General features: G+C 68.3%; 121 protein-coding genes, 1 tRNA gene, 1 other RNA gene, 1 pseudogene and 1 riboswitch (2 of these 125 cut by a window edge). Of the genes and pseudogenes, 36 read left to right on the top strand and 88 right to left on the bottom strand.

What is annotated here, in order from left to right:
• The 12 genes in view from D3218_RS20400 to D3218_RS13105 are tightly spaced (at most 10 nt apart) and all read right to left on the bottom strand, a layout consistent with a single transcriptional unit that may run on beyond the window.
• On the bottom strand, positions 1-306 hold the start of the coding sequence (locus D3218_RS20400; RefSeq protein WP_483458056.1) for a glycine-rich domain-containing protein. Its footprint begins 351 nt before the window's first position; only the first 306 of its 657 coding nucleotides appear in the window; the start codon lies at positions 304-306; its stop codon lies off the left edge, out of view.
• Positions 306-617 carry a hypothetical protein gene (locus D3218_RS13155; protein ID WP_119540537.1) on the bottom strand — a complete coding sequence of 104 codons (312 nt, stop codon included), beginning with the start codon at positions 615-617 and terminating at the stop codon, positions 306-308. The genes D3218_RS20400 and D3218_RS13155 overlap by 1 nt, the downstream gene beginning before the upstream one ends.
• 3 nt (positions 618-620) lie before the next feature.
• The gene (locus D3218_RS13150) at positions 621-941 is read right to left on the bottom strand and encodes a hypothetical protein (protein ID WP_119540536.1); all 321 of its coding nucleotides are present in this window, start codon (positions 939-941) and stop codon (positions 621-623) included.
• Between the two features lie 3 nt (positions 942-944).
• Complete coding sequence (locus D3218_RS13145) at positions 945-1,907, bottom strand: hypothetical protein (RefSeq protein WP_136625098.1); 963 nt, start codon at positions 1,905-1,907, stop codon at positions 945-947.
• A 10-nt stretch (positions 1,908-1,917) separates the two neighbouring features.
• Positions 1,918-2,718 (bottom strand): baseplate wedge 1 family protein, encoded by an 801-nt coding sequence (locus tag D3218_RS13140; protein ID WP_119540534.1) that lies wholly within the window; start codon positions 2,716-2,718, stop codon positions 1,918-1,920.
• Positions 2,715-3,617 (bottom strand): hypothetical protein, encoded by a 903-nt coding sequence (locus D3218_RS13135; RefSeq protein ID WP_119540533.1) that lies wholly within the window; start codon positions 3,615-3,617, stop codon positions 2,715-2,717. Before D3218_RS13135 ends, D3218_RS13140 begins: the two co-directional genes overlap by 4 nt.
• The gene (locus tag D3218_RS13130; protein ID WP_119540532.1) at positions 3,614-3,982 is read right to left on the bottom strand and encodes a contractile injection system sheath initiator; all 369 of its coding nucleotides are present in this window, start codon (positions 3,980-3,982) and stop codon (positions 3,614-3,616) included. The genes D3218_RS13135 and D3218_RS13130 overlap by 4 nt, the downstream gene beginning before the upstream one ends.
• Entirely contained in the window at positions 3,979-4,641 is a 663-nt protein-coding gene (locus tag D3218_RS13125) for a Gp138 family membrane-puncturing spike protein (protein ID WP_119540531.1), read from the bottom strand. The genes D3218_RS13130 and D3218_RS13125 overlap by 4 nt, the downstream gene beginning before the upstream one ends.
• A gap of 1 nt (position 4,642) precedes the next feature.
• Entirely contained in the window at positions 4,643-5,569 is a 927-nt protein-coding gene (locus D3218_RS13120; protein WP_119540530.1) for a phage protein, read from the bottom strand.
• 7 nt (positions 5,570-5,576) lie between these two features.
• Positions 5,577-5,900: a phage baseplate plug family protein gene (locus D3218_RS13115; protein WP_119540529.1), complete on the bottom strand. Its 324-nt coding sequence runs from the start codon at positions 5,898-5,900 to the stop codon at positions 5,577-5,579.
• A complete protein-coding gene (locus D3218_RS13110) occupies positions 5,900-6,493 on the bottom strand; it encodes a phage baseplate protein (RefSeq protein WP_119540528.1) in 594 nt (197 codons plus the stop codon). The genes D3218_RS13115 and D3218_RS13110 overlap by 1 nt, the downstream gene beginning before the upstream one ends.
• Positions 6,490-8,451 carry a tape measure protein gene (locus D3218_RS13105; RefSeq protein WP_119540527.1) on the bottom strand — a complete coding sequence of 654 codons (1,962 nt, stop codon included), beginning with the start codon at positions 8,449-8,451 and terminating at the stop codon, positions 6,490-6,492. The genes D3218_RS13110 and D3218_RS13105 overlap by 4 nt, the downstream gene beginning before the upstream one ends.
• 21 nt (positions 8,452-8,472) lie before the next feature.
• Between D3218_RS13105 and D3218_RS19530 the strand changes: the two genes are divergently transcribed.
• Positions 8,473-8,808, top strand: coding sequence for a hypothetical protein (locus D3218_RS19530; protein WP_136625097.1), 336 nt, complete (start codon positions 8,473-8,475; stop codon positions 8,806-8,808).
• A gap of 63 nt (positions 8,809-8,871) precedes the next feature.
• On the opposite strand, the gene D3218_RS19525 is transcribed toward D3218_RS19530, so the two are convergent.
• The 15 genes from D3218_RS19525 to D3218_RS13045 all read right to left on the bottom strand — a co-directional run bounded on the left by D3218_RS19525 (position 8,872) and on the right by D3218_RS13045 (position 18,102).
• The gene (locus tag D3218_RS19525) at positions 8,872-9,222 is read right to left on the bottom strand and encodes a hypothetical protein (protein WP_136625096.1); all 351 of its coding nucleotides are present in this window, start codon (positions 9,220-9,222) and stop codon (positions 8,872-8,874) included.
• Positions 9,180-9,830 (bottom strand): hypothetical protein, encoded by a 651-nt coding sequence (locus D3218_RS19520; protein WP_136625095.1) that lies wholly within the window; start codon positions 9,828-9,830, stop codon positions 9,180-9,182. Before D3218_RS19520 ends, D3218_RS19525 begins: the two co-directional genes overlap by 43 nt.
• Positions 9,831-10,012: 182 nt before the next feature.
• A complete protein-coding gene (locus D3218_RS19780) occupies positions 10,013-10,159 on the bottom strand; it encodes a hypothetical protein (protein ID WP_168990516.1) in 147 nt (48 codons plus the stop codon).
• A 44-nt stretch (positions 10,160-10,203) separates the two neighbouring features.
• Entirely contained in the window at positions 10,204-10,647 is a 444-nt protein-coding gene (locus tag D3218_RS13095; RefSeq protein ID WP_119540525.1) for a phage tail assembly chaperone, read from the bottom strand.
• 5 nt (positions 10,648-10,652) lie between these two features.
• Entirely contained in the window at positions 10,653-11,090 is a 438-nt protein-coding gene (locus D3218_RS13090; protein WP_119540524.1) for a phage structural protein, read from the bottom strand.
• Between the two features lie 624 nt (positions 11,091-11,714).
• A complete protein-coding gene (locus D3218_RS13085; protein ID WP_119540523.1) occupies positions 11,715-12,878 on the bottom strand; it encodes a DUF3383 family protein in 1,164 nt (387 codons plus the stop codon).
• A gap of 46 nt (positions 12,879-12,924) precedes the next feature.
• A complete protein-coding gene (locus D3218_RS13080) occupies positions 12,925-13,419 on the bottom strand; it encodes a phage neck terminator protein (protein ID WP_119540522.1) in 495 nt (164 codons plus the stop codon).
• Positions 13,416-13,754 carry a head-tail adaptor protein gene (locus D3218_RS19515; RefSeq protein ID WP_136625094.1) on the bottom strand — a complete coding sequence of 113 codons (339 nt, stop codon included), beginning with the start codon at positions 13,752-13,754 and terminating at the stop codon, positions 13,416-13,418. Before D3218_RS19515 ends, D3218_RS13080 begins: the two co-directional genes overlap by 4 nt.
• Positions 13,754-14,227, bottom strand: a complete 474-nt coding sequence (locus D3218_RS13075; RefSeq protein WP_210209675.1) for a hypothetical protein — start codon at positions 14,225-14,227, stop codon at positions 13,754-13,756. Before D3218_RS13075 ends, D3218_RS19515 begins: the two co-directional genes overlap by 1 nt.
• Positions 14,227-14,637 (bottom strand): DUF4054 domain-containing protein, encoded by a 411-nt coding sequence (locus tag D3218_RS13070; protein WP_119540521.1) that lies wholly within the window; start codon positions 14,635-14,637, stop codon positions 14,227-14,229. Before D3218_RS13070 ends, D3218_RS13075 begins: the two co-directional genes overlap by 1 nt.
• 3 nt (positions 14,638-14,640) lie before the next feature.
• Positions 14,641-14,979, bottom strand: coding sequence for a hypothetical protein (locus D3218_RS13065; RefSeq protein ID WP_119540520.1), 339 nt, complete (start codon positions 14,977-14,979; stop codon positions 14,641-14,643).
• Positions 14,980-14,982: 3 nt separating this feature from the next.
• Positions 14,983-15,540 (bottom strand): hypothetical protein, encoded by a 558-nt coding sequence (locus tag D3218_RS13060; RefSeq protein WP_119540519.1) that lies wholly within the window; start codon positions 15,538-15,540, stop codon positions 14,983-14,985.
• Between the two features lie 3 nt (positions 15,541-15,543).
• Entirely contained in the window at positions 15,544-16,482 is a 939-nt protein-coding gene (locus D3218_RS13055) for a DUF2184 domain-containing protein (protein WP_119540518.1), read from the bottom strand.
• 12 nt (positions 16,483-16,494) lie between these two features.
• Positions 16,495-16,953: a structural cement protein Gp24 gene (locus D3218_RS13050; protein WP_119540517.1), complete on the bottom strand. Its 459-nt coding sequence runs from the start codon at positions 16,951-16,953 to the stop codon at positions 16,495-16,497.
• A gap of 3 nt (positions 16,954-16,956) precedes the next feature.
• The gene (locus tag D3218_RS13045; protein ID WP_119540516.1) at positions 16,957-18,102 is read right to left on the bottom strand and encodes a DUF2213 domain-containing protein; all 1,146 of its coding nucleotides are present in this window, start codon (positions 18,100-18,102) and stop codon (positions 16,957-16,959) included.
• Between the two features lie 35 nt (positions 18,103-18,137).
• Here D3218_RS13045 and D3218_RS13040 point away from each other — a divergent pair, with 35 nt between their 5' ends.
• Entirely contained in the window at positions 18,138-18,407 is a 270-nt protein-coding gene (locus tag D3218_RS13040; protein ID WP_119540515.1) for a hypothetical protein, read from the top strand.
• Here the strand turns inward: D3218_RS13040 and D3218_RS13035 are convergent.
• From D3218_RS13035 to ssrA, 7 genes are all read right to left on the bottom strand, one after another.
• The gene (locus D3218_RS13035) at positions 18,404-18,658 is read right to left on the bottom strand and encodes a hypothetical protein (RefSeq protein WP_119540514.1); all 255 of its coding nucleotides are present in this window, start codon (positions 18,656-18,658) and stop codon (positions 18,404-18,406) included. The two genes, D3218_RS13040 and D3218_RS13035, sit on opposite strands and share 4 nt — an antisense overlap.
• Positions 18,658-19,473, bottom strand: coding sequence for a phage head morphogenesis protein (locus D3218_RS13030; protein WP_168990515.1), 816 nt, complete (start codon positions 19,471-19,473; stop codon positions 18,658-18,660). Before D3218_RS13030 ends, D3218_RS13035 begins: the two co-directional genes overlap by 1 nt.
• Positions 19,474-19,609: 136 nt before the next feature.
• Positions 19,610-21,418: an anti-CBASS protein Acb1 family protein gene (locus tag D3218_RS13025; protein WP_119540512.1), complete on the bottom strand. Its 1,809-nt coding sequence runs from the start codon at positions 21,416-21,418 to the stop codon at positions 19,610-19,612.
• A gap of 9 nt (positions 21,419-21,427) precedes the next feature.
• On the bottom strand, positions 21,428-21,565 hold the full coding sequence (locus D3218_RS19775; RefSeq protein ID WP_168990514.1) for a hypothetical protein: 138 nt from the start codon (positions 21,563-21,565) through the stop codon (positions 21,428-21,430).
• A gap of 4 nt (positions 21,566-21,569) precedes the next feature.
• The gene (gene terL / locus D3218_RS13020) at positions 21,570-23,078 is read right to left on the bottom strand and encodes a phage terminase large subunit (protein WP_245415041.1); all 1,509 of its coding nucleotides are present in this window, start codon (positions 23,076-23,078) and stop codon (positions 21,570-21,572) included.
• Entirely contained in the window at positions 23,014-23,382 is a 369-nt protein-coding gene (locus D3218_RS13015; RefSeq protein ID WP_119540511.1) for a hypothetical protein, read from the bottom strand. The genes terL and D3218_RS13015 overlap by 65 nt, the downstream gene beginning before the upstream one ends.
• An 89-nt stretch (positions 23,383-23,471) precedes the next feature.
• Positions 23,472-23,680: a transfer-messenger RNA gene (gene ssrA / locus D3218_RS13010) on the bottom strand.
• Between the two features lie 313 nt (positions 23,681-23,993).
• Between ssrA and D3218_RS20370 the strand changes: the two genes are divergently transcribed.
• The gene (locus tag D3218_RS20370) at positions 23,994-24,257 is read left to right on the top strand and encodes a helix-turn-helix domain-containing protein (protein ID WP_119540510.1); all 264 of its coding nucleotides are present in this window, start codon (positions 23,994-23,996) and stop codon (positions 24,255-24,257) included.
• A 734-nt stretch (positions 24,258-24,991) separates the two neighbouring features.
• Here D3218_RS20370 and D3218_RS19510 read toward each other — a convergent pair.
• The 15 genes from D3218_RS19510 to D3218_RS12940 all read right to left on the bottom strand — a co-directional run bounded on the left by D3218_RS19510 (position 24,992) and on the right by D3218_RS12940 (position 33,033).
• A complete protein-coding gene (locus tag D3218_RS19510; RefSeq protein WP_136625093.1) occupies positions 24,992-25,684 on the bottom strand; it encodes a hypothetical protein in 693 nt (230 codons plus the stop codon).
• On the bottom strand, positions 25,681-26,115 hold the full coding sequence (locus D3218_RS13000; protein WP_119540509.1) for a hypothetical protein: 435 nt from the start codon (positions 26,113-26,115) through the stop codon (positions 25,681-25,683). The genes D3218_RS19510 and D3218_RS13000 overlap by 4 nt, the downstream gene beginning before the upstream one ends.
• Positions 26,112-26,444 (bottom strand): TSCPD domain-containing protein, encoded by a 333-nt coding sequence (locus D3218_RS12995; protein ID WP_136625092.1) that lies wholly within the window; start codon positions 26,442-26,444, stop codon positions 26,112-26,114. The genes D3218_RS13000 and D3218_RS12995 overlap by 4 nt, the downstream gene beginning before the upstream one ends.
• A complete protein-coding gene (locus D3218_RS12990; RefSeq protein WP_119540507.1) occupies positions 26,441-26,794 on the bottom strand; it encodes a hypothetical protein in 354 nt (117 codons plus the stop codon). The genes D3218_RS12995 and D3218_RS12990 overlap by 4 nt, the downstream gene beginning before the upstream one ends.
• On the bottom strand, positions 26,794-28,302 hold the full coding sequence (locus tag D3218_RS12985) for a DnaB-like helicase C-terminal domain-containing protein (protein ID WP_119540506.1): 1,509 nt from the start codon (positions 28,300-28,302) through the stop codon (positions 26,794-26,796). The genes D3218_RS12990 and D3218_RS12985 overlap by 1 nt, the downstream gene beginning before the upstream one ends.
• Complete coding sequence (locus D3218_RS12980; protein WP_119540505.1) at positions 28,299-29,018, bottom strand: hypothetical protein; 720 nt, start codon at positions 29,016-29,018, stop codon at positions 28,299-28,301. The genes D3218_RS12985 and D3218_RS12980 overlap by 4 nt, the downstream gene beginning before the upstream one ends.
• Positions 29,015-29,590 carry a RuvC family protein gene (locus D3218_RS12975; RefSeq protein WP_119540504.1) on the bottom strand — a complete coding sequence of 192 codons (576 nt, stop codon included), beginning with the start codon at positions 29,588-29,590 and terminating at the stop codon, positions 29,015-29,017. The genes D3218_RS12980 and D3218_RS12975 overlap by 4 nt, the downstream gene beginning before the upstream one ends.
• Positions 29,587-30,123, bottom strand: coding sequence for a hypothetical protein (locus D3218_RS12970; RefSeq protein WP_245415037.1), 537 nt, complete (start codon positions 30,121-30,123; stop codon positions 29,587-29,589). Before D3218_RS12970 ends, D3218_RS12975 begins: the two co-directional genes overlap by 4 nt.
• Positions 30,120-30,701 carry a hypothetical protein gene (locus D3218_RS12965; RefSeq protein WP_136625091.1) on the bottom strand — a complete coding sequence of 194 codons (582 nt, stop codon included), beginning with the start codon at positions 30,699-30,701 and terminating at the stop codon, positions 30,120-30,122. Before D3218_RS12965 ends, D3218_RS12970 begins: the two co-directional genes overlap by 4 nt.
• A 3-nt stretch (positions 30,702-30,704) precedes the next feature.
• Positions 30,705-31,175: a GcrA family cell cycle regulator gene (locus D3218_RS12960; protein ID WP_119540502.1), complete on the bottom strand. Its 471-nt coding sequence runs from the start codon at positions 31,173-31,175 to the stop codon at positions 30,705-30,707.
• The gene (locus tag D3218_RS12955; protein WP_119540501.1) at positions 31,175-31,354 is read right to left on the bottom strand and encodes a hypothetical protein; all 180 of its coding nucleotides are present in this window, start codon (positions 31,352-31,354) and stop codon (positions 31,175-31,177) included. The genes D3218_RS12960 and D3218_RS12955 overlap by 1 nt, the downstream gene beginning before the upstream one ends.
• Positions 31,351-31,875 carry a hypothetical protein gene (locus D3218_RS12950; RefSeq protein WP_136625090.1) on the bottom strand — a complete coding sequence of 175 codons (525 nt, stop codon included), beginning with the start codon at positions 31,873-31,875 and terminating at the stop codon, positions 31,351-31,353. The genes D3218_RS12955 and D3218_RS12950 overlap by 4 nt, the downstream gene beginning before the upstream one ends.
• A gap of 236 nt (positions 31,876-32,111) precedes the next feature.
• A complete protein-coding gene (locus D3218_RS19770) occupies positions 32,112-32,261 on the bottom strand; it encodes a hypothetical protein (protein ID WP_168990513.1) in 150 nt (49 codons plus the stop codon).
• Positions 32,258-32,818, bottom strand: coding sequence for an HNH endonuclease (locus tag D3218_RS12945; RefSeq protein ID WP_119540499.1), 561 nt, complete (start codon positions 32,816-32,818; stop codon positions 32,258-32,260). The genes D3218_RS19770 and D3218_RS12945 overlap by 4 nt, the downstream gene beginning before the upstream one ends.
• Positions 32,815-33,033 carry a hypothetical protein gene (locus D3218_RS12940; RefSeq protein ID WP_119540498.1) on the bottom strand — a complete coding sequence of 73 codons (219 nt, stop codon included), beginning with the start codon at positions 33,031-33,033 and terminating at the stop codon, positions 32,815-32,817. Before D3218_RS12940 ends, D3218_RS12945 begins: the two co-directional genes overlap by 4 nt.
• 42 nt (positions 33,034-33,075) lie before the next feature.
• On the opposite strand from D3218_RS12940, the gene D3218_RS12935 reads away from it, so the two are divergent.
• The 18 genes and pseudogenes from D3218_RS12935 to D3218_RS12855 all read left to right on the top strand — a co-directional run bounded on the left by D3218_RS12935 (position 33,076) and on the right by D3218_RS12855 (position 42,734).
• On the top strand, positions 33,076-33,825 hold the full coding sequence (locus D3218_RS12935) for a LexA family protein (RefSeq protein WP_119540497.1): 750 nt from the start codon (positions 33,076-33,078) through the stop codon (positions 33,823-33,825).
• Positions 33,826-34,396: 571 nt separating this feature from the next.
• Positions 34,397-35,170 (top strand): hypothetical protein, encoded by a 774-nt coding sequence (locus tag D3218_RS19765; protein WP_168990512.1) that lies wholly within the window; start codon positions 34,397-34,399, stop codon positions 35,168-35,170.
• Between the two features lie 60 nt (positions 35,171-35,230).
• Positions 35,231-35,440 carry a hypothetical protein gene (locus D3218_RS19760; protein WP_119540495.1) on the top strand — a complete coding sequence of 70 codons (210 nt, stop codon included), beginning with the start codon at positions 35,231-35,233 and terminating at the stop codon, positions 35,438-35,440.
• Positions 35,437-35,721 carry a hypothetical protein gene (locus D3218_RS19755; protein ID WP_168990511.1) on the top strand — a complete coding sequence of 95 codons (285 nt, stop codon included), beginning with the start codon at positions 35,437-35,439 and terminating at the stop codon, positions 35,719-35,721. Before D3218_RS19760 ends, D3218_RS19755 begins: the two co-directional genes overlap by 4 nt.
• A gap of 103 nt (positions 35,722-35,824) precedes the next feature.
• The gene (locus tag D3218_RS12910) at positions 35,825-36,214 is read left to right on the top strand and encodes a hypothetical protein (protein ID WP_119540493.1); all 390 of its coding nucleotides are present in this window, start codon (positions 35,825-35,827) and stop codon (positions 36,212-36,214) included.
• On the top strand, positions 36,211-36,399 hold the full coding sequence (locus tag D3218_RS12905; protein WP_168990510.1) for a hypothetical protein: 189 nt from the start codon (positions 36,211-36,213) through the stop codon (positions 36,397-36,399). Before D3218_RS12910 ends, D3218_RS12905 begins: the two co-directional genes overlap by 4 nt.
• Positions 36,396-36,683 (top strand): hypothetical protein, encoded by a 288-nt coding sequence (locus D3218_RS12900; protein WP_119540491.1) that lies wholly within the window; start codon positions 36,396-36,398, stop codon positions 36,681-36,683. Before D3218_RS12905 ends, D3218_RS12900 begins: the two co-directional genes overlap by 4 nt.
• A 25-nt stretch (positions 36,684-36,708) precedes the next feature.
• Positions 36,709-36,975 carry a hypothetical protein gene (locus tag D3218_RS12895; RefSeq protein ID WP_119540490.1) on the top strand — a complete coding sequence of 89 codons (267 nt, stop codon included), beginning with the start codon at positions 36,709-36,711 and terminating at the stop codon, positions 36,973-36,975.
• A gap of 107 nt (positions 36,976-37,082) precedes the next feature.
• Positions 37,083-37,373, top strand: a complete 291-nt coding sequence (locus D3218_RS19750) for a hypothetical protein (protein ID WP_168990509.1) — start codon at positions 37,083-37,085, stop codon at positions 37,371-37,373.
• Entirely contained in the window at positions 37,370-38,308 is a 939-nt protein-coding gene (locus D3218_RS12890; protein WP_168990508.1) for a PD-(D/E)XK nuclease-like domain-containing protein, read from the top strand. The genes D3218_RS19750 and D3218_RS12890 overlap by 4 nt, the downstream gene beginning before the upstream one ends.
• Positions 38,305-39,567, top strand: coding sequence for a recombinase family protein (locus D3218_RS12885; RefSeq protein WP_119540488.1), 1,263 nt, complete (start codon positions 38,305-38,307; stop codon positions 39,565-39,567). Before D3218_RS12890 ends, D3218_RS12885 begins: the two co-directional genes overlap by 4 nt.
• Positions 39,568-39,674: 107 nt before the next feature.
• A pseudogene (locus D3218_RS12880) lies at positions 39,675-39,962 on the top strand (HNH endonuclease signature motif containing protein); the annotation flags it as partial.
• A complete protein-coding gene (locus D3218_RS19500) occupies positions 39,959-40,618 on the top strand; it encodes a hypothetical protein (protein ID WP_136625089.1) in 660 nt (219 codons plus the stop codon). The pseudogene D3218_RS12880 and the gene D3218_RS19500, both read left to right, overlap by 4 nt.
• Positions 40,611-40,796, top strand: a complete 186-nt coding sequence (locus tag D3218_RS12875) for a hypothetical protein (protein WP_119540486.1) — start codon at positions 40,611-40,613, stop codon at positions 40,794-40,796. The genes D3218_RS19500 and D3218_RS12875 overlap by 8 nt, the downstream gene beginning before the upstream one ends.
• The gene (locus tag D3218_RS12870; protein WP_119540485.1) at positions 40,793-41,125 is read left to right on the top strand and encodes a hypothetical protein; all 333 of its coding nucleotides are present in this window, start codon (positions 40,793-40,795) and stop codon (positions 41,123-41,125) included. The genes D3218_RS12875 and D3218_RS12870 overlap by 4 nt, the downstream gene beginning before the upstream one ends.
• Positions 41,122-41,451 carry a hypothetical protein gene (locus D3218_RS12865; RefSeq protein ID WP_119540484.1) on the top strand — a complete coding sequence of 110 codons (330 nt, stop codon included), beginning with the start codon at positions 41,122-41,124 and terminating at the stop codon, positions 41,449-41,451. Before D3218_RS12870 ends, D3218_RS12865 begins: the two co-directional genes overlap by 4 nt.
• Complete coding sequence (locus D3218_RS12860; protein ID WP_119540483.1) at positions 41,444-41,701, top strand: helix-turn-helix transcriptional regulator; 258 nt, start codon at positions 41,444-41,446, stop codon at positions 41,699-41,701. Before D3218_RS12865 ends, D3218_RS12860 begins: the two co-directional genes overlap by 8 nt.
• Entirely contained in the window at positions 41,673-42,734 is a 1,062-nt protein-coding gene (locus tag D3218_RS12855) for a tyrosine-type recombinase/integrase (RefSeq protein WP_119540482.1), read from the top strand. Before D3218_RS12860 ends, D3218_RS12855 begins: the two co-directional genes overlap by 29 nt.
• Positions 42,735-42,743: 9 nt before the next feature.
• On the opposite strand, the gene D3218_RS12850 is transcribed toward D3218_RS12855, so the two are convergent.
• Positions 42,744-42,820, bottom strand: a tRNA-Arg gene (locus tag D3218_RS12850).
• Positions 42,821-42,871: 51 nt separating this feature from the next.
• Entirely contained in the window at positions 42,872-43,507 is a 636-nt protein-coding gene (locus D3218_RS12845) for a thiamine diphosphokinase (RefSeq protein WP_119540624.1), read from the bottom strand.
• Positions 43,508-43,602: 95 nt separating this feature from the next.
• A riboswitch (TPP riboswitch) is annotated at positions 43,603-43,702 on the top strand.
• 46 nt (positions 43,703-43,748) lie between these two features.
• On the opposite strand from D3218_RS12845, the gene thiB reads away from it, so the two are divergent.
• The 4 genes from thiB to D3218_RS12825 all read left to right on the top strand — a co-directional run bounded on the left by thiB (position 43,749) and on the right by D3218_RS12825 (position 48,799).
• Positions 43,749-44,762, top strand: a complete 1,014-nt coding sequence (thiB, locus tag D3218_RS12840) for a thiamine ABC transporter substrate binding subunit (protein WP_119540481.1) — start codon at positions 43,749-43,751, stop codon at positions 44,760-44,762.
• Complete coding sequence (locus tag D3218_RS12835) at positions 44,738-46,381, top strand: thiamine/thiamine pyrophosphate ABC transporter permease ThiP (RefSeq protein ID WP_245415036.1); 1,644 nt, start codon at positions 44,738-44,740, stop codon at positions 46,379-46,381. The genes thiB and D3218_RS12835 overlap by 25 nt, the downstream gene beginning before the upstream one ends.
• Positions 46,378-47,094: a thiamine ABC transporter ATP-binding protein gene (thiQ, locus tag D3218_RS12830; RefSeq protein WP_119540480.1), complete on the top strand. Its 717-nt coding sequence runs from the start codon at positions 46,378-46,380 to the stop codon at positions 47,092-47,094. The genes D3218_RS12835 and thiQ overlap by 4 nt, the downstream gene beginning before the upstream one ends.
• Before the next feature lie 157 nt (positions 47,095-47,251).
• A complete protein-coding gene (locus D3218_RS12825) occupies positions 47,252-48,799 on the top strand; it encodes a M48 family metalloprotease (RefSeq protein WP_119540479.1) in 1,548 nt (515 codons plus the stop codon).
• Positions 48,800-48,876: 77 nt separating this feature from the next.
• Here the strand turns inward: D3218_RS12825 and D3218_RS12820 are convergent, their stop codons facing one another.
• The 9 genes from D3218_RS12820 to D3218_RS12780 form a co-directional block, all read right to left on the bottom strand.
• Positions 48,877-49,743 carry an RNA polymerase factor sigma-32 gene (locus D3218_RS12820; protein ID WP_119540478.1) on the bottom strand — a complete coding sequence of 289 codons (867 nt, stop codon included), beginning with the start codon at positions 49,741-49,743 and terminating at the stop codon, positions 48,877-48,879.
• Between the two features lie 298 nt (positions 49,744-50,041).
• The gene (locus D3218_RS12815) at positions 50,042-50,647 is read right to left on the bottom strand and encodes a CarD family transcriptional regulator (protein WP_168990506.1); all 606 of its coding nucleotides are present in this window, start codon (positions 50,645-50,647) and stop codon (positions 50,042-50,044) included.
• A gap of 410 nt (positions 50,648-51,057) precedes the next feature.
• Positions 51,058-51,396 carry a ferredoxin FdxA gene (fdxA, locus tag D3218_RS12810; protein ID WP_119540476.1) on the bottom strand — a complete coding sequence of 113 codons (339 nt, stop codon included), beginning with the start codon at positions 51,394-51,396 and terminating at the stop codon, positions 51,058-51,060.
• Positions 51,397-51,589: 193 nt separating this feature from the next.
• Entirely contained in the window at positions 51,590-51,898 is a 309-nt protein-coding gene (locus D3218_RS12805) for an RNA-binding S4 domain-containing protein (RefSeq protein WP_119540475.1), read from the bottom strand.
• Positions 51,899-51,913: 15 nt separating this feature from the next.
• Entirely contained in the window at positions 51,914-55,111 is a 3,198-nt protein-coding gene (locus D3218_RS12800) for a helicase-related protein (RefSeq protein WP_119540474.1), read from the bottom strand.
• A gap of 59 nt (positions 55,112-55,170) precedes the next feature.
• On the bottom strand, positions 55,171-55,524 hold the full coding sequence (locus D3218_RS12795; protein ID WP_119540473.1) for a PepSY domain-containing protein: 354 nt from the start codon (positions 55,522-55,524) through the stop codon (positions 55,171-55,173).
• Positions 55,525-55,664: 140 nt separating this feature from the next.
• Complete coding sequence (locus D3218_RS12790; protein WP_119540472.1) at positions 55,665-56,012, bottom strand: PepSY domain-containing protein; 348 nt, start codon at positions 56,010-56,012, stop codon at positions 55,665-55,667.
• Positions 56,013-56,138: 126 nt separating this feature from the next.
• Positions 56,139-56,864: an acetoacetyl-CoA reductase gene (gene phbB / locus D3218_RS12785; RefSeq protein WP_119540471.1), complete on the bottom strand. Its 726-nt coding sequence runs from the start codon at positions 56,862-56,864 to the stop codon at positions 56,139-56,141.
• A 181-nt stretch (positions 56,865-57,045) separates the two neighbouring features.
• On the bottom strand, positions 57,046-58,233 hold the full coding sequence (locus tag D3218_RS12780) for an acetyl-CoA C-acetyltransferase (protein ID WP_119540470.1): 1,188 nt from the start codon (positions 58,231-58,233) through the stop codon (positions 57,046-57,048).
• Between the two features lie 297 nt (positions 58,234-58,530).
• Here D3218_RS12780 and phaR point away from each other — a divergent pair, with 297 nt between their 5' ends.
• Positions 58,531-59,133, top strand: coding sequence for a polyhydroxyalkanoate synthesis repressor PhaR (gene phaR / locus D3218_RS12775; RefSeq protein WP_119540469.1), 603 nt, complete (start codon positions 58,531-58,533; stop codon positions 59,131-59,133).
• 114 nt (positions 59,134-59,247) lie between these two features.
• Here the strand turns inward: phaR and rpmF are convergent, their stop codons facing one another.
• On the bottom strand, positions 59,248-59,433 hold the full coding sequence (rpmF, locus tag D3218_RS12770) for a 50S ribosomal protein L32 (RefSeq protein ID WP_061930396.1): 186 nt from the start codon (positions 59,431-59,433) through the stop codon (positions 59,248-59,250).
• A gap of 233 nt (positions 59,434-59,666) precedes the next feature.
• Entirely contained in the window at positions 59,667-60,350 is a 684-nt protein-coding gene (locus tag D3218_RS12765) for a transglycosylase domain-containing protein (protein WP_119540468.1), read from the bottom strand.
• A gap of 152 nt (positions 60,351-60,502) precedes the next feature.
• Between D3218_RS12765 and D3218_RS12760 the strand changes: the two genes are divergently transcribed.
• The 3 genes from D3218_RS12760 to D3218_RS12750 are packed head-to-tail and all read left to right on the top strand — an operon-like array spanning position 60,503 to position 62,420.
• Positions 60,503-61,417 (top strand): polyprenyl synthetase family protein, encoded by a 915-nt coding sequence (locus tag D3218_RS12760; RefSeq protein ID WP_119540467.1) that lies wholly within the window; start codon positions 60,503-60,505, stop codon positions 61,415-61,417.
• A complete protein-coding gene (locus tag D3218_RS12755) occupies positions 61,414-62,127 on the top strand; it encodes an AzlC family ABC transporter permease (RefSeq protein WP_245415035.1) in 714 nt (237 codons plus the stop codon). Before D3218_RS12760 ends, D3218_RS12755 begins: the two co-directional genes overlap by 4 nt.
• Positions 62,124-62,420: an AzlD family protein gene (locus tag D3218_RS12750; RefSeq protein ID WP_119540466.1), complete on the top strand. Its 297-nt coding sequence runs from the start codon at positions 62,124-62,126 to the stop codon at positions 62,418-62,420. The genes D3218_RS12755 and D3218_RS12750 overlap by 4 nt, the downstream gene beginning before the upstream one ends.
• On the opposite strand, the gene D3218_RS12745 is transcribed toward D3218_RS12750, so the two are convergent.
• From D3218_RS12745 to ispG, 3 genes are all read right to left on the bottom strand, one after another.
• Positions 62,417-62,818, bottom strand: coding sequence for a GNAT family N-acetyltransferase (locus tag D3218_RS12745; protein WP_168990505.1), 402 nt, complete (start codon positions 62,816-62,818; stop codon positions 62,417-62,419). The genes D3218_RS12750 and D3218_RS12745 overlap by 4 nt on opposite strands.
• A gap of 68 nt (positions 62,819-62,886) precedes the next feature.
• On the bottom strand, positions 62,887-63,738 hold the full coding sequence (locus D3218_RS12740) for a lytic transglycosylase domain-containing protein (RefSeq protein ID WP_119540465.1): 852 nt from the start codon (positions 63,736-63,738) through the stop codon (positions 62,887-62,889).
• Positions 63,735-65,000, bottom strand: a complete 1,266-nt coding sequence (gene ispG / locus D3218_RS12735; protein ID WP_119540464.1) for a flavodoxin-dependent (E)-4-hydroxy-3-methylbut-2-enyl-diphosphate synthase — start codon at positions 64,998-65,000, stop codon at positions 63,735-63,737. Before ispG ends, D3218_RS12740 begins: the two co-directional genes overlap by 4 nt.
• A gap of 203 nt (positions 65,001-65,203) precedes the next feature.
• Here ispG and D3218_RS12730 point away from each other — a divergent pair, with 203 nt between their 5' ends.
• Together D3218_RS12730 and D3218_RS12725 are read left to right on the top strand one after the other, a co-directional pair.
• Positions 65,204-65,362, top strand: coding sequence for a DUF3309 family protein (locus tag D3218_RS12730; RefSeq protein WP_119540463.1), 159 nt, complete (start codon positions 65,204-65,206; stop codon positions 65,360-65,362).
• A gap of 89 nt (positions 65,363-65,451) precedes the next feature.
• Entirely contained in the window at positions 65,452-65,610 is a 159-nt protein-coding gene (locus tag D3218_RS12725; protein ID WP_119540462.1) for a DUF3309 family protein, read from the top strand.
• A gap of 33 nt (positions 65,611-65,643) precedes the next feature.
• Here D3218_RS12725 and D3218_RS12720 read toward each other — a convergent pair whose 3' ends face one another.
• From D3218_RS12720 to D3218_RS12670, 11 genes are all read right to left on the bottom strand, one after another.
• Positions 65,644-66,855, bottom strand: a complete 1,212-nt coding sequence (locus D3218_RS12720; RefSeq protein WP_119540461.1) for an MFS transporter — start codon at positions 66,853-66,855, stop codon at positions 65,644-65,646.
• Complete coding sequence (locus tag D3218_RS12715; protein WP_119540460.1) at positions 66,852-67,691, bottom strand: DeoR/GlpR family DNA-binding transcription regulator; 840 nt, start codon at positions 67,689-67,691, stop codon at positions 66,852-66,854. Before D3218_RS12715 ends, D3218_RS12720 begins: the two co-directional genes overlap by 4 nt.
• A 94-nt stretch (positions 67,692-67,785) precedes the next feature.
• On the bottom strand, positions 67,786-71,250 hold the full coding sequence (gene pyc / locus D3218_RS12710; RefSeq protein ID WP_119540459.1) for a pyruvate carboxylase: 3,465 nt from the start codon (positions 71,248-71,250) through the stop codon (positions 67,786-67,788).
• 122 nt (positions 71,251-71,372) lie between these two features.
• Complete coding sequence (locus D3218_RS12705; RefSeq protein WP_119540458.1) at positions 71,373-71,768, bottom strand: VOC family protein; 396 nt, start codon at positions 71,766-71,768, stop codon at positions 71,373-71,375.
• Positions 71,769-71,907: 139 nt separating this feature from the next.
• Positions 71,908-72,804, bottom strand: a complete 897-nt coding sequence (locus D3218_RS12700) for a DMT family transporter (RefSeq protein ID WP_119540457.1) — start codon at positions 72,802-72,804, stop codon at positions 71,908-71,910.
• Between the two features lie 304 nt (positions 72,805-73,108).
• The gene (locus tag D3218_RS12695; protein WP_119540456.1) at positions 73,109-74,167 is read right to left on the bottom strand and encodes a Gfo/Idh/MocA family protein; all 1,059 of its coding nucleotides are present in this window, start codon (positions 74,165-74,167) and stop codon (positions 73,109-73,111) included.
• A complete protein-coding gene (locus tag D3218_RS12690; protein ID WP_119540455.1) occupies positions 74,164-74,949 on the bottom strand; it encodes a ThuA domain-containing protein in 786 nt (261 codons plus the stop codon). The genes D3218_RS12695 and D3218_RS12690 overlap by 4 nt, the downstream gene beginning before the upstream one ends.
• Before the next feature lie 60 nt (positions 74,950-75,009).
• Complete coding sequence (gene treY, locus D3218_RS12685) at positions 75,010-77,718, bottom strand: malto-oligosyltrehalose synthase (RefSeq protein WP_119540454.1); 2,709 nt, start codon at positions 77,716-77,718, stop codon at positions 75,010-75,012.
• Positions 77,715-79,577, bottom strand: coding sequence for a 4-alpha-glucanotransferase (gene malQ / locus D3218_RS12680; protein ID WP_119540453.1), 1,863 nt, complete (start codon positions 79,575-79,577; stop codon positions 77,715-77,717). Before malQ ends, treY begins: the two co-directional genes overlap by 4 nt.
• Entirely contained in the window at positions 79,577-81,454 is a 1,878-nt protein-coding gene (gene treZ, locus D3218_RS12675; protein WP_119540452.1) for a malto-oligosyltrehalose trehalohydrolase, read from the bottom strand. The genes malQ and treZ overlap by 1 nt, the downstream gene beginning before the upstream one ends.
• Positions 81,455-81,638: 184 nt before the next feature.
• A complete protein-coding gene (locus D3218_RS12670; protein ID WP_119540451.1) occupies positions 81,639-82,790 on the bottom strand; it encodes a zinc-binding metallopeptidase family protein in 1,152 nt (383 codons plus the stop codon).
• A gap of 197 nt (positions 82,791-82,987) precedes the next feature.
• Here D3218_RS12670 and D3218_RS12665 point away from each other — a divergent pair, with 197 nt between their 5' ends.
• The 4 genes from D3218_RS12665 (at position 82,988) to D3218_RS12650 (ending at position 90,811) form a co-directional block, all read left to right on the top strand.
• A complete protein-coding gene (locus D3218_RS12665) occupies positions 82,988-86,305 on the top strand; it encodes a transglutaminase family protein (protein WP_119540450.1) in 3,318 nt (1,105 codons plus the stop codon).
• Positions 86,295-88,679 (top strand): circularly permuted type 2 ATP-grasp protein, encoded by a 2,385-nt coding sequence (locus D3218_RS12660; RefSeq protein WP_245415034.1) that lies wholly within the window; start codon positions 86,295-86,297, stop codon positions 88,677-88,679. Before D3218_RS12665 ends, D3218_RS12660 begins: the two co-directional genes overlap by 11 nt.
• A gap of 7 nt (positions 88,680-88,686) precedes the next feature.
• A complete protein-coding gene (locus tag D3218_RS12655) occupies positions 88,687-89,580 on the top strand; it encodes a transglutaminase family protein (RefSeq protein WP_119540448.1) in 894 nt (297 codons plus the stop codon).
• 94 nt (positions 89,581-89,674) lie between these two features.
• Entirely contained in the window at positions 89,675-90,811 is a 1,137-nt protein-coding gene (locus D3218_RS12650) for a GGDEF domain-containing protein (RefSeq protein WP_119540447.1), read from the top strand.
• Between the two features lie 4 nt (positions 90,812-90,815).
• Here the strand turns inward: D3218_RS12650 and glgB are convergent, their stop codons facing one another.
• From glgB to D3218_RS12625, 5 genes are all read right to left on the bottom strand, one after another.
• A complete protein-coding gene (gene glgB / locus D3218_RS12645; protein WP_119540446.1) occupies positions 90,816-93,041 on the bottom strand; it encodes a 1,4-alpha-glucan branching protein GlgB in 2,226 nt (741 codons plus the stop codon).
• Positions 93,038-94,528, bottom strand: coding sequence for a maltokinase N-terminal cap-like domain-containing protein (locus D3218_RS12640; RefSeq protein ID WP_119540445.1), 1,491 nt, complete (start codon positions 94,526-94,528; stop codon positions 93,038-93,040). The genes glgB and D3218_RS12640 overlap by 4 nt, the downstream gene beginning before the upstream one ends.
• Positions 94,529-94,603: 75 nt before the next feature.
• Positions 94,604-96,655 (bottom strand): alpha-1,4-glucan--maltose-1-phosphate maltosyltransferase, encoded by a 2,052-nt coding sequence (locus D3218_RS12635; protein WP_119540444.1) that lies wholly within the window; start codon positions 96,653-96,655, stop codon positions 94,604-94,606.
• A 164-nt stretch (positions 96,656-96,819) separates the two neighbouring features.
• Positions 96,820-97,659: a fumarylacetoacetate hydrolase family protein gene (locus tag D3218_RS12630; RefSeq protein ID WP_119540443.1), complete on the bottom strand. Its 840-nt coding sequence runs from the start codon at positions 97,657-97,659 to the stop codon at positions 96,820-96,822.
• Between the two features lie 291 nt (positions 97,660-97,950).
• Positions 97,951-98,340, bottom strand: coding sequence for a tautomerase family protein (locus D3218_RS12625; RefSeq protein WP_119540442.1), 390 nt, complete (start codon positions 98,338-98,340; stop codon positions 97,951-97,953).
• A gap of 96 nt (positions 98,341-98,436) precedes the next feature.
• Here D3218_RS12625 and D3218_RS12620 point away from each other — a divergent pair, with 96 nt between their 5' ends.
• A complete protein-coding gene (locus tag D3218_RS12620; protein ID WP_168990504.1) occupies positions 98,437-99,324 on the top strand; it encodes a LysR substrate-binding domain-containing protein in 888 nt (295 codons plus the stop codon).
• An 86-nt stretch (positions 99,325-99,410) separates the two neighbouring features.
• On the opposite strand, the gene D3218_RS19495 is transcribed toward D3218_RS12620, so the two are convergent.
• From D3218_RS19495 to D3218_RS12590, 7 genes are all read right to left on the bottom strand, one after another.
• On the bottom strand, positions 99,411-100,358 hold the full coding sequence (locus tag D3218_RS19495; protein WP_136625088.1) for a hypothetical protein: 948 nt from the start codon (positions 100,356-100,358) through the stop codon (positions 99,411-99,413).
• Between the two features lie 151 nt (positions 100,359-100,509).
• Complete coding sequence (gene guaD, locus D3218_RS12615) at positions 100,510-101,919, bottom strand: guanine deaminase (RefSeq protein WP_119540441.1); 1,410 nt, start codon at positions 101,917-101,919, stop codon at positions 100,510-100,512.
• 12 nt (positions 101,920-101,931) lie between these two features.
• On the bottom strand, positions 101,932-103,200 hold the full coding sequence (locus D3218_RS12610; RefSeq protein WP_119540440.1) for a urate hydroxylase PuuD: 1,269 nt from the start codon (positions 103,198-103,200) through the stop codon (positions 101,932-101,934).
• 203 nt (positions 103,201-103,403) lie between these two features.
• A complete protein-coding gene (locus D3218_RS12605; RefSeq protein WP_210209674.1) occupies positions 103,404-104,489 on the bottom strand; it encodes a BMP family ABC transporter substrate-binding protein in 1,086 nt (361 codons plus the stop codon).
• A 28-nt stretch (positions 104,490-104,517) separates the two neighbouring features.
• Entirely contained in the window at positions 104,518-105,441 is a 924-nt protein-coding gene (locus D3218_RS12600) for an ABC transporter permease (protein ID WP_119540439.1), read from the bottom strand.
• Complete coding sequence (locus D3218_RS12595) at positions 105,438-106,580, bottom strand: ABC transporter permease (RefSeq protein ID WP_425359309.1); 1,143 nt, start codon at positions 106,578-106,580, stop codon at positions 105,438-105,440. The genes D3218_RS12600 and D3218_RS12595 overlap by 4 nt, the downstream gene beginning before the upstream one ends.
• Positions 106,577-108,070: the 3' portion of an ABC transporter ATP-binding protein gene (locus tag D3218_RS12590; RefSeq protein WP_119540437.1), read on the bottom strand. The gene runs 36 nt beyond the window's last position; the window shows 1,494 of its 1,530 coding nt (coding positions 37-1,530); its start codon lies off the right edge, out of view — the gene reads right to left on this strand; the stop codon is at positions 106,577-106,579. The genes D3218_RS12595 and D3218_RS12590 overlap by 4 nt, the downstream gene beginning before the upstream one ends.

Below are 108,070 nucleotides of genomic sequence, written 5' to 3'. Positions count from 1 at the left end.
ACTAGTGCTCGCGCCGGGTGCACCAACAGCAACTTGAATTTGTTGTCCCGCCGAGATTGTAATATTCGTGCTTCGACCTGTTGCCCCCGACCCACCACCTTGACCGTTTGTTGAAGAGCCAGTTGATACACCACTAGCCCCCGGCCCAATTGCCGTGAGATCCACGAACCCGTCACGCGGGGCGGTCCACGTGTGTGAGCCTTGCTCGTAGCGATAATGCTCCGTTGGACGCAGGGAGACGCCGATGGCCGCCTGAAGCCCGCTCGGCAGCGCGCCGCCGACGCTCTGTGCTACATGGCCCTGCATCAGACGTCCCGCTCATCAAAGAACATGGTGATGTCGATCGTGTCGTTGGCGCCCGCGCGGGTGCGAATGAGCGTGCCGGCTGGCAGGATGGCGCTGTCGGGTCCGAACACGTTCACGGCCTTCCCCACCCCCACGGTCGCGTTGAAGGCGACGTAGCTGTCGGCAATCGTGACTGTAGCCGTGCTATCATTGAGCGACTTGTTGCAGGCGCGGAAGGTTCGGGCGATCCATTCCTTGCCGGTCGGAACAGTCGTGGCGTCTGAGAGCGTCGTGGTGGGCTTGTTCGTGATGATGACAGGGCGAACGGCCATGGGTCAGATCCCGTAGAAGCGCTGGGTCTCGTAGACCGAAGCAGAGACGGCGGCAGGGAGCGCGGCGAACGCGGCGGAGAGGTCGGCGATCTGCTGGGTGAAGTCCTCCGGCGCCGGCGCATCAACGAGAGCGGCCAGGGCCGATTCCACGGTGCCGGTCCGGAACGCGACGTCCTCCGCCACCAGCGCGAGGATGCTCTTGATCTGCTCGATGGTGAGCTTGACCGTCTCGCCGTCCTTCGACGCGGGGATGAGGTGCTGGAGCGACGGATAGCTCGTCGCCGGCAGTTCGCTGATGCGTGTGCCGATCGTGACGTTGGACATCGCTTATGCCCTCGCCACGATCTGATACTGCGCGGAAATTGTCGCGTTCTGCGATCCCGGATTGTAGGCCTGGAGCGCGGTCTTCGTGTTGTAGCGGCTGGTTTCGCTTCGCTTGAAGTTGTTAATGTTGCCCGTCACGCCGAAGTCGACGTTGCCAGCGAGCGAGATTGTGCCGTTCGCTCCCATCTGGCCGAAGGAGACCATCGGCGTGCGCGCCCAGTTGATGTCGATCGCCGAAGCCAGGATCGGATCCGACACGGCGCCGGGCCGAAGCTGAGGGAACGTAAACTCGTTGAAGAACTCGCCCGCGAGCACGTTCTTGTTCGCCAACGGCGTGATCGTCGCGATGTTCGATGAGTTGGTGATCACACGCGCGATCAGCATGTCGTCGTACTTGCTATCGAACGCTGGGGACGTCTCGGGCAGGCTGCCGGGGTTGTAGACCGTCGTGTCCGAAAGATCGCGCAGCTGGAAGTTTTCGCCCGGCGTCCAGCGCAGGTGGTAGACCTTGCTCGGCGCGGTCGGGAAATCCTGCTGCGTGGTCGAGATCGGATAGATGCCGCGGTGAGTGAACGTCACGCCTCCCGGCAGGCGCACCGTACCCGTCCCGGCCGCCACGATCGTGATGCGGCCGTCCGAGGTATTGATCTCGGGGAAGATCGGCAGGCGCGCGCGGGCCTGCGCCATCAGTACAAATTGCGTCGGGTCGATCTCTTCGCCATCGTCCGAAGGCAGCGCCGTTGAGATGATCGCCTGGATCGCTTTGCGCAGCTGCGTCAGGTCAGTGTCGGTCTGCTCGATGCCCGCATACTTGATGACCTCGCCGATCTCGGCCTCGATGCGGTGAAAGAGGCCGTCGAAAAGCTCGCGATCGGCGGGGCCGCAGTCGAAACCGTCCTGGCGCTCGTCGCTGGTCGGGAACCGCTTCACGGCCTCTGTCGCGAACGGCGGGTCAAAGTTTGCCATCTGGCGCCTCTCAGCAATCGTAAGGTTTGACGTCGAGGGCGCACATCCACACGGGGTTCGTGTCGACGGCGTCCGTCAGAAGGGGGCGGTCACGTTCGGTCAGGATCGGGCTGTCGTCTTCGGTGAGGATCGGATCGCCCGGCGTCACGTCGCCCTGGCAGAAGCCTCGCCAGCCGGTGCCGAACCCGAACACGGCCGTGACCGAGTAGAGGTGGAAGCGAATCCCTATGCCGAGCGGCACCGGCAACACGCGCGGGTAGAGCTGCAGTACGGCCTTCTCGGCAGCGGTCAGGTCTCGCCCCGGCGCCACCACCACCCTGCCCCGGTTGCGATCGAGGATCATGGCTTGGTCGCCCCAGAACATGCGGACCACGGTCTTCAGGCTGTCCGTGTCGAAATAGGCCTGCGTCTGGTAAATCCGCGACCGCAGGAACTTCCGGTAGAGCTCGTCGTCGGTGATCGTCACGTAGGAGACACCGAGCACGCCGCAGTCGAGCCAGGAGGCGCCCTCGCAGAAGCCGAGGATCTGCAGCCCGTCATCGTCCCCGCAGGAGAAACCGAACACCGGCTGCGTGACGCAAACGCAGTGCTCGCGAGGGAAGCCGAGGCGCTTGCCGAGCAAGGTCAGCTGGTCGCCCACGGCCGTGTCGATGTCGAAGAAGCTCGGCAGGTCGCAGATGGCCTGCGCCACCATCTCCACCTGCCGCAGTTGCGTGCGGATCAGGTGAATGAGCTTCGGGCTTTCCCGGTACTGCGTGAGGATCCGGTCCAGCCTCGGATTGACGGACTCGAAGTCGTCGACGCAGGTCATTCGCTGATCACCTGGATGCCGATTGAGGTCACGTTCGCGATCTCGAAGAAGTCGATCGGCACCACGTTGTCGAAGGCCTCGTCGAACTCAGCCTTCCGGGCCTGGAAGCTGTCGTAGATGACGCCGTCGAAGTTCGCCTCGAGGAAGGATCGGATTGTGTACGGCGTGATGTTCTCGCCGTTCCAAGGGCGGGTCTCGGAGGCCGTCAGGTGGTCGTAGAGCAGTTGGCCGATCGCCATCGGCGCGGGTGACGGGCACCCCTTGCGCGTCTGGCCGCGGATCACGCGCACCACGAGCTCGACATCGGTCTCGACCGGGCGGATCATCTTGATCGTCCGGCAGTAGCCGTCCTCTTCCACCGGCACCCGGACATTGCCGTAGCTGGAGATGCCCGGCGGAATGAAGCGGTTGATGGCGTCCGCAATGCGCTCGTCCGTCCCGCCCAACGCCGCGACCGCGATGCTGTTCGGCGGCATGCCGTTGTCGTCCTGGGCGCCCGTCTCGTTGACGAAGGCGACGCCCCAGGTCACACCATCGACCGCGCGCACGGCGGTCACGAGATCGGCCAGGGTGATCCGTGCGGTGCCCTCGTTGGTGATGGCGCTGCGGAAGCGGGCATCCGGCAGTCCACCGGGCCTCGCGACCAGCCGCAAGCGGCCGAGGATGTCCAGCCGCGTGCCTTCCGCCTGATCGGGGTCGTAGGACTGGTAGATGTCCTCGCCGAGCTCCCACAGCTCCGAAACGAGGTCAGCGAACAGGCCGTTGATCTGCCCAAGCGGCGACTGCGGGGTCTGGATGACGCCGGGCCCGAACTCGGTCACCAGCTGCTGCTCGACCTCGTCGAGGATCTGCGCAGTGTTCTTGCGGACGAAGCCCGTCGGCTGAACCCCGAAGTTCATAGCGGCTGGTCCTCATCGTATTCGGTCGAGATGTTCGCCTTGGGCACGTCCAGGCGCCGATCGCCGGCACGGAAGCGGATGGCGAACTCGTTGATCGCCGTCACGCCGTCGGTATCAAGGATCTCGGCCTTGATGACGCCCTCGGCCAAGGTCAGGGCTGGCCTCTTACCAAGGATCTCTTCGATCCAGGGCACGCCCGCCGTCGTGTCGAGGAACCATTCCCCCTGGAAGGTCATGAGCCGCTGCTTGGCGTGCTGGCTGACGGCCTGGGCGTCGGTCGCTAGTGCGAGGTCGCCGGAAGCCGTCAGGAAGAGGTCGTTCGTTGCCGGGTCCAGCGCCAGCCCGACGCGCGCGACCGGCGTCACAGCGCCATCTCGCGCAGCTTGCCGGCGATCTCGGCGTAGGCAGCCTGGTTCTCCAGCGCGTGGCCCGATCCGGCCGAGGATCCGTACTTGATGACCAGCGTGTCGGCGGCGAGAAGCTCGGCCAGCGCCGCCATGAGATCGAACCAGTTGCCGGCCGCGCCGCGCATCTTGAACTTGCCGTCCTCGCTCATCTCCATGGCGAAGCGGCCGTCGGCGGACCGGATCTCCATGTTCTGCGAGTTGAAGTTCGGGATCGGGTCGGACAGGCTTTCACCGCCGTCGAGGAAGGCTTCCATGTCCGACAGGTTGAAGGACCGGGTGTCGGACGCGGCATAGGCGCCGTCGGCCGCATGGTAGGTCTCGGACGACCGCATCTGCGGGCGCAGCGTCACCGGGTCGCCGGCCTTGATCGGGGTGGTGATGACGAAGCCGCCGGCGCGCGGGAAGCGCACTGGCACCTCGAGCAGCTCGGGTAAGTCAGTCGGTGTGCCGTTCAGGCGCTTGCGATACAGCGGCTGGATGGTCGCGGTCTGCTTCGCCGCATCGAACGACACGACCCGGCCGGGCATCTCGCCCCACTGGTCTTCGCGCTCTGCCTGCGCCAGCACGCCGATCGCCGTCTGCGGATTGTTCGTGGTCTTGCCGAGGTTGCCCGACACATCAGCCCCCTTTCTTGCGCGGCGGCACACCGATGCCCTCGTCGACCTTGCCGCTCTCGAAGCGCTCGCCGACGATGGTCACGGTGAAGTCGCCGTCTCGGTTGTCGCCGTTGTAGGTGGCGGAGGACACGCGGTAGGCGCCGCCCTCGCCGTTCATCTCCAGGGTCTCGCTCTCGACGATGACCTTGCGGTTCGGACGGATCTCGGGGTTCAGCAGCGCGGTGACGCGCACGCCGTTGTCGGTGATCGTCGGCGTGTCGACCATGCCCGTGCGGGCGCTGATGAAGGCCGAGGACTCGATCGCGGCGTCGCTTGGGATGATCTCGATCGCCTCGTTCTGCGAGGACCAGTAGAGGCGGTGCGAGCGACCGATCCGGTCCATCTCGCGCGAGCACGATCCGCACATCGAATAAGGCCGCTTGAAAGGCGGTAGATCGTCGAGCCCCTTCCACTCTCCGCGGTCCACGCCCTCCTTCTCGAACTCCTTCTGCAGCGCTTCGACCACCTCCTTGACCGGCGTGCCGGCCTTGAAAGTCTTCGAGATGACGGCCTTGCGCAGCGCTGCGTCGCCGTCGCCGCATGATATGCGCGTGACGATGTCGGCGCCTTCGCGGCGGTGCTCGACGTCCCGCAGCCGGCCCTTGAAGATGATGCCGACGTTCGACGACCCGCCACCGCCGGCCAGCATCGCAGGCGGGATGTAGCCGGCCTCAAGCGTCACCTGATCCAGCTCTTTGCCGACGGCGTTCCGGTGATCCTTGGCGAGGTTCCAGATTTCGATGCTGGCTTCGTTCGCTTCGCCCGAGATGTCCTTCGACACCGAGAACGATACCCGAAGCTGGTCCCCGGTCTCGTTGCCAGGGTTCACGACGAAGCCGCCCGACGCCCCCTGGAAGGTGACGCGGATCTTCCGAAGGTACTGCAGCATGAAACCTCTACGCCGCGCGCGCCGCGGTCATCTCTTCGGCTGTGGCGTGGAACATGCGCACCCGGCCTTCCGGCAGCGCCTTGCGATCCGGCTGAGCCCCTGATCCGAGATCGGACAGGAAGATCGTACCGAGCCCGAAGTCGAAGGGCGCGAGCAAGTCCGTGTCGAGCACCAGCTTGCGACCGGTCAGCACGGGCGCCTCGTCAATGGACAGATCCATCATCCAGCGATCCGCGGAGACGTTGTAGCGCAGCCGGATCGTGCAGCGCCGGCCATTCAGGATGACGGTGAACTGCTGGTCCGGCAGGTCGGTGATGACGAACTCGCGCATCACGTCCCCCCGAAAATCTGGAACAGCAGCGAGGATCCGCGTTGTGCGTCCACCGGCTTGGTCACGCTGTCGCCCCGCTGGACAGTCTGTGCAGCGCGATCCTGCGTCGCCTGCCCAGATGCGCGCGACGAGGCCGGAACCGCGCTCCTACGGCTTCCCTTGCTGCCTGGAGCAGCTTTCCCGCCCCGTTCGCTCTTCTGCGATCCGCCGCCGTCCGATGCCGCAGCCTGTCCGGTGTCGACGAGGATCACTTCCTGGAGCTCGATGCGGTTGCGCAGGATGTTGCCGTAGTCGGCGCTCCGCTCCGCGCTCATGTTCCGGATCAGGAGGTTCGTGTAGACGTCGAGCCCCGAGACGACCGTGAACGGCACCCGGCTTTCCTGAAGACGCCGCAGCGCCTGCCACGTCAGCGCAGCGCTCTCGTCCGCGATGTCGAGCACCAGCACGCGCGGCGCCATGTAGGCGTGATCCGCGATGTCCGCGCCGGCCTCGATCGGGTTGGTTGCGATTTCCAGGGTGGATTCGTGCCGCTCCGTGATCACGACGTCGATGGCGACCGGCCCGATGGCGCGGTTGAAGGCGATCGCGCTCATGTGCCACCGATGGCGTTGGGTTGTGTCCTTGTAGGCGCGATGCCGTGCCCACCGGTTCCAACCATGCCGACCGTCTGCAGCGACCGGATGGCGTCTTTTGCCTGCTCGACCTTCTGCAGGATCGGATTGATGTCGAGGTCCGCGCGCGCCTGCACAGTCCGCTCTAGATCCATGAGTGCGGACTTCGCGGCCGCAGCGGGCTCAAGGAAGGCCTGAACGGACGAGATGGCTTTGGCCGCCCACGAAGCGGCATCGGCGAGCGACGAGGGATCGACGCCGTAGTCTCGTTTCAGACCTTCGGCTTGGACCATGCCATCCCGTGTAAGGCTTCCGTCAGCGTCGAAGTTGGCAGGCGCCGGCATTGATTTCCCCGCGCCGCCGCCGACCGAGAGCGTGGGCGGGAGCGCCGGGCCGACTTTGATTTCGCCTATCAGACCGAACTTCGTCAGGGCGCCACCCAGGCTGTCATCAATGGCCGCCACCAGCCGGTCGATCTGCGCGATCGCGGCATCGACGAAGCGGGTCATGGCCTCTTCCGGGTTCTGGATCGCCAGCGCGATGCCCCGGAGAGCGTCCGCGACGTAGCCGATCCGATCGCCGAAGTCGTTGAACGCCTGGACCACGCGGCCCTGAGCGAAGTCCTTGGCCGCCGCGAAGAAGGCCTCAAGCTGTCCCTGCCCGGCTCCTACGTTGATGCCGAAGACGCCGTTCAGCGTGCCGGCTAGTTCGTCCGCCGCCGCACGGACCTCGGCGAACTGGTCGCGGATGTGCTGCAGAGCGTCCTCACCACCGGGCATGGCGCCGGTCATCGACTTGTCGCCGGAGAGGCCCGAAATGATGTCGTCCATCACCAGCAGGGCGGCAATGGCAGGCACGCGACGAGCGATCGCCATCAGCGTACCTCGACCGAGCGCCGAGGATGCGATCAGGCCTGCACCGATGCCGGCGGCCGCGAAGGCCTTGGGCAGACCGCTGATCTTGGCCGTCAGCGAGACGATGGCGTCGGCGGCGTAGTAGAATCCGCGGCCGATCCGGTAGGCCTGGGTGGCGACATGCGCGGCGATGTCCATCGACCGAACCATCACGCGAGAGATGCGCTGGCCGATACGCTCGAACGTCCCGTCCGCCCAGCCGGCGTTTACGAAGTCGAGCAGCCCTTGCAGGCGGCGCTTGATGTCTTCGTAATAGCCCCCGTCGGCGACCGTCCGCAGGAACCGTGTCCAGTTGTCGGAGAGGTTCGACAGGATGCCGCTGAACGTCCGGGCGTAGTCCTCGGAGGCGCCGGCATATCGCTTCCCGATCATGTCGATGAGGAGCTGGATCTCCTTTCGCCCGAGCTTGCCCTTCGACGACAGCTCTTGGACCTCGGCGACCGTCTTGCCGAGGCCTTGCGACAGCAGATCCCAGACCGGCACGCCGCGCTCGAGGAGTTGCATGGCCTCTTCGCCCTGAAGCTTCTGCTTCGTCCACGCCTGCCCGAGCGCGAGAGTGATGCCGCCAAGCTTCTCAGCGCCGCCGCCCGTGGCCGCCATGGCGTCCGTGACTGCCTGAAGCGCGCCGTTGGTCGGGTCGAGGCCGAACGCCTTCATGTCAGCGTACGCGTCGATGACCTGCTGCAACTCCAGAGGCGTCCGGACCGCGAAGTCCGCGATCCAGTCCATCGCCTTCTTGGCACCTTCGGACGAGCCCTCAAGCGCCTTCAGGCGGACTTCGAGCTCCTCGAACGTGCGGCCGGTCTGCGTGGCGCCCGAGATAAAGCTGGAGATGCCCCCGCCGAGCGCGGAGATGCCGCCGATCGCTGCGAACGCCGCCGTAGCAGCAGCTGCGAGCTTCGTCAGACCGACAACGAACGACTTCGCGTTGCCTTCGGCGTTCTCCAGACCCTTGTTGAATTGGTCGAGGTCGCCCTTGCCCCTAAGATCGAATCCTAGGACGGCGATCAGTTCGTCGACAATCACGATGCGAACCTCGGAGAGAACATGAGCATGAAATCTTGGCTGCTTGGCGCAGTGCTAATCGCATCCGCAACGCCGGCTATGGCTGGCGCATGGGAAGAGGCGGTCCTAACCAAACTGCCGTCGTCGGTTCCTCAGATCCGCGACATAAGCTGGGGCCAGCCTGGGTCTCTCTGGCTGTTCGTTCAGAACAACGGGCAGAACCGCGACGGCTTAGCGAAAGCCGCATGCGGGTCGCTTGAGTTTGTCGAAGGCACGCCGGAGATGCGCCGCATCTTCATTCGCGTGTGGGACGCTGCCAACGTCACGCCTGATCGAATGACCGAGATCGGCTATGCGGAGTGCGTCGTTCCAGGGTGACCACCCCCACTCACGGCAAGGCATCAAAAAGCCGGCGGTGGATGCCGCCGGCTCTGCGATGCCTCAGGCTTTGCCCGCCTGTTGATATTTGGACTGTGTGAATTTCACGTCCACGAGCGTTATGCGGTTGATCGCAGTTCGTTCGTACAGGAGGAAAACGGTCGGCTCATTATCGTCAACCGATCCGGGATACTCCACGAGTCGCAGATTCCCGGATTCGGTCACTGGCATGCCCACTTCCGGGTTGTCTAGGATGGCCCAGGTGATCGCCTCCCAAGCCCTAACCCCTGGCTCCTGCCATTCGAACAATGCCCCGTCCAAGGCGTCTGTGACAGCAGCATCCTCTACGAATGAGATATCGACAGTACGTCTCACCTGTTGAGCTTCAGCCGATCTGCAGAAGCTTTTGCCCATGCGATCGCTTCCTGCGAAGGCTGGCCGATGCGGCTTCGGATGCGTGACTGTCGCTCGTCCGTCAATCGCCGATCGCGGTGTGTGAAGACGTAGGATTCGCCCTCCCAACCATCCGACCGCAGACGAACCTCCAGATCGGCCTGTAGACGCTTTCCTTCCAGCAGCAGTTCAATCTGCCCCGTCCGGAACATCCCGATAGCCGCATAGTACCGACGATTCAGCTTCCTGATCGCGCGTCCTAAACCGGAATTCAGGCGTCCGATCTCGCGTGCTTGTGCGTCGAAGCGATGCAGGAATTCGCGCATCTGCATGTCGATGACGCGAATATCACCCTCCAACTGCTGGTTCAGGACAACGAAGCGCTGACGCGCACGCCAAATCCATTCGAGCGATCCTTCGGTGGACATGAGCTGTTGAGCTGCAGATCGCATATCCACCGCCTGCTGGCGCGCGCGAGCCAGCATTTCGCGGCCCTTACGCTCTTCGCTACTCACGTGGTCCTTGAGATTGCTGAGAAAGGCGCGTGAGGTGACGTTGGCTGAAGGCAAGGGGTGGCGAACGGACAGCGCATCTGCTGTCTCGAAAGCTTCCTTCATGAAATGCAGCATCGACGTTCTCCGCAGTACGCCAGCGAGACTGCCACTCTAACCAATCAAACAAGCACTAAGCTATGGCGGCTGAAACGTCGAATCCAGGCGAAGGCCACATCACGAAATGGCATAGCCTGTTGAAAACCTGACACGCATGCATCAGCGAAGCCCCTCACCGTCATCCGTTGACGGTTGCGCCCTCAGTCCCGCCTCACGCGGTCCGCCATGGCCGCCTTCAGGTCGAGCGCCTCGTTGGCGTCCATGACGTCGGCGATGGTCACCCACTGGCGAAGGTCGGCCAGGGTGTAAATCGGCGGCTCGGCCAGAACCGGCCGCCACAGCATCATTTCCGTGGCGAGATTCGGCGCGATCCGCTGGACCTCGGTCGCCGTCAGGCTTTTGCCGTCTTGGCGTCCCCCATACTCCCCACGAGCCCGGAGATAAAAGGGCCGAGCACCTCGCGCAGGACGAACCCGACGAGCTGATAGAGGCCGGAAGGATCGGACGAGAACTCGACGTCGAGGTCCGCCTGCTCGAAGCGGCCGTTGTCGCCCTTCACCTCCGCCATGGACACGAGGTCGGAGATAAACGCCGTGCCCTCGTCGGGCGACAAGCTGCCGAGGATGCCGAGCACGGCCGTGACCGCGTTGGCGTTGGCCGCCGCGCGCGCATCGCCATCGGCGGATTGCGCTGCCTGCACTGCGCCGAGCACCTTCGCGAGGTCGGTCGACGACTTCGCCAGGATGCCCATGACGCGAAACTGCAGCTTGAGCGCATCGGTCGCCAGCGGCTGCTTCACCTGGAACGTGCGACCGCCGATCTTCTTCTCAGCCATTCACATCACTCCTTCGGAAGCCGGGCTTGGTAGTTGCCGGTCCAGAGCACCCACGTGCGGACCGCGGCGTTGACGCCGTTCTGCGAGCCGGGCTGCTGAACGATGTGAGCCTTGTCGCAGGCGCCGCCCTCGTTGCTGTCGCTGTCGCGGACGGTGAAGGGCACACCCGTCATGTCGCCGTTCTGCTGCGCCAGCAGGAGGCGGTGCAATTGGTTGTGGATCGGCGAGCGATGCTGGACGCGCAGGGTGATGCGGGCCGAGTTGTTGACGGCCTGGCTGAAGATCGTGGATCCATCCGCGCCGACGAGACCGGTGCCGACATCGGCGCCCGGCTCGACCGTGATGCTGTCGTCGCCATCCCAGAGGCCGATCACCTCACGGCCGTTGAGCGTCGCCGCGACGTTGGCGAACGAATAGGAGGTCTGAAGGCTCGAGACACCCATGCGTGCTCACTCCTTGGTGTGTCTAGTTGTTGATTGTGCTATAAAAACGGGCCGCAAACGGGACTGGTACTCCCGTGCGGCCCTGACCACACGATCAAGGAGCGATCGCTATGGCTGATGCCATTCCTACGCCAGCACACTGGCATTTCAAGAACATCGCGGGCGCCCGATATGGGCGTCTCGTCGCGACCTCATATGCCGGTCGAGTGCGCTCCCGCTCTCGCTGGCTGTGTCAGTGCGATTGCGGCGGCACAACTGAAGCCGACCTCGCCGCGCTCCAGCGAGGCTTCGTGCAAAGCTGCGGTTGCTTACGCGCAGAAGCGAACAGTGAGCGACGGTCCACCCATCGCCGAACGAAGACGCCCGAGTGGTATGCGTGGTGCAGCATGCGGCAGCGTTGCTACGATGCGAAAAGCCGCGAATACGCCTACTATGGCGCTCGGGGTATCTCCGTTTGCGAGCGGTGGCGGGAAAGCTTCGATGCTTTCTTCGCCGACATGGGGCCTCGCCCCTCGCCCCGTCATTCGATCGACCGCATCGACAACGATGGCAACTATGAGCCGGGCAACTGCCGTTGGGCGACGAGGAGCCAGCAGGCGATCAACCGTCGCCCGAAAGGCTCGGTCAAAACTCGACCGTTATGTTAACCGTAGCATAGTGCACAGCCCCCGCGTAGCGGAAGGTGACCTGCGTGGCGGGCGCGATGCGCTGCTTGCGCTGGGCGGCCGAGATCGTGGTGACGTCGCCGGGCGTAACGGTGAAGGCCGGTTGGATCTCGCCGTTGTCGTCGGTGTAGCGCGCGACGATGCCGGCGCGATCGGCTCGGACCATGACCGCCTCGGCGGCCGCGGCGAGGATCGCCATGCCGCGCGGGTTGTCCATCGGCACCCGCTTGTTGGCAAGGAGCGCGTTGAACGTCTCCTCCTCCATCCGGGCCGCCAGCCAGTCGGTGGCGTGCGTCTCGTCGATGAAGACGTCCTTGTCCAGCGTGCCGCCTTCGACGACCAGCGCGACGCCCTTCGTGTCGACGTAGGTGTCCGCCAGATGCCCCGCCGCCGGGTCACGGCCGAGTGCCGGAACGAAGCCAGTGATCGCTTGGACGACCGACGACCGCTTGTCGATCGGCGCCAGCCCTTCCACCGCCTTGAACTTGGCGGTGTAACCGGCGCCCTCCTGGTCGAAGTTGAAGGTGCCGAGCTTGGCCGCGTTGGCGAAGCCCGGATACTGCTCGGGGTCGGTGTGATAGAAAATGCGCGTGCGGTCGAAACTCGAAAGCTTGTTCCGGGCCGCGATGTTCGTGGTGTCGGTGCCGTCCTCGAGCTTCACGTCGTTGGACGTGATGGATGCGAACTTGCGCCGCGCCTGCGTCCATTCGATCAGCGCCTGCGCTGCGGCGGTGTCACGCAGCGGGGCCTCGACGTCGGACCAGTACCAGCCGCCGTCGGCATCCTCGATCGCGTCGAGTTCGAGCTTGAACGCGGCCTTCTTCGCCAGATCGCCGCTCGCCGCCGTGTAGGCCGTCAGGGAGACGAAGCCGGCCTTGACCTGGGTCGGCGACGGGCGTTGCGAGAACGCTTGCTCGGCGGCCTTGTAGAAGGCGTCCGTGCCGACGAAGTCGACCGCGACCTCGTCCATGGACCCATAGACCTTCGTCCGGTGGGTGGCGTCGAGCTGGCCCGTCACGGCCTTCGACTGGAAGAGGAGCGCAACGCCGAACCCTTCGACCGTCGCAAAGCGGTCGGAGCGGCTGACGTTGACGTTCACAAAGCGGCTGATAGGCACCGTCATGGGACGTCCTTTCTTAACGCCCTCGACGGGCTACCGGTGGTGGTGATCAGAGGGCGATCGGGTCGATCGGTTCGGTGGTGTCGACCACGTCGACCACGAAGCCGTCCCGCAGGATGCCGCGAAGCTCGATGTCGACCTGGGCGCGCGGCACGTACTCTTCGTTGACGAGCTCAGGCACGTTCCGGACGTCCGAGACCTCGAACAAGGACAGCGGCGCGAGCGATGCGAGGACCGTCGGCACATGCTGCGCCGATCGAAGCTGACGGAGGATGGTCGCTCCGCCGGCGCCGTAGCAGTTCAGCGAGAAACGCCAGAACCATTCGAGCACCGGGGCCTGTCTCCAGACCTCGTCGGCACCCGTTCCCGTGCTGGTGAACTCCCAGTCCGCCTGGTTGGCCCGGACCGAACCGGCGAGCGTCAGGTTCAGGACGATGTACGGTTCGGCAGGAGCCTGTGCCCCCTGGAATGCGTGAATGACGGTGGTGTCCAGCAGCTCGGTCAGCCACTGCCAGAGGCGATCGGCGACGTCGTCCTCGGTCATGCCGTGGCTTTCAATGCGCCGAGCACCGCCTTGCAGTAGCCGCCTCGCGCGAGCCAGTCGTCGATCGACAGGATCCGGTAGCGCGTCTCGCCGTCCACGATCGTGTCATCGGACCGCAGCGCGACGGGCGAGTAGATGACGGCCTGCGCTTCGTTGCGGATGCCTTCCGGCAAATTCTGGTATTCCCGGCCCGAGACAGGCTGCACAGAGGCGCGGATGGGTTGCGGGGCGGATGGTACGGAAACCCACTTCCCTCGCGCCCACGAACCTTTCTCGCGGACAAGAGACACAGTCCCGCCGGTCACGTTGTTGATGGCACGCTGGACGTTCAGCATCAGTCGTCCTCCACCTGCCAAGTCACGCGCTGCCGCATCTCGCCCGTGTCGATCAGCGGGTTGGACGAGCCCTTGAGGGCGATCGTCACCGGGCTGTTCGGCGGCGAACGGAGTGCTGTGATCTCGGCCTGGATGTCGCCCTGCGCGAGCGCGCCGAGCCGCGGGAGAATGCTGCGCAAGCTGGTTGAGGACCGAAGCACCTCACGGGCGCCGGCTGCCATCGCCCGCTGATACTTGCCGCGGTTCGACCGCATCGCGTTGCGCATGAATGGGCGCTCGGGAACGGGCCCGCCCCAGCCGCCGCCGGATGCGCCCCCGCGGGTGCCGAACTCGTTCCAGACAGCGCGCTGCACAATGTCGGCGCCCGCCTTGCCGGACGGGAAGCCGACCTTGACCTTCGTCGGGCCCTTCAGCTTGATGGCGAGGTCCGAGACGTCGATGCGGCGATGCCGGATGACCTCGCCCTTGAACATCAGGCCACCAGCGGCCCGCCGAAGTTCGCCCGCATCAGAGCGAGGTACTGGCGGCCGTAGGAGGTCGAGGCGAGCGGGTTGGCCGAGTTCGACACCCCGTCATCGGATGAAGACGACGAACCGCCATAGGTGACCTCGACGTCGCCGACGCGCTCCTTCGTGATAGGACCGGCGTAGGTGCCATCCGCAGACCCGCTGCCACCCGACAGCACGCCCTCGACGATGAGGTTGTGCGCCGTCAGGAGACGAATGGCTGGGGCATAGTCGCGCTCCAGCCACCGTGTTTCGCCGGGTGCCCCAACCGTCTGCGCAGCTTCCGCAAGCACCGAGCGGACCAGCGCCTCTGACGCAGGCTGGAAGACGGGATAGCGCGCGATGAACTGGTCGTAGGTCGGGACGCTGTAGGCCATGGTTCAGGCTTCCGTCTTGGCCTTGAGTGCGGCGACGATCTCGTCCTTGCGGTCGGGCGCCTCCGAGCCGAGAATCCGGCGCGCTTCCGCGCGGAAAGCCGGCCAGGGCATGTCGTCCGCCGCCAGCAGGTCGGCCGCCGTCATCGGCTGGCCTTCCTGCGGAACGGGGGCGGACTTCGTGTCGATGACGAGCGCCTTGGCGGCCACCCATGCCTTGACCGCCGGATGACCGGCCATGCTGTCCCAATCGGCGACGCGCACGGTCGTCTTCGGCTTGATCGCCTGGCCGTTCGGAAGCGTGAGCGTGTCCGTGTGGCTGTTCGTGACGTTGGCGGCCGACATTGGTCAGTCCGCCTTGTTGGCGTCGACGAAGGCGGCCTTGTCCTCGTCGGACTTGGCGTCGAAGCCTTCCACGGCGTCGTCACGCAGCGACTTGGTCACCTCGTTGCCGTCGGCGTCGACGATGGCGAACCATCCGCGGCCCTTGTCCTTCACGGAGAAGGTGGGCTTGGGCGGATCCTGCTCGCCTTCGCCGCCGGCAGCCGGACCAGCCGATGCCTGCGACGCCTGCGACGCCTGCAGCTCCATGATCGTGGCGTCGCGCGCGGCAAGCTCGCCGTTCAGACGCTCGATCTCGCCGGCTGCCTGCGCGTAGGATGCGTCGAAGCGCTTGCGCATCTCGGCCATCTCGGGCGTGTCGCCGTTCTCGTCTCGGCCGTCGCCCGTCTGCTCGGGCTCTGCCGGCTTCCCGGTCGTCAGCACCTTGGCCTTGAGCCACGCCTTGACGACCACGTGCCCGGACTGGTCATCCCAATCCTGCACATCAACCGTGGCCTTCGGCTGGATCACCTGGCCGTTGGGGAGGCCGATCGGCCCGCCCGAGTTGTTGGTGATGTCGGTCATGGCTCAGATCCCATCCACGTAGCGCATCGCACCGGGGCGACGGACCTCGACACCGCCGAGGCGGAAGATGCCGGGGATCTCGACCTTCAGCAGGCGAGACTCGGCCTGGAGCCAGCGCAGCGGCATGGGAACATGCAGCTTCACCACCGACGGATCGCGGCGGTAGATGGCCATGCGGGCCGAGCCGCCGGCGCCCGCCGTCTCGAGGCCGAACACGGCGCGGATCGTCAGCGGACGCCCGGTGCGCAGCGTGTAGACGTTGACGCGCTGGATATGCTCCATGATCGTCGTCGTCATGGTCGGGTCGAGGCGCCGCGTGGCGAGCAGCTCGTACTGCGCCTGCGGAAGCAGGATCGTGTCGGCCTGCTCGATGCCGTTGGTCCCGAGGAAGATCGCCGAGAGCGCCGCGTTGACGTCGCGAAGGATCTCGTCGGCTGTCTTGGTCGCCCAGGTGGACGTGCCGGCGGCACCGTTGGCCGCAGCTACCGCCGTGACGTTGCCCGAGTTCACCAGCCCGGTCTTGCCGAGCTTGGCGCGGCCGAGGAAGGCGGTGTTGTCCACGTAGCGCTCGTAGGCGCGGCGCGCAGCGTCGGCACGGTCGTCGGTCAGGCGGATGCCGTAGACCTGAGCGTGCGCGAGCTCCTGCAGGTTGTAGCGATAGCCGATCGAGGCCATCGTCACCTTGCCGTCGCCCTTGTCGAGCTGGAAGTCGACGAACGGAACATCGTCACCCTCGGGGGCGAACTCGCGAGCCTCGCCGATGTCGTCGCCCATCGAGAAATACTCGATCTGGGTGATCCACTCGGGGGCCGAGTTGTCGAGGGGCACCAGCTCCCGGTACTGGAAGTCCGGGTACTGGCGGGCGTAGATGCCCGGCTCGATGTACGACTGCGCGGTGCGCATGAAGTTCAGCGCCAGGGTAGGCGCGTCCATGGTGAGCATGTGGCCCTCCCCTTACTTGGTGACGTTGAGGCGGATGCGCGCCGGGGCATTGGCCGCCGCGGTGTCCATCCATTCGGCGTCGGCAAGGATGGTGTTGCCGGACGAGGCGTTGGTCAGGCCGCCGGTCGGGGTCATGTAGACCGGGTCGCCCTGGACGACGTTGGCGAGCGCGGTGACGAAGATCGTGCCGTTGCGCATGCAGCCGAACTGGTCGTACTGCCGGAACACGAGTCCCTGCGCGAAGAGCACCGTGCGGTCGGCAACCGCGATGCCTGCGAACTTGCCGCCTGCGGTCGGCTTCTTCACCGTGTCGTCGGTAGCGCCGTAGACGACGGCAGAGCCGAACGGGATATCGCCAGTGCCGACTTCGCCGATCATCGACGTGATCCAGTGCGGCTCGGTCGTGGCGACCATGCCGGGATAGCCCTTGGCGGTGGGCTCGCGGGTGTAGGAAACGACGGGAGCGACCATGGATCAGGCCTCCTTCTTCGCGTTCGGGTTCCAGGCGTTGCGATCACGCTCCTTCATCTGCTCGTAGGCAGCGTCGGTCGTGAGCGTGGGCGCCGGGGCGCGTCCGTCGCCGATGATGGCGTTGCGCAGGCCGTCCTGCTGCTGACCGGCCGCTTCGGCGAGGATGTCGAAGCGCGCGTCGATGTAGGCGTCGGCCTTGCCGGCCACGGCCGCGTCGCCGAGCTTGGCGATCACGACGGCCTTGCGGATCGCGGCGTCGGACAGCCCGGCGGTTTTCACATCTTTGGCGATCGTCGCGGCGACCGTAATCAGGTCGGCCCGCGCCTGGACGCGCTTGTCGAGATCGGCGTCGGACAGGATCTTGCCCTTGGCGTCGTCGCGCTCGGCGTGGGCCTTGGCGATCTCGGCGTCCTTGGCCGCAATGGCCTTGACGTGGTCGGCCTCGGCCGTGAGCAGCGCGGTCTGCGCGACGTCACGATCCTTGGTCAGCTTCTCGATGGCGGCGGCGCCCGCGTCGGTCGTCTCGACCTGCAGCCCGTCGACCATCACCTTGCGGGTATCGGCCATGCGGCCCTCCTTGGGTGCTTCGTCGTTGATCGGGGCGACGCCCCATGAACCGCCGGCCTCATCGCCGATGCGGCATTCCGAGCCCGCCCGTCCGCGTGAGACGATGGCGAGGTGATTGGCTCTGATGTTCCTCTGGACCGCGTCGTAGGCCTCGCCTGCGGGCGTGGTGCCCGTTTCGAAGGCGAGGTCGCAGGTGTAGCCGGCGGAGAGCTCGCGCTTGCCGTCCTGCACCTTCCGGATGGTGGCCGCGTCCTTGACGATCAGCGGGATGCGCAGGCGGTGGCCGTCGCGCAGCACCTCGCCGGACGTCTCGCCCTTCGCCAGATCGCGCCAGTTCGCTGCGGTGACGGCTTCGCGGGGATGATCGTCGGTGATCGGGATGTGGCTGAACGAGGCGAGGCTGTCGCTGGAGAACACCTCGGCCTCGGGCCTGTAGACGCGCACCGTGGCGAGCTCGGGCTTGCCAACCTCCGCACCGGTGTAGACCTGGATGCCGGTCCGCACACAGCGCGCCTCAGCCACGAGATAGCCGTCACCGGTCAGCCGCGTGCTGTCGAGCACCGTGGTGTCGATGAATTGCATGGCCGAAGCCCTCGTCTGGTGTATGTTCCTCGCCGATGGCCGGATCCCAGCTCGACGAAATCGAAGCGCTACTGCGCGCGAACCTGAAGGCGACGCAGGACGTGAAGCTGCGGCTGCATGACATCGACCTGCGGCTGCGGCTCATCGAGGAAGGCGCCAAGGGGCACCATCACGCGATGTTCGAATGGTGTGCGCCGGCTGCGCTGCGTGCCGAGGTGGATCGGTTCGCCGATGTGCAGCACGTGCCTACGCCGCCAGGATTGAAGACGGCGCTGGAAATGTTCCTGAAGAAGAGCGGCGGCTAGTACGGCAGCCCCATCTGCATCAGGCGTTCCAACTGCTGCACTCGGCTGCGGTGCAAAACGTTCTCCACATCCTGCAGCCTGCCCGCCTTCTGGATGGCGCGAAGATCCGCATGTGTCAGGCTGCCGGGATAGCAGCACTCATGCACCAGAACGCGCGTCCAGCGAGCCCGAAGTTCAGGGGTGGTAGCGGTGCGCGCCACGCGCTTGAGTCGGCCCATGAAGCCAGGGCAGAACGACCGGCCTGCGCGCATCAGAACCTCTCCCCGTCGAAAATCACTATCGCGCGCCCGACGCACCGGCATTGGATCGGCTGACCTGGCGGAAGCCCCTGCTCCGCACCCGTCGGCTTTCCGTATTCGTATTCGTTGCCGTCGAGCGCCCTATGCCGGGCCCTCACTCGCTCGTCATGGCTCGTCGACCAGACGTAGTGGGTGATCCCAGCCTGCGTGTGCCGGCGCTGGTTAAGGTCGCTCGTCACCTTCGCGATCTGGTCCCGCGCGATGACTTTAGCCCGGCGCTGCGAAATGCCGAACTGATCCGTCAGGTCGCCGCGCAGCTGCTTGGCCGTGCGCCCCTGCAGGATGGCGTTCAGCACAGCCTGTCGGACGTTCTCGCTCGTGTCGCGCGCCAGCTTGCGGATCAAGCCGACGTTCCGGTCCGTAACGGTCTCCAGGTAGTCGCCCAAGTCCTCGTTGCGGACGACCGTGGCGATGTCGATGCCCAAGGTTGACCGCACAGAGGCTTTCCAGCGCTCGGTGTGCCGATCGACCTCCAGACCGAGAATGCGCGTCACCGTCCTTTCCGCGACCAAGGCGAGGCCAAGCGCGACATCCAGGAGCCGATCGAACATCCCCATCCGCACCGCGTCCTGTGTCAGCATCCTCTGCCGAGCCATTTCGGCCTCGACTTCCGGCAGGATCGTGGCTTGCACCTCGTCGGCCAAGCCCCGCAGCATGGCGCGCAGGGCATTGGTGTAGTCGGTCTCGGCGCCACGGCTGGCCGAGATGGGCGGGAGGACGGTGCGCGCCCGGCGGGATGGTGCGAGGCGGGCGAGTTCGTAGCGCATCACCAGCCGAACCGGCGGATCCGATACTGGATCCATCCGGTCTCTATGGCGCCCGTCACTGAATTTCTCACCTCAACCAGACGCCGCTCGATGAGTGGGAGAAATCGCAGTGGCTTCCAGGCGCCCTCGTAGATAGTCATGCCTCGGTCACCTTCGCCTTCCAGTCGAGATCGAGCGGCTCGAACACCTCGGGCCCCAGCACGATCTCGCCTTGATACGGCTCGACCGCAGACAGGTCCGCAGGTGCACCGCCGTAGCTGATCGTGATGTGCGGCTGGTACTCCTCGTGATCCCACGAAGCGCCAGCCGCCTTGATCTCCTCGTGCCGCCACTGAAGCGACCGGCTCGGGATCAGCAGCACCGTCGCCTCGCCGAACTGCTCCATGACACGGGGCCCGCCGGCGGCGATCTTGATTTCTTCCTCCCAGCTTTCGCCGACCTTCATCCAGTCCAGCGGCTGCCGGCTGAATGCGATGGTGACGTGCAGGTCGGAGGCTTCGAGCGTCGAGGTGAAGCCCTGCGTCTTGGCCCATGCCCGGATCGCAGCGCCGTTCAGCACCTTGCGGTGGACGTAGAGCGGACGCGGTTCGGCATCGTTCGCCGCGGCCTGCATCCGCACCACCGGTGCAGGCTGCACCTCGGGCTCTCCCGCCTTTGCCGAGAAGTCGATCGCGTCGCCCTCGCCCTCCGCCTCGTCCAGCGCGTTCTCCAGCCCCGGATAGGTGCCGGCCTCGACGCACTGGTTGATGCGCCCCTTCGACAACGCGCTATCGGGGAACAGGCCCGAGTTCGCGTCGATCTGGAAGGCCTGGGCGTTCTTCAGGTTGACCTCGGCCCGGTCCTTCTCTCCCATCTGCCAGAGCGGGGCCCACTTGTAGTGGATCTCGGGCGGGCGGGAGCCGAGCGCGGAGCGGATCAGGCATTCGTCGAGCAGCGCCATGGCAGGCCGAAGCTCCAGCTCTTGCCCCGCGGCGATGCGGTCGTAGAAGTTGCGCAGGTCGGATTCACCGGTGGCGTTCATGCCGGCTGGGGACTGACCCAGGAGGCGGGTCGCCGGGATGTCGGCTGCGCCGGACGCGATCTGCAGGAAGCGGTCGAGGACATCGGGCAGCGTGCCGAATGCCATCGTCTTCTGCTCGAACTCCTCTTCCTTGTCGAGCAGCAGGGTGTTGTTCACGGACTTCGCCGTCATCGCGAGCTGCGTGCGGCGGAGGAAGCGGGCCTCATAGTCGGGATCGGCGGCGTGGGCCATTAGGTTCGGCACCTTGACGACGTCGACCTTCGTCTCGTGCGTCATCTCAGCGATGTTCGCGGCCGCGCTCTCGGCGTCCTTCAGCGCCTTGTGCACGGGCTCGAGAACGCTGTCCCCCCAGCCCGAAGTCGCGCCGCCCAAGCCATCCTCGGGCAGCCCAACACCGATGTGGCGCACTAGGCGCGACGGGTGGATCCGGATATCCCGCCCATCCGAGCGCATGTGGTAGAATTTCGGCTGGCCGACCCACTGCGACAGCGGGTCCGTCTCCATCTCGCCGGCAGTGAGCGCGCGGCACGTCAGCACCGACAGAAAGCGCACGCCACCCTTCTGAATACGATCCGGCCGCAGCTCTTCCGTAAGTTCGGTCGAGCCGTCGCTGATCACGATCGCCGCGCCGCCGTAGAGACGGGCCTTGGTCTTCGCCTCCAGCGTCTTCGCCTTCAGCCCGAGGCGCTGTTCCTCGGCCTCAATGGCTTCGATCTGGTCGTCTTCGGCCTGCCATAGGCGCCAGGCGCGGCACATCTCCATCGCCGGGATGTCGATCACCTTGCGTGCAAGCCAGGAGCCACGATAAGCCGCCTCCAGTTCGCCTGGTGCCATGGGGGCATAGGCGTAGACCGTGGCCGAGCTCTTGGCCTTGGCCGTCCCCATTCCGGTGATGAGGTTGGAGAGCGTATCCCAAACGCGCATCGCCGATCCTTACTTCGCGCGCTTCGTGGGATGGGCGACGAGATGACGCCCGACGGCCGGCAGAACCTTGACCACGCCCTTCAGCCCGCCTTTGCGCTGGGCCTCAACGATCATGGCGCGGCGCTGGGCGCAGGGTTTGCAGGCCATGGTGTCATCCCAGGTTGGCGAGGGTGTAGCTCGGCGCGCCGCATATCTCGGACACGGCGTCGACAAACGGATCCACCTGATCGTCGAACGAGCCGTCAGGGAATGCCGCCAGTTCGCTTTCGAAGGCCTTCAGCCACGGCGCGCTCTCAGGCAGCACCACCAGCCCCGTGACGGCGCTCGGCACCACGTCGAGGGCTCGCGTGTACTTGTCTCGATCCCGCTGCAGGGCGATCACCGGCACCGACTTGCGCGCTAGGGACTGGATCAGGCCCGTGCCCGACACCTTGTCCTCGATCGCCATCTTGCGGAGGTGCCCGAAGCGTTCGACCGGCCATTCCGATCCGCGGCATCGATCCCACAGCGTCTTTGCGGTTGATTCCAGTTCCGGCGCCTCGAAGCGGCCACGCACGACGTCGAGCAGATAGGCCTTCCCATCCGCTCCCGCGCCCCAGTGCTCCAGCACCGTGTAGTCGTTGCGCTCCTTGGTCTTCTGCGCCGTGTCGACGTAGATGGCGCGCCACAACAGGCGCGGCACGTCCACATAGCGCGGCATTAGTCCTGGCTTAAACAAGTTGCCACCCGCGACGGTCGGTTCCTGCGCGTACTGGCCGGCATAGACATGCGGCGCGGCCTGCAGCGTGGCGATCTGCGCCAGCGTGTGCTTCTGAGCCCACAGGGGGCCGTCGGGCAGCCCGTGCGGGACCAGCGTCACATCACCGGCCGGCGCCTCTCCTGGGCCCTCTATGAGGACGGGCAGCCTCAGCAGATGCCAGTGCTCGCCCGAGTTCTCCAGAAGGTGCGCCACGAAGTCGTCGACGTGCAACCGTTGCATGATCACGATGACCGGCACGTCCTCGTGCGCGAGGCGCGACTTGAAGGTATTCTCCCACCGGGCGTTGATGAACTTCCGTGTCGTGTCCGATGAGGCGTCGTCCGGCTTCAGCGGATCGTCGATGACCAGAGCGCCAGTGAACCCCGGTTCGGCTAGAATGCCAGCTCGGAATCCGGTGATCGGTTCACCCGCGGCGGCCGCGCGAAGATGCCCGCCCTCGGTAGTCCGCCACAGGCCTTTCGCGTTCGTGTCGGCCCGCATCCGCACCGGCCAGTGCGCTTGGTACCCCTCCAGCCCGATCACGTCCTTCACCTTGGACGAGTTGTCGAGCGCAAGCGCCTGGGCGTAGCTGGCGTGGATGAAGCGGGCGCGCGGGTTGATCGCGAAGCCGCGGGCGATAAAGTTCACCACCGCCAGCTCGGTCTTCCCGTAGCCCGGCGGCACGTTGATGATCAGGCGCTTGATCTCGCCGGTGAACACCCGGTCGAGCGTGTAGAAAATGACCCTGTGGAAGGCGGCGACCGAGAACGGTTGCCCCTCCTTCTCGAGGAAGAACTTGGTGGTGAAGACCTGATGGGATGCGAGCAGCCGACGGCGCTCGGCAAGCCGATCGTCCTCAGACCTCCTCGCATCCCTCTCGGCCCGGATCGCCGTCAACAATTCCGATCTGGACAAGTGCACGTTCAAGAAGGTCGAGCTCCTCGTTCGTCATGCCCTTGAGCTTGGCGACGTCGACGGTTTGGATCGGCCCGCCCTTCGGCCCGGTGTGCTGCATGGATGCGAGCTTGGGGTGAACGTAGGGGGCGGCGGCCACCGCCATCCGGTCGCGGCGCTCGCCGTCAGCCCTTGGGTTGCGCATGACCTTCAGCATGTAGTCGAGCGGGGTGTCGCCGCCCTTCGCAACGTCGCGCTCACGCTGCGCTGTTGCTTTGTTCTGCGCGCCCTTTCGACGGCCGGCGCCAGCGCGCTTTCCGCCGCGTCCCATCGTTTGATTTCCTTTGATTGTTTTTCAAACGCCCGAGGCAATCGGTGCCCGGCCTTCTGTTTCGAGGCCGCCGGGCGAGCCCAAGAGGGTTACGCCGCGATGCGACGATCCTCAGCGGGAACGTTGTCGTTGACAGTTCCGTGGTCGGCCCGATGAGGGTGGCGCCATGCCCGAGCGCGTTCATCTCTTCCCGCAGGCGTCGATCCTGTGTCGGCCCCGCAATGGTGGAGCCGGCGGGCTCTGCCCCCGCGTCCGACTGCTTTCTGATCTGTCCGGGTTACGCTCATCTGCCAACGGCGCTATGCGGACGCCGAAGCTCAAACGACGAGCCCCGCCAGCCGAAGCTGACGGGGCCCGAATAATACGCATTTATTGCATATTCTCCGTTGCATCATACGCAGTTTGTGCATATAAAGAACGGGTCAGGCAATTCCGCCTGACTGCAAAGGAGAAGGCCATGTCCTACGAGACAGCCAGCCTGATCCTTCAAGCCTTGGCAGTGATCATCGCCCTAGGAAGCCTGATCATCAGCCTGAGGTAAGAAGCGGCCGGGGGGCCTACGGGTCCCCCGGTTGCAGCATCTAAGATAGGCTGCGGAAGGGTTTCGATCAATGACTGTCGAAGAGTTCATCGCACTCCGCAAGCGCCTGGGCCTGACGCAGACCCAACTCGCTAATTACCTGGGTATGTCCCTACGAGCCATTCAGGACATTGAGAACGGACGCTCAGCGCTTCGTCTCGTCCATGTTCTGGCAATCGAGCGCTTGTCACTGTCCATTGGGTCAGCACTCGGCAACTTGTCGATGATCCACCCTACCGCGCTGGCGGAAGCGCGTTCTGCCGCTGCGCTTAGGCCGCTCTCGCAACCAGGTTAGACGGGGGTCAGCTTACGGCTACTCCGACAATCCTATGGCGAATCACAATCCGCGCGTGTTCCAGTTCCTATGCTCGTTGTGAGCATCGGGGGATCACCATGCGAACCATCATCTTGTCGGCAGCGACTGCCATCCTCGCGCTCACCAGCGGCGCCCAAGCTCACGGTGGCGGCTGCCGGAAGAGCTCGCCTCCCGGCCAGTGCTGCCACATGGACAACCGGGTCGGCAGCCCTCACTGCCATTGATGCGATAGGTCAGGACGCACCGTAGTCGCGGCCGCTTGGACGGCGCCGAGGCCTACGCGGTATTCCGCCCCAGCTTATGCAACTCGGCGGGCCCAACTCGCGCAGTCTTTGGCCTGCCTCGGCGTCTGCGACCGCCTACGTCCTGATGCTGTCAAAGCGCCCACCGGGGCTGCTTGTTAGGTGGCAGGGAGAGGCGCAGAACCGTCGTCCTGCTTTGCCCTTGGCTTATCCGCTAGCGACGTAGAAACCTCGCACGGACCTCCGCCCTGTTAGTTTGAGGCTGGACCACTCGCTTCCCACCCCGGCTTGGATCTGGCTTCGGTGGTCGAGGCCGCGAACCGTAGCCCGTGGCTCCCACACCCCGCCTTCACCTCACGGGCCTTAGCCTTGTCCGTCCGCCGTCCTGATGGCTTCGAGGCGCCCGCTTGGGTCAAAGCAACCCCGCTTGGACGGGACCGCTATCCGCGCAGGCGCCTCGATCTCCATGCCCTACCGGGCTGAACTCCCTGCTGCCGCCATTACAGCGGCGGGACGCATGGCAGCCTCCCGACGTTGCCGCTCTTCCTGATCGCGTCGACGGGCGACCTGAGCGTCAGCCCAACTCGTGTCTCGCAGATCCGGTCGATTGGTTGGTATCGCTCCGGGTGCGTGCCAGGCTGTCTGCCTCTCCGCCACACGTTCCGCGACCATATCGAAGTCTGTACCCCAATCCGGCAGGAGTGGTCCAGTCCGCGAGAAGTCAGGCTCGCGCAACGGTTTAGACAGTTTTCGCAACCCGCTGGCAACGCTTTGGAATGCAAGATTTACCCGTCGATCTGCGGTCGTTCGATTTCGGCCCGTTTTCTTGCAGAACGAGCGGAAGGAGCCGACCATCCGGGGCACTGCGAGGCTTGCAGCCCACCGGCAGATGACGACACGTTGCTCCTGATCCGGCACGAAGTCGAGCAGCCAATCTTGCATCACCTCCTCAGCGCGCGAGATCGCGGCGGCCGATGGTCGGTAGCGCTCGAGGTAGTCCCCATCCACGATGTCGGCCACACCGGGCCATGCTCCGCTTTTGTCCGACGGGCGGGTGCCGCGGACCTGGAGATAGGCCATGGTCTCGGCCGCCTCGACGAAGCGGTGGCGGGCGATGATCTCGATGTCGGCGAGCTCGGCCGCTTCGATGGTGAGGTCGGTCATGCGCCTTCTCCAAACAGGTCTTTGTCGATCGCGGTGTCCAGGCGCTGCTCCAGCGCGTCGTAGAGGAAGGCCCGCATGGTGTGCCGGATCGGCCAGGGACGGCGGCGCACGGCGCGCTCGCGCATCTTGTTGAGGTCGATGGTGTCCATGGCAGCGAAGACGTCCGAGGGGCGGTCCTGCCAGTCCGGCCGCTGCGCAAGAACGTCGGACAGTGCCCCCGCCGTCTCGGACCATAGCGCGGTCTTGTTCCCCTCGCTCTCGATGATGAAGCGCACGACCAAGCCGAGGTGGTCCCAGCCATGGTGCTTGGCGATCTCGCGCAGCTTGCCGCGGGCGTGGCTCTGCGCCCCCTTGCGTCGGCGCCAGACGGGAAGCAGGCGAACGCCGAGGCCATCCAGGAACGTGTCGAGATGACCCTTGGCGTTGGTCATGCGGCATCGACCTCGCGGATCTCCGCCTCGCGGGCCACAATCATGCGCAGGATAAGCCCAGCGAATCCCTCCGGGTTGCCCTCCTCCGTCATTGTAAGCGAGCGTAGGAGCACCTTCGGCGTGGCGCCGTATTGGAGCGCAATCGAGAGAAGCACGGACTGGTCCCGGACCATCGTGTCGATCGCGGTGCCGACCTTGCGGGTGGAGGCGAAGACCTCCGTGATCCGCCAGTCGTCGGTCCAGCCGAACGAGACCTGGACGTCCATGCCCTGGAAGCGCACGTCTACGTTCTCGGCCGGGCGGCGGTTGGGTAGATGCTGACGGCTCACGCGCGCCTCCGCTTCGTCTCAACTGTCAGAAAGCCCTTGCCGAGGCCGCGGAACACCTTCCGGTCCTCGATCTGCTGCGCGACCTTCCGCGCCTGCCAGCCGGCAACGTCGAGCACGTCAGCGGCGGGCTGCGCCTCTTCCGCGATCGTGCTGCGCATCTCGGGCTCGCAGACCTTGCGGACCTGCATCTGCGCGGCCGCGATGGCGTCGGTGGCGCTGGTGAACTGGACCACCTTCCCGCCCTCGCAGAACATGCGGGTGCGCTTGTTGCCGGGATAGGCGAACACGGCAGCGTAGCCCCGCCCGAATGCGATGAACCAGGCGTAGCTCTTGCCGGTCTCGTACTGCATCAGAACAGCTCCGGCGCGGCACGGCGCTCCGAGGCATAGCGGGTGAACCGCCCTTCCCACTTCAGCAGTTCGGTGACGTCATCCTGGCCATACCGGACCTTCAGCGCACCAAGTTCGGCGAGCCCCTCGGGATCGCGCGTGCCGAACCGGAAGCGAGCCCTGATCTTGTCTTCCTCCGAGGCGGACCCGGCAACCTTCAGCTTCTCCTTCATCCAGCGCTCGGCGCGGTAGAGGTAGAGGATCGCGTCGTAGTCCTCGCGCGCCTGCTCCCCGCCGAAGAGGTCCGCGGCGATCGGCCGGGGCACGTCACGGCGGGCGCCGCCACCGTTGCGCTGGTTCAGGAACAGGACGGCAGCGCCGAGCTCTCCGGCCATGGCCTTGCCTGCTCCGTTGATGGCGCCGGCGATGCGGCCCTCGTGGGCGCGCGGATCGTCGGGCGTCACCTTGCGATTGTGGTCGAGGATGATGAGCGGCGTGCCCCACTCGGATCCGTCCGGCCGGCGGCGCTTGCGCCAGTTCTTCACGAAGCGTTCGGCGATCTTAGCTATCTGCCCGATCTTCTCGTCCCGGAGCGGCTCGACGTACCAGGGGAGCTGCCGAATGATCTCGACCTCGTCCGCCAGCCAATCGCGCTCGTTCATGTTGAGCGTCGGACGGCTGGACTGTGGATCGAACTGCGAGATCGCGCGCATCGAGATCGACCGCGCCTGACTCGCCATCTGCATGACTACCTGCTCGCCCTGCTGGTCGTAGGAGAGTAGGAGCGTCGGGTGGCCGGCATCCATTGCCGCGCGCATGATCTGCAGCACAAGGCTCGTCTTGCCCTCTCCCGAAGCTCCAAGGAGGCCGTAGAGGTTGCCGGGCTCCCATCCACCGGACTGCACCACCGCCTCGAACTCGGGCAGCGGGAACGGCACGTAGGTCGCGCTCGACATCTTGGCCTCGAAGACGCGGGAGAGGAATCGGTCGACGTAGACGCCTGCGTTGGCCCGGCTGTCGCCGCGGGGCATCATCGCCTTCAACGCCATCATGTGGTCGATCACCTCGTCGGCGATCTCGGACACCCGGTTGTCGGCGCCGCGGTTCAGGAAGGCGTTGCAGGCGTCGTCCAGGCAAGCGGATCCGAACCGGCAGGCGCGCATGTCGCGCAGGAGCCGCGCGTTGCCGGCCGCCGACATCGGCATGGCCGCTTCGACCTGAAGCCGGAACAGGTACTCCTTCGGGGACATACCGCCGATGCTGTCGGGCGGAATGAACGACTGGAGCGACTTCGCGGAGGCGACGCGGCCGCTGTCGATCATCGCCTTCGCCTGGGCGTAGATCGTCTGGTGGACCTTCTCGTGGAAGTCGTCCGGCTCCAAGAAGCTCATGGCGCCTAGGGTCTCGTTGTTCATCAGAAGCGTGCCGAGGACGGCCTGCTCGAGGTCGACGTTGATGGCGTTCTCGATCGACGGGCCGGCGGGTTCATCGTACCCGGCGAAATCCTGCATGGGGGAGTGCTGATTCATTCGGCCGCCTCCGCCGCACCCATCATCAGGATGGTGATGTGTCCCCGTTCAGCCGCCTTCACCCGGCGAATCAGGCCGCGTTCGGCGAGATCCGTCGGCGCGACGCTGACCGCGTTGGCCGACTTGCCGGTGTCGCGGTAGATCGTCTCGGTGTCGAGCGAGGCGCATCTGCCCTGCCGCACCTTCTGGAACATGGCGAGGATCTCGTCGGCGAGCGCGCGGACCTTCTTCGCGTTCGGGCGCGCGGGCCGGGAGGATTCGGGCACAGCCCGAGCGACGGGGACGGGCCTCGAGATGATGGCCTTGATCGCCGAAGTCGCCGCGATTGGACGGACGTTGGGCTCGCGCCGGGGCGGCTCGACCGGATGCTCAACGCGATAGTCGAGCGCCGGGGTGAACGGCGCGACCGGGGCGACCTCCACCAGCGGCGGCTCGCCTTCCTGTCCGGCGCGCAGGCCAAGCCCGTCGAGCACCGAATCCGCTGTGGCTGGCGCCGGATCATTGCCGAGGATCTCCGCCGCTTCCGGCAGGCGCTCAACGGCTTCGATTGCGCCGCGGATACGGATCACCACGCCGTGGGCCTTGCGGTAGTCGCTTCGGGCTTCGTCCTCGGCACTCTTCAACAGCGCGCGCGACGCCGCGAGGTTTGCGAGTTCAGCGGCGCGCGCGGCTTCGTTCTGCTCGGCGCGCGCAAGGAGTTCGTGCAGGGCGCTCATGCGGCCTTCTCCATGTTGTGCTGCATCCATTTGAAGGTCTGGTCGAAGGTCGCGGCGAACGCGATTCCGCACGCCTCGGCCATGTCGTGGTTCGTGACGGTGATCCGCAGCTCGGCGCACTTCTCTCGCGCGGCGGTCTTCCAGTCGTTCTCGGTGCGGGTGGTGCCGCCCTTCTCCTGGATGACCTTCACGGGCGGTTTGAAGCCCTCGGGGTAGAAGTGAGAACGCCAAGTCCCCGAGGGGATCGTGATTAGTTTGATTCCTTTGAGGCCGCAGATCATGGCGATTCCGCCCACGATCTGGTTGGACGAGAAGCTCCCTGCCGCGTTGCCCTTTTTCGGGATCGCTCTCATGGGCTCTTCGATCGCTACGAGGTGTGGACGTTTCTGACGCATCAGCGCCACCAGAAGGCGCCCGAGCTCCCAGCACTTCTCTTCAATTTCGAGTTCCCTGCCGTCCTCTGCCTTCTTCGGCGCCTTCAGCAGCATCGGCTCCATGGCCGATAAGCTGCGATCGGTGTCGTAGATGCAGACGCCGCAGTTCTGGCCGGGGTCGATGCCGTAGACGATCATGCAGCCCGCCCCACAAGCACAGCGACCGCCGCCTCGTCCGGTTTGTCGAACAGGTGCCAAGCGCAGTTGTCCTTGCCGGTGAAGGGTGAGCCCCAGATCCACTTCACGCGCCCGACGCTGACGACCTTGCGAAGGCGCGGCAGATACGGCGCCGCCTGCCGGGTATGAATCCAGTCCGCGTCGAACAGGAGCCAAGTCGGCCGCTCGTCGCTGAACGTGACGATCATCCGATGGAGCGTGGCGCGATCCCACGGCGGGTTCGTAATGATGAAATCGGCGCTGTCGGCCGCACTGTGCAGGCCGTCGTAGGCGTCGCGTGCGGCGATGTCCGGCGCCTGCGGAGCGATGTCTGAAGCCCACAGGCAGGACATGCCCGCAGCCTCGAGATGCCGGACCAGCGCGCCGTCGCCTGCGCAGGGCTCAGCAAACATGGTGCCGTGCGCGAGGTGCGGGAGCAGCGGGACAACCGCTTCCGGCGGGGTTGGGTAGTAATCGCGCTCCACCCGTTCGAAGGACGACCGCTTCCCCATCATTCCTCGCCCTCGTCTAGATCGGCGCCGTCATCGCGGCCCGGCCCTTCGATCAGCTCGGCCTTCGCAGCGTTCTTCTTTTCCATCGCGGACTTGAGATTGGCGCGATGGTCAGCCTGTGCCGCCTCCCATGCAGCGGCCCAAGCGCGACCAGATGCCGAGTTCTCGTCGTGCGGATTGGACCCGAAGCCTGAGACGCCAGCGGCATGCCCCTCGCGGCGCGCAGCATCTTCTGCCGGCTCGCGCGTGAAGTCGCCGAACATGTCGGGCTGGAACAGGACCGGAAGCGCGAACCATGACGCGATCTCAGCCTCGCGCTTGATGCGGTCGGGGATGACTCTCGGGTCTTCGACCTTCGCGCATCGCATCATGAAGTCGATGTCCGACAGGATGATCTTGTCGGCCTTGGCAAGCTTGCGAATACGCTGCAGCTCTTCGCGCTCCTCGTCGACCCGCGCCTGCTGGGCACTGATCTGATGGAAGTAGTCCATCTTCAGGGCCTTCATCTCCGCAGACGACATATCGTTTCCATTGTGGCCTATCCCGGCCGGTTCCTGCTTCGCGGCTGCACTGCGGGCCATGGGTCAGGCTCCTTTGCCGAAGGTCTGAATGGTGGGGTGAGTTGCGGCGTAGGCCTCGGCGGCCGGCAGATGCTTCCGGCGCGCGAGCCTGTAATCTTCTGCGAGCTCGGGCAGGATCGGCCCCCCGCGCTTGCGATCAAGAGCCTTGGCCACAGCGCGTATCCGCTTGGGGTTGGCTGCGTGACGCTGACCCATCTCCTGAAGGCGGGCGCGATGCGCAGGGTCTTCCGCACGAGCCTTGGACGCCTTCGCCACGCGCCGCATCACGTCTTTCGGGCGCTTCTTGCCTTTGAGGCGGCGGCTTCGGAGGAAGGCTGCTCGCTCGGGGCTTCCGAGCCCCAGGCGCTGAACACGAGCTGCAACTGCATTCCGGCTCACGCCGAGCGCCGCGCCGATCTCGTCATAGGTCTGCTCGAGATTGATCCTGCGACGGATCTGATGGTCGTCTTCATCGGTCCAGCGATGTCGCGGCATCAGTGTGCCGCCCCTGGCACTTCGGCCGGCTCGGCCGAGCCACCTTCGATGCTCTCCTGCGCCTCGCGATCGGTGCGGGCTTCGCTCGCCGCTTTCAGCACACGAACGGCGGGCATGATGATGTGCTCGAACGGTGCGACGGACTGGAGGTCGTTGGTTGGGTTGAGGAGAACGCTCACGACCGCGCCTCCCCGGTCATCCGCACCGGCACGACGCTACCGCCCTGCCCGCCTTCGGCCTCAACCCGAGCTCGGAGGCTGCGAAGCTGGTCCATGTGCCGGTCGATCTCGTCGACGATGCACTTCGCCTCGGCGGCGTTGATTTGGCCGTCCGCCAGCGCCTCGCCGATCATCCCGTGCAAGACGCCATCCTGTCTTGCGATCGCGCCGAGCTTCGCGCACCACGGCACGTCGGTGTAGATCGCAGGCTCCGTTGGCACGAGCTCATAGCCCTGCGCCTTCGCCAGCAGCGTCGTGATAACCGGCTGCCCGGCTTCGAGGTCGAGATCCAGCGCCACGTCGATCGGACAGTGGTTCTCTTGGTGCTCTTCCTGGCTTGAGGCGTAGCGCGAGAGAGCGGGCGCTTTGACGCGCGTGGCGTACTGCACGCTGTCACCACCGCCGGCGAGAGTGAGAGCCCGACGCACCGCAGCCTTGAGAGCCTGCCGCGTAGGGCCTGTGGTCTTGCGAAGATCGTTCATGGGATCACGACCCGGTGAAAGATTGAGGGGGACCGCTTTCCGTGACCGAGAGAGACGCCTGCGACATCTTTGCGGTCATGAACTCCGCCCCTGACACCGACGAACCGATGACGATGGACGAAGCCTGCGATGCGGTGCTGCGAAGACTTGGACGGTTGGCGGGGAAGACCGAGGGAGGAATCGCCTTCCCCGCCGGCGCTCGCGGGGCAGTGGGGGAACCCGCGAGCGGAGGGGGATCAGCCCGTCAGGGCGAGAACGGATGTGCCGATGAGGCCGAGGCCGACCACGGCGCCCACGGCATCCGATGGATGGTGATGGGCGAACCAGCGGCCGAGGAAAACGCCGACGGCGAGGATGCCTGCGAAGGCGAGCGTGGCGAAGATCATGCCGGCACCCCGATCTTGGCGGTCGCCAGCGCGCGGGTGTCGACCACCTGCCAGGGCGGGACGTCGGCGATGAGGGACCGGACGTGATCTCGGAAGGCGATCTTCTTCACGACGGGATCGTTGCCGACCGCGCCATTGCAGCCTTCGCAGGCGAGAGCGAGGTTGTCGGGATGGTTGTTGCCGGTTTTCGCCAGAGCATGGAAATGCTCGATGGTCGGCCGCAGCTCGCCGCGGTCGAGGAACTGGCCGCAGAACACGCAGCCCGGACCGTCGCGCTCCAAAAGGATGGCGCGGGTCTTGGCGGTCCACTCAGCCTTGAGCCTATTCACGCGCTCGGCCGGCGCGAAGTTCGTGTCGGCCAAGAACTTGGCCAGGTCGGCCCGGCTGCGCTCGGTGTAGGACAGCTCGCCCTTCTTGTTACGGTAGACGACGCCGGTCTCGTTGGAGCTCGTCCGGTAGCGCAGGACTTCCCATTCGTTCGTGCCGGGCTGGACCGTGCCGCCTTGGGCGACGATCCATTCGGCGAAGGTGTCGCGGTCGAAAGCCGAGGAGGTCATGCGGCCTCACAAGGACGCGCTGCCTCCGCCGCATCAATCCAGTCGATGACACGCTGGTAGGTGTTGATGTTGAACCCCTCGCCCACCTCGACGCGCTTCAGGAACTTGCTGTCGTTCACAGCCGCCAGGCTGATCGCGGACAAGCTCGTCTTCGCGTTCTCGGCATACGTCCTTGCTCGCGTGAGCAGGTTGGTTCGGATCTCGTCGCTGGTCATGGCACCCTCGGCCTATCAGGCTGTATTGGGATATTTCCCAACATGCTGACGGAAGTCAAGGGATACGTCCCGTTGGACGGGATTTTTCCGTTATGCGACGACGGAGAAATGAGCGACCCGATTACAGACCGCATCTTCGCACGGCTGGAGGAGTTGGGCATGAGCCCGACCGAAGCCTCTCGCGAGGCAGGCCTCAACCACGGATATCTTCGCGACCTCAAGCGGAAGGGCGCCAAGCCGAGTTATGAGAAGATCGGGAAGCTGGCGGCCGTGCTGGGGTTATCCACAGAGGCGCTCACAACTGGGGATAGCGGAACGAAAACAGAACGAGCTCGCGGACCGATTGTTGAACTGACGCCGATCGTCGGCATCATTGAAGCTGGCAACTTCCGAGACGTCAGCATTCAGAGCCAGGACGATGACCACCCGCGCATCCCCGTCCCTCAGAACGATCTGTTCCCGAACTTGAGCCAGTACGTGCTCGAGGTCCGTGGGGACTCCATGAACAAGCTGGTGCTGGAAGGCACCTACGTCGTCTGCGTGCCGTTCATGCAGACCCGCCTATCGCCTCGGCCCGGAATGGTGGTGCACGTCGAGCGCTCGATGGCTGACGGACAGCTCATCGAGACCACGCTGAAAGAGATCGAGGCGGGCGAAGACGGGCTTTTGCTCGTCCCGCGCAGCTCGAACGCGGCGCACAAGCCGATTCCCATGGATGGCGGCGAGGCGACGACCATCGAGGTCAAAGGTCTGGTCGTCTCGCTATGGAAACCCCTGCCCAAGCGCTGGTAGTGCCCATGTAGTGCACCCTCTCATGAGCCGATAACCTGTAGGGAGAAGACCCTCTTGTGTTATTCGCTTGTGTTATTCATCGGAAGCCCGCTTCCGGTATCTAACGGAACTAGGCTTCCGTTATTCGGCCCACCAGTATCGCAGCAAATAGGTGTTCCCTCGATTGCGGACGTGCTTCACCTCAAGCCATCGCTGGGCTTCCAGTGTGGCGATATGCGTCTGCACCATCCGACCCGATAACCCGACCGCGCGTCCAAGCTCCGCATGGCTCGGGTACGCGCTTTCCTTGTCGGCATGCATGTAGAGCGCCAGGCGGCAGCCCACGCACTTCGCGCCGGCGGGGACGGCAGATGCGTCCGCCTCTAGGAGGCTTCGCATCCACATGTCGCGACGTCGCGCGAAGGACTGCTCTACAAAAGGCTTTGTGGATTTCGGCTCGGGCATGCCGAACGGTATGAGGGAAATTTCCCAACATTGCAACGCATATTGGGATTTGTCCCTTTACAACGGGAAATATCCCAACTAGCTTAGCTCTCATCCCCAGCGCACTGCTGACCCGATGGAGCGCCCGATGCCCGCCACCACCTCCAACCGCCACGCCGAACTTGTCGAGCAGGCCAAGGCCCATTTCGCGGCCGACATGCTGCTCAAGGGCACTTACGGCGACGATGACGATGGCGCCTTCCGCGGCTGCTCTGTCGGGTGCCACCTGCACCACATCTTCGCCGACAAGAATGCTGGGGAGATCAGCGGCCTCGACGATAAGCATACGATCGTCGCGGATTACTACGGCTACCCCGTCTGGCTGGCGCATCTCCAGGACAGGATGTTCGAGGGCCTACCCCAGCCGGACAACATGCTCTGGCATGTCCAGTTGGCTGAGGCCATCGCCTCGCGGAAGGGCGACATCGACTGGCAGCGGACACTCCACCGCGTCCACCTCGGCATCCTGCGCCTTTCCTACGCCACAGCGGGATCGGCTGCCGATGCGGTCAAGGCGGTGATGGATCTGCACGAGCGAGCCGCAGCCGGTGAAGACCTCTCTGACGAAATGTGGTCGGCGGCGTGGTCGGCGGCGGAGTCGGCGGCGGAGTCGTCGGCGGCGAGGTCGGCGGCGGAGTCGGCGGCGTGGTCGGCGGCGGAGTCGGCGGCGTGGTCGGCGGTGGAGTCGGCGGCGAGGTCGGCGGCGGAGTCGGCGGCGGAGTCGGCGGCGTGGTCGGCGGTGGAGTCGGCGGCGGAGTCGTCGGCGGCGTGGTCGGCGGCGAGGTCGGCGGCGGAGTCGGCGGCGTACCTCGACTTGCGGGACGCCATCCTCTCGGCGGTTGCCGATCCTTCCGAGAGCTGACGCTGGCCCTTCCCGCTCCCACCCGAGCGGGTTCGGTCAACGCCAGCCGGAGTTTCCGCGATGCGCATTCCCCACCCCATTACCGATCTCCCTCTCGACGCCGTTCGGCTTGCGCGGTTCATGGTCGCGCTGACGCTTCTGACGGCGCTCGGCCTGTTCACCGGATACCATCTACTGGCGGGGCTCGACGCTCATCTGAAAGCACAGTCGGACCTCGGCCAGGAGGCGTTCCGCTCGGTCCGCACTGCTTCGATGGAGCAGGGGCGATGAGCGGCTCGAAGCACACGCCGGGGCCTTGGCAGCTTGAAGGCAACTGGTCTGCAAACGGACGAAAACTTGGGGGCTGGGTCTCGACCATGCACCCATCGCCGATCTTCGAGCTTTCGCCGCTCGTTGGCTTCTCTGACGAGATCGTCGCGAACGCCCGCCTGATCGCGGCTGCTCCTGAGTTGCTCGCCATGCTGCGCGAGGCTCGGCTCTTCGTTCAAGCACAGGATCACGTGTTCGAGCGCATCGACGCCATCATCGCTAAGGCGGAGGGCCGGTCATGATCGCCCTCCTCGCCCAGACCAATCGCGCCGATCGCGCCTGCTTCGCCACCTGGACCCTCGGCCTCTTGCTCGGCCTCGCCGCGCTCGGAAAGGCGGTGCTGTGATGCGCGAGCACACGAACCCCCTCGCCACCTTCGGCGATCTTCAGAACATTGTCCGCGAGGCGGCAACGGTCGCCGGCAAGATGGACTGGCGCGCGGATCATGCGGCCATCGCCTCCCGCGCCGACGTCATCCGGCCCTATGCTCGCGACCTCATCACGCAGTTCGCGGACACGCTGGCGCGGCTCGGCAACACTGGTGTCGACGTCGAGAACATCGCCGCCTTCCAGCGCATCAAGGACTGTCTCCAGGACGCGTTCGACGATGAGTTCGAGCCCGGCTGGGAGGAGCAGGCCGCGAAGGCGGAGGAAGCCAAGCGCGAGCCGGCGGCATGGCGCGACCTCGAGGACGAGGCGCTGTGGGCGAAGCCTGCGGCGGCGGTGGCGGCGTGAGCGCGTCCGATAAGAAGCGCATCGTGGCGCTGCAGAAGATGGTGGTCGTCGCTCGGAAGGCGCTGGACCACCTTCGTCATGAGCGGATCGCCGAGGACGCTCTGGACGAGATGATGCGTCTCGATCTCGCCAGCAGGCCTACACCGTTGGTGGTGCCTATGGGCCGGGAGCGTGCAAGGCAATGACCGGCCGCATTCTTGAAGCCCGCCGCCCGCTCGTGGCCTCGTTCGATCCTGACGCCGACATGCGCCCTGCCCGGCCCCGCCAGTCCGACAGGCGCTGGCCGCCGGCGCAGCCCGCCGACGCGCTGGAAGCCGCCTGCCGTGCTGGCTTTGACCACTTCATCCGAGACCCCGATCCTGCTCGCCGGGACCGGCGCTACGCCGCCTTGGCGCAGAAGGCCAAGGATGATCGCAAAACCGAATTCATCGTGATGCTGACGGCCTACAAGGCCGCCGGCGGTCGCTGACCCTCTCACTCATCAGGAGACTGCCATGTGCTCCGAAACGAGCCAGACCGACAGCGAAGCCATCTGGCGCTGCGAGGGCTGCGGCAAGCCGATCCACGAGAACGATCCGCACCACGCCGGGGTTGACGTCGAGCTCTGCCCCGAGTGCGCGCCGGACTGGAGCGACATGCTCGCCACCCCGCACCTCTTCATGAACGCTGACGACACCGAGATGACGCGCGAGCAGGTCCAGGCCCTCGTCGATCGCCACCTCGCCGCTGGCGGCTCCCTCACCGACAAGCTCGTCTCCTAGCGAAAGGCTCCTGCCATGCCCGCCACAGGCTCCCGCCGCGCGCATCTCGCGCCCTGGTTCGCCGTCATCGCCGCCTATGTCGCCACCATCGCGCAGGGAGGCCGGTCGTGATCGAGAGCACCCGTTTCGTCGCCTACCACGCGCCGACGGCCCGGGCCGGTCGCCAGTGGCTCGCGCAGATCTTCAACACGCCGGCGCCGACCGCCAGCAAGCCGAACCCCGGCGAGGTGCCGTTCAACATGATCTTCTGGGGCACGTCGCGCGACGACTGCCTACAGAAGGCCGAGTCGTGGTGGTCCGCGGAGACCGGCAAGGCTGCTGCCCGCGAGGCCAACATCATCACGCGTACCGAGCGGGCCAAGGCCACGCGCGCCGCCAAGCTGGAGGCGGCGGCATGAGCACCGAGCGCACCTGGGACGGCAAGACCATCACCGAGCCGGGCGTCTACAGGGCCATTCCCCTGTCGACGTATCACGGGCAGACGGACCTGTTCGACGCACCGTCGATTTCGAAGAGCGCCATGAAGTGGCTCCTCCCGACCCATGGCGGCAGCCCGAAAGCCTTCTGGGGCCGGTGGGCTGCAAATCCTGATCGCGTCGAGCCCAAGCCCTCCGACGCCCTAGACTTTGGCAAGGCGGCGCACGCCAAGCTGCTGGGGGACGAGGACTTCAACGCCGCGTTCGCCATTCGCCCGAAGGAGTTCAAGGATTACAAGGGCAAGGCTGCGCAGGAATGGCGCGAGGCTGTCGTGAAGTCTGGACGGACTCCGATCACGCCGGAGCAGGACGAGCGCATCAGCCTCATTCGCGCTGACGCAGCGCAGAACAAGATGGTGCAGGCTGGCATCCTGAACGGCCGTATCGAGCGCACGCTGGCCTGGAAGGACCCTGAGACCGGTCTATGGCTCCGAGCCCGGCCGGACGCGATCCCGCCGTTCGACGGCATGTTCGCCGACCTGAAGACGACGAGCAGCTTCGCCGAGGACTTCCTGGGCAAGCAGCTCTTCGACGCGGGATACTACCTGCAGGCGGCGATGACGCGGATGGTCTGCCGCGGGCTCCGCATCCCCTTCGACACCTTCGTGCTTGTCTACGTCCTGAACGACGACGTGCCGGACACCACCGTCGTCGAGGTCGACGAGTACGACATCGACCGCGGCGAGCGGGCGGTGCGTTGGTGCCTCCGCACGATTCGCCATTGCCTCGACGAAGGCGAGTGGCCTGGGGCCCGCCCCTTCGGCGACGGCGCCCGCCGCATCGGCATGAAGCCGTGGGCAAGGGCCCAGACCGACGAATTCATTTCCATCGCCGAGCACATGTCGGAGGCCGCATGAGCACCACCGTTACCACCCCGCCGCACGCCGGTCAGCCCGACCGCCAGCGCCGCGAGATCACTCCGACCGACGATGCCGTTCCGATGCTGGACACAGCCAAGTTCGAGCACATGCAGCGGATTGCCAACGTCATGGCTTCCACGTCCATGATCCCCGACGCGCTCCGCAAGGTGAAGGTCGGCCAGGATATGGTCGAGTTGCCGCCGTCGCAGGTGGTTGCGAACTGTTTCCTCGTCGTGAACCAGTCCGTCCGTTGGGGCATGGACCCTTTCGCGGTGGCGCAATGCGTGTCCATCGTCCACGGCAAGCTCTGCTACGAGGGCAAGCTGGTCTCGGCGGTGCTGGATGCCAAGCTGGGGCTGAAGCTTTTTCACCACCTGACCGGCGCCCCTGGTGACGCGCGGCGCATCTACCTCAGCGATCGGCCGTTCGATCAGGCGGTCCTCGACCAACTCGTGCCCGGCGTCCGGTTCCTCGACCGCCGCATGTTCGACGGCTCAGTGGCCGAGTGGAAGACGACCGGCACGAACTCGCCCTGGTCCCCGAAGAACTTCGACCGAATGCTCGTCTACCGCGGCACGCGCGACTGGTGCCGCATCTACGAACCCGCGATCATGCTCGGCGTCTACACGCCGGACGAGATGCTCGACCTCTCGGAGAACGTCCGAGCCGAGCGCGCGCGGGACGTCGGGCGCCCCTCCCTGCACGATCGCATCACCGGACGGCAACCTATCGAGGTCAGTCGAGCCGAGGGGTTCGGCTACGAGCAGGCGCAAGCGATTGAGGGAAGCTCGCCAGCAGCGATCGAGGGTCCGAAGGACGAAGCACCCGTCGATGACGATGACGCGTGTCCTGAGCCTCGGGCGGAGACGCGAGAGCAGTTGGAAGGGATTGACCCCGACGCGTCGGCGGCCGAGCACGAGGCTGCGCTGGAGCTCGAGGCCGGAGAGCGCGAGACGAGCCGCACCGAATCCTCGGCAAACCACGATCCAGTCCTGCGGAGCCTGCTGACCGAGTGCGCAGCGAAGATGCTCGAGATCGCGGCCGGCACCCAGCCGCCTAAGGACCGCGGCGAGGCGCTGGCGGCAGCCAAGGATGCTTGGAAGGGCGAGCTGCCTTCCAATCTCGGCGACTTGAAGAAGATCGTAGACCGGGCCTACTCGGTCATCACCGGCAAGCTGAACGTGCCGGCGGCCGTGAAGCTGATCGCAACCGAGGTCGGCGTGGACGAGGCGGACATCCGCCCGGCGGCGCGCTGATGGCCCGCACTCTCCGAGAATGGCGCGGCCGCACCGACGACAGCATGCCGGGCACCAACGTGAAGCTGCGTATCGCAGCCCGGCATGGGTAAGCCTGCCCCTCCTGCAAACGCGACCTGGCCACGGTGAAATCCACCGCCTGCGACCACATCACGCCGTTGGCCGATGGTGGCGAGAACGTCGAGAGCAATCTCCAGATCCTCTGCGGCGACTGCCACAAGCTGAAGACCGCGGCCGAAGCCAGCCAGCGCGCTGCGGTTCGCAGCTTGAAGGTCAAGCACCTGAAGCTCGGCGGCAAGCCGAAGTCCCGATCCACCTTCCGCAAGCCCGCCTCCGGCACCCGTTACGAGCAGGGCCCGTTCGGCTTGCGCCCCGTTCGCGGAGACGCCCGATGACGACTTCCCCCACGAACCCGGCCGGCGATCTCGTCATGGTGCCGCGCGACCCGAGCAAGGCCATGGTGGCCTCTGCTTTGAACGTTGACTGGACAAACGAAGATGAGATCGCCGTTGTCGTCAACGTTTGGCACGAGATGGTTGCCGCCTCCCCCGCCCATGCGACAGGGGCGGCAATGCGGGAGATCGAGGCGGCAGCAGCGCGGCTATGGCGCGCAGATGTGACGCCAGTTACGCCACGTCGCGTTGCAGACGCTCGAACTGCGGAGGCGTTCGAGAAAGCTCCTAATGCTGTGCGAAACCGCTGGCTTCGCCTAGCTCGCGCCGCCCTCTCCTCACCCGCACCAGAGGGAGAGGACGCCCAGGGGGTGGAGCCGGTGGCGTGGCAACCGATCGCAACTGCGCCGAAAGACGGCACCACGATCGACCTTTGGCATGAGGACTTCGGCCGCCAAGCCGACTGCTACTGGGGCAAGTCACAACACGAGTGCGGTGAGACCGGTCGGTATTGCGACAGCGATTGGCATAGCGAGCCAGACACCTGGATCGACGCTACGTTCAATAGCCCGTTGTTCCTGGATGGCGAGTTCACTCATTGGCGTCCGCTTCCTCTCGCCCCTCCATCCGTGAAGCAAGAGGAGGCGAGCCGTGGCTGACGATAAGCCGATCTGTGAAATCTGCGGCACCGAGATCGTTGTGGGCGACTTGTGCGCGAACGAAACCGAGATGGGCATGGTCCACGCCGAGTGCTTGGCGGGCGCGCCCGTCGTCAACGATGAAGGCGAAGAGACCGACGCTCCGCTCTTCACCTACCGCTGGGATGGCAAGCCATGAGCGCGGACCACACCGACATTCTCACCCGCTTCATCGGCGCAGTTGACGACGCCTGGGGAGACGAAGTGCCGGATATGGCCCTTCTTCGGAAACTGGCAGATGCGGGCCGCACCGCCCTCAAAGCCTACGAGGCCAAGATAGCAGCCCTGACCGCCGAGAACGCCACCTTGCGGGAGGCGTTGGCACCGTTCTGTGCATTCGCCAATTACCTAGCCCGCGCCCCCGACGATCTGGTGATGACGCGCGGTTCATGGATCGCGGCCCAACAGGTCACGGCTGGCGACTTCCGTCGCGCCCGCGCCGCCCTTCGCCAGGAAGGCAAGCCATGATCCCCGAGGACGTGAGGAAGCTCGCGAGTGACGCGGCTACCGAGTGCATGCCGTTCGAGACGCGGGCTTGGTACGGCGTGAAGCATCAGATTGAACAAGCCATCATGGCCGATCGCGCCTCCCGCCTTCCCCGCCAAGAGGACGAGATCCGAAAGGCGGCGCTGGAGGAGATCATGTCCGGTCAACCTGCGCCTGATTGGATATGGGCGACTGGCGATGGCAGGAACGGCTCGTGGGTAAGCGAGGAACCGCACGCTGAATGGCAGAGTGGCGCAGTGGAGTACGTCCGAGCCCTCTCCCAGAAGGGAGACGAAGCCGATGGGTAGCCCGTTGATCCTCACTCGCCAGGAAGCCGCCGACCTTCTCGGCATCAGCACGTCCACCTTCGACAAATGGGTACGGAAAGGTGTGGCGCCCGCCTCGATCTCGGGGACGAGACGATGGAGTAGGGCGGCGCTAGAGCGGGCGATGGGTGGCGACAATGCTGCGCCGAAAGCCATCAACATGAACGACCCGGAAGCCGTTTACGAAGCCTGGAAAGAAGAGAATGCACGCCAGGCTCAAAGGCATCAATAGGGTTACGGCTAAGCTCGCTGGCGGCAAGGTCGCGGTCTACTACTACCACCGCGCAACCGGCGCGCGACTTCAGGGAGAGCCAGGGACTGCAGAGTTCTTGGCCTCCATCACGACGGCGCAGGCCAAGGTCGAAAAGCGCACCGCAGGTACATTGTCGGGCATTATCCGCGACTTTGAGAACACCAGGAAGTGGCGAAAGCTCGCCGAAAGCACGAAGAGCGAGTACCGCCGCATCCTGAAGTTTTGGGAGGGGAAGTTCGGCACCACACCGCTCGTCGGCTTGGAGGCGAAAGCTTTCCGGCGTGACGTGATGCAGTGGCACGATGAGTTCTCGGAGGAGAAGCCGCGCGAGGCCGACAACCGCGTCACGATCCTGGCCCGCGTTCTATCATGGGCGGCGACGGACGGAGACCTAAAGGCGAACGTTCTGGACGGCTTCGATCGCGCCTATTCGTCCGACCGTTCCGAGATGATCTGGCTGCCCGAGCACGTCGAAGCGTTCATGGCGAAGGCCACGCCCGAGATGAAGTTGGGGCTCGTGCTGGCGCTCCACACCGGTCAGAGGCAGGGTGATCTTCTGGCTCTGAAGTGGGACGCCTACGACGGCACGCATATCCGTCTGCGCCAAGGGAAGACGCGGCGGTTTGTGACGGTGAAGGCGACGGCCGCTCTCAAGGCCACGCTCGACGATCTACCGCGCAGATCAACACTGATCCTGACGACCAAGACGGGCCGGCAGTTCAAAAAACGCTATTTCGCAGAGAAGTGGGAAGAGACGTGCAAGGCGGCCGAAATCGCGGATCTGCATTTCCACGACATTCGCGGAACGACCGTCACCATGCTTTTCCAGGCCGGGTGCAATCTCGGTGAGATTGTTGCTGTGACAGGACACTCTCTGCGTCGCGCACAGGAGATTTTGGACCGCTACCTCGCCCGAACGAGCACCATGGCTGACAACGCCATCGCAAAATTTGAAGCGGTTTTGGACGCGGACTTTGCAAAACGAGATGCAAAACTCGACGGGAAGGAGTAAGCTAAGTGTTGGTGATCCCAATAGGATTTGAACCTATGACCCCCAGATTAGGAATCTGGTGCTCTATCCTGCTGAGCTATGGGACCCGCCGGGCGGCACCTTAGACGATCGGCCGCGACAGGACCAGAGCCGGACGGTCAGCGACGCTCGGGGTCCGCCTGCAGGAGCAGCATCGCGCGGCCCTCGGCGAGATCGATCGCGATCTCGCCGCCCGTCGCCTCGTTGCTCTGGGTGAGGATCGAGGTGAACGGGATGTCGGCGCGATACAGGGGGAAGCGCGCGCCGGTGATGGTCAACGCCTCGAGGTCGGAGAACTTCAGGACCGAAAACTGCATGCCGGCCTCCGCTGCGAAGCTCTGCGGGCCGCGAGCGAGCGGGAAGCCCCATTCGCGACCGTCGAACAGGGTGACGGGACGGCCCGCCTCGCTTTCGCGCAAGGCCACCACGAGATGCGAGAAGACGTGGTCGGTGCGGCCGCCGAAGGCTCCCACAAGGAGAACCGAGCTCGCGCCCCGCGCGAACGCCTCCTGGATCGCGATCTCGCCGTCGGTCCGGTCCTTGTCGCGTGGATATTCGAGGCGCGGCGGCGCGCCTTCGGCGACCGCCGGCGAATGGGAATCGAAGTCGCCGACCCAGAGCTCGGGAACCAGCCCCAACGGCGCGGCATGCGCGAGCCCCGCGTCGGCGGCGATGGTGCGGCTTCCTCGCACCTCCTCGAGGAGGCGGGGCGTGACCAGGATCGGGCCGGCAAGGAGGATCGTGAAGCGGCTCATGGACGAGCGCATAGCCCATCCTCGCGCACCTGGGGAGAGCGCGCGCCGCCGCTGCCGCCCCCCTTGCCCTCGGGGCGCGGCCGGGGCAACGTGCCGGGGCTCACACGGGGTGCCCAGACGGGCTGAGAGGCCGCGCGCCAACCCGCAGAACCTGATCCGGCTCGTACCGGCGGAGGGATGGGGAGCTCGCGCCGGCACGCCGGCGCGGGCGCTCCGAACTCCGGCAAGAGGAGTTCGTTCCATGCGCCCTGCCCTCGTGCTGCTTGCCGCCGCCGTCGCGCTCGCCTCCCCCCTGGCGGCCGCGGCGCAAGACGCCGATCGGCCGGTGCTCACCGTCTACACCTACGAGAGCTTCACGCCGGACTGGGGTCCCGGTCCGCGCATCGAGGCGGCATTCGAGGCGGTGTGCGGCTGCGACCTCCGCTTCGTCGGGCTGGACGACGGGGTCGCGATCCTCACGCGGCTGAAGCTGGAAGGGGACGGCACGCAGGCCGACGTGGCGCTCGGGCTGACCGCCGAGCTCGTTCCCGAACTCAAGGCGACCGGCCTGTTCGCGCCGTCCGGCGTCGACCTTTCCGCGCTGACGGTTCCGGGGGGCTTCTCGGACGACATGTTCGTGCCCTTCGACTACTCCTATCTCGCCTTCGTCTACGACGCTGAGAGCGTCGCGAACCCGCCCACCAGCCTGGCCGAGCTCGTGAGCGGCGATCCCGATCAGAAGATCGCGATCCAGGACGCGCGCACCTCGACGCCGGGGCTCGGGCTGCTCCTCTGGATGAAGGCCGTGTTCGGCGACGAAGCGGAAGAGCGGTGGGCCGAACTCTCGCGTCGCATCCTGACCGTGACGCCGGGCTGGAGCGAGGCCTACGGCCTGTTCACCAAGGGCGAGGTGCCGATCGTCCTGTCCTACACGACCTCGCCGGCCTATCACGAGATGGAGGAGGGTACCGACCGCTACCGGGCGGCGGCCTTCTCGGAGGGGCACTACCTCCAGGTGGAACTCGCCGGGATGCTGCGCACCTCGCGCCATCCCGAACTCGCGCGCCGCTTCCTCGCCTTCATGCTGACGCCCGAGTTCCAACGGGTCATCCCGACGGGCAACTGGTCCCTGCCCGCCGCGCCCACCGGCGAGCCGCTGCCCGAAGCCTTCGGCCATCTCGTCCAGCCGTCCCGGCCGCTGGAGATCCCGGCCGCGGAGGTCGAGGCGCATCGCGCCGAATGGACCGCGGAATGGCTGCGCGGCCTCGGCCGCTGAGCGCGATGGCGGCCATCGAGACCGTGAGCGGCGCGGATGCGGCGCTGCGGCGCCGGATGGGCGTCGCGGCGGCCGGGCTGGTGCTCGGGTTCTGCCTTCTTCCCCTCGCGCTCCTGCCGGTTCTGACGGGCATTCCGATGGCCTCGCCCGTCGCACTCCTCGCCGACCCGTACCTGCGCGGGGTGGTGGGCTTCACGTTGTGGCAGGCCTTCCTTTCGACGCTGCTGGCCGTCGCCCTCGGCGTGCCCCTGGCACTGGCGCTCGACCGCCTGCGGTTCCCCGGGCGGGGGCTTCTCTTGCGCCTGTTCTTCCTGCCGCAGGCGCTTCCCGTGCTGGTCGGCGCGCTCGGCATCGTCACCGTGTTCGGCCGCAACGGGGTGGTGGCGGAGGCGCTGGTGCTCGCCGGGCTGCCGCATCCCTCGATCTACGGTCTGCCGGGCATTCTCGTCGCCCACGTCTTCTTCAACATGCCGCTGGTCGCGCGACTGGTGCTGGGCGGCCTGTCTGGCGTGCCGGCGGAAAGCTGGAAGCTCGCCGGGCAGATGTCGCTGTCGCGCTGGGCGACATTCCGCATCGTCGAGCTGCCCGTGCTGCGACGCACGCTGGGTCCGGCCGCCGGCCTGGTGTTCATGCTATGCGCCACGAGCTTCACGCTGGTCCTGGTGCTCGGCGGCGGCCCCGGAGCGACCACGCTGGAGGTCGCGATCTACCAGTCGCTGCGCTACGACTTCGATCCGGCCCGGGCCGTCGCGCTGTCGGTCCTCCAGGTCGGGCTGGTCGCCCTCATTCTCCTGCCCTCGCTCGGCTGGGGCAGCGCCGACGACGCCGGCTTCGGGCTGGCGCGCGCCTCGCGCCGCTTCGACCGCCCCTCGCGCGCCGGTCGGCTGTTCGACATCGGACTTACGGCGTGCGCGGTGGCGTTCCTCCTGGCGCCGCTCCTGGCCATCCTCTGGTCGGGGCTTCGGGCCGATCTCGGACGCATTGTCCTCGACCCGGCGTTCCAGGACGCAGCCGTGCGCAGCCTCTCCATCGCGCTCCTCGCCTCGGCACTGGGGCTGTTCCTGTCCACCGGCCTGGCGCTCGCGGCCTCGGCGACCCGGGGCGGAGGCCGGCTCTTCCTGGCCCTGTCCGGGAGCCTCGTCCTGGTCGTGCCGCCGATCGTCGTCGGCGCCGGCTGGTTCCTGACGCTGCGCGCGTTCGGCGACGTCGCCCGCTTCGCTCCGGCGATCGTGGTCGCGGGCAACGCCATCCTGGTGGTGCCCTACGCGACGCGAATCCTCTCGCCCGAGCTCGCCGCCGTCTCGCGGCGGCACGGCCGGCTCGCGCGGGGGCTCGGCCTGTCGGGCTTCGCTCGCCTGCGTCATGTGGAATGGCCGGCCCTGCGCCGGCCGCTGGCGTTGGCCGGGGCCTTCGGCATGGCGGTGTCGCTCGGCGATCTCGGCGTGGTGGCGCTGTTCGGCAATTCCGACCTCGTGACGCTCCCCTATCTCCTGCTGCAGCGCATGGGCTCTTACCGCTCGACCGATGCGGAGGGCATCGCGCTCCTTCTCGCTCTCCTGTGCCTCGGCCTGATCCTCCTGGCGGAGCGCGGTCTCGGCGGACGGAGGACGCCCATATGAACGCCGTGGAGCTCGAATCCGTCGTCTTCCACCACGACGCGGCGAGGATGCGGTTCGACCTTGCCGTCGCAGCCGGCGAATGGCTGGCGGTGATCGGCCCGTCGGGGGCGGGCAAATCGACGCTGCTCGATCTCCTCGCCGGGTTCCTGCGCCCCGATAGCGGCACGGTGCGCCTCGAGGGGCGCGACGTCACCAGGGCCTCGCCGGCGGAGCGTCCCGTGAGCATGGTGTTCCAGGACGACAACCTGTTTCCCCATCTCACGGCCGAACGCAACGTGGCGCTGGGGACCAGCCCGACATGGCGCCTGCCCGCGGAGGCGCGAGCGCAGGCCAGGGCGGCACTGGCGCGCGTCGGGCTCGGCGGGATGGCGGAACGGCTGCCGGGCGAGTTGTCCGGCGGCGAGCGGCAGCGCGTCGCGCTCGCCCGCGCCTTCCTGCGCGAGCGGCCGATCCTGCTCCTGGACGAGCCCTTCGCGGCCCTCGGCCCGGCCCTGCGCGCGGAGATGCTGGATCTCGTGGCGCAACTGCGCGCCGGCACCGCGAGCCCGCCGACCATCGTCATGGTCACCCACCATCCGGGCGATGCGGCGGGGCATGCCGACCGCGTCGCCTTTCTGGAGGAGGGGCGCGTCGCGATCGTCGGACCGCCGCGCGAGGTCCTGTCGGGCGCCGACCCGCGCGTCGCGGCCTATCTCGGGAAGGACAAAGGATGAGAACCCTAATTTGGTCCTTTTCCTGGCTCACTTGAGCCGCCGCGCAGGCCGGGCATTTCCTTCCGGCCTGTGACGCGGCAGCCCTTCCACGGTTCGCCGGTCATCGGCTAAACCGGTGACGATCCAGGCGGATCGGCATGTTTGGGGAAGATCGGGAATGCGGCACGAGACGCGGCCGGTGAAGGCGGAGACAGCAACGGGCGCGCGCCGGCGTGCGGTGCGCGCGGGCCTCGCGCTGCCGCTCGCGCTTCTGCTCGCCGGCTGCACGACGCTCGGCGGCGGCCTGGAGGAGCTGGCGAACGGCGCGGGCACCGAGTCGAGCCTCGTCGCGCCCGTGCGCCGCGATCCGGTGACCTTCGAGGCCGTGCAGTCCAACGACCCGCAGTCGACCATCGGCAAGTCGCAGCATCCGCGCATCCTGGCGGCCTATGGCGGCGCCTATTCCGACCCCAAGCTCGAGCGGATGCTCGCCGGCATCGTCGGCAAGCTCAACGCCGTGTCGAGCGATCCGGGCCGCGCCTACTCGATCACGGTCCTCAACTCGCCCAACATCAACGCCTTCGCCCTCCCCGGCGGCTATCTCTACGTGACGCGCGGCCTGCTGGCGCTCGCCAACGATTCGGCCGAGGTCGCGGCCGTGCTCGCCCACGAGATGGGGCACGTGAAGGCGAACCACGGCATCGAGCGACAGCAGCGCGAGGAAGCGGCGGAACTCGCCGGCCGCGTCGTGACCGAGGTCCTGGCGAGCGACACGACCGCGGCACGCGCGGCGCTCGCGCGCGGCCGGCTCAACCTCGCCAGCTTCTCGCGCAACCAGGAGCTCCAGGCCGACGCCATGGGCATCAAGCAGACCGGCGACGCGGGATACGATCCCTACGCCGCCGCGCGCTTCCTGAAGGCGATGGATTCCTTCTCGTCCTTCCGCAACGCGTTCCAGGCGAGCAATCCGAACCTTGACTTCCTGGCCTCGCACCCGGCCGCGCCGCAGCGCGTCGATCTCGCCCGCCGCCATGCCGCCGTCTTCGGGCCGCCGGGCACCGGCGTCACCGATCGCGACCGGTATCTGGCCGGCATCGACGGCATGCTGTTCGGCGACACGGCGTCCGAGGGCTACGTGCGCGCGCGCACCTTCTTCCATCCGGGCCTCGGCATCACCTTCACGGTGCCGGAGGGCTTCGTGATCGACAACACGGCCGAGGCGGTGCTCGCTACCGGGCCCGGCGACACCGCGATCCGCTTCGACGGCGTCGCCCTTCCGGCGACCACCTCCTTGACGGACTACATCCAGAGCGGCTGGGTCGGCGGTCTCGACGCGGCGACGATCCGGCCCTTCCGCATCGGCGACCTGGAAGCCGTCTCGGCGCAGGCCGTGGGCGGCTCCTACGTCTTCAACGTCACGGTGATCCGCGCCGGCAGCCAGGTCTATCGCTTCCTGACGGCCCTGCCCGCCGACACCGCGGCTCGCCTGCCCCGGATCGCCGAGAGCATCGCCGGCTCGTTCCGCATGCTGCGGCCGGAGGAGCGCGAGCAGTTGAAGCCGCTTCGCGTGCGCATCGTCACCGCGCGCGCCGGCGACACGGAGCGGTCGCTGGCCGACCGCATCCAGGGCGTCGACCGCAAGGTGGAGATGTTCCGCCTCCTGAACGATCTGGAGGACGGCTCGGGCATCCGGACCGGCGAGCGCTACAAGATCATCGCGGAATAGCCGGTTTCATCATCAGGGGCCCACCACGAAAAAGGCCGCCTCGCGGGCGGCCCTTTTCTCCTTGGCTGGGGCAGGGTTCAGGCGATGAACGCCGCCTCGTCGGGATTGGCCTGGAGCAGCGCCACGCGCAGCTTCTCCATCGCCCGCGTCTCGATCTGGCGCACGCGCTCCTTCGAGATGCCGAGCTTGGAGCCCAGAGCCTCCAGCGTCGCGCCGTCGTCCTGGAGGCGGCGTTCGCGGATGATCTTCAGCTCGCGCTCGCTGAGAACGCCCAGCGCCGAGCGCAGCCAGACCACGCGCCGCTCGTCGTCGATCGAGGCGGACACCATCTCGTCCGGCAGCGGATCGTTGGAGACGAGGAAGTCCTGCCGGTCGGCCGAGCCGGATTCGTCCTCCATCAACGGCGCATTGAGCGAGGAATCGGGGCCCGACAGGCGCGAATCCATCAGCGCGACATCGCCTTCGGAAACCTTCAGCGCGGTCGCGATCTCGCGGTACATCTCCGTGCTGGAGATGCTCTCCGTGCCCTGGTTGAGGCGTGCGCGCAGGCGGCGCAGGTTGAAGAACAGCGCCTTCTGCGCCGAGGACGTGCCGCCGCGCACGATCGACCAGTTGCGCAGGATGTAGTCCTGGATCGAAGCCCGGATCCACCACGTGGCATAGGTCGAGAAGCGCACCTCGCGCTCCGGCTCGAAACGGGCCGCCGCCTCCAGGAGGCCGACATGCCCTTCCTGGATCAGATCGTTCATCGCGAGCCCGAAATGACGGAACTTCGCGGCCATGGAGATCACGAGGCGCATGTGCGCGGAGGTGATCCGGTGAAGGGCGGCCTGGTCCTGGTGCTCCTTCCAACGCACCGCGAGTTCGTATTCCTCCTCACGCTGCAGGTAGGGGGCGGCCATCGCAGCTTGGATGAGGTGACGACGCGTCGATTGGGATTTCATGGGCCCGGACCTTCCATGTCACGCATGAACGCGATGAGTTTCGACACGGCGTTTCCAGAAGGAAACTGTGCCACCGAACCGGAAACGGGCGGCCGGGCCGAACGTTCCCGCGATGGGAAAGTTTTTTCGGCGAAATAGGCAAGCCTCGGCCAAGGAAAGGGGAGAGTCAGAAAAAGTGAGGAATCGGCGGGAGATCGATCTCGACCGCTTGACGATCTCTAGCACTGCCGCAGGGCAAAGAAAAGCCGGCCGCTGAAACCAGCGGCCGGCGATCGGCGTCTCGCGAAGTCCGGGACGGTCAGGCGGCCTGCTCGGCCTCGACGTCCACCTCGTCCTCGTCCTCAACATCCGCGTCATCGGCGGTCTTGGGGCCGCGCTTCGGGCCCTTGTTGAGGTTCACCTCGATGAGGCGAACGGCCTCGGTCTCGCTCACCTCGTTGACGGCGGCCAGTTCGCGCGCCATGCGGCCGAGGGCCGCCTCGTAGAGCTGGCGCTCCGAGTAGGACTGCTCGGGCTGCGACTCGGCGCGGTAGAGATCGCGCACAACCTCGGCGATCGAGATCAGGTCGCCCGAGTTGATCTTCGCGTCGTATTCCTGGGCGCGGCGGCTCCACATGGTGCGCTTCACGCGCGCGCGGCCCTGCACGACCTTGAGCGCACGCTCCACGAAGTCGGTCTCGGACAGCTTGCGCATGCCAACCGATTCCGCCTTCGCGACCGGCACCTTCAGGCGCATCTTGTCCTTCTCGAAGTCGATCACGAAGAGTTCGAGCTTCATGCCCGCGACCACCTGCTCCTCGATCGCAACGATCTGGCCGACGCCGTGAGCCGGGTAGACGATGCTCTCGCCGGTCTTGAAACCCTGGCGCTGGGAGGTCTTCTTCTGACTGCTCATACGCTTCATAAACTCCCTGTTGTGCAGAGCGGGGAAGATCGCTATGCACGAAACGACCCAAGGGTCGCGGATTGAGCATCCCGGTTCGGAGGCCGGCCGCAGCCCGGAACTTCGGGAACCCCCTTCGCAAACCCCATCGGCGCCCGGAATGAGCGCTGGTGGACGGGGCGAACGGGAGGAGAGCCTTTCAGAAGCACCATGACGCCGGAACAGGTCTCGCGACCTTCATCCGACGTTCGACTGTTGCACAAATAATACCCTATCGCGCTGGAAATTTCAACCGACTTACGCATATGGCTGCGGTCGGCGAAGCGCGTCCCAGGATCGCGTCGCATCGCGACATCGCGCACACACGCGCAAAGGTGCGACGCACGCCCGTCGCGTGCGTCGGCAGGGACTCCCCCGAAGAGCGGGCGGCGTCAGTCGCCCTGGCCGGGCTCGGCGGAGAAGAACTTCTCGAACTTGCCTTCGACCCCGTCCATCGCCTTGGCGTCGTCCGGCGGATCGCGCTTCACCGTGATGTTGGGCCACTTCTCGGCGTACTCGGCGTTGACCTTCAGCCAGTTGTCGAGATTGGGCTCGGTGTCGGGCTTGATCGCTTCCGCCGGGCATTCCGGCTCGCACACGCCGCAGTCGATGCATTCGTCCGGATGGATGACGAGCATGTTGTCACCCTCGTAGAAGCAGTCCACCGGACACACTTCCACACAGTCCATGTACTTGCAGCGGATGCAATTGTCGGTGACGACATAGGTCATGGCGAATTCCCGGAACTGATGGCCCGCAACGTGGCAACAGTGCGATGGTTGCGGATCGAAGCCGATCCGGCCCCCACGGGACCTGGAACCGCTCCAAGGGCGGAGGTATCGCCTAGCCCGTGCGGTTGCAAGAGCGAGAAAAGGCGCGACGAGGCCGATCCGGGGAATGTCTTTGCGCGGACGGGTCGTCCCGTCAGCCGTCCTCGGCTGCGGCCGGCGGCACGGCGTCGGTGCGCGGCGGCGTCAGGTCCTGGAACAGGAGCGCGGCCTCGGGCGCGGGGCCTCGCCGCTCGCCCGAATCCAGCACCTTGAGGACACGGACCCGGTCATGGATGGAGATGGTCAGCACGTCGCCCGGCCTCACCAGCCGGGCGGCGTGCGAGATCTTCTCGCGGTTGACGCGGACCGCGCCGGACACGGCGAGCTTTTGGGCGAGACTGCGCGATTTGACGACGCGCGCGAAGAACAGCCATTTGTCGATGCGCTGCTCGCCTGCCGCCATGCGCCCTCGCCGTCCCTACTTGCCGAGCTTGTCCTTGAGCGCCGCCAGCTTGGCGAAGGGCGAATCGGGATCGATCGGCTTGTTCGCCCGCTCCGGCCGCCGCGCGTCGGGCGCCGGGCGCGATCCCTCGCGCTCCTTGCCGAAGGGGGGACGTCCGCCCCGTCCCTGTCCACCGCGATCCTGTCCGCCGCGATCCTCGCGGCGCTCGTCGCCCGCTCCGTCGCCGCGCTCGCGTCGGCCCCGGCCCGGCTTGCCGCCGTCGCGGCGCCCGTGCCGCGCCCCGCCGCGCTCGCCGCCGGCCTCGCCCGCGGCCCCGTCGCCGCGCGCGCCCGGCCCGCGCCCCTGCGGGCGCTGGTTGCCGCGCCCCTGCGGCCGGCCGCCACGCCCCTCGCCGCGCGAGGGCTTCCACAGGAGAACCATCTTGACCGGCTCGGCCTCGGCCGCGCCCTCGGCGGCGGCAGGCGTGGCTTCGATGGGCTCCGAGGCCGGCTCGACCTCGGCCTCCGTCGGAGCGGACTGCGTCGCAGTCGCCTCGGCCTCGGCAATCTCCGCCGGCGCTTCGGCCTCCTCCGCCACGGCGGGCTCGACCACGGCCTCGGCCTGCGCCTCGTCGGCCCCGGCGGCAGGCGCTTCGTCGGCGGGCGCTTCGTCGGCGGTCGACGCGACCGCGGCGGGAGTCTCACTGGCCACCTTGGCGGCCTGCGCCTCATCCTGGCGCGCCAGTTCGGCCTCGACCTCGGTCTGGGGCAGCGCGTGCGAGCGGTAGCCAAGCCCTTTCAGGATCTCGTCCATGTCGTCGGCGGTCGCGCCGAGGATCGACATCATGGCCGGGGTGACGATGAACTCGCGCCCGTTGAAGGCGCCGTCCGGGCGCTTGGCGGCACCCGGCGTCCAGGCGAGAGCCGGACGAATGAGGTCGGCCAGGCGCTCCAGGATGTCGACCCGCACCGCGCGGCGCCCGAGCGGACGATAGCCCGACAAAGCGTAGAACACCGGGTCGAAGCTCGGGTCCGGCGCCACGGAGGTGCGCCCGGTGGCGAGAAGCTGCGTCACCTCGCCGAAGCCCGCCTTGTCGCGCCCGTCGTGGGCGATCGACCAGAGGAGCGTCATCAGCGCGGCCGGGGCCGGCTTCACCAGCGCAGGCACGAAGATGTGGTAGGCGCCGAAGCGAACGCCCAGCCGCCGCAGCGCGGCGCGCGCGTCCTGGTCCAGCCCACGGACCTCCTCGGCGACGTCGCGACGCTGGAGAAGGCCGAAACTCTCGTAGAGGCGATACGCGATGCCGCGCGCGGCGCCCTCGACGCCCTCGGCATCGCGCAGGTCGGCCAGCGGCTTCAGGACGGTCGAGACCTGGTAGGTGACGAAACGCTCGGCGCGCTGGGCGACCTTGTCGCGGGCGGGGCCCGCGAGTTGCTCGTCGGCGAGCAACACGACACGCGGCTTCAGCGGGTCGTCGCCCGCGGCGAGCGAGGCCACCGGCGCGCCGAGCCAGCGCACCAACGCATCGGAGCCGATCGCCAGGTCGCCGTTGGGCGCGTTGGCGAAGCGCTCGGCGCGCTTGTCGTACTCGCCGCCGAGCGCCTTCTGCGCGGCGGCGCGCACGGCCTTGGCATCCGGGCCGTCGGACTTGGTGTCCGGCGTGAACCTGAACCCCTGCAGCTCACCGACCTCGTGGCCTTCAACGCGCACGGTGCCGTCGCCGCCGATTTCAGCTTCCATGAATGCGCTCTCTCTCAGCCGCCTCATCAGAACGCTTGTCCTGCGATCTACGAAGCGTTTCGTCAACCGCTCGTGCAACGCGTCAGACAGGCGGTCTTCGATTGCCTTGGTCTTTTCCTGCCAGTGTGTCGGATCCGCCAGCCAGCCGGGCCTGTGCGAGATGTAGGTCCAGGTTCGGATTTCCGCGATCCGCTGGGACAGGGTATCGATGTCGCCCTCGGCAAGATCCGCCCGCCGGACCTGCTCGGCCATGTAGTCCTCGGCCACGTGGCCCCGCCGCACGAGGTCGGCATAGACGGAGGCGATGATCTCGGCATGCTGCGCGGGCGCGATGCGCCGGTAGTCCGGCAGCTTGCAGGCCTCCCACAGGAGCTCGACGTTGCGGGCGCCGACCGCCTTCGCCATCACCGCGTCGTCGCGCGACAGGAACTCCAGCGCGCGCTGGTCGACGGCCGGAAGCGAGCGGGCGAGGTCGGAGCCGGAGGGTGGCGCGTCGAGGCTCGCCCGCAGCGCCTCGACGGAGGCGAAGTCGAGCGCGCGAGAGCGCCATTGCACCACCTTCACCGAGGCGAAGTCGTGCGCCTCGATCGATTCGGCGAGATCCTGCGGCAGGGGATCGACGCGGCCGGTGACGCCGAACGTCCCGTCGCGCACGTGGCGCCCGGCCCGGCCGGCGATCTGGCCGTATTCGGCGGGATTGAGCTGGCGATACTGGTATCCGTCGTATTTCCAATCCTGCGCGAAGGCGACGTGGTCGACGTCGAGGTTGAGCCCCATCCCGATCGCGTCGGTCGCCACCAGAAACTCCACCTCGCCGTTCTGGTAGAGTTCGACCTGGGCGTTGCGCGTGCGCGGACTGAGGGCACCGAGCACCACCGCCGCTCCGCCCCGCTGCCGGCGGATCAGCTCGGCGATCGCATAGACCTCCTCGGTGGAGAAGGCGACGATGGCCGAACGGCGCGGCAGGCGCGTGATCTTCTTGGAGCCGGCATAGAGGAGCTGCGACATGCGCGGGCGCGTGACGCACTGGATGCCCGGCAGGAGCCGCTCCAGCACGCCGCGCATGGTGGAGGAGCCGAGGAGCAGCGTTTCCTCGCGCCCGCGCGCGTGGAGGATGCGGTCGGTGAAGACGTGGCCGCGCTCCAGGTCGGCGGCAAGCTGCACCTCGTCGATCGCCACGAAGGCGGCGCCCGGCTCGCGCGGCATCGCCTCCACCGTGCAGACCTGGTAGCGCGCGTTGGGCGGCTTGATCTTCTCCTCGCCGGTGATCAGCGAGACCGCGCCGGCGCCCACGCGCTCCACGACGCGCTGATAGACCTCGCGCGCCAGGAGCCGCAGCGGCAGGCCGATGACGCCGGACGAATGGGCGACCATCCGCTCGATCGCGAGGAAGGTCTTGCCGGTGTTGGTGGGGCCGAGCACGGCGGTGACGCCGTGCCCCCCTGCCCCGGCTTCGGAGCGGCGCGTCGGCTTGGCGGGGAAGTGGCTGTCCATCATGATCGCACCATAGGTGGGACGGGATGGACGAAACGCAAATCCCCGCGTCCGGCGCGTCAGCGCACGTCGATGACGTCGCCGGTGCGCGCGTCGAGGATCACCGTCATGTCGTAGCCGCGCCGGTCGGCGCCCTCGACGCGGACGGTGCGACGCTGACGGAACACGTCGTCGATCTCGCGCATGCCTTCCGAGCGCGCGATCCGTGCCGCCTCTCGCTCGGAAATGCCCGGCGGGGGGCCGCGCGGCGGCGGCGGCGGCCGACGGTCGCGGTCGTAGTCCGGCCCGCGACGATCGTCGGGCAGGACGCGCAGCCCGTTGGTCCCGAGTTCCAGCGTCTGCGAAAGGGCGGGCGCGCTGGCGGCCACGAGGCAGGCGGCCAGAGCGAGCGAAAGGCGCAACGGTTTCGTCATGAAGGTCCCGTGAAACGACGTCCCATGGCCGGCAAAATTGTTCGCCTCCGTGGCGGCTTCAAGACGAAGCGCGGTCCAGACGCGAAAAAGGGCGGACCGCCGAGGCGACCCGCCCTTTGCCGATACGGTCGCGGTGCCGATCAGCGGACGCCGATCACGTCGCCGCTGCGGCGGTCGATGTCGACCTGGATGTCGTCGCCGCGACGATCGGTGCCGATCACGCGGTACGAGCGGCTGGTGCGTCGCACGTCGTCCACCTCCCGCACGCCCTCGGCGCGCGCGATGCGCACGGCGTCACGCTCGCCGATCTCGCGGCCACGGCGGTCGTCGCGTCGCATGTCGTCGCGGCGCATGTCGCTGTTGCGGCTGTTGGGGTCCACGAGGCGGACGCCGTCGCGGCCGATCTCGATGCCCTGGGCCATGGCGGGCGCGGCGCTCGCGATGGCGGCGGCCGCCAGGACGGCGATGGTCAGATGCTTGCGGATCATGAGAAATCCTCCACGAAGAAACAAAGGCGCCGTATCGTCCGAAGAATCGCGCGCCCGATATCGCGGGGAAAAACACGGGAGGACCGTTTCGGTTCCTCCCGCGCCTCGGTCACGACGCTGCGAGGGTCAGTGGAAGTACTGGCCGCCGTTGATCGTCAGCGTCGATCCGGTGATGAACCCGGCTTCGTCGGCCACGAGGTAGAGGACGCTGCGGGCGATCTCCTCCGGTTCGCCGAGGCGACCGACCGGAATGTGGGGCAGAATGCGCTCGGCCAGCACCTTCTCGTCGATCGCGCGCACCATCTCGGTGCCGATATAGCCGGGGCAGATCGCGTTCACGGTGATGCCGGCGCGCGCGCCCTCCTGCGCCAGCGCCTTGGTGAAGCCGATGTCGCCGGCCTTGGCGGCCGAGTAGTTGGCCTGGCCCGCCTGCCCCTTCTGGCCGTTGATCGAGGAGATGTTGACGACGCGCCCGAACTTGCGCCCGCGCATGCCCTCCCAGACCTGCCGCGTCATGTTGAAGAGGCCCGTGAGGTTGGTCCCGATGACCTGGCCCCACTGCTCCGGCGTCATCTTGTGGAACATCGCGTCGCGGGTGATGCCGGCGTTGTTGACCAGGATGTCGACGGGCCCGAGCGCCGCCTCGACCCGGGCGATGCCCTCGCCGCAGGAGGCGTAGTCCGAGACGTCCCAGCGGAACACGTCGATGCCGGTCTCCGCCTTGAAGGCGTTCGCCGCGTCCTCGTTGCCGGCATAGTTGGCGGCCACCTTGTAGCCGGCGTCCTTGAGCGCCTTGGAGACCGCGGCGCCGATTCCACGCGAGCCGCCCGTCACGATCGCAACTCTGCTCATGCTCTTCCTCCCTGAATGGATGCCCTGGATAGGCCCGCGCGGGCCGGAACCGGCCAAGCGGGGATGCGCGGAGGCGCGCCGGACCCCGGCGAGGGGGTCCGTGCGAGCCGCCGGATGCGATTGTCGAAGAGGAGACCGGCCCCGCGGCCCGTCGGCGAGGGTGGGGCCGGCGGAAGGGTTCTCAGCCGCGCTCGAAGCACATGGCGACGCCCATGCCGCCGCCGATGCACAGGGTCGCCAGACCCTTCTTGGCGTCGCGCCGGGCCATCTCGAACAGGAGCGTGTTGAGCACGCGCGCGCCCGATGCGCCGATCGGATGGCCGATCGCGATGGCGCCGCCGTTGACGTTGACGATGTCGGGGTTCCAGCCGAGATCCTTGTTGACCGCGCAGGCCTGCGCCGCGAAGGCCTCGTTGGCCTCCACGAGGTCGAGGTCCTCGATGCGCCAGCCCGCCTTCTCCAGCGCCTTGCGCGAGGCCGGGATCGGGCCGGAGCCCATCACCGCCGGGTCGACGCCGACCGTCGCCCAGGACACGATGCGCGCCATCGGCGTCAGCCCGCGGCGCGAGGCCTCCGCCTCGCTCATCAGCACCGCCACCGCCGCGCCGTCGTTGATGCCGGACGCATTGCCGGCCGTGACGGTGCCGTCCTTGTCGAAGGCGGGCCGCAGCTTCTGCACCTTGTCCAGCGTGGTGCCGGCCTTGATGTACTCGTCGTCGGACACCGTGACGTCGCCCTTGCGGCTCTTCCCCGTGAAGGGCGCGATCTCGTCGCGGAAGCGCCCGGCCTTCTGCGCCTCCTCGGCCTTGTTCTGCGAGCGCACGGCGAACTCGTCCTGCTCGTCGCGGGTGATCTGCCACTGGCGGGCGACGTTCTCGGCCGTGTTGCCCATGTGGTAGCCCTGGAAGGCGTCGATCAGGCCGTCCTTGAGCATGGAATCGACGAGCTTCATGTCGCCCATCTTGGTGCCCGCGCGCATATGCGCGACATGCGGCGCCATGGACATGGATTCCTGGCCGCCGGCCACCACGACGCGCGCGTCGCCGCCCGCGATCTGCTGGAGCCCGAGCGCCACGGCCCGAAGCCCGGAGCCGCAGAGCTGGTTGAGGCCCCAGGCCGTCGCCTCCTTGGGCACGCCCGCCGCCATGGCGGCCTGGCGCGCCGGGTTCTGACCCTCGCCGGCGCTGAGCACCTGTCCCAGGATCACCTCGTCCACCTCGCCGGGCTCGACGCCGGCGCGCCCGAGCGCGGCCGAGATGGCGGCGGCGCCGAGTTCGTGGGCCGGAACGGACGCGAAGGCGCCGTTAAAGGCTCCCACGGGGGTGCGCGCCGCGCCGACGATGACGATGGACTGTCCAGAAGAGCTCATGGAATGCCTTTCCTCCGCAGGATGCCGGCACGAAGCCGCGCTGGCCGGCTCATTTCTCGCAGACCCGTTTGCCGGGTGTCAAACGTTGCAGCCCTGGATTGCGTTGCCTCCCCGGGCAGTACGCGCAGCGTGCGGCGCCTGACGGATCGGGGCACGGGAAGGAAACCCCGACTGGCCTGCGGACAAACGCAGATGTGCGCCGCAAGGCGTTTGGAAACCTCGCGAAACTGTGCCTAAGTCTTCGCAGGGGCAGCACGGCCGATGGGCCGCCCCCAGCCAGCATGTGGGAGAGAGCGGATGGCGCGCAGCAACGAACCGACGGTGATCAAGAAGTACGCGAACCGGCGCCTCTACAACACCGGCACATCGATGTACGTCACGCTCGAGAACCTGGCCGCCATGGTGAAGGGCAACGAGGAGTTCGTGGTGCAGGACGCCAAGACCGGCGAGGACATCACGCACGCCGTCCTGACGCAGATCATCTTCGAGCAGGAGAACAAGGGCGGCCAGAACCTGATGCCCATCACCTTCCTGCGCCAGCTCATCCGCTTCTACGGCGACCAGATGCAGATGGTGGTGCCGGCCTATCTGGAGCAGTCCATGGCCGCCTTCCTGCGCGAGCAGGAGAGCTTTCGCGGCACCTCGGCCAATCCGCTGCAGATGATGGAGACGCAGGTGCGCCGCAACACGGAGATGTTCCGCGAGGCGATGGCCGTGTTCAATCCGTTCATGGCCAATGCGATGGGCGGTGCGGCCGACGGCGGCAAGGGTGCGGCGCCCGGTGCCGCCGCGCCGGCCTCCTCCGCGACGCCGCCGAGCCAGGACGACCTGTCGGCGATGCGCGACCAGCTCGCCGAGATGCAGCGCCGGCTGGAGGCGATGGACGCCAAGAAGGGCTGAGGCCGGCGCCTCCGCGCCGACTCGCAAGGCTCCCATCAACGACAAAGGGCCGGCGCGCGAAGCGACCGGCCCTTTGTCGTTCGATGCCGCGCGGCGGTCGCGCGGCGGGACGGATCAGGCGTTTTCCTTGACCGTCAGGATCTGCTTGCCGCGATACATGCCCGTCTTCAGGTCGATGTGGTGCGGACGGCGCAGCTCGCCCGAGTTCTTGTCCTCGATGTAGGTCGGCGCGGCGAGCGCATCGGCCGAGCGGCGCATGCCGCGCTTGGAGGGGGAGGTCTTTCGCTTGGGGACGGCCATCGGTCTCTCCGTTTAGGTCGCCGGCACGAGGTTCCGCGCGGGAGCCTCAGGCCGTTTAAGGGTTCATCTCTGGCGGGCCGGCGGCGCGACGCGCGCCCGGCCCTTCCCGAACCGACGACCGGCGCCCGACCCTTTCCTCGAGGATCGATCCTGCCCTTCGCACTGACGGGAAATCGAGGGTCGCATAGCAAACCCGGCCCGGTTTGCAAAGGGGCGGGTCTCGGAATCGCGGCTCACACCCCGTCGATGCATCCGATGTAGCCTCCCGAGGCGCGCGCCCGCGCCTCCACCGTGCCGGCGAGCCGCCGCAGCCCAGCCGAGGGATGGGCCGGGTCGCGCGTCAGCGGCGACGGCAAGGCGACCGCCAGGAGCGCCGCCTGGCGCGCGGTGAGCTGCGAGGGCGGTCTGTTGAAGTAGAATCGCGACGCCGCCCCGATCCCGTAGATGCCGTTCCCCCATTCGGCGATGTTGAGGTAGATCTCCATCGTCCGGCTCTTCGACCAGAGGAGATCGGCGTACATCGCCAGCGGTAGCTCCAGGCCCTTGCGCAGGTAGGAGCGGCTGTTCCACAGGAACAGGTTCTTGACCGTCTGCATCGGGATGGTGGACGCCCCCCGGCTCGCCTCCCCGTCGCCGATCGCCCGATCCACCACCGTGCGCATGGCGTTCCAGTCCACCCCGCCGTGGAAGCAGTACTGCCCGTCTTCCGACATCATCACGGACCGCACCAGAACCGGCGCGATGTCGGACAGCGGCGTCCATTCGCGGTCGAAGGGCTGGAAGCTGAAATGCTCGGCCAGCATCAGCGTCGAGACCGGGCGCACGAACGGCAGGCCGTAGACCGGCACCAGCACCACCGGGATGGCGGCCAGGAACAGGATCACGAACGCGGCGGCGCTGAGCATGCGTCGGATCATTCGTGTCCTGTCTTCGTGCCGGGGTGGTCGGGCCGGGGCGTCGGCCTCTCTTAGCAAAGCCTGGGAAAGCCCGGCAACGGTGCAGCTTTCCGCTTGCCGCCTCGCACGAGGATGGGCACACACGTCCTCGCGAGCGACAAGGGGCGCAACCGATGAGCCAGACCGTGGACCCGTGCTTCGAGAAGCGCCTGGCCGAAGCCGCCGCGCGGCTGGAGACGGGCCTTTCCGACGCCCTGTCCGGCACCGCGTTCCTGGTCGCCGGCGCGCCCGAGCGGCTGCTCGCCGCCATGCGGCACGGGGCGCTGGACGGGGGCAAGCGCCTGCGCCCCTTCCTGGTCGAGGAATCGGCCCGCCTGTTCGGCGTGGAGGCGAGCCGGGCGGCGCCCGTCGCCCAGGCGCTCGAGCTGGTCCACTGCTATTCGCTGGTCCACGACGACCTGCCGGCGATGGACGACGACGACCTGCGCCGCGGTCGCCCGACCGTCCATCGCGCCTATGACGAGGCGACCGCGATCCTCGCCGGCGACGCGCTCCTGACGCTGGCCTTCGGTCTGATCGCGGACGGCGCGGCACCGGGCGAGGCCGACGCCCGGCTGACGCTGATCCGCCTCCTGTCGCGCGAGGCGGGCGCGGCCGGCATGGCCGGCGGCCAGGCGCTGGACCTCGCCGCCGAGACGGCGACGCTGGACGAGGTGGAGATCGCGCGCATGCAGGCGATGAAGACCGGCGCGCTGATCGCCTTCGCGGCGGAGGCCGGCGCGATCCTGGCCGGCGCCTCTCCCGCCGATCGGCAGGCACTGCGCCGCTTCGGCGAGATCGTCGGCCTCGCCTTCCAGCTCGCCGACGACCTCCTGGACGAGACCGCCGACGCCGCGACCCTCGGCAAGGCCGCCGGCAAGGACGCCTCGCGGGGCAAGAAGACCCTCCCCGCGCTTCGCGGCATCGACTGGACGCGCGCCGAGCTCGACCGTCTGGTGGCCGAGGCCGAGGGGCTGCTCGAACCCTTCGGCGAGCGCGCGGCGACGCTGCGCGAGACGGCGCGCTTCGTCGCGCGGCGCAGCCGGTGACGCGCCCGCACGCCGGCGCGCGGGACGGCAGCGAGATCGCCGACGCCCTGCGCGAGGTGCTTCCCGTGCTGGTCGCCATCGTGCCCTTCGGCATGGTGTTCGGGGCGCTCGCGATCGACGCCGGCCTGTCCGCCGTCGAGGCCATGGGCTTCTCCGCCGCGATCTATGCCGGCGCGTCGCAGCTCGTGATCCTCCAGCTCGTCGCCCTCGGCACGCCGCTCTGGTCGATCCTGGTCGCCGTGGTCGCCCTGAACTTTCGCCACGTCCTGTATTCCGCCTCGCTGGGGCGCAAGCTCGGCCGGTTCACGGCGGGCGAGAAGGCCATGGCCTTCTACCTCCTGGTGGATCCGACCTTCGCGGCGGCGGAGGAGCGCGCGGCGCACCGGCCGCTGACGAAACGCTTCTACTTCGCCTATGCGGTGACGCTCTACGCCGACTGGCTCGCCGCGACCTATGCCGGCATCGTGTTCGGCAAGCTGATCGGCGACCAGCGCGCGATCGGACTCGACGTCCTGCTGCCGGTCTATTTCCTGGCGCTCACGCTGGGCTTCCGCAGGCGGAGCGGGTTCCTCGCCGTGTTCGCCACCGCCGCCCTCGCCTCCGTGGCGGTCTATCTGACGCTGGGATCGCCGTGGCACGTCACGCTGGGCGGCCTCGCGGGCATTCTCGCGGCGGTGGTGCGCGCGCCTGCCGAACGGACCGCGCCGTGAGCGAGATCTGGCTGCTCGCCCTCCTCGCCGCGCTTCTGACCTACGGCACGCGGGTCGCCGGCCACCTCGTTCTGTCGCGCTTCGAGCGCATCCCGCCGCGCGTCGAGGCCGCGCTCGACGCGGTGCCCCCGGCCATGCTGGTGACGATCGTCACGCCCGTGTTCGTGGACGGCGGCTGGGCGGAACGGCTGGTGATCGTCGGCGCCGGCCTCCTGTCCCTGCGCCTTTCCGTGCTCGCCAGCGTGACCATCGGCGTCCTGGCGATGGCGCTTCTCCGCCATCTCGGCGTCTAGGGCGTCCAGCCGTAGAAGACGATCGTGTCGCCGAAGCGCGGATGGATGTCGGTTCGGAAGCGTCGAAGGCCCGCCGTCTCGTAGAAGCGGCAGGCGCGCGTGTTGCCGGGCCGCGTGAAGAGCGTGAACCCCTCCGGCATCGCCCGCTTCGCCTCGTCCAGAAGTCGCCGCCCGATGCCGCCGCCGAGCACGCCCGCGCGCACGAACAACTGGTCCAGCACCCGCTCCTCCAGCTTCAGCGCGGCAAAGCCCACGATCTCGCCCGCCCGCTCCGCCACCACGATGCGGCAGTGCGGCACCAGATCGAGGCGCAGGCGCTCGCAAAGGTCCGCGATCGGCGGAAGCACCGCCGGACCGACGCCCGGAAGGCTCGCGCCCGCGTGCCAGATCGCGGCCACTGCGTCTTCGTCCCCGGCGCGGAAGGCCCGCAGGTTCAGAGCGGCATCGCCCGGATCCGCCTCCCCTCTCAACGGTTGCGCGTCACGACGCAGGAGCCGCCGACGCCTCGATAGCGGGTGCAGAACGCGTCCGCCTCGCGGCGCGAATTGGCGCCGACGCGAATGGCGGTGATGCGGCGGGGGCCGGAGATCGGCCGCGCGCGCATCACGATCGGCTCGACGCCGCCGAGCACGCCCGGATACCGGTCCTGCAGCTTGCGGTAGATGCGCACCGCGATCGCCTCGTTCGGATGGCCCGCCACCTGCGCGCCCCAGGGCCGCATCGGCGCGCTTTCGGCCATCGCGAACACGGCGCGGGTCGGCAGGATCGGCAGGCGGCGGCAGGCGTCCGGAAAGGCGAGGTCCTTGACCAGCGGGGCCACCTCCGCTTCGCGCCGCTCCTCGCGGAACCAGGCGGCCGGCTGGGCGGTGATCGACAGGACATAGTCCTCGGTCTCGAAGGGAAGGCGCCCGCCCGAGGCCATCCAGCGCTTCACGCGGTTGATGCCGCCGTTGTAGGCCGCCGCCGCCAGGCCCCAGGAGCCGAGCTCGGCGCGCAGGTCGCGCAAGTACTGCGCCGAATGGCGCAGCGCCTCGACCTTGTCGTAGGGGTCGGCAAGGCCCCGCTCCCTGGCCGTGTAGGGCATGAACTGGGCGATGCCCTGCGCGCCGACCGGCGAGCGGGCCCCTTCGTCGAAGCGCGACTCCTTCCAGATCAGCCGGGCGAAGAAGTCGGGCGCCATGCCGACGGCGGCCGCGTTCTCGGCGATCAGGTCGCAGATGCGGCCGACGCGCGGGTCCGCCTTCGGCTCGGCCGCCGATGCCGTGCCGAGCCCGAGCGCCACGCAGGCGACGGCGACGAGCCCGGCCCGGCCGATCATTCCGCCGCGGCGGGCCGCCCAAAACGGCGGTCGATATAGGCGAGCACCATCTGGTGGAACTCCTGCGCGATGTTGGCACCGCGCAGCGTGGCGACCTTCTCGCCGTCCATGTAGACGGGGGCGGACGGGACCTCGGCGGTGCCGGGCAGCGAGATGCCGATATCGGCGTGCTTGGACTCGCCCGGCCCGTTGACGATGCAGCCCATCACCGCCACCGACAGCGCCTCGACGCCGGGATAGCGCTCGCGCCATTCGGGCATGTGGACGCGGATGTCGTTCTGGATCGTCTCGGCGAGTTCCTGGAACAGCGTGGACGTGGTGCGTCCGCAGCCGGGACAGGCCGCCACGATCGGAATGAACTGCCGGAACCCCATGGTCTGCAGAATCTCCTGCGCGACCTGCACCTCCTTGGTGCGGTCGCCGCCGGGCTCGGGCGTCAGCGACACGCGGATCGTGTCGCCGATGCCCTCCTGCAGGAGGATGCCGAGCGCGGCCGAGGAAGCGACGATGCCCTTGGAGCCCATGCCGGCCTCCGTCAGCCCGAGGTGCAGCGCATGGTCGGTGCGGCGCGACAGGTCGCGGTAGACCGCGATCAGGTCCTGGACGTTGGAGACCTTGGCCGAGAGGATGATGCGCTCGCGAGCCAGCCCCGTCTCCTCGGCGAGCGCCGCCGACAGCAGCGCCGACTGGATGATCGCCTCGCGCATCACGGCGCGTGCGCCGAGCGGCTGGGCGAGCCTGGAGTTCTCGTCCATCAGGCGCGTCAGGAGTTCCTGGTCGAGCGAGCCCCAGTTGACGCCGATGCGCACCGGCTTGTCGTGGCGGATCGCCATTTCGACGATCTCGACGAACTGGCGATCCTTCTTGTCCTTGAAGCCGACATTTCCGGGATTGATGCGGTATTTCGCAAGCGCGGCGGCGCAGTCGGGATGGTCGGCCAGGAGCTTGTGGCCGATATAGTGGAAGTCGCCGACCAACGGCACGTCGACCCCGAGCCGCAGGAGACGGTCGCGGATACGCGGCACGGCGGCGGCCGACTCGTTGCGGTCCACCGTGATGCGCACGATCTCCGACCCCGCCTTGGCGAGCTGGGCGACCTGCGCCACCGTGGCGTCGACGTCGGCCGTGTCGGTGTTGGTCATCGACTGGACCACCACCGGCGCCGGGCCGCCCACCTCGACGCCGCCCACCTCGACGCCCACGGTGCGGCGGCGCGGCAGGGGATCGGCCAGAACCGGTTCGACGGGTGCTTGTAGCGTCATCGGGGTCCGTCTCAAGGATCGCGGGGGGCCGGGCCCTGCGGCCGGCCCGGTTTGGAGCGTGGATCGAGGCCTATATCGCCGTTCGCGCCACGCAAGAAAAGGGGATCATCGTGTCGCGGCCATGACGGGGACCCGCCGGGGGATTGCCGCCGGCCCCGGACGCGCCTATCCCGACGGCCGTCCTCCCCCTCCTCGGAGCTCCGATGACGCCCGGCGCCGCGCTTGCCCTGTTCGCACTTCTGATGATGGTCGGGCTCCTGCCGGTCTGGCCCTGGTCGCGCGGCTGGAGCTTCCGGCCGGCCATCGCCTTCGGCGTTCTGTTCACCCTCGTGGTGATGGCGTGGGTCACGGTTCTGATCTGAATCGCGGCGACGGCGTGGCGAAATTGCGGAACCAGGGAGCGGTCACCTCGTTGTGATGTCGTTCAGTCCCGCGTTCTGTGGAGTTTCCCATGTCTCTCGGCACCATCCTTCTCGTCATCCTGATCCTGCTGCTGATCGGCGCCTTTCCCGGCTGGGGCTATTCCCGCTCCTGGGGCTACGGGCCGAGCGGCATCCTCGGCGTCATCCTGATCGTGGTCCTGGTCCTGCTCCTGCTCGGACGGATCTGACCCCGGTCCTCGCGACCCGGCCGCCGGTGCGCCTCAGGCCGCCGGCGGCCGATCCGCGCCGTGCGCCAGCGGCGACAGCGCGAGGATGAAGACGAGGCATCCGCTGAGGCCGAGGAACACGGCCTGGAAGCCGAAGTGTTCGGCTAGGTAGCCGATCGCGGACGGTGCGATCAGGATGCCGGAATAGCCCACCGTGGTCGCCATCGAGATGCCGACGCCGGGCTTGAGACCCGGCACGTTGCCCGCCGCCGAAAAGGCGATCGGGGCGATATTCGACAGGCCGATGCCAAGCAGCGCGAAGCCGAGGATCGCCACGGCAAGGTTCGGCGCAAGCCCCACCACCGCGAGCGCGCCGATGCCGGCGAGCGCCGACAGGCGCAGCGTGCGCACCGCGCCGAGCCTGTCGCGGATGCCGTCGCCCAGGAAGCGGAACAGCGCCATCACGGCGGAGAAGGCGGCGAAGGCGAAGCCCGACACGGCGACGTCGGCTCCCAGCTCCGAGCGCAGGTAGATCGCGCTCCAGTCGATCGTCGCCCCCTCCGGCACCATGCCGAACAGCGCGCAGAACCCGATGCCGAGAACCGCAAGGCGCGCGGCCGAGGGCGTCGCGGTGGGCCCGCCCGCTGCGGGCGTGGGTACGGCGCTATTTGCCGCGTCGCGGTCCTCCAGCATCGCCCACCCGATCGGCCAGAGGGCGACCGCCAACAGGGCGGCGACGAGCACGAAATGGCCGGCTGCGCCGAGCGCCACGATCAGGACGCCGCCCGTCGCCGCGCCCAGGAAGCCGCCCACCGACCAGAAGCCGTGGCACGAGGACATGATCGCGCGCGGCCGCCGGCGCTCCACCGACACCGCGTTCGCGTTCATCGCGACGTCCATGCCGCCCATGGCCGCGCCGAACAGGAGGATGGCGACGCCAGCCGCCGGAACGCCGGGGGCGAGCACGAGAACGGGAAGCGACAGGGCAAGCGCCGCGTGCATCCAGAGCGTCGCCCTGCGCGAGCCGAAGCGCGCGGTGGCCGCGCCAAGCAGCGGCATCGCCAGCACCGCCCCGATGCCGAAGGCGAGGATCAGGAGCCCGAGCCGCGCTTCCGATACGCCAAGGCGCTGCTGGAGCAACGGGATCTGCGGCGTCCAACTGCCGAGCACGAAACCGTTAGCCAGGAACGCGGCGGACACGGCCAACCGTTCGCGCGGCCAGGCATCGCGCCAGGACGGGGCTCGGTCGATGGCATGTGCGGTCATCGGATCGGGTCTTTCCTGCTGACGGCGGCCGGGCGGCGGCGCGAGGCCGCATCGGCTCCAGCCCGCGTGATGGAGGCGCCTGCGGCGCCGAACGGCTCCAGGGCCGCCTCCGGGCAATCGTGCTCCACAAAGAGGTGCACGCGCCCGTCGACGGGCGTCACCTGGAACGAGGCCGCCGTGCCGATCTTCCCGTTGGTGGCGGCCACGACGATCGCCCCGGCCCGCGCGGCGAGCAGCGCCTTCAGGTCGGCCTCCTCGAGGTCGTGCGAGGTGACGCCGGCCTTTGCATCGATGCCGCAGGCGCCCAGCACGAGCACGGACGGGCGCATGCGCTCCGCCTCGCGCATCGTCTGCGCGCCGAGACACGCGCCGCTGGCCGGATCGAGACGGCCGCCCAAAAGCACCACCGACAGGCCACCCCGGTCCTGCAGGGCGCAGGCGATCGCAGGCGCGTTGGTGATGACGGTCAGGCCCGCGTCAGGCGGCAGTGCCTCGGCGACGGCCAGATTGGTGGAACCGGCGTCGATGAACAGCGACGAACCCGGCATGATCGTGCAGGCGATCGCCCGCCCCAGCCGCGCCTTGCGATCGCGATCCTGGCCCATCCGTTGGCCGAGCGGGCCCTCCAGCGGGGCGAGCGGCAGGGCGCCGCCATAGACGCGGCGGCATTCGTCGCGCGCGGCGAGTTCGCGCAGATCCCGCCGCACGGTGTCTTCCGACACGCCGAAGCTCGCAGCAAGCTGCGATGCGAGCACGCGCCCGTCCCGCGTCAGCCACTCCCGGATCACGGCCTGCCGCTGCTCGGCCAGAAGATGCGGCAGCGACGCGTCGCCCATGGAAGCCCCCGAATGGAAGCCTCACATGCACGATTATGCACGTTTCGTCAAATCGGAGGAACCCGGCACAACGCCGGGTCCGCCCGAAGATGCGTCAGGCCGGCGCGAACACAACCAGGAGGTCCTTGGCGTCGATCTGGTCGCCGGCCTTGACGTGCACGGCCTCCACCGTGCCGTCGGCTTCGGCATGGAGTGCGGTCTCCATCTTCATCGCCTCGATCGACAGGAGGACATCGCCGGCCTTGACGTCCTGGCCCGGACGCACGGCGAGGGTCGAGACGACGCCCGGCATCGGGGCCGCGACATGCGCGGCGTTGCCGGGCTCGGCCTTGGGGCGCGCCGCGCCCGACCCGTTGCCCTTGGCACGATCGGGCACCTTGATGCGGCGCGGCTGGCCGTTGAGCTCGAAGAACACCGTCTTCTTGCCCTTCTCGTCCGTGTCGGCCGAGCCGAGGCAGCGCACCACCAGCGTCTTGCCCGGCTCGAGATCCACCAGGATCTCCTCCTCGGTCTCGATGCCGTAGAAGTAGTTCGGCGTCGGCAGGGTGGAGACCGGGCCGTAGGTGTCGGCGGCGAGCGCGAAGTCGGTGAAGACCTTCGGGTACATCAGGTAGGAGGCGAACTCCCGGTCGCTCACCTTGCGGCCGAGCTTTTCCTCGATCCGGGCGCGTTCGGCCTGGAGATCGGCGTCGGGGATCAGCGAGCCCGGCCGCTCGAGGATCGGCGCCTCGCCCTTCAGCGCCTTCTTCTGGAGCCCTTCCGGCCATCCGCCCGGCGGCTGGCCGAGGTCGCCGCGCAGCATCGAGATCACGGAATCGGGGAAGGCGATGTCGCGCGCCGGCGCCTCGACGTCGGCGACCGACAGGTCCTGCGCCACCATCATCAGCGCCATGTCGCCGACGACCTTGGAGGACGGCGTCACCTTGACGATGTCGCCGAACATCAGGTTCGCCTCCGAATAGGCCTTCGCCACCTCGTGCCAGCGCGTCTCAAGCCCGAGCGAGCGGGCCTGCTCCTTGAGGTTGGTGAACTGGCCGCCCGGCATCTCGTGGAGATAGACCTCCGAGGCCGGCCCCTTCAGGTCGCTCTCGAAGGCGGCATACTGGTTGCGCACCGCCTCCCAGTAGAAGGAGATGCGCCGGATCGCGTCCTGGTCGAGGCCGGGATCGCGCTCCGAACCCTTCAACGCCTCGTTGAGCGAGCCGAGGCAGGCCTGCGAGGTGTTGCCCGACAGGGCGTCCATCGCGGCATCCACCGCGTCGACGCCGGCCTCCACCGCCGCCAGGATCGTCGCCGCCGCGATGCCGGACGTGTCGTGCGTGTGGAGATGGATGGGCAGCCCCACCTCCTCCTTCAGCGTCTTGATCAGCGTGCGGGCCGCCGCCGGCTTCAGGAGACCCGCCATGTCCTTGACGCCGAGGATGTGGGCGCCCGCGCGCTCCATCTCCTTGGCGAGGCCGACATAGTATTTCAGGTCGTATTTGGCGCGGGCGGGATCGAAGAGGTCGCCCGTGTAGCAGATCGCGCCCTCGCACAGTTTGCCCGACTCGATCACCGCGTCCATCGAGACGCGCATGTTCTCGACCCAGTTCAGGCAGTCAAAGACGCGGAACAGGTCGACGCCCCCGCCGGCGGCCTCCGCTACGAACCGCTTCACCACGTTGTCGGGATAATTGGTGTAGCCGACGCCGTTGGAGCCGCGCAGCAGCATCTGAAGGAGGATGTTGGGCGCCCTGTCGCGGATCGCGCCCAGGCGCTCCCACGGGTCCTCGGTCAGGAAGCGCATGGCGACGTCGAAGGTCGCCCCGCCCCAGCATTCGAGCGACAGGAGCTGCGGCAGGGCGCGGGCATAGGCGTCGGCGATGCCGACGATGTCGTGCGTGCGCATCCGGGTGGCCAGGAGCGACTGATGCCCATCGCGCATGGTCGTGTCGGTCACCAGCACCTGCGGCTGGGCCAGCATCCAGTCGGCGAAGCCCTTCGCGCCGAGTTCCGCCAGCGTCTGCCGCGTGCCCGGCCGCACCGGCGCGTCGAAGCGCGGCGCGACAGGCTTGCGCGCGTCGGCCGGGGGCTTGGGCCGCCCGCGCGTCTCCGGGTGGCCGTTGACGGTCACGTCCGCCAGATAGGTCAGGAGCTTGGTCGCCCGGTCGCGGCGCCTCACCTGCTCGAACAGCTCGGGCGTCGTGTCGATGAAGCGCGTCGTGTACGAGTTGTCGGCGAAGGCCGGGTGCGTGATGATCGCTTCCAGGAAGGTGAGGTTGGTGGCCACGCCCCGGATGCGGAACTCGCGCAAGGCGCGGTGCATGCGCGCGATCGCCTCCTCGGGGCTCGGCGCCCAGGCCGTCACCTTCTCCAGGAGCGGGTCGTAGAAGCGCGTGATCACCGCGCCCGAATAGGCCGTGCCGCCGTCGAGGCGGATGCCGAAGCCGGTCGCGCCGCGATAGGCGGTGATGCGGCCGTAGTCGGGGATGAAGTTCTGCTCCGGATCCTCGGTGGTGATGCGGCACTGGAGGGCATGGCCGTGCAGGCGGATGTCCTCCTGCCGCGGCACGCCCGATTCCGCCGTCCCGATCGCCGCGCCGTCCAGGATGTGGATCTGCGCCTTGACGATGTCGATGCCCGTCACCTGCTCGGTGACCGTGTGCTCGACCTGGATGCGCGGGTTGACCTCGATGAAGTAGAAGGCGCCCGTGTCGGCATCCATCAGGAACTCGACCGTGCCCGCGCCGACATAGTCCGTCGCCGCGCAGATCTGGCGGGCATAGCCGGCAAGTTCCCGGCGCTTGGCGTCGTCGAGATAGGGGGCCGGGGCGCGCTCGACGACCTTCTGGTTGCGGCGCTGGATCGAGCAGTCGCGCTCGAAGAGATCGACCACGTTGCCGTGCGTGTCGCCGAGGATCTGCACCTCGACATGGCGGGCGCGCTCCACCAGCTTCTCGAGATAGACCTCGTCCTTGCCGAACGCCGCCTTGGCCTCGCGCTTGGCCTCCGTCACCTCGCGCGCGAGGTCCTCGGCCTTGCGGATGGCGCGCATGCCGCGACCGCCGCCGCCCCAGGAGGCCTTGAGCATGAGCGGGTAGCCGATCCCCTCCGCCAGGCGCCGCACCTCGTCCATGTCCTCCGGCAGAGGGTCGGTCGCGGGCACCACGGGCACGCCGACCTCCACCGCGAGGTTGCGCGCCGCCACCTTGTTGCCGAGCCGGCGCATGGTCTCCGGCGTCGGCCCAATGAAGACGATGCCGTTCTGCGCGCAGGCCTCGGCGAATTCCGGGCTTTCCGACAGGAGCCCGTAGCCCGGATGAATCGCGTCGGCGCCGGATTCCTTCGCGACGCGGATCACCTCCTCGATCGAAAGATAGCTCTCGATCGGGCCGAGATCGCGGGCGAGGTGCGGGCCGCGCCCGACCTGGTAGCTCTCGTCCGCCTTGAAACGGTGCAGGGCGTACTTGTCCTCTTCCGCCCAGATCGCCACGGTCTTCAGCCCGAGCTCGTTGGCCGCGCGAAACACGCGGATCGCGATCTCGGACCGGTTGGCGACGAGGATCTTGGATATGGGCACGTAGACTTCCCCCCGGAAACGATGCGCTCTGCGGTTGGCGAGCTAAATACAGAACCGCGCCCGTTGCAATGCAGCATGTCGATGCGGCAACGGTCACGCGCGCCGCATCGCGCGGCGGTCCGTCAGCGGAAGCGCCAGCTCCGTTCCAGGACCTCGATCCGGTAGCCGTCCGGGTCGCTCACGAAGAAGAAGCGCGCCTTGCCGCCGGAGGCATGCGCCAGCTCGCGAATCGGCTGCGGCGACAGGTTCTCCGCCGCGAGGCGGGCGTGCTCGGCCTCGAGATCGTCGACGCCGACCGCCAGATGTCCGTAGCCGTCGCCGAGATCGTAGGGCTCGCTGCGATCGCCGTTGACGGTCAGCTCCAGCTCGAACCCGCTCTCGGGATTGGACAGGTAGATCAGCGTGAAGCCGTCGAACGCCAGCCGGTCGGCGACCGCCAGCGCGAAGGCGCGGGCGTAGAAGTCGACGGAGCGGGCCTCGTCGCGAACGCGGATCATCGAGTGAATGAGCTTGGCCATCGTGCCCTCCTTCGGCTGCGGGTTCGCAGGAGGGAATAGGCGGTGCGGCGCCGGATGCAAGCCGCGCGAACGCGCCGAGCCCGCCGACGCGGGGCGCCGGCGGGCTCGGAAAGGCGTGAAGATCTCCGGCCGGCGCGCCTCAGGCGCGCAGGAGCCGGGCGCGCCAGCCGGTGCGCGCGGGAGCGTCGGCGCCGGCGGTGCGGCCACCGCCCAGCGTCGACAGGCCGCAGAACCCGACGAGCGCCATGCCCGCCACCGCGATCGGATCGGGCACCTCGCCGAAGAACAGGGCGCCCAGCACCGCCGCCCAGACGATCTGGCTGTACTGCGTGGGCGCGATCCGGCTGGCCTGCGTGACGCGCGCGGCCATCACGATGCTGATGTGGCCGATGCCGGCGCAGAGGCCACCGAAGACCAGGATCGGCAGGTCCGCGACCGTGGGCTTCACGAAGCCCGGGATCATCAGGACGCCGTTGACGCAGACGGCGGCGAGCAGCACCGCGCCGACCAGCGTCAGCCGCTTCTCCGTGGGGCCCAGCGTGCGCAGGATGATCACGGTCAGCGCGCCGACGAAGGCGCAGGTCAGCGCCGCCAGATGGCCGAGCGACAGGGCGTTGAAGCCCGGTCGCACCACGAGCAGGACGCCGGCGAGCCCCCCGAGCAACGAGGCCCAGCGCCCGAGCCCGACGACCTCCTTCAGGAACAGCGCCGACAGGACGGCCACGAAGACCGGCAGCAGGAAGATCAGAGCGTAGGCTTCCGCGAGCGGCAGCGACACGAAGGCGTAGGTCGCGGTGATGCCGCCGATCGTGCCGGTCGCCATGCGGGCGAACACCAGCCAGGGGCGCTTCGGACGCACGATCGAGCGCCAGCTATCCTCCTGCCGCTTCGACAGGAGCGCGGGAACCAGGGCGAACAGCGAGATGAAGAAGCCGATCTCGAAGACCGGCATGGTCGAGCCCAGCGCCTTGGCGGCGGCGTCGGAGCAGGAATAGGCGAAATACGCCAGGAAGGCGAGGAGGATTCCGGTATGCATCGCGGTACGGCTTCGAATGTCGGGAACAGGGACGAGCCGGTGTCGCGATCTGGCGATCGTTCGCCCCGAGGGGCGCGTTTTCGTGTTGAGGGCGGTCGGCATGCGCACCATCGCGCATGTCGGTTGATAGTCCGTTTATATGCGCCGCCGCAACTGTGCCAACGCACTGATTCCGATCATCTTCTCTTACCAACCGGCATGCCGCGTGATGAAGGTTCCGCGCCCTTGGCCATTGCGGCAAAAGCATGGAAGCGGCGTGTCGGCGGAAAGAATTCCGCGCTGTTGCCGCGGCGCGCGGGACGGCTCAGTCCACCGCCAGCCAGCGCCCCTCGCGGTCCGACACGAAGCAAAGGTCGAGCAGTTTCTGAACCTGCGCCGCATGCCGGAAGTCGGGCTGTCCGTTGTCGCCCGACATCAGCGCCATGGCGAAGCGGTGCTCGTTGCGCGGGGTGACCGGACAGTCGAGGACGCGCCAGGTCTGCGTCTCGATATCGGCGCCGAGGCATGCTTCCAGCCGCGAGTCGACATGGTTGGCCCAGATGCGCAGCGCACCCGTCTCGCCGTAGATCGCAAGGTTCAGGTCGTTCAGCTTGCCGGTCGCATAGCGCGTCATGTTGACGGTGCCGAGCGCGCCGTTGCCCATCTCCACGGTCATCGCCACGCTGTCGTTGACGTCGAGCGTGTAGAGGCCGATCGCGCCGCCGGGCGCCTTGTCGTAGGTCTTCATGCGCGCCTGGAGGGCGGCGACGTCGAGCCCCGTGCCGAAGCAGGCGAAGTCGAGGATGTGGATGCCGATGTCGCCGAGCACGCCCTTGGAGCCGTGCGACGACGAAAGGCGCCAGAGCCAGCGCTCGTCGGTGCGCCAGTCGCCCCAGTGCGGGCTGGTCAGCCAGCTCTGGAGATAGCTCGCCTCGAAATGGCGCACGGTGCCGATGCGCCCCTCCTCCACCATGCGCCGCGCCATCTGGATCGCATGCGCGTTGCGATAGGTGAGGTTGACCATGTTGACGAGGCCCGCCGCCTCCACCGCCTCGGTCATCTCCAGCGCATCCGGGTAGTTCACCGCCAGCGGCTTCTCGCAGAAGACCGGCTTGCCCGCCGCGATGAGCTGGAGGCTCGTCGCCTTGTGGGCGCCGTCCGGGGTCGAGTTCACCGCGGCGTCGAACCCGCCCCAGGCGATGGCCTCCTCCAGCGAGCCGAAGGCTTCGGGGATCGCATGCTCGTCGGCGAAGAGGCGGGCGCGAACCACGTTGGTGTCGGCGGCCGCCACCAGCCGGCAGCCCGGGATGGTGGCGAAGTGCTCGGCGTGGCGATGTGCGATGGCGCCCGTGCCGAGGATCAGGATGCGCTTTGGCGCGCTCAACGGAAGCCCTCCTCGCCCGCCTCGTGCAGGGAGAGGCCCTTCTTGACGATCCGCTCGCGCGCTTCCTCGACCGGCACGTTGGGCGCCTCCGCCACGCCCTTCCAGGGCGCCGCCGGGTTGTGCGCCCAGCGCACGGCGTTGCGCAGCACGGTGCGGATCGCCGCGTCGTGATAGATCGGATAGGTCTCGTGGCCGGGCTCGAAGTAGAAGATGCGCCCGGCCCCCCGCTGGTAGGTCAACCCCGACCGGAACACCTCGCCGCCCTCGAACCAGGAGACGAACACCGTCTCCAGCGGTTCGGGCACCAGGAAGGGCTCGCCGTACATCTCCGAATGGGGCAGCTCGATCGCCCGGTCGACCCCCTGTGCGATCGGGTGCGACGGGTTGATGACCCAGAGCCGCTCCCGCTCGCCGGCCTCGCGCCAGCGCAGCGAGCAGGGCGTGCCCATCAGCCGCTTGAACACCTTGGAGAAATGGCCGGAATGGAGGACGAGCAGGCCCATGCCCTCGTTCACGCGCTGCTGCACGCGATCCACGATCTCGTCCGACACGCGCCCGTGCGCCTTGTGCCCCCACCAGACCAGGACGTCCGTCCGGTCGAGGCGCGCCTGCGACAGGCCGTGCTCGGGCTCTTCGAGGGTCGCGGTACCGACCTCGATCGCCGGGTCCTCGGCCAAGGCCTCGGCGATGGTGCGATGGATGCCCTCGGGATAGATCGACCGGACGGCCTCGTTCTCCCGTTCGTGAAGGAATTCGTTCCAGACGACGGTGCGGATCGGCATGGCGTGCTGTTCCTCCATTCGCATGCGATGAGGGCGGGCGGAGCGTCCGCCCGCGCCGTGTCAGTCGGCGATCAATAGAGCGACCGGGAGATCGGCCAAGAGGTCGCGAAGCGGCAGTTCCGCCGCGCCGGCCACCGGCTTGAGATTGAGGATGTCCTCGAAGCGCGCGCCCGAGAGCTGCGAGGGCAGGCGCACGGCCGTGTCGCCCCAGGCCGCGGGATCGGGCAGCGGGATCTCGGCGCCCTCCCCGAGGAGGCCGAGGGCGAGGCGCGGCGTCACGCAGACTGCGAAGCGCCCCTGCCCGTCCGCGCGGGCGAAGGCGACCACATGGTCGCGGCGCTCGCCCGTCACCTCCAGCGGCAGGTAGCGGCCTTCGGTGAAAAGCTCCGGAGCCTTGATGCGGGCCTTGAGCGCGGCGGCCGTCAGCTTCGCCTTGACCCGGCCGTCCCGCCAGTGCGGCAGCGCCTCGGCGACGCCGTGCCCGTCCGTCATGGCCGCCTCGCGCGCGGCGAAGTCGACCTTCCGCCGGTTGTCCGGATCGACCAGGCTGAGGTCGTAGAACTCGGTGCCCTGATAGATGTCGGGCACGCCCGGCGCCGTGAGCTTGACCAGCGTCTGCGACAGGGAGGTCAGCGCGCCGGCCACCACGAAGGGCTGCATCGACCGCCAGAAGGCCTCCAGGATGTCGCCGCCCGTCGCCCGCGAGAGTGCCGCCTCCACGAAGCCCTTGAGCGCCGCTTCATAGTCCGCGTTCGGGGCCGTCCAGGTGGTGTAGCGCTTGGCCTCGCGGGCCGCCTTCTCCGCGAAGGCGGCGAGGCGCTCCGACAGCTCCCGCCGCATCGCGTCGTCGGCGGGATCGAAGTCGGCGGGGATCACGCCGAGCAGCGTCTGGTAGAAGCCCCATTCGGTGGCGGGGTCGGGCGAGACCAGCGCCTCGCCCAGGTCCTTGCGCCAGGGCGCCATGGCCTCGGCCGCCGACGCGACGATCTCGGCCCAGCGCTCGGGCGCCTCGCTGATCGTGTAGAGGCGCGCGCGCGCGTCCTCGCCGCGCTTGGTGTCGTGGGTCGAGGACGCCATCAGGCCCTCGGGCTGGTCCTCCAGCCGGATCGCCATCGCCTCGTGGAAGGCGGGCAGGTCGGCGCCGTAGTGGTCGGGCTCGCCGCCCACCTCGTTCAGCGCGATCAGGCGGTTGTAGCGGTAGAAGGTCGTGTCCTCCACCGCCTTGGCCATCACCGCGCCCGTGGTCTGCTGGAAACGCCGGGAGAAGTTGAGGGCGCCGGTGACGTCGCGTCCGTCCTCGAAGTCGAGCTTGAGGAGGCGGCCGACGAAGGCGACCGGCCGGTTGGCCTCCACCTCGCGGCGCGACTGGGCGAGCGCCACCGCGTCGTCGATCACCTGGATATCGGGCTCGGGCACGCCGTCGACGCTGGCATAGGTGCGGTAGACGGGCAGCGCAGCCGCGACCTCCACGATCGAGCGCGTCATCGCGTCCCGTCCGAAGTCGCGCGTGTCGAGGTCGCGCGCGGCGACCGCCAGCGCCTCGTCCGCCAGGAAGGCGAGCTCGCCCGCCAGGTTGTGGCTGAAGATCAGGCGCTTCTGCTCCACGATCATCTGCCGGAGGTCTTCGTCCGCCCCGACGAACTCGGCATAGGCCCGCGTCATCGCCTCTTCCTTCGAGGCGTCGACATAGAGGCCCGACAGCGCGGTGATGAACTCGTAGCCCGTGGTGCCGGCGATGTTCCAGGAGCGGCGCAGGCGTTCCGGGCCGGTCAGGATCTTCTCGACGTGGATCTTCACGTCGCGCCCGATCGCCTCGAAGGCGCGGGCAAGATCGGCGAGGTAGTTCTTGGGATCGGCGACGCCGTCGACATGGTCGATGCGGATGCCGTCGAGACGGCGCTCGCGGGCGAGCCGCAGGACGGTCCGGTGGGATTCGCGAAAGACGCGGCGCATCTCCTGGCGCACGCCGATCAGGTCGGCGATCTCGAAGAAGCGGCGATAGGAGAGCTTCTCGCGCGCCAGCCGCCACCAGGCGAGGCGCCAGGCCTGGGCCTCGTGCAGCGCGTGCAGCGCGTCGCGATCCGCGTTGATCGCCTCGACGCCCTGACGCAGCGCGGCGAGGAAGCCGGGATCGGCCACATGCTCGGCGAAACGCTCGTTCAGCTCCTCCCCGTCCGCCGGCACGGCGGCCGAGAAGCGACGCACCATGCGCTCGCGCTCGTCGTGCTCGACGAAGGCGAAGACGTGGCTGAGGGTGCGCGGGTCGAGCGGCAGCTCGTAGCCCCCGGCCGAGAAGCGCAGCTCCTTGCGCGCCTCGTTGTAGACCAGCGACAGGTCGCCGTCCTTCAGCGCCTCGCCGTAGGGCTTGCCGAGGGTCGGCACGAGGATCTTCTCGGCCTCCCAGGAGATGTCGAAGGTCTGGGCGAAATGGCTGTCCTGCCCCCAGCGCAGCACGTCCTCCCACCAGGCATTGGCCGGCGAGACGCCCATGTGGTTGGGCACGAAGTCGAGGATCAGCCCGAGATCGGCCGCGCTCAAGCCGTCGCTCAGCGCGTTGAAGCCGGCGTCGCCGCCGAGATCGTCCTCGAAATGGTTGTAGTCCACCACGTCGTAGCCGTGGGTCGAGCCCGGCGAGGCCGCGAAGACCGGCGAGGCGTAGAGGTGGCTGACGCCGAGCGTGCGAAGGTAGGGGATCAGCTCCCGGGCTTCCCCGAAGCCGGTGCCCTCGCGGAACTGGAGACGGTAGGTGGCGACGAGGGGTCGGCTCATGCGGTCTCCGGTCTTTCCTGGCGCAGGGCACGCGCCATCGCTTGGAAGCGCTGGTCCGCGCCGAGGTCCTCGAGGGCCACGTCGGAGCGGATGCGCCAGTTGGGATATTCGTCCATGGTGCCGGGCAGGTTGGGCTGGCGCTCGGCCAGCACCATGTCCTCGACCTGCACGGCGAAGAGCATCGAGCCGGTGCGCGCGCCGAAGCGGTGCACGGCGAGCGCGAGGTCCTGCCCGAGCTCGGCCGGCAGTTCGCCCTCGCCCCGCGCCGCGGCCGCCCATTCGGGCGACAGCAGACCCTCGTGATCGAGCGCGGCCAGGAGCGTGCGCCGCTCGCGTGCGCGCCCCTGAAGGTCGCGGGCGGTGGCCGCCTCGTCCTGACGCCCGGTTTCCGAGCGCAAGCGAATGTCGGCGCCGCGCCACCAGCCGGCCAGCGTTGCCAGATCGTGGGTGGAGATGCAGGCCAGCGAGCGCGCGGGATACTCGCCGGCGGCCTTGAACAGGCCGTCCTCCCAGCGCTCGAAGTAGAGCACCTTGTAGGCGAGGATGTTGGCCTCGTGCATCACGTCGCGGAAGCCCTCCGGCACGGTGCCGAGGTCCTCGCCGATCACGACGCAGCGCATGTCCTGCGACACCCGCGCCACCGCATCCACCATCGCGCCCAGCGGATAGCGCACGTAGCCGCCGCCCCCCGACCGGCTCGTCTCCGGGATCCACCAGAGCCGCGCCAGTCCCATCGCGTGATCGATGCGGATCGCGCCGGCGTGTTCCATCAGGGCGGCATAGGCGGAGGCGAGCGGCGCGTAGTTGCGCTCGGCCAGCGCGCGCGGCGAGAGCGGTGCGAGGCCCCAGTCCTGCCCTTCCGAATTGAACATGTCGGGCGGCGAGCCGACGCGCGCCTCGCGAACGGTGAGATCCGGGTCGGCCCAGGTCTCCGCCCCGTCGGGCGAAACGCCCACGGCGAAGTCGAGATAGAGGCCGATCGCCATGCCTGCCGCCTTGGCGCGCCGCTGGGCGCCGCCCAACTGCCGGTCGCATTGGAACTGCAGCCATTCGTGGAAGCGCAGCGCGTCCGCGTTCTCTGCCTCGAAGGCGCGCACCGCCTCGCCCGAGCGCTTGTGGAACGCGTCGGGCCAGCCGTGCCAGCCGGCGGCACCGCCCTGCTCGCGCATATGGGCTGAGATCGCCTCGAACAGGGAGAAATCCCGCAGCGCGTCGCCACCCTTCTCACAGAAGGCGCGGAAGTCCTCGTCCGCGTCGAGCCCGTCGCGCACCCCTCCGTAGGCGGCCTGGAGCAACCGACGCTTCAGAGTTCCGACCGCGGCGTAGTCCACGAGTTCGCCGCCGAGCGCCGCGAAGGCGTCCGGCGTCTCGCGCCGCGCCGCCGCCAGCGCCTCGGGCCCGCCCGGCAGCGCGTCGATCGCGAGGTAGAACGGGTTCAGGAAGCGGCGGGTAGATGGCGAATAGGGGCTGTAGCGCCCGGCATCCGACAGGAACAGCGCATGCAGCGGATTGACTCCGACGAAGCTCGCGCCCTCGGCCGCCGCGATCTCGGCGAGATGGCCGAGGTCCTCGAAGTCGCCGATGCCGAGGCTCCGCTGGGAACGGAGCGCATAGAGCTGGCAGGTCACGCCCCAGCGCTTGTGACCCGCCGCCTCCTCGGGCAGCGCGCAGGCGAGCGCGGGGCGGTGCTCGGCCGCGTCGAACGCCCCCGCCTCGCCTGCGTCGGGGTCGACCTTCAGCGTCCGGAGCAAGGCGGACTTGGCCGCGTCGGGGATCTCCTTCGCCTCGCCGAGTTCCGACTTGTAGCGGATCTGGATGCCGTGGCTTTCGGCGAGCCGGTCGAGCGGTTCGCGTGCCATCACCGCACCCCCGGGAAGAGCTGGCCGTCCGACAGGGCGAACAGGACGGTCATGCCCGGCAGCGTCCCGGCGCCCAGGCTCTCGTGCGCCGTCTTGTGGTTGGCGTAGACCAGATCGGCCTGCGCGACCTCTTCCAGGCGCAGACCCTCGGGCAGGGTCCACACGCTGTCGGAAAGGTTGGCGAAGAGGTGGTAGACGCGGCCGGGTCGCAGCTCCCACGAGACCACGAAGCAGCGCCCGTCCGCGAAGGCCCGGCCGCAGCCGCCGCCCACGCCTTCGAGCAGCGGCATGAGCACCTCGCGGCGCTGCGCGAGCAGCTTGGTGGTCACCTGCAGGCGCCGGCGCTGGATCGGGCGGACTACCAGCTCCCAGTCGATGCGCGAGATCTCGAAGGTGCGCTCGCTGTTGGGATCGGGGAAGACGTCCGCCGCCTCCGCGTCCTCGAAGGCGGCGAACTTGCGGAACTCCTTGCGCCGGCCGAGCGACACCGCGCTCGCCAGCTCGCCGTCGAAGTCGGTGAAGAAGCAGAACGAGTTGCAGTCGCCGAACTCGTCACCCTGGAACATCAGCGGGATCTGCGGCGACAGGAGAAGGATCGCCTGGACGCAGTCGTAGATGCGCGCCGAGGACAGCGAGCGCAGCCGGTCGCCGAAGGCGCGGTTGCCGATCTGGTCGTGGTTCTGAATGAAGTTGACGAAGGCGGTGGGCGGCAGGTGGCCGGAGGGGTTCCCGACCTTTCTGTCGCGGTGATGCGACATCTGCCCCTGGAACACGAAGCCGGTGGCGAGGGAGCGCGCCATCTGCTCGGTGTTGGCCGGGTCGTAGTCCGAGTAGTAGCCTTCCTGCTCGTGGGTGGCGAGCACGTGGGCGGTGTGGTGGAAGTCGTCGTTCCACTCGCCCGACACCAGCGGCACCGAGCCGTCGGCGCCGCGCTCGATGTGCCAGGTGATGTTGCGGTCGTCCTCCGTGGTGATGTGGACGTGGCGGTCGACGAACTGCTCGCGCACCCGCTCAGCGAGTTCCTTCACCAGGGGCGTGTCGGTCGTGTCCTTGATGGAATCGATGGCGTCGAGGCGCAGGCCGTCGATGCGGTATTCGGTGAGCCAGTAGAGCGCGTTCTCGATCATGAAATCGCGCACCGGCTTCTCGTCGTAGGCGATCGCGGCGCCCCAGGGCGTCGAGATCTCCTCGTGGAAGAACTCCGGAACATAGGCGGGGATGTAGTTCCCGTCCGGACCGAAGTGGTTGTAGACGACGTCCAGGAAGACCATCAGCCCGCGCTGGTGCGCCGCGTCCACGAGGCGCTTCAGCCCCTCCGGCCCGCCGTAGAACTGGTGCGGGCAGTAGAGCAGCACCCCGTCGTAGCCCCATCCGCGCTGGCCGCCGAACTGGGCGACGGGCAGAAGCTCGATCGCGGTGACGCCGACGTCGCGCAGATAGTCGAGCTTCGGGATGATGGCGTCGAAGGTCCCTTCCTCGGTGAAGGTCCCGACATGCAACTCGTAGAACACGCATTCGTGCCAGGGCCGCCCCTGCCAGTCGGGGACGCTCCACTGGTGCGCGTTCGGGTCCACGAGCCGCGACATCCAGTGGACGTCGCCGGCCTGGGCACGGGCCGCAGGATCGGCCACCAGCGTCTCGCCGTCGATGCGGAAGCCGTAGGACATGCCCGGCTCGACGTCGGTCGCGACCGCCTCCCACCAGCCGTCGTCGGCGCGGGCGAGCGGGTGGTAGCGATCGGGCTCGTTGCTGTCGACCTCGGCCAGGGCGAGCTCGACGCTCCCGGCGCTGGGTGCCCACAGCCGGAAGCGGCTGCCCTCGGGCGCATAGCGCGCGCCCCAGCTCGTATCGAAGGAGAAGGTGTCGCCGCCGCTCATGCCCAGGATGCCTCGTGCCGATGCCGGAAGCGGGCGGCCGCGCGCCCGCGCTTCGCGCGTGCCGGAGACACAGGGGCCACCGGCACGGCGTCGTTGCGTTAAGTGGGGCGGGAGAACCGTCCGGCAGGGGCCGGACGGCGGTTTATTGCAGGGCGGCATGGCGGGCGGGCGCCCGCCGGCGCTCTCAGGCCGCGGCGGGCTGCTGGGCCGACGTCTCGGCGCCCGCCACCGCCGGGACGACGGGGGCCGCCCGCTCGGCCGGGCGGGCGGCGTTGCCGATCCGGCCATGGACGAGATCGTGGATGAAGCCGAGCTTGCCCACCACGGTCGGCGACAGGACGAAGGGATAGAGGTCCTGCAGTCCCATGGCGCGGTTCATCGAGTTCAGCGCCTGGCTGACGGCGAGCCATCCCTCGTTGATCTGCTCGATCGTGGTCTCGTCGTCGAAGACCTTGAAGTCGAGATCGGTGGTGAGGATGCCGTCGCGGTCGAGACGCGGATGGATGGTCATGCCCCAGGAACCGGCGACCTCCAGCGAATCCACGATGTGGAGGTAGTGCGCCCAGGTCTCGGCGAAGTCCTCCCAGGGATGCACCGCAGCGTAGGAGGAGACGTATTCCTCCTGCCAGTTCGGCTTCGGGCCGTTGGCATAGTGCGTTTGGAGCGCCTCGCCGTAGTCCCGGCTGTCGTCGCCGAACACCGCGCGGCAGGCGTCCAGCGCCCCGCCGTCGCGCACCAGGATGTCCCAGTACCAGTGGCCGACCTCGTGGCGGAAATGGCCGAGCAGGGTGCGGTACGGCTCGCCCATCGCGGTGCGGCGCGCCTCGCGCTCGGAATCGTCCGCCTCGGCCAGCGCCACGGTGATGACGCCCTGGTCGTGGCCGGTCATCACCTTCTCGCCGCTCGAAGGGTCGTCGGCCAGGAAACGGAAGCCGAGGCCCTCCGGGTGCTCGTCGCGCGTGTAGAGCGGCAGCCGCAGGCGCAGCAGCGTGTAGAACAGCCGGTGCTTGGCCGCCTCCATCTTCCCCCACAGCACCTGGTTCTCCGGGTTCGACAGGTCGGGCACCATCAGGTTGTGCCGGTCCGCCAGGCACAGGATCTCGGGGCTGTCGGCGGGGACGAGCCAGTTGCAGACGCCGTACTGGTAGTTGTCGCAATAGCGCCAGTGCGATCCGTCGCTGCCGCGCCCGACCGAGACGAAGTCCGTACCCGTGGGCTCCAGAGCCAGAACGCGGTTGGAGCGCGGCTCGTAGCCGAGCGCGTGGCCGCACCGCTCGCACAGGACGTTGTTGAAGAAGACGACTTGGTCGCAGGACGGACAGGAGAACAGCTTCATCGGGAATCCCTCTCGGTAACCGCCGGCCGGGGGGGCGGGTTCGGCGCGGTAACTCGGTCGCGCACAAAGGGTTCCCGCCGGCGAATCACCCGTTTCGCGGCCGAAATCGCTCGCTGCCGCATTGCAACAGTTCCAGTGTCCCGGCCTTTGCGCGTAGACTGCGAACGCCTTGAGTCCAACTGTTTGCCCGGGAACCGATGCCGATCCTCGCAGCGCTCCGTCACCTGACCCATTACCGATACGACAGGCCGGTCAGCCTCGGTCCCCAGACGATCCGGCTTCGGCCCGCCCCGCACTCGCGCACCCGCGTTCCCGCCTATGCGCTGCGGATCGAACCGGCCGAGCACTTCATCAACTGGCAGCAGGACCCGTTCGGCAACTGGCTGGCGCGGGTCGTCTTCCCCGAAAAGGCGCGCGAGCTGCGCATCGAGGTCGACCTCCTGGCCGACATGACGGTCTACAACCCGTTCGACTTCTTCGTGGAGGAGACGGCCGAGACCTATCCCTTCGCCTATGGCGAGGATCTGGCGGTCGACCTGAAGCCCTATCTGCAGGCCGAGCCGGCGGGGCCCCTGCTCCAGGCCTTCCTGCACGGGGTGGACCGGTCGCCGGCGCGCAGCATCGACTTCCTGGTGGCGCTGAACCGCAAGGTGGAAGCGGCGATCGACTACACGATCCGCATGGAGCCGGGCGTCCAGACGCCGGAACAGACGCTGGAGAAGGCGTCCGGCTCCTGCCGCGACTCGTCCTGGCTTCTGGTGCAGGCCTGCCGCCATCTCGGCCTCGCCGCGCGCTTCGTGTCGGGCTACCTGATCCAACTCAAGCCCGACATCGTGGCGCTCGACGGGCCGGCCGGCACCGCTCACGACTTCTGCGACCTGCATGCCTGGGTCGAGGTCTACGTGCCGGGCGCGGGCTGGATCGGCTTCGACCCGACCTCCGGCCTGATGACCGGCGAAAGCCACGTGCCCCTCGCCGCCACCCCGCACTACCGCTCCGCCGCGCCGATCGTCGGCGGCGTCGACGCCGCCGAGGTCGAGTTCGACTTCGACATGGCGGTGACGCGCGTGTCGGAAGCGCCGCGCGTGTCCATGCCGTTCTCGGACGAGAGCTGGCAGGCGCTCGACGCCCTCGGCCGCCAGGTGGACGCCGATCTCGATTCCATGGACGTCCGTCTCACCATGGGCGGCGAGCCGACCTTCGTGTCGATCGACGACTTCGAGAGCGGCGAGTGGAACGCCGACGCCACCGGGCCGCAGAAGGCGGGTCTCGCCGACGGCCTGCTGCGTCGCCTCCAGGCGCGCTTCGCCCCGGGCGGCTTCCTGCATCACGGCCAGGGCAAGTGGTATCCGGGCGAGACGCTGCCGCGCTGGACCTATTCGATCTACTGGCGCCGCGACGGCAAGCCGATCTGGCGCGACCCGGCCCTGCTCGCCTCCGACGCGGCGCCGCCCGCCGTGGCGAGTGTGGAGGCGGCCGAGACGCTGGTCCGGGACGTTGCCGAGCGGCTCGCGGTGGACCCGGACAACGCCCAGCGCACCTTCGAGGACCCGTCCTATTGGCTCGCTCGCGAGGCGAAGCTGCCCGAGAACGTGACGCCGGGCGACTCGCGCCTCGAGGACGCGGAGGAGCGCTCGCGCATCGCCAAGGTGTTCGATCGCGGCCTCGGGCGGCCGGTGGGCGTGGTGCTGCCCGTCCAGGCCTGGCAGGCCATGCCCTCGCGCTGGATGTCGGAGCGTTGGACGACGCGGCGCGGCCAGGTCTTCCTGGTGCCCGGCGACAGCGCCATGGGCTATCGGCTGCCGCTGGCGTCCCTCGCGCACCTGCCGCCCACCCGCTATCCCTACACCCATCCGGCCGACCCGCAGCAGCCGTTCCCGCCCCTGCCCGAACCTGAGGCTCTCGGCCAGGCGCAGGAGCGGATCGAGAAGCCGGACCCGCGCGCCTGGACCCCGCCCGAGCCGGGCGCCGAGGCGGAGATCGGCGGCGCGGTGCGCACCGCCCTCGCGGTGGAGCCGCGCGGGGGCATCCTCCACGTGTTCATGCCGCCGCTGGAAACCGCGGAAGCCTATCTCGACCTCCTGGCCGCCGTGGAGGACGCGGCAGCGCGGCTCGGCCAGCCGGTGCGCATCGAGGGCTATCCGCCGTCCTTCGACCCGCGCCTCGACGTGGTGCGCGTCGCGCCCGATCCGGGCGTGATCGAGGTCAACGTCCACCCCGCCCGGTCCTGGGCGGAAGCGGTCGAGATCACCACCGAGGTCTACGAGGCCGCCCGCCAGTCGCGGCTCGGCACCGACAAGTTCATGGTGGACGGCCGGCATGCCGGCACCGGCGGCGGCAACCATGTCGTGGTGGGCGGCGCGACCCCGGTCGATTCACCCTTCCTGCGCCGACCCGACCTCCTGAAGTCGCTGGTGCTGCACTGGCAGCGCCATCCTTCGCTGTCCTACCTGTTCTCCGGCCTGTTCGTCGGCCCCACAAGCCAGGCGCCCCGCATCGACGAGGCGCGTCACGACCAGCTCTACGAGCTGGAGATCGCCATGGCGCAGGTGCCCGGCCCGGGCGAGGGCGCGCCGCCGCCGCCCTGGCTGGTGGACCGGCTGTTCCGCAACCTCCTGGTGGACGTGACGGGCAACACCCACCGGTCGGAAATCTGCATCGACAAGCTGTATTCGCCGGACGGGCCGACCGGCCGGCTCGGCCTTGTGGAGTTCCGGGGCTTCGAGATGCCGCCGGACGCGCGCATGAGCCTCGCCCAGCAGCTCCTGATCCGCGCGATGATCGCGGCCTTCTGGCGCCGGCCGCTGTCCGGCCGCTTCGCGCGCTGGGGCACGCAGCTCCACGACCGGTTCATGCTGCCCGAGTTCATCTGGCAGGACTTCCTGGCGGTGCTGGCCGAGCTCGGTGACCAGGGCTACCCCGTGCGCTCCGAATGGTTCGAGGCGCAGTGGGAGTTCCGCTTCCCGTTCTGCGGCAAGGTCGAGCGCGCCGGCGTTTCGCTGGAGCTGCGCCAGGCCCTGGAGCCTTGGCACGTCATGGGCGAGACGGGCGCGATCGGCGGCACGGTGCGCTTCGTGGATTCCTCCGTGGAGCGACTTCAGGTCAAGGTGACCGGCTTCGACCCGGCCCGCCACATCGTGACCTGCAACCGCCGTCCGGTGCCGCTGGCGCCCGGCATGGACGCGGGCTCGGCGGTGGGCGGCGTGCGCTTCAAGGCCTGGCAGCCCGCCTCGGGCCTTCACCCCACCATCCCGGTCCACGCGCCTTTGACCTTCGACATCTTCGACCGCTGGTCGGGACGCTCGCTCGGCGGCTGCGTCTACCACGTCGCCCATCCGGGCGGGCGCAGCTACGACACCTTCCCCGTCAACGCCTACGAGGCGGAGGCGCGCCGTCTCGCCCGCTTCGGGGACATCGGCCACACGCCGGGCGCCTTCCGCCCGGCCGCCGAGATCGCCGACCCGAGCTTCCCGACCACGCTCGACCTTCGACGGCCGGCCTTCCTTGCGCTCTGACCCGTCCCAACGGCAGTCGCAGTCGCAGGGCAGCCCGCCCGGCGACCTGCCGTCGCGCCGGCCGGTCGCCGGCGCATACGACGAGATGATCGCGCCCGACGGCAGCGTGCGCCCGGTCTACCGTCCCGTGCTGGCCGCTCTCGGCGCCCTCTCGGAGGCCGAGCGCGCGTCCCGTTTCGGGGCGGCCGAGCAGTATCTGCGCGAGGCCGGCGTCTACTACCGGGCCGGCGAGGACGGGGGCGCCCGGCTCTGGCCGCTCGGCTTCCCGCCGCTGGTGATCGACCCGGAGGAGTGGCGTTCGCTCGAGGCGGCGCTGGTGCAGCGGGCGGGCTACCTGGAACGCCTGCTGGCCGATCTCTACGGCGCGCGCCGACTGGTGCGGGAGGGCGTCCTGCCCGGTCGCCTGCTCGGCCAGAACCCCGAGTTCCTGCGTCCGCTGGCCCGGCAGGGCCTTGCCGGCAGGCCGCTGATCCGCTTCATCGCGGTGGATCTCGGTCGCGGCCCGGACGGCGCATGGCGAGTCCTCGGAGACCGGGCGCAGGCCCCATCCGGCGCCGGATTCGCCCTGGAGAACCGCGTCGCCACGTCCCGCGCCCTGCCCGACCTCGCCCGCCAGCTCCACGTGCGCCGGCTGGCCGGGTTCTTCGCGCGCTTCCGCGAGACGCTGGAGGAGCTGAACGACCAGGAAGGGGCGCGCGTCGGCCTGCTGACGCCCGGTCCGTTCAACGAGACCTATTTCGAGCACGCCTATCTCGCGCGCTATCTCGGCTTCCATCTCCTGGAAGGCGGCGACCTGGTGGTGCAGGGCGACGAGACCAAGCTGCGCACCGTGGACGGCTTGCGCCCGGTGGGCGTCCTCTGGCGGCGCCTCGACGCGGACTATGCCGATCCGCTGGAGTTGTTCTCGCAATCGCGCATCGGCACGCCGGGCCTCCTGCGCGCCGTGCGCGCCGGCCGGCTGGAACTCGTCAACGCGCTGGGCTCCGGCATCCTGGAGACGCCCGCCTTCGCGGCCTTCGAGGCGGCCATGGCCGAGCGGCTGATCGGCGAGCCGCTGGCGCTGCGCTCGGTGGACACCCTGTGGTGCGCCGATGCGGACGGCCACGCCGAGGCCGCCGCGGGCGGTGGATGGCAGATCGGCCCCGCCTTTCCGGGCCAGCCCGCGCGCGCGCCGGGCGAGATCGCGCTTCCGCCCGTGCCGGACCAGGCCGTGCATCTCGTGGCGCGCCGCGCCTCACCCCTGTCCTGCGCACCCCTGGACGTCGACGGCCGTCTGGAGGCCCGCCCCGTGACGCTGCGGGTGTTCCTGGCCCGCGCGCCGGGCGGCTGGGAGGTCATGCCGGGCGGCTTCGCCCGCGCTTCCCGCGCGCCCGGCGACGCGATGCCGGCGATCGGGGCGGGCGGGCGATCGGTGGACGTGTGGATACCGGGCGACGAGCCGGACGCGCCGATCACGCTTCTGGCGTCCGGCCGGGAGTTCCGCCGCCGCCTCCCGGGATCGCTGCCGGCCCGTGCGGCCGACAACCTGTTCTGGCTCGGGCGGAACGCCGAGCGCACGGAGGTGGCGATCCGCCTCTGGCGCGCCGCGCTGGAACGCGGCGGCGAGGAGCGTGAGACGGGGGTGGACGCCGCGCGCCGCGCGATCCTGACGCGCTCCGGCGTGGGGGCCGCCGCCCCGCTCGCCGGGCTGCACCGCGTCGCCCGCGCGGCGCTCGACATCGCCTCGCGCATCCGCGACCGCTTCTCGCCGGACGCCTGGCGGGCCCTCGCCGAGGTGGTGGAGCTTCTGGACGAGGCGCGCCGCGACAGCGCGCATGCCGACCACGCGGCCCTGGCCGGCCGCCTCCTGACGCGCCTTGCCGGCTTTTCGGGCCTGGTCGAGGAGAACATGTACCAGTTCGCCGGCTGGCGCTTCCTTCAGTGCGGACGCCGGATCGAGCGCGGCGAGGCGACCGCCTCGGCCTGCGCCGAATTCCTGGCGGCCGGCGGCGGAGGCGTCTTCGAGGCGCTGCTGGAGTTCACCGACAGCCGCCTCACCTACCGACGCCGCTTCTCGGTCGAACTTCAGGCCGAGAGCGTGCTCGACCTATGTCTCCTCGATCCTCTCAACCCGCGCTCCGTCGCCTATCAGGTCGCCGCCGCCCGCCGCACCATGGCGGACCTGCCGGGCATCCACGCAGGCGAAAGCCTCGACAGCGCGGCGCGCCGGATCGCGCGCCTCAACGTCCGGCTCGAGACCGCCGTTCCCGCCGAGGTGACGCCGGCCTTCCTGTACCGCGTGGCGGCCGACCTGCGCGACATCTCCGACCTCCTGTCGGAACGCTACTTCGCCGTGGCGCCCGAAGGGTCCATCGAGCGTTTCGGCAGCGAATAGGCCCCCCGTGCTCTACGACATCCGTCTCCTGATCTCCTATCACTATCCGAGCTTCGTAAAGGACGCCCGCCATATCCTGCGCGTCGAGCCGCGCGAGGACCGCGGGCAACGCGTCCTGTCGCGGCGCCTCGCCGTCGAGCCGTCGCCGGGCGAGATGCAGGGCGAGGACGACTTCTTCGGCAACCGAACCGCGCATCTCCTGATCCCCCGCGCCCACGACGCCCTGCGCGTCGGCCTCACGACACGCGTTCGGGTGGATCGACCGACGCCGAACCTCGTCGAGACGCCGCCGCCCGCCGTGGTCCGGCGCCTCGCCGGCGAGACGCGCGACAGCGAGGGCGACAGCCCGATCCACTTCGGCGGCGCCGGCCAGCTCGTCGCCCCCTCGCCCGCGATCGCCGCCTGGGCGGCGCAGACGCTGGACGAGGCCTCTTCCATCGGCCTCGGGCTGCTGGCCCTCGCCCGCCGCATCCGATCCGAGTTCCGCTTCCAAGCCGGCGTCTCGTCGGTGGCGACACGGGTCGAGGAGACCTTCGCCATGCGGCGCGGCGTCTGCCAGGATTTCTCCCACATGATGATCGCCGGCCTTCGCGGCTGCGGCATCCCGGCCGCCTATGCCAGCGGCTTCCTGCGCACCGAGCCGCCCCCCGGCCGGCCGAGGCTGGAGGGCGCCGACGCCATGCATGCCTGGGTGGAAGCCTGGACCGGCCCCGACGGGGGCTGGATCGGCTTCGACCCGACCAACGGGTGCCTTGCGGGCGACGACCACGTCCTGGTCGCGCTCGGGCGCGACTATGCAGACGTCGCACCGATCGACGGCGCGCTGATCACGGCGGGCCCCCAGAAGCACCGCCACACGGTGGACATGGTGCCGGTCGCCGAGGCGGTACGAGATTGTTAACGACAGCTCCCGTCTGCACCGAGATCGCGCGAACCTTGTAAGGAATCCTTCGTTCCTCCGGGTCCAGGGTCGCGGCACCTCAAGACGGTGCCTCATGCAGATCGACCTCTTCACGATATACGTTCTCTGCGCAGCGGTGCTGGGCGTGGCGAGCGCCATGGCCTTCGGGGAAAGCCTGTTCAACCTGCGCCACCAGAAGGTCCTGCGCATCTGGTCGCTCGCCTATGTCGCGTTGCTGGCTGGCTCCATGCTCGTGGTCTGGCGCGCGGAGCTGCCGCCGGTGCTGGGCGCGGGATTGTCGAACGTCCTGATCTTCGTCGGATACGGGCTGATGGTCGCCGGCATCTCGGCCATCGGCGGGCAGCCGGTGCGCGCGCCGCTCGGCCCCATCGCCTGCGGCATCGTGCTGTGGCTCTGGGCCGGCCCCGACCTGCCGCTTCCCCTGTGGCACGCGATGGCCGCGCTGGTGATCGCCTGCATCCAGTTCGCGGGCGTCGCGGCGCTCCTCTCCCCTTCGCTCGCTTCCCTGCGCTCGCGGCCCATCGCCATCGCGATCTTCGTGATCCACGGCATGGTCTACATGGGGCGCGTGATCGCCATGCCGCTTCTCGATCCGGCGACGGACGCCTTCGCGCTCCAGGTCCTGTCCGTGCTCACCATGGGTGAAGGCGTGCTCTACGCCGTAGCCGCCCCGATCACGCTTCTCGCCATGGTGCGCGACGAGGGCGAGAACCGCCTGATCGTCGCCGCGCAGACCGACTTCCTCACCGGCCTCGCCAACCGGCGCAGCTTCACCCAGCAGGCCGGGGAGCGGATCACGCCGGACGGCCCGGCGGGTGTCCTTCTCGTTTTCGACCTCGATCACTTCAAGGCCGTCAACGACACGTTCGGCCACCAGACCGGCGACGAGATCCTGCGCCTCTTCGCCCAGGTGGCGGAAAGCGAGATGAAGCCCAACGCCGTGATCGGGCGGCTCGGCGGCGAGGAATTCGCCGCTTTCGTCCCCTTCTGCGACCTGCGCGAGGGCGAGCGGCTGGCGGATCGCCTGCGCTGCCGCTTCCGCGAAGCCGCCGGCGTGTCCACGCAGGCGGTCGCGGTGACGGTGAGCGTGGGCGTCGCATCCAGCAAGGACCGCGACCTGGAGGCCACCATGGCCGCCGCCGACCGCGCGCTCTACCGGGCCAAGCGGCTCGGCCGGAACCGGGTCGAGCCGGAGACGCTCGCCGCCTGAGCCCTCACCGCGCCGAGGGCACCAGCACCACGGTGGAAAGCGGCGGCAGGCTCAACGCCACCGAGAACGGCCGACCGTTGGCGTGGATCTCCTCCGCCTCCTTGCCGCCCATGTTGCCGACGTTCGACCCGCCGTAGATCTCGGCATCCGTGTTCAGCGCCTCGGCCCAGAAACCGCCGTGCGGCACGCCGATCCGGTAGTCGTGGTGGACGTTCGGCGTGAAGTTGCAGACCACCAGCGCCGCGCCGCCGTGCTTGTCCTTGCGCAGGAAGCTGAGGATCGACTGGTCGGCGTTGGACGTGTCCACCCACTCGAAACCTTGCGGGTCGCAGTCGTTCTCGTAGAGCGCCGGCACGCCGCGATACAGGGTGTTGAGGTCGCGGATCAGCCGCTGGACGCCCTCGTGTTCGCGATGCTGGAGAAGGTGCCAGTCCAGCGACTGGTCGTGGTTCCACTCGGCCGACTGCCCGAACTCGCCGCCCATGAAGAGCAGCTTCTTGCCCGGGTGGGTCCACATGAAGCCGTAGTAGGCGCGCAGGTTGGCGAACTTCTGCCAGCGGTCGCCCGGCATCTTGCCGAGGATCGAGCCCTTTCCGTAGACCACCTCGTCGTGGCTGAGCGGCAGGACGAAGTTCTCCGAATACGCGTACACCATGCCGAAGGTCATGTGGTGCATGTGGTATTTGCGGTTGATCGGGTCCTCCTGCATGAAATGCAGGGTGTCGTGCATCCAGCCCATGTTCCATTTGAAGTGGAAACCGAGGCCGCCGGCATAGGTCGGGCGCGACACGTCCGGAAAGGCGGTGGACTCCTCGGCATGGGTCGAGGCGTTGGGATACTGCCCGCCGACCTGCTCGTTGGTCTCCTTCAGGAAGGCCATGGCCTCCAGGTTCTCGCGCCCGCCGTGGATGTTGGGCTCCCATTCGCCGTGGTTGCGCGAATAGTCGAGATAGAGCATCGAGGCGACGGCATCGACGCGCAGCCCGTCGACGTGGAACCGGTCCAGCCAGTACAGGCCGTTGGCGACGAGGTAGTTCTTCACCTCCGTGCGCCCGTAGTCGTAGATCAGCGTGTTCCAGTCCTTGTGGAAGCCGCGGCGCGGGTCGGCATGCTCGTAGAGCGCGGTGCCGTCGAAGCGGCCGAGCCCGTGCACGTCGGTCGGGAAGTGGCCGGGCACCCAGTCGAGGAGCACGCCGATGTCGGCCCCGTGCAGCGCGTCGACGAGGCGCGCGAAGCCTTCCGGGTCGCCGTAGCGCGCCGTCGGCGCGTAGAGGCCGATCGGCTGGTAACCCCAGGAGCCGTAGAACGGGTGTTCGGAGACCGGCATGAACTCCACATGGGTGAAGCCCATGTCCTTGACGTAGGCCGTCAGTTCCCGGGCCAGCGCGTCGTAGTCGAGAAAGGTGTCGCCCTCGCCGCGCCGCCAGGAGCCGAGATGCACCTCGTAGATCGACACCGGCTTCTCGCGGCCCTGCCAGTCCTGGGGCTTGGCCCGGAAGGCGTCGTCGGACCATTCGTGCTCCACCAGCCCGTCCACGATCGAGGCGGTGGACGGAGCGAGTTCCTGACGGAAGCCGACCGGGTCGGCCTTGAGCGGCAGGACCTCGCCGTGCTTGCCGATGATCTCGTACTTGTAGACCTCGCCGCGCCGCAGGCCGGGCACGAAGATCTCGAAGACGCCGGTGTCGAGCCGCTTGCGCATCACGTGGCGGCGGCCGTCCCAGGCGTTGAAGTTGCCCACCACCGAAACGCGCCGCGCGTCCGGCGCCCAGACGGCGAAGGCGACGCCCGCCACGCCGTCCATCTCGCGCGGGTGGGCGCCTAGCTTCTCGTAGAGCTTGTAGTGCCGCCCCTCGGCCAGGAGATAGGCATCGAAATCGGTGAGGATCGTGCCGAAGCGGTAGGTGTCCTCCTCCTCCCAGGTCACGTCGCCGTGGGTGAAGCGGAAGCGGTGCGCCGGCACCTCGCCCGCGAGGAAGCCGGTGAAGAGCCCATCGACCTCGCCCCGCTCCAGCGTACCGAGCACCTTGCCATCGGCGTCGATCACCTCGGCGCGCTCGGCGCCGGGGCGAAGGACGCGGATCACCGCGCCCCCTTCCGTCCGGTGGATCCCCAGAACCGCGAACGGGTTCTCGTGGCGCCCGAGCGCGAGGGCCTGCGCCTCGTCGCCGTGCAGCGCATGGTCGATGCCGGAGCGGGTCTGCGAACGTGTCGTTTCAGTCTGGCTCATCGGATGACCTGACGCTTTTCGAGAAGAGAGACGATGCCCCGAAGCGGGATGGACAGCCACGCGGGGCGCATCGCCGCCTCGTAGCGCAGTTCGTAGAAGGCCTTCTGCAGCAGGAAGAGGTCGAGGAGACGAAGGTTCGCCTCGTCGACCAGCGACACGCCGCTGGCCGCCTCCCAGGCGTCGAGGAACGCCGCCGCGGTGCTGTCGCGCCATGCGTCGGACGCCGCGCGAGCGACCTCGCCCGCGTCCGCGCCCAACCGGTCGCGCGCCGCGAAAGCGGCGTAGTCGAAGGAGCGCAGCATGCCGGCGACGTCGCGCAGCGGCGAGGTCTTCGCCCGGCGCTCGGCCAGGGGCCGTCCCGGCTCGCCTTCGAAATCGAGGATCACCGCGTCCTCACCCGAGACGAGGACCTGGCCGAGATGGTAGTCGCCGTGGATGCGCGTGCGCCATCCCCCGCCCGCCAGGCTCTCGAAACCGGCGAACCATGCGTCGATCGCCTCGCGCGCGGCCAGGAGGCGGTCGATCTCGGCGCGCAGCTCGGGGCTTCGCTCCGCCTCGCGCGCCAGCACGTCCAGCGCCTCGCCCGCCTCGTGGCGCGCCTCGTCCACGATCCGCTCGAGCGACGCCGCGTCCAGCGGCTCCGGGTCGAAGGCCGCGTCGCCGGTGCGCGTGGCGAGCCCCGCGTGCATCTCGCCCGTGCGCCGGCCGAGCGTGCCACCGGCGTCGAACCGCTCGGCCGGCGCCGCGCCGCCCGAGAGTTCGGCGACGAGATCGTCGGTGACCACGGCCCAGGCGTCGCCACGGTTGGCCACGCGCTCGAACAGCGCGGCGACCGCCGCCCGGCTGCCGTCGGGACGGCGCAGCTCCAGCGAGCCGTAGAGGGCCGGCGCGCCGGTGAAGCCGGTCCGCTCGGTCAGGAACTCGGTGACCTCCAGCTCGGGCTGCTCGCCGTCGCGCAGCCGGCGATAGAACTTCAGGATCCCCAGCCGGCCGATGCCCACGGACGTGTTGGACTGCTCGCCGGACAGGACCTTGATCTCGGCGGCGGGAACCTCGGCCACGGCTCGGAGGCGGTCCGCGGCCGCGCGGCTGCGGCGCGCCACCAGCGCGCCGTCGGCTTCGCCGCCGCTGTCGGCGAGGACCGCCACCACCGCCGCGCAGAAGGCGGGATCGCGCGCCGCGTCCGCCAGCAGCCCGGCGGCCGGGCCAGCGTCGAGCCCATGGGCCGCCCCGCCCTCGGCCGCAGCCTTCAGCGGCAGGAAGTATCGCTGCGGCTCGCCGCCCTCGACCTGCACCACGAGCTCGCCGAGCTCCGCCCCGCCGATCGACAGGCCGACCGGCTCGATGCGGGCGCCGGCTATCCGCTCGGAGCGCCCGGCGAACCAACGCTGCCGGCCGGCGAACTCGATCAGCGCGGCCGGCGCGAGCGACGCCGGGTCGAAGCCGGGGCGCGGGGCGTCGTCCGACCGGGTGGATGGGTGGGTCATGCTGGCCCTTTCGATTCCCATGGGTTCATCTCGCCCGCCGAAGCGGTTCACCGTTCGCCGCGCGGAACGCCGGCGTCAGGCCGAGATGCGGAACACGGCGTAGGGCCGCTCCTCGGGGCGGAACCACCAATGCTGGATCTTCCCGGTCCAGACGAACTGCCGGTCGTCCACGAGGTCCTCGACGGTGACGGAATCCTCGTCCCCAAGACCGAGTTCCCAGAGCGGCACCTCGAAATGCCCGCCCTGCGCGTTGTGCGGGTCGAGGCTCACCATCACGAGGATGTAGGAAGAGCGGTCAGCCGTGCGCTTGGCGTAGTAGAGGACGTTGTCGTTCCAGAAGTTCAGGAACTCGAGGTTGCGGAAGTCGCGCAGCGCCGGCTCGGAGCGGCGGATGCGGTTGAAGAAGGCAATGTCCTCGCGGATATTGCCCTCGCGCTTCCAGTCGAAGGCGCGGATCTCGTACTTCTCGGAGTCCTTGTACTCCTCCTTGCCCGTCACCAGCGGCTCGTACTCGCACAGCTCGAAGCCCGAATAGACGCCGTAGTTGCCCGCGAGCGTCGCCGCAAGCGCGAGGCGGATGCGGAAGCCCGGCCGTCCGCTCGTGTGGAGGAAGAGCGGGTTGATGTCCGGCGTGTTGACGAAGAAGTTCGGCCGCATGAACTCGGCGCATTCCTCGCGCGTCAGCTCGGTCAGGTACTCGCGCAGCTCCCACTTCTGGTTCCGCCAGGTGAAGTAGGAATAGGACTGGTTGTAGCCGACCTTGGCGAGACGCTTCATGAGCTTGGGCCGCGTGAAGGCCTCGGCCAGGAACACCGCGCCCGGATCCACCTGCCGCACCTCGGCGATCAGCCATTCCCAGAAGGGAAAGGGCTTGGTGTGCGGATTGTCGACGCGGAAGATGCGCACGCCCTTGTCGAGCCAGAACAGGACCACGTCGAGGAGCTCCCGCCAGAGCGAGGGGATCGCCCCTTCGCGGTAGAAGTCGACGTTGACGATGTCCTGGTACTTCTTCGGCGGGTTCTCGGCGTATTTGATGGACCCGTCGGGCCGCCAGTCGAACCACTCCGGATGCGCCTTGATCCAGGGATGGTCGGGCGAGCACTGAATGGCGAAGTCGATGGCGATCTCCAGCCCGTGGTCGGCCGCGCGGGTGACCAGCCGCTGGAAGTCGGCGAAGGAGCCGAGCTCGGGGTGGAGGTCCTTGTGGCCGCCCTCGTGCGAGCCGATCGCATAGGGGCTGCCGGGCTCGCCGTCCTTCGCGGTGACGTTGTTGTTCTTGCCCTTGCGGTTGGACTGGCCGATCGGGTGGATCGGCGGGAAGTAGAGGACGTCGAAGCCCATCTCGCGGATGTCGGGAAGGCGCGCGATCACGTCGTCGAACGTGCCGTGGCGGCTCGGATCGCCCGACTGGGAGCGCGGCATCAGCTCGTACCAGGAGGAGAACGCGGCCCGCTCGCGATCCACCCAGACGGGCACTTCCGCGCCGTAGGACGACAGGTTCTCGCGAAGGCCCACGTCGCGAAGAAGGGCGATCGTGGACGCCTCCTCGAAGGCGGCGTAGACGGCCGCGCCGTCGCCCTTGGCGGCCAGCTTGGCGACGCGCTCGCGCAGGGCCTTCAGCGCCTTCTGCTGCTCCTTGCTGCCGCGACCGGAGCCGGCGGCCTTGTCGAGCAGGATCGCGCCCTCGCGCAGCTCCAGCGCGATGTCGACGCCGGCGTCCTTCTTCTTGCGCGTGTCGCTGGCCCAGGTCGCGAACGTGTCGCGCCAGGCGAGGATCGTGAAGCGGTAGGGGCCCGGCGTGTCGAAGGCGACGGTCGCGCCCCACCGGTCGTTCGAGATGAAGGCGAACGGCGTCTCGCGCCAGTTCGCCTCGTCCGCGCCGCGCGTCAGCAGCGCGGCGGCGATGATCTCGTGGCCGTCGGAGAAGATGTCGGCGGTGACGGTGAGCGGCTCTCCCTCGGCGCGCTTGACCGCGAAGCGCCCGCCGTCGATCTCCGGCTCGACGCCCTCGATGGCGACGCGATCCGAGGCGAGGCGCTGCAGGCGCTCCAGCGAAGCCGCGGCAGCGGCCTTGCGGCCTGCGCCGTCGCGCTTCTTCGGCTTCGATTCGGTTTCGGCCTGGGACATGGGCGGACCTTCCTGCTGCCAGTCGGGAAACCGGACGGCCCTCTCGAACGGCCGCCCCGACGCGCAGAAGGAATAGGGGCCGGGCGCGCCGGTTCCAGTGCGCCCGGCCCTTTTGACGGGCCGATTCTTCGCCGGGGCGCCTCGAGGGCCGCCCCGCGCGCCCCTCAGGCGGAGAAGACCTGGCGCTGCTCGCCGAGCTGCGCGTTGCCGAGGGTCACGATGTCGCCCGCCTTCAGGAAGACCGGCGGCTTCATGCCCGCGCCGACGCCGTGCGGCGTGCCCGTGGTGACGACGTCGCCCGGCTCCAGCGCGAAGAATTCGGACGCGTAGGAGACGATCGTGGCGAAGTCGAAGATCATGTCGGCCGTGGAGCCGGTCTGCATGCGCTGCCCGTTGACGTCGAGCCAGAGTTCGAGGGCCGCCGGGTCATGGATCTTGTCGCGTGTCACCAGCCAGGGCCCGAGCGGGCCGAAGCCCGGCGCGCTCTTGCCCTTCAGCCACTGCCCGCCGCGATCCTTCTGCCAGGCGCGCTCGGACACGTCGTTGCACAGGCAGAAGCCGGCGACGTAGTCCATCGCCTCGGCCTTCGAGATCTGGTGGCAGCGCTCGCCGATCACCAGCGCGACCTCGACCTCCCAGTCGACCTTGGTCGCGCCCCGTGGGATCGTCACGCCGTCGCGCGGGCCCGCGATGGACGACACCGCCTTGTTGAAGAGCAGCGGCTCCTGCGGCACGTCCGAGCCGGTCTCGGCGGCGTGCTCGGCGTAGTTGCGCCCGACGGCCACGAAATTGCGCGTGCCCGCGACGGGCGGTCCGAGCCGGTGGCTCGGGTCGGTCTTGGGCAGGCTCTTCGGGTCCAGCGCGCGCAGCTTCTCCAACCCCTCGCGCGACAGGACGGGGCCCGCGATGTCGGCGATCTCGCCCGAAAGGTCGCGCAGGTGGTTCTCGGCATCGATGAGCCCGGGCTTCTCGGCCCCGGGCTCGCCAAATCGGACCAGACGCATGTGTCACCCTCTCCGTTGCGGGGCCGCGCCCCGTTCGGCATCAGGCATAGGCCGAAGCGGGCGCCGGAGGCCAGGGCTCATGGATCGGGAGGCCGGACGTCGGCGACAAAACCTTGCGAGCGCCATCCGGGGACGTGCCCCACCTTCGGCGGAAGCGAGCCGCACCCCGGCCTCGGGCGAAGGACCGCCTGCCGCGCGGGCGGTGTCGGCCTTTCTACGCCACTCTCGTGCGGATCGCATCGACCCCGAACCGGACATCCGCGATCGGTTCGCCTAAGGTCGGGCTAGCGATCAGGTAGCTGCTACCCGTCGAGCCTCCTGCGTCAGTCCTCCGTATCCCCAAGCGTCGGCTGACACCTCGTCGACCACGATATAGGTTGCGAGCGGTAGATTGGCGCCGAGCGCGCTCCTGAGCAAATCATGCGCCTGTCGAACGAACTCGACCTTCTCGTCCACGCTGTTGGTACCGGCTGTGATCTTCACGTCGAGATGGGCAGCACGGGAGACCGGCTGACCGCCGATGCTCCAGCGCAACGTGTCGTGTGTCTCGACGAGGACGGCCGTTAGGTCGGCCTTCTTGCGCATGACGCTCGCCATGAGCTTCGTCGCTCCTTCTTGAAGGGCTTCGATCTGTTCTAGTCGAGGTTCCGCACCGGCGATGCGGATATGAACGAAGGGCATAGCGGTTGTTCCCGATCCGGTTGACGGGAGGATCATGCCGCCCCACGATCGTTGCGACTATCGCGTAGTTTCAAACCCACGCTCGAGAAGAACTGAATGGTGCGCAGCCCCGTCAACCTCGACATGGACGTGCTTCGGACCTTCGTCATCGGCACCGATCTCGGCAGCTTCGCCAAGGCTGCCGACCGGCTCGGGCGCTCCCCGTCCGCCGTCAGTCTCCACCTGCGCAAGCTCGAGGACCAGATCGGACAGCCGCTCGTGCGCAAGCAAGGTCGCGGCCTCGTCCTGACAGAAGCGGGCGAGATGCTGATGGGCTACGCCCGCCGCATCCTCGATCTCAACGACGAGGCGAGGCTGGCTCTCGGCGGTCTCGCGGGGTTGGAGGGCTGGGTGCGCGTCGGCGTGCCCCAGGACTTCGCCGAGACGTGGCTCCCCCTACTGCTGGCCCGCTTCCAGCGTGCTCACCCGAAGGTCCGTGTCGAGGCCCGGGTCGACCGGGGCGCCGCGATGGCGGATGCGGTCGGCGCTGGCGCGTTGGATCTCGCCCTGACCTGGGGGGAGATGGGCAAGCCCGACGGCCAGCTCGTAGGTGAACGGCGGCTTGCCTGGATCGCGGCAGCAGACCACCGCATCGTGGATGGCGACCCGCTCTCGCTCGTCGCCTTCGATGCGCCCTGCGCCTTCCGGCACCGTGCGACAGAGGCGCTCGACGCGGCGGGTCGCGCTTGGCGTCAAGCGTTCTTGACTTCGAGCCTTCTCGGGGTCTGGGCCGCCGTCCGGGCCGGCCTCGGGGTCACGGTGCGGACCGTGGACGCGATCCCATCCGATCTGCGCGAGCTGCATCTCGACGATGCTCCCCTTCCCGATCTCGGATCGCTTGCGCTGGTGCTTCACCGAGCGCCGTCGAGGACAACCATCGCAGATGCGTTCGCGGCCTTGCTCCTCGTTGCCGTCGAGGCCGGGAGAGGAATGGAGGGCTCCTGACGACCCATCCGCGTCATTAGGAACGCGTGCATCCCAATTCCAAGAGCGGACATACACTTTTGGTCGATGATGGCTATGAAAGCACATCACCTCCCAACAACCACGGGAAGCGAGTAGTTGCCTGGGGGGACGCCGCCCAGTGACGGGCACGCTTGGAGCCGTGCAGCGATACTCTCCGCAGCCAACTGATATGTTGGAGAAGATGGCGAGCGAAGCGACGCGATTTTCACAGACGGGGCATCGCCCTTGGCGCCAATGACGATCTTGAAGAGGACCTCGAGGGGCCGTGGAATGTCGTGTGGGGCTTTGACGCAACTTGCAAACACCCGATTGATTTCAGCCATACGATCGGCCGGAAGTGCTGGTGCGGGAGTTGATGCGGCATCCGAAGGCTGTACAAATGACGCCTCCTCGAAGCGATAGCGCTCCATCGATAGCCCGTACGAGGACTGCTTGCCGATGACGACGATCGTCCGCCCTTCCCATTCGGTGGAGTGACCCCGGCGCTGCACACCGCATAGCTTGTCGTCATAAAACCGCGGATGGACTGCCCTCACACCGCGGCAGCTTCGACCGAACTCGAAACCTTTGATTTTGAACGGAACCTCAACCTGGGTCTTTGTTGCGAACTGGTGCAGCACGAGCGGGACCCAAAGGGTGACGATCAGCCATCCAGAGAAGAAGGCCATGCCAGGGGTAAACAGCAGGATGAGCACGAACTTGCCCTGTCCGAACTTTGACTCGAACTTCCCCTCGTTGTGCTCAAAGCCCCTGCTTTTCCAAAGTCCCCACGTAAAACTGACAGCAAGGATGCTCCCCAAGAAATAGGCATAGGGTTCGTAAGCAGCCGCTTTCTCAGCCAGCCTTAGGAACTGACGTGACCGCAAGAACTGGAACGCGTGTTCGACAATGAAGGGTACGCACAGTGCGAGGGAGATGACGAAGAAGAACTGTGCAAGGCGCTCACGAGGCCACCATCGTTTCTTCTTCGGCTTCTCAACACTGGAGCCGTCGAGGTTCGATCCGCTGCTCATGTCCGCTCGGCCCTCCGGGACACTCCGCAACCATGTCCGCTTTCGCTGGAACTTGCCTGGATGCGGACCTTCTGCAAACCACCCATACGACCCGTCGGCGAACGTCGCCGGGTCAGCGCTTCGTGACCGAGGGCGACGACGGAACGGTCGGTCAGCGCGCCTGCGCCTCGCCGGCCGACGGGCCGCCGGGCGCAGGCCGCGTCGGCGGCTGGTCCAGCCGCGCCGGCAGGTCGCCCGTCCCGCCGCGCGCATGGACCCGACGCCCGGCGGCGTAGGTGGCCGCCACGCTGCGCTCGTCGCCCATGGTCATCAGCACGAAGAGCTCCTCCTCCAGCGTCTCCACCCGCTCCGCGCGCCGGCGCTGGGCCGGGGTGGCGTGCGTGTCGAGCACGGCGAAGTCGGCCTCGAAGCCGGGCGCCACGCGGCCGATCCGGTCCTCCATGCCGATCGCCTCGGCATTGCCGGCGGTCAGCATGTAGAAGGCCGCGTGGCCGCGCAGCTTCTGGCCCCGCAGCGCCAGCACCTTGTAGCCCTCGGCGGCGGTGGCGAGCATGGAATAGGACGTGCCGCCGCCGATGTCGGTGGCGATGCCGGTCTTGAGGCCGGCGGCCAGCGCCGCGTCCCGATCGAACAGGCCCGAGCCGAGGAAGAGGTTGGAGGTCGGGCAGAACACGGCGCTCGCCTGCGCCTCCGCCAGCGCGCCGCGCTCGCGCTCCGACAGGTGGATGCAGTGCCCGAACAGCGCCTTCGGACGCACGAGGCCGTACCGTTCGTAGACGGCGGTGTAGTCCCGCGCCCAGGGGAAGAGCTCGGCCACGAAGGCGATCTCGCCCTGGTTCTCGGAAAGATGCGTCTGGATGTGCAGGTCGGGATGGGCGGCCGCCAGGGCGCCCGCCGCCTCCAGCTGCGCCTCCGTCGAGGTCGGCGCGAAGCGCGGCGAGATCGCGAAGGCGAGGCGCCCCCGCCCGTGCCAGCGGCGGATCAGCTCCGCGGATTCGTCGTAGCCGCGCTGCGGCGTGTCGAGCAGCGCGGCCGGGGCGTTTCGGTCCATCATCACCTTGCCGCCCACCATGCGCAGCCCCTGCCGGTCCGCTTCCGCGAAGAAGCTGTCCGCCGACTGGGGATGGGAGGTGCAGAAGGCGACGGCCGTGGTGGTGCCGTTGCGCAGGAGCTCGGCCATCAGGAAGCGTGCGGCCGCGTTCGACACCGCCGGGTCGCCGTAGCGCGACTCTTCGGGGAAGGTGTATTTCGCCAGCCACTCCATCAGCTCCGTGCCGTAGGAGCCGATGACCTGGGTCTGCGGCATGTGGAGATGCGGGTCGATGAAGCCCGGCACCAGGAGATGCGGCCGGTGGTCGGCGACGGCCATGCGCGGGTCGAGACCCGCCAGCAGCTCGCCCGCCTCCCCCACCGCCTCGACCAGGCCGTCGCGGACCACCACGAGCCCGTCTTCGATGTAGCGGTGCGAGCCCTCGACGCCATGGATCAGCGGATGGGCGTGGTAGGTCAGAACGCGCGCGCGGATGGCCAGCGTGCCACCGGCCGTCGATGTCTCGGTCATGGTGTCAGCCCTTCAGCGCCGCCAGGTGCCGTCGCCCGATTCGATCCAGCGTGCCAACGCCAGCCGCTCCTCCGGCTCGAGGCCGGTGACGTTGCCGGGCGGCATGGCGTGGCTCCGCACCGCCTGTCGGTCGATCAGGGCGGCGTTGAGAACGATGTCGCGCCCCGTTTCCAGGAGGATCGCCTTGGGCGCGTGGCCGATGCCCGGCCAAAGGGGCGCGCGGGCGTGGCACATGGAGCAGCGCGACTGGACGATGCTCTCGGCCTCGGTGAACAGCGGCGAGCGGGCGAGCGCCACCTGCGGGTCCGCCGCGAAGTCGAGCCCGGCCTCGCTCGCCCCGGCCGGCTCGGCCTGGGTGCCCGGCGCGGCCCGCCAGCCCGGCGCGCCCGACAGGGTGATCACGGCGGCGAACAGCAGGCCGGCCACCGCCCAGCACCACCAGAGCTGCCGGCCCGTGCGATGCATCGTGTTGAAGAAGTGGCGCACCACGGCGCCGATCAGGAGCACGAGACCCGCGATCGCCCAGTTCCACTGCGTCGCGAAGGCGAGCGGATAGTGGTTCGAGAGCATCAGGAAGATGACAGGCAGCGTCAGGTAGTTGTTGTGGAGCGAGCGCTGCTTCGCCGCCGCGCCGAGGCGCGGGTCGGGCGTGCGCCCGGCCTTGAGGTCGGCCACCACGATCTTCTGGTTGGGGATGATGAGCATGGCGACGTTGGCGGTCATGATCGTCGCGATCATGGCGCCCGTGTGCAGCATGGCGCCGCGCCCGGAGAAGAGCTGGCTGAACACGAAGCTCGCCGCCACCACGTAGACGAACAGGACGCCGAGCAGCGCCGAATCGTTGGACTTCAGCGGCGACTTGCAGATGGCGTCGTACACCACCCAGCCGAGGCCAAGGCCCAGGATGCCGATCAGCGACGCGCCCCAGGCCGGCAGGTCGGCGACGGACGGGTCGATCAGGTAGAGGTCGGCGCCGATATAGTAGACCAGGAACAGGAGCGCGAAGCCGGACAGCCAGGTGAAGTAGCTCTCCCACTTGAACCAGGTGAGGTCCTCCGGCATGTGCGGCGGCGCGACCATGTATTTCTGGATGTGGTAGAAGCCGCCGCCGTGGACCTGCCACGCCTCGCCGCCGACGCCCACCAGCGGCGCGCCGCGCGGCTTGCGCAGGCCGAGGTCCAGCGCGATGAAGTAGAAGGACGATCCGATCCAGGCGATCGCGGTGACGACGTGCAGCCAGCGCACGCCGAATTGCAGCCATTCGGCGAAATAGGTCCACATGGGATGGCTCCCGAAGCGCCGCCCCCTTGTCGCGGACACTCCCAACGATGATCCGATGTGCCTTGGCGGCCCCTCGCCGTTCAGGAGACGGTGGGAGGGGCAGGCGTCTTGGGAAGGGCGCGGGCGCCCTTCGAAGGGTTCCAGGATGCAACACCGCGCGCGTGCCCGGCAAGGGGCAACGCGCGGCCGCGGTCACCGTCGGGTCAGTTGCGCACGCCCTCGACGTACCAGTCCATCTTCAGGAGGTCGGCATCCGGGATCACGGTGCCCGCCGCGATCTTCTCGGCGCCCGACTGGTCCTTGATCGGCCCGGTGAACACCTCGTAGGTGCCGGCCTTGGTCTCGTCCACGACCTTCTGCGCGGCGGCCTTCACGTCGGCGGGCATCTTGTCGTTGAAGGGCGCCATCTCGACCTCGCCCTCCTTCATGCCCAGCCAGACGTTGTCGGCCTTCCAGCTCCCGTCGATCACCGCGTTGACGCGGCTGACGTAGTAGGGGCCCCACTGGTCGACGATGGCGGTCATGTGGGCGTTGGGTGCGAAGCTCGTCATGTCCCAGGCCTGCCCGAAGGCGATCGCGCCGCGCTTCTCGGCCTCCTGCAGCGGGCCGGGGCTGTCGGTGTGCTGGGTGATGACGTCGGCGCCCTGGTCCAGGAGCGCGCCGGTGGCCTGCGCCTCCTTGGCCGGATCGTACCACGAGTTCACCCAGACGACCTGCGTCTCGAAGTTCGGGTTGACCTTGCGGGCCGCCAGCGTGAAGGCGTTGATGCCCATCACCACTTCGGGGATCGGGAACGAGGCGACGTAGCCGGCCTTGCCGGTCTTCGACATCATGCCGGCGATGGTGCCGAGCACCGCGCGGCCCTGGTAGAAGCGCGAGTTGTAGAGCCCCATGTTGGGCGCCTGCTGGTAGCCCGTCGCGTGCTCGAACTTCACGTTGGGGAACTGCTTGGCGACCTTGAGCGTCGGGTTCATGAAGCCGAACGACGTGGCGAAGACGATGTCGTTGCCGTCCTGCGCGAGCTGGCGGATGACGCGCTCGGCGTCCGGCCCCTCGGCGACGTTCTCCACGAAGCTCGTCTGCACCTTGTCGCCGAGCTTCTCCTCCAGGTACTTGCGTCCCTGGTCGTGGGCATAGGTCCAGCCGAAGTCGCCCACCGGGCCGACATAGACGAAGGCGGCCTTGACCGGGCGGTCGGCGACCTGCGCGAAGGCAGGCAGGCCGATGGCCGAGACGGCGACGATCGCGGCGCCCCCGAGGAGGACTTGGCGGCGGGTGAAGAGGCTCATGGGGCTCCTTGCAAGGGCATGGGTGTGGTCAGGCGGTTGCCCGGAACGGCTTGCCGAGGCAGGCCGGCGCGGCGTTCCGCGTCCGCGCGCTGCCCGAGATCAGGGCCAGAACCACGACGGTCGCGAGATAGGGAAGGCTGGTCAGGAACTCGGGCGCCACCAGCGACCAGCCGGCCGCCTTGGCCTGGAGCTCCAGCGTGATCACGGCGCCGAACAGGTAGGCGCCCAGGAGAAGGCGCCCCGGACGCCAGGAGGCGAAGACCACGAGCGCGATGGCGATCCAGCCTCGCCCCGCGGTCAGGCGCTCGGCCCACATCGGCGTCAGCACCAGCGAGTAGTAGGCGCCGGCCAGCCCCGCCATGGCGCCGCCGAACAGCACCGCGAGATAGCGCACCTTCAGGACCGGGTAGCCGATGGAATGGGCCGAGGCGTCGCTCTCCCCGACCGCGCGCAGGATCAGCCCGGCGCGCGAATGCCGAAGGAACCACCAGACGCCGAAGGTGAGCGCGAGCGACAGGTAGACGACCGGCGAATAGCCGAACAGGACCCGCCAGAGCGGATCCGCGGACAGCGAGGCGGGAAACACGGAGCCGAGCGTCGGCGTGGTGATGCCGACGAAGCCGGCGCCCGCCAGCGCCGAGACGCCGGTGCCGAAGATGGTGAGCGCGAGGCCCGTCGCGACCTGATTGGCCGTCAGCGTCAGCGTCAGCCAGGCGAAGATCAGGGACGATGCGGCGCCGGCCACGATCGCTGCCGCCGCGCCCGCCCAGGGCGAGCCGACCGTGACCGACACGGCGAAGCCGGTCACCGCGCCGATCAGCATCATGCCCTCGACGCCGAGATTGAGGACGCCCGACTTCTCGACCACCAGTTCGCCCAGCGCGGCGATCAGGATGGGCGTGGCGGACGCCACCACGGCCACCACGATGGCGACGATCAGCTCGGGGCTCATGCGGCGGCTCCCCGGCCGGAGCCCGGCTCGGGCGCGAGGGTCGGCACAGGCGCCGGGGCGACCGGCGCGGGCGCCGCCGCGCCGGAGCCGGTCAGCCGGTAGCGGACCAGGATGTCCACCGCGAGCAGGAAGAACAGCATCATCGCCTGGAACACGCCGATCGCGGCGGCCGGCAGGCCGATCGTGGTCTGCGCGCTCTCGCCGCCCACGTAGGTCAGCGCCAGGACCAGCGCGGCGAGCACGATGCCGACCGGGTGGAGGCGCCCGAGGAACGCGACGATGATCGCGGTGAAGCCGTATCCGACCGGGAAGCTCGGCACCATCTGGCCGAACGGGCCGGACGCCTCGAAGATGCCCGCAAGCCCAGCCATGGCGCCGCCGAGCAGCATGCACAGCCAGACCACGCGCGCCTCGCGGAAGCCGCCGTAGCGCGCGGCCTGCGGGCTGAGCCCGACGACCCGCACCTGGAACCCGGCCACCGTTCGGGCGATCAGGAACCAGACGGCGAGCGCCAGCGCCAGCGCCACGGGGATGCCGAGGTGGATCAGGGTGCCGGGCACCACGTAGGGCAAGGTCTGCGCCGACGAGAACATGGCCGTCTGCGGGAAGTTGAAGCCCATCGGGTCCTTCCAGGGCCCGCGCATGAGATAGTACAGGATCTGGATCGCGACGTAGTTCAGCATCAGCGAGGACAGGATCTCAGAGACGCCGAGCCGGTTGCGCAGCACGGCCGGGATCGCCGACCAGGCCATGCCGCCGGCGACGCCGGCGGCGATCATCGCCGGAAGGATCCAGAACCCGTCCATGTCGAGGGTCAGGAGCGCGACGCCGGTGCCGGCGAGGCCGCCGACGACGTACTGCCCCTCCGCGCCGATGTTCCAGACATTGGCGCGGAACCCCACCGACAGGCCGATGGCGATCGTGGCGAGCGGCGCCGCCTTCACCAGGAGGTCCTGCCAACGATAGGGGTTAAACAGCGGCGTCACGAAGATCTCGCGCGCCGCGCCGAGCCCGTCGTAGCCCAGGAGGGTGAAGACCAGGGTGCCGACCGCGAGCGTCAGCGCCACGGCCAGGACGGGCGTGGCGAACAGCATGCGTCGGCTCGGCTCGCGCCGGGGAACGAAGCGCAGGCCCATCAGGCGGCCTCGGCGCCGGCAGGCGGCTCGCCGTGGAGCCCGCCCATCAGCAGGCCGACCCGCTCGATCGAGATGCCTTCGACGTTCATCGCCTCCGACAGGCGGCCCTCGTTGAGCACGGCGATCCGGTCGCACAGCTCCAGGAGCTCGTCGAGATCCTGGCTCACCACCACGATGGCGGTCCCGCGCGAGGCGAGGTCGATCATCGCCTGGCGGATGAAGGAGGCGGCGCCCGCGTCGACGCCCCAGGTCGGCTGCGACACGACGAGGACCTCGGGCTCCTGGCCGATCTCGCGGCCCATGATGAACTTCTGAAGGTTGCCGCCCGACAGGCTGCCGGCCAGCGCCGCCTCGCCCGTCGCCTTCACGGAGAAGGCGGCGATGACGTCGCGCGCGTAGTCGCGCGCCGCCCGGACGCGGATCAGCCCCCGGCTGGCCAGCCCCTTGCGCGTGCGGGCGGACAGGATGGCGTTCTCGGCAAGCGACAGGGCCGGCACCGCGGCATGGCCGTTGCGCTCCTCCGGCACGGTGGCGAGGCCATGGCGACGGCGGTCCGAGACGCCAGCCCGCTCGACACGTGCGCCCTTGATCTCGATCGCGCCCGTCACGCCGTCCAGCTTCTCGCCGGACAGGACCTTGAGAAGCTCGTTCTGCCCGTTGCCGGCCACGCCCGCGATGCCGAGGATCTCGTAGGACCGAACCGTGAAGGACACGTCCTTGAGGCTGGTGCCGAAGGGCGGATCGCCCGGTACGCTGAGCCCCTCGACGCCGAGGCGAACGGCGCCGACATAGCCCTGCGCCTTCGGCTTCAGCGCCTTGAGCGAACCGCCGATCATCAGCTCGGCCATGGAGCGCGCGGTCTCCTCCCGCGGGTCGCAGGAGGCGACGACGCGGCCGCCGCGCAGAATGGTGGCGGAGGTGCACAGGGCTTTGATCTCGCCGAGCTTGTGCGAGATGTAGAGGATCGAGCAGCCCTCGGCCGCCAGTTGGCGCAGCACGCCGAACAGCGCCTCGACCTCCTGCGGGGTCAGGACGGAGGTCGGCTCGTCCATGATCAGGAGCTTCGGCCGGCCGAGCAGGGCGCGCACGATCTCGATGCGCTGGCGCTCGCCCACCGAAAGCGTATGCACCTCGCGATGCGGGTCGAGGCCGAGGCCGTAGGCCGCCATGACCTCGCGCACGCGCGCCTCGAGCTCGCGGCGCGGTGGCGGGTCGTCCATGCCGAGCGCGACGTTCTCGAGGACGGTCATCGCCTCGAACAGGCAGAAGTGCTGGAACACCATGCCGATGCCGAGGCCTCGCGCCTCGCGCGGGGAGCCGACGCGCACCGGCCGTCCGTCGAACAGCATCTGCCCCTCGTCGGCCTGCTGCACGCCGTAGATGATCTTGACCAGGGTCGACTTGCCCGCCCCGTTCTCGCCGAGCAGCGCGTGGATGCGACCGGGCTCGACGGAAAAGGACACGTCGTCGTTCGCCACGACGCCTGGGAAGCG

Source organism: Aureimonas flava (assembly GCF_003583935.1).
Lineage (GTDB): Bacteria > Pseudomonadota > Alphaproteobacteria > Rhizobiales > Rhizobiaceae > Aureimonas > Aureimonas flava.
Note: the sequence above shows the minus strand (reverse complement) of the source record. Positions and strands in the feature narration are given on the sequence as shown.

Excerpts from the sequence above, each read along its gene's own strand:
- D3218_RS12820 (WP_119540478.1), bottom strand. The coding sequence starts at position 49,743 with ATGAAATCCCAATCGACGCGTCGTCACCTCATCCAAGCTGCGATGGCC.
- D3218_RS12965 (WP_136625091.1), bottom strand. The coding sequence starts at position 30,701 with ATGGCCCGCAGTGCAGCCGCGAAGCAGGAACCGGCCGGGATAGGCCAC.
- D3218_RS13040 (WP_119540515.1), top strand. The coding sequence starts at position 18,138 with ATGGCCGGATCCCAGCTCGACGAAATCGAAGCGCTACTGCGCGCGAAC.
- rpmF (WP_061930396.1), bottom strand. The coding sequence starts at position 59,433 with ATGGCCGTCCCCAAGCGAAAGACCTCCCCCTCCAAGCGCGGCATGCGC.
- D3218_RS12835 (WP_245415036.1), top strand. The coding sequence starts at position 44,738 with ATGGCTGCGCGGCCTCGGCCGCTGAGCGCGATGGCGGCCATCGAGACC.
- D3218_RS12665 (WP_119540450.1), top strand. The coding sequence starts at position 82,988 with ATGCCGATCCTCGCAGCGCTCCGTCACCTGACCCATTACCGATACGAC.
- D3218_RS12740 (WP_119540465.1), bottom strand. The coding sequence starts at position 63,738 with ATGATCGGCCGGGCCGGGCTCGTCGCCGTCGCCTGCGTGGCGCTCGGG.
- D3218_RS13080 (WP_119540522.1), bottom strand. The coding sequence starts at position 13,419 with ATGACCGAGGACGACGTCGCCGATCGCCTCTGGCAGTGGCTGACCGAG.
- D3218_RS12725 (WP_119540462.1), top strand. The coding sequence starts at position 65,452 with ATGTCTCTCGGCACCATCCTTCTCGTCATCCTGATCCTGCTGCTGATC.
- D3218_RS13065 (WP_119540520.1), bottom strand. The coding sequence starts at position 14,979 with ATGTCGGCCGCCAACGTCACGAACAGCCACACGGACACGCTCACGCTT.
- D3218_RS12720 (WP_119540461.1), bottom strand. The coding sequence starts at position 66,855 with ATGACCGCACATGCCATCGACCGAGCCCCGTCCTGGCGCGATGCCTGG.
- ispG (WP_119540464.1), bottom strand. The coding sequence starts at position 65,000 with ATGACGCTACAAGCACCCGTCGAACCGGTTCTGGCCGATCCCCTGCCG.
- guaD (WP_119540441.1), bottom strand. The coding sequence starts at position 101,919 with ATGACCGAGACATCGACGGCCGGTGGCACGCTGGCCATCCGCGCGCGC.
- phbB (WP_119540471.1), bottom strand. The coding sequence starts at position 56,864 with ATGAGCAGAGTTGCGATCGTGACGGGCGGCTCGCGTGGAATCGGCGCC.
- D3218_RS12790 (WP_119540472.1), bottom strand. The coding sequence starts at position 56,012 with ATGATCCGCAAGCATCTGACCATCGCCGTCCTGGCGGCCGCCGCCATC.
- D3218_RS12805 (WP_119540475.1), bottom strand. The coding sequence starts at position 51,898 with ATGGCGGCAGGCGAGCAGCGCATCGACAAATGGCTGTTCTTCGCGCGC.
- D3218_RS12825 (WP_119540479.1), top strand. The coding sequence starts at position 47,252 with ATGCGGCACGAGACGCGGCCGGTGAAGGCGGAGACAGCAACGGGCGCG.
- D3218_RS13095 (WP_119540525.1), bottom strand. The coding sequence starts at position 10,647 with ATGGCTGAGAAGAAGATCGGCGGTCGCACGTTCCAGGTGAAGCAGCCG.
- D3218_RS13120 (WP_119540530.1), bottom strand. The coding sequence starts at position 5,569 with ATGCTGCAGTACCTTCGGAAGATCCGCGTCACCTTCCAGGGGGCGTCG.
- D3218_RS12970 (WP_245415037.1), bottom strand. The coding sequence starts at position 30,123 with ATGATGGGGAAGCGGTCGTCCTTCGAACGGGTGGAGCGCGATTACTAC.
- D3218_RS12705 (WP_119540458.1), bottom strand. The coding sequence starts at position 71,768 with ATGGCCAAGCTCATTCACTCGATGATCCGCGTTCGCGACGAGGCCCGC.
- D3218_RS13045 (WP_119540516.1), bottom strand. The coding sequence starts at position 18,102 with ATGCAATTCATCGACACCACGGTGCTCGACAGCACGCGGCTGACCGGT.
- D3218_RS12715 (WP_119540460.1), bottom strand. The coding sequence starts at position 67,691 with ATGGGCGACGCGTCGCTGCCGCATCTTCTGGCCGAGCAGCGGCAGGCC.
- D3218_RS13145 (WP_136625098.1), bottom strand. The coding sequence starts at position 1,907 with ATGGCAAACTTTGACCCGCCGTTCGCGACAGAGGCCGTGAAGCGGTTC.
- treY (WP_119540454.1), bottom strand. The coding sequence starts at position 77,718 with ATGAGCCGACCCCTCGTCGCCACCTACCGTCTCCAGTTCCGCGAGGGC.
- D3218_RS12815 (WP_168990506.1), bottom strand. The coding sequence starts at position 50,647 with ATGAAGCGTATGAGCAGTCAGAAGAAGACCTCCCAGCGCCAGGGTTTC.
- fdxA (WP_119540476.1), bottom strand. The coding sequence starts at position 51,396 with ATGACCTATGTCGTCACCGACAATTGCATCCGCTGCAAGTACATGGAC.
- D3218_RS19530 (WP_136625097.1), top strand. The coding sequence starts at position 8,473 with ATGAGCATGAAATCTTGGCTGCTTGGCGCAGTGCTAATCGCATCCGCA.
- D3218_RS12700 (WP_119540457.1), bottom strand. The coding sequence starts at position 72,804 with ATGCATACCGGAATCCTCCTCGCCTTCCTGGCGTATTTCGCCTATTCC.
- glgB (WP_119540446.1), bottom strand. The coding sequence starts at position 93,041 with ATGAGCCAGACTGAAACGACACGTTCGCAGACCCGCTCCGGCATCGAC.
- D3218_RS19500 (WP_136625089.1), top strand. The coding sequence starts at position 39,959 with ATGACGACTTCCCCCACGAACCCGGCCGGCGATCTCGTCATGGTGCCG.
- D3218_RS12795 (WP_119540473.1), bottom strand. The coding sequence starts at position 55,524 with ATGACGAAACCGTTGCGCCTTTCGCTCGCTCTGGCCGCCTGCCTCGTG.
- D3218_RS13025 (WP_119540512.1), bottom strand. The coding sequence starts at position 21,418 with ATGCGCGTTTGGGATACGCTCTCCAACCTCATCACCGGAATGGGGACG.
- D3218_RS12950 (WP_136625090.1), bottom strand. The coding sequence starts at position 31,875 with ATGAACGATCTTCGCAAGACCACAGGCCCTACGCGGCAGGCTCTCAAG.
- D3218_RS13075 (WP_210209675.1), bottom strand. The coding sequence starts at position 14,227 with ATGTTCAAGGGCGAGGTCATCCGGCATCGCCGCATCGACGTCTCGGAC.
- D3218_RS12730 (WP_119540463.1), top strand. The coding sequence starts at position 65,204 with ATGACGCCCGGCGCCGCGCTTGCCCTGTTCGCACTTCTGATGATGGTC.
- D3218_RS19510 (WP_136625093.1), bottom strand. The coding sequence starts at position 25,684 with ATGACCGACCTCACCATCGAAGCGGCCGAGCTCGCCGACATCGAGATC.
- D3218_RS12760 (WP_119540467.1), top strand. The coding sequence starts at position 60,503 with ATGAGCCAGACCGTGGACCCGTGCTTCGAGAAGCGCCTGGCCGAAGCC.
- D3218_RS12630 (WP_119540443.1), bottom strand. The coding sequence starts at position 97,659 with ATGCGTCTGGTCCGATTTGGCGAGCCCGGGGCCGAGAAGCCCGGGCTC.
- malQ (WP_119540453.1), bottom strand. The coding sequence starts at position 79,577 with ATGGCACGCGAACCGCTCGACCGGCTCGCCGAAAGCCACGGCATCCAG.
- D3218_RS12780 (WP_119540470.1), bottom strand. The coding sequence starts at position 58,233 with ATGAGCTCTTCTGGACAGTCCATCGTCATCGTCGGCGCGGCGCGCACC.
- D3218_RS19775 (WP_168990514.1), bottom strand. The coding sequence starts at position 21,565 with ATGGCCTGCAAACCCTGCGCCCAGCGCCGCGCCATGATCGTTGAGGCC.
- D3218_RS12860 (WP_119540483.1), top strand. The coding sequence starts at position 41,444 with ATGGGTAGCCCGTTGATCCTCACTCGCCAGGAAGCCGCCGACCTTCTC.
- D3218_RS12855 (WP_119540482.1), top strand. The coding sequence starts at position 41,673 with ATGCACGCCAGGCTCAAAGGCATCAATAGGGTTACGGCTAAGCTCGCT.
- D3218_RS13035 (WP_119540514.1), bottom strand. The coding sequence starts at position 18,658 with ATGCGCGCAGGCCGGTCGTTCTGCCCTGGCTTCATGGGCCGACTCAAG.
- D3218_RS13150 (WP_119540536.1), bottom strand. The coding sequence starts at position 941 with ATGTCCAACGTCACGATCGGCACACGCATCAGCGAACTGCCGGCGACG.
- D3218_RS19765 (WP_168990512.1), top strand. The coding sequence starts at position 34,397 with ATGCCCGCCACCACCTCCAACCGCCACGCCGAACTTGTCGAGCAGGCC.
- D3218_RS19755 (WP_168990511.1), top strand. The coding sequence starts at position 35,437 with ATGAGCGGCTCGAAGCACACGCCGGGGCCTTGGCAGCTTGAAGGCAAC.
- D3218_RS19780 (WP_168990516.1), bottom strand. The coding sequence starts at position 10,159 with ATGATGCTGTGGCGGCCGGTTCTGGCCGAGCCGCCGATTTACACCCTG.
- D3218_RS13060 (WP_119540519.1), bottom strand. The coding sequence starts at position 15,540 with ATGACCGACATCACCAACAACTCGGGCGGGCCGATCGGCCTCCCCAAC.
- D3218_RS12910 (WP_119540493.1), top strand. The coding sequence starts at position 35,825 with ATGCGCGAGCACACGAACCCCCTCGCCACCTTCGGCGATCTTCAGAAC.
- D3218_RS12610 (WP_119540440.1), bottom strand. The coding sequence starts at position 103,200 with ATGTGGACCTATTTCGCCGAATGGCTGCAATTCGGCGTGCGCTGGCTG.
- D3218_RS12900 (WP_119540491.1), top strand. The coding sequence starts at position 36,396 with ATGACCGGCCGCATTCTTGAAGCCCGCCGCCCGCTCGTGGCCTCGTTC.
- D3218_RS12635 (WP_119540444.1), bottom strand. The coding sequence starts at position 96,655 with ATGTCCCAGGCCGAAACCGAATCGAAGCCGAAGAAGCGCGACGGCGCA.
- D3218_RS12640 (WP_119540445.1), bottom strand. The coding sequence starts at position 94,528 with ATGACCCACCCATCCACCCGGTCGGACGACGCCCCGCGCCCCGGCTTC.
- D3218_RS12960 (WP_119540502.1), bottom strand. The coding sequence starts at position 31,175 with ATGCCGCGACATCGCTGGACCGATGAAGACGACCATCAGATCCGTCGC.
- D3218_RS12845 (WP_119540624.1), bottom strand. The coding sequence starts at position 43,507 with ATGAGCCGCTTCACGATCCTCCTTGCCGGCCCGATCCTGGTCACGCCC.
- D3218_RS12870 (WP_119540485.1), top strand. The coding sequence starts at position 40,793 with ATGAGCGCGGACCACACCGACATTCTCACCCGCTTCATCGGCGCAGTT.
- D3218_RS13115 (WP_119540529.1), bottom strand. The coding sequence starts at position 5,900 with ATGCGCGAGTTCGTCATCACCGACCTGCCGGACCAGCAGTTCACCGTC.
- D3218_RS20370 (WP_119540510.1), top strand. The coding sequence starts at position 23,994 with ATGACTGTCGAAGAGTTCATCGCACTCCGCAAGCGCCTGGGCCTGACG.
- D3218_RS12940 (WP_119540498.1), bottom strand. The coding sequence starts at position 33,033 with ATGACCAGCGACGAGATCCGAACCAACCTGCTCACGCGAGCAAGGACG.
- D3218_RS19495 (WP_136625088.1), bottom strand. The coding sequence starts at position 100,358 with ATGAGCAGCGGATCGAACCTCGACGGCTCCAGTGTTGAGAAGCCGAAG.
- D3218_RS12600 (WP_119540439.1), bottom strand. The coding sequence starts at position 105,441 with ATGAGCCCCGAGCTGATCGTCGCCATCGTGGTGGCCGTGGTGGCGTCC.
- D3218_RS13055 (WP_119540518.1), bottom strand. The coding sequence starts at position 16,482 with ATGCTCACCATGGACGCGCCTACCCTGGCGCTGAACTTCATGCGCACC.
- D3218_RS12670 (WP_119540451.1), bottom strand. The coding sequence starts at position 82,790 with ATGAAGCTGTTCTCCTGTCCGTCCTGCGACCAAGTCGTCTTCTTCAAC.
- D3218_RS13135 (WP_119540533.1), bottom strand. The coding sequence starts at position 3,617 with ATGAACTTCGGGGTTCAGCCGACGGGCTTCGTCCGCAAGAACACTGCG.
- D3218_RS12895 (WP_119540490.1), top strand. The coding sequence starts at position 36,709 with ATGTGCTCCGAAACGAGCCAGACCGACAGCGAAGCCATCTGGCGCTGC.
- thiQ (WP_119540480.1), top strand. The coding sequence starts at position 46,378 with ATGAACGCCGTGGAGCTCGAATCCGTCGTCTTCCACCACGACGCGGCG.
- D3218_RS12885 (WP_119540488.1), top strand. The coding sequence starts at position 38,305 with ATGAGCACCACCGTTACCACCCCGCCGCACGCCGGTCAGCCCGACCGC.
- D3218_RS12990 (WP_119540507.1), bottom strand. The coding sequence starts at position 26,794 with ATGCAGTACGAGACCGGCAAGAGCTACGCCTGGTTCATCGCATTCGGG.
- treZ (WP_119540452.1), bottom strand. The coding sequence starts at position 81,454 with ATGAGCGGCGGCGACACCTTCTCCTTCGATACGAGCTGGGGCGCGCGC.
- D3218_RS12890 (WP_168990508.1), top strand. The coding sequence starts at position 37,370 with ATGAGCACCGAGCGCACCTGGGACGGCAAGACCATCACCGAGCCGGGC.
- D3218_RS12865 (WP_119540484.1), top strand. The coding sequence starts at position 41,122 with ATGATCCCCGAGGACGTGAGGAAGCTCGCGAGTGACGCGGCTACCGAG.
- D3218_RS12620 (WP_168990504.1), top strand. The coding sequence starts at position 98,437 with ATGGTGCGCAGCCCCGTCAACCTCGACATGGACGTGCTTCGGACCTTC.
- D3218_RS12985 (WP_119540506.1), bottom strand. The coding sequence starts at position 28,302 with ATGAATCAGCACTCCCCCATGCAGGATTTCGCCGGGTACGATGAACCC.
- D3218_RS19520 (WP_136625095.1), bottom strand. The coding sequence starts at position 9,830 with ATGCTGCATTTCATGAAGGAAGCTTTCGAGACAGCAGATGCGCTGTCC.
- D3218_RS13155 (WP_119540537.1), bottom strand. The coding sequence starts at position 617 with ATGGCCGTTCGCCCTGTCATCATCACGAACAAGCCCACCACGACGCTC.
- D3218_RS13015 (WP_119540511.1), bottom strand. The coding sequence starts at position 23,382 with ATGGGACGCGGCGGAAAGCGCGCTGGCGCCGGCCGTCGAAAGGGCGCG.
- D3218_RS19525 (WP_136625096.1), bottom strand. The coding sequence starts at position 9,222 with ATGGGCAAAAGCTTCTGCAGATCGGCTGAAGCTCAACAGGTGAGACGT.
- D3218_RS12800 (WP_119540474.1), bottom strand. The coding sequence starts at position 55,111 with ATGGACAGCCACTTCCCCGCCAAGCCGACGCGCCGCTCCGAAGCCGGG.
- D3218_RS12935 (WP_119540497.1), top strand. The coding sequence starts at position 33,076 with ATGCTGACGGAAGTCAAGGGATACGTCCCGTTGGACGGGATTTTTCCG.
- D3218_RS13140 (WP_119540534.1), bottom strand. The coding sequence starts at position 2,718 with ATGACCTGCGTCGACGACTTCGAGTCCGTCAATCCGAGGCTGGACCGG.
- D3218_RS13110 (WP_119540528.1), bottom strand. The coding sequence starts at position 6,493 with ATGAGCGCGATCGCCTTCAACCGCGCCATCGGGCCGGTCGCCATCGAC.
- D3218_RS12975 (WP_119540504.1), bottom strand. The coding sequence starts at position 29,590 with ATGATCGTCTACGGCATCGACCCCGGCCAGAACTGCGGCGTCTGCATC.
- D3218_RS13000 (WP_119540509.1), bottom strand. The coding sequence starts at position 26,115 with ATGACCAACGCCAAGGGTCATCTCGACACGTTCCTGGATGGCCTCGGC.
- D3218_RS19760 (WP_119540495.1), top strand. The coding sequence starts at position 35,231 with ATGCGCATTCCCCACCCCATTACCGATCTCCCTCTCGACGCCGTTCGG.
- thiB (WP_119540481.1), top strand. The coding sequence starts at position 43,749 with ATGCGCCCTGCCCTCGTGCTGCTTGCCGCCGCCGTCGCGCTCGCCTCC.
- D3218_RS13085 (WP_119540523.1), bottom strand. The coding sequence starts at position 12,878 with ATGACGGTGCCTATCAGCCGCTTTGTGAACGTCAACGTCAGCCGCTCC.
- D3218_RS12980 (WP_119540505.1), bottom strand. The coding sequence starts at position 29,018 with ATGAGCGCCCTGCACGAACTCCTTGCGCGCGCCGAGCAGAACGAAGCC.
- D3218_RS12765 (WP_119540468.1), bottom strand. The coding sequence starts at position 60,350 with ATGATCCGACGCATGCTCAGCGCCGCCGCGTTCGTGATCCTGTTCCTG.
- D3218_RS12650 (WP_119540447.1), top strand. The coding sequence starts at position 89,675 with ATGCAGATCGACCTCTTCACGATATACGTTCTCTGCGCAGCGGTGCTG.
- D3218_RS12625 (WP_119540442.1), bottom strand. The coding sequence starts at position 98,340 with ATGCCCTTCGTTCATATCCGCATCGCCGGTGCGGAACCTCGACTAGAA.
- D3218_RS13090 (WP_119540524.1), bottom strand. The coding sequence starts at position 11,090 with ATGGGTGTCTCGAGCCTTCAGACCTCCTATTCGTTCGCCAACGTCGCG.
- phaR (WP_119540469.1), top strand. The coding sequence starts at position 58,531 with ATGGCGCGCAGCAACGAACCGACGGTGATCAAGAAGTACGCGAACCGG.
- D3218_RS19770 (WP_168990513.1), bottom strand. The coding sequence starts at position 32,261 with ATGATCTTCGCCACGCTCGCCTTCGCAGGCATCCTCGCCGTCGGCGTT.
- D3218_RS12605 (WP_210209674.1), bottom strand. The coding sequence starts at position 104,489 with ATGAGCCTCTTCACCCGCCGCCAAGTCCTCCTCGGGGGCGCCGCGATC.
- D3218_RS13050 (WP_119540517.1), bottom strand. The coding sequence starts at position 16,953 with ATGGTCGCTCCCGTCGTTTCCTACACCCGCGAGCCCACCGCCAAGGGC.
- D3218_RS12945 (WP_119540499.1), bottom strand. The coding sequence starts at position 32,818 with ATGACCTCCTCGGCTTTCGACCGCGACACCTTCGCCGAATGGATCGTC.
- D3218_RS19515 (WP_136625094.1), bottom strand. The coding sequence starts at position 13,754 with ATGCTGAACGTCCAGCGTGCCATCAACAACGTGACCGGCGGGACTGTG.
- D3218_RS12690 (WP_119540455.1), bottom strand. The coding sequence starts at position 74,949 with ATGCCGATCCGCACCGTCGTCTGGAACGAATTCCTTCACGAACGGGAG.
- D3218_RS13030 (WP_168990515.1), bottom strand. The coding sequence starts at position 19,473 with ATGCGCTACGAACTCGCCCGCCTCGCACCATCCCGCCGGGCGCGCACC.
- D3218_RS13070 (WP_119540521.1), bottom strand. The coding sequence starts at position 14,637 with ATGGCCTACAGCGTCCCGACCTACGACCAGTTCATCGCGCGCTATCCC.